Origin of the sequence: Streptomyces sp. NPDC047880 (assembly GCF_040706515.1) — a bacterium.
In the GTDB taxonomy this organism is placed as follows: domain Bacteria; phylum Actinomycetota; class Actinomycetes; order Streptomycetales; family Streptomycetaceae; genus Streptomyces.
In genome coordinates this window covers 1-113,144 of record NZ_JBEZOK010000002.1, presented here as the reverse complement: position 1 = coordinate 113,144, position 113,144 = coordinate 1, and the positions used below count along the sequence as shown (strand labels likewise).

Here is a 113,144-nt window from a genome sequence, read left to right as displayed (position 1 = left end):
CGTGGCGAAACCGCCCGCGCCACCCCGGCGGCGCCGGGCCTCCGCCACGCCGCGCAGGCTCCCGTACCTGCTGATCGCGCCGGCCGCCCTGCTCATGCTGGGCTTCATCGCCTACCCGGTCATCAGCGTCTTCTACTACAGCCTGCAGAACTACAACCCCACCAAGCCGTGGCGGAACGGCTTCGCGGGCTTCGACAACTTCGTCCACGCCTTCACGAAGGATCCCGTCTTCTGGGACACCCTGGTCTTCAGCGCCAAGTGGGTCGTCGTCGAGGTCGGCCTGCAACTGCTGTTCGGTCTCGCGCTGGCGCTGATCGTCAACCAGACCTTCGTGGGCCGGGGTCTCGGACGCGCCCTGGTCTTCTCCCCGTGGGCCGTCTCCGGCGTACTGACCTCCGCGATCTGGGTGCTGCTCTACAACTCCCAGACGGGCATCACCCGTTACCTCGCTGACCTGGGCATCGGCTCGTACGGCACCAGCTGGCTTTCGGACACCTCCACCGTGTTCCCGGCGGCGGTGGTGGCCGACCTGTGGCGCGGGGTGCCGTTCTTCGCGATCCTCATCCTCGCCGACCTCCAGTCCGTCTCGAAGGACCTCTACGAGGCCGCCGAGGTCGACGGCGCCAGCCGCATCAAGCAGTTCTGGCACATCACGCTGCCGCACCTGAAGGACGCCATCATCCTGTCCACGCTGTTGCGCGCGGTGTGGGAGTTCAACAACGTCGACCTGCTCTACACCCTGACCGGTGGCGGACCCGCGGGCGAGACGACCACGCTGCCGCTGTACATCGCCAACACCTCCGTCGACGCCCACAACTTCGGTTACGCGTCGGCCCTGACCACGGTGGCGTTCGTGATCCTGCTCTTCTGCTCGATGGTCTACCTGCGCCTGAGCAAGTTCGGAGGCGAGAGCAAGTGAGCGTCAAGGAAGCCACCAAGACGGTGCCCGCCCCCGTGCCCGCCACTCCCGAACCGCCGCGCCCCACCAAGAGCCGGCGGGCCTGGGACGAGGCACCCCGCTGGCAGATCTACCTGCCCCTGGGCATCTACCTCCTCTTCACGCTCATCCCGTTCTACTGGATCCTGCTCTTCTCGCTGCGCCCGGCCGGGTCGACCTCGCTCGTCCCCTGGCCGATCACCTTCGAGCACTTCGACAAGGTCTGGACGGAGCGCAGCTTCGGCACCTACTTCACCAACAGTGTGCTCGTCGGCGTCGCCACCCTGCTCATGACGACGCTCGTCGCGCTGGCCGGCGGCTACGCCCTCGCCCGGTTCGACTTCAAGGTCAAGCGGGCGTTCATGCTGGCCCTGCTGTGCTCCCAGTTCGTCCCGGGCGCGCTGCTGCTGGTGCCGCTGTTCGAGATCTTCGCCGAACTGCAGATGATCAACTCGCTGGGCAGCGTCATCCTCGCCGAGACGGTCTTCCAGCTGCCGCTGTCGATGATCCTGATCAGCAACTTCATCAAGAACGTGCCGTACTCCCTGGAGGAGGCGGCCTGGGTCGACGGCTGCAACCGCATGACGGCCTTCCGGATCGTGGTGCTGCCGCTGCTGCGCCCCGGTCTGATCGCCGTCGGCTCGTTCGCCTTCGTCCATTCCTGGAACCACTTCCTGTTCGCCCTGATGTTCCTCAACAACCAGGACAAGCAGACGATCCCCGTCGGCCTCAACTCCCTGATGAGCGCCGACAGCGTCGACCTGGGCGCGCTCGCCGCCGGCGGCATCATCGCGGCCGTGCCGGTCGTGATCGTGTTCGCCTTCATCCAGAAGTGGCTGATCACCGGGTTCAGCGCGGGGGCGGTGAAGGGATGAGATCGCTTCAGATGGCCCTGGCCGGCCTGCTGCTGAGGGTCCTGAGCATCCCCGCCCGGGCCGAGACCCGCGACGTCGGCCGCGACACCCTCCCGGCCAACGGCCTCCCGGTCGACCTGCTCGTCATCCACAACGCCTGCCACTTCCGCAGCGAGCGCGACCTGACGGCCGACGTCGGCTGGACGCCCGTGCTGCACGGGCGGATCGACGACGCCCGGGAGGCCGACCGGGCCGTGGCCCGCGGCGCGGGTGCGGGGAGGCTCCGGTGACCGGCCGCATCATCGACGCCATGAGCACCCCCTCGAGCACTCCGCTGCCCCTCGTCCTCGCCGGTGCCCGCGGCCACGGCCGCTGGCACGTCGAGAACATCCGCCGGCTCCAGAGGCAGGGCCTCGTACGGCTCGTCGGCGTCTGCGAACTGACGCCGCTGACCGAGGAGGAGCTCGGCGACCTGGGCACCCCCGAGCAGTCCGCCGACTTCGGAGCCCTGCTGGACTCCACCGGCGCGCGGATCGCCGTGGTCTGCACCCCCATCCCGACCCACACCGACCTCGCGCTCACGGCGGCCGCACGCGGAGTGCACCTCCTCCTGGAGAAGCCGCCCGCCCCCTCCTACGCCGAGTTCCGCCGGATGGCCGACGGGGTGGCCGCGGCCGGAGTCGTCTGCCAGATCGGCTTCCAGTCGCTGGGGTCGCACGCCCTGACGGCCGTCCGCGAGCTGATCGAGAAGGGCGCGATCGGACGGCTCGTCGGCCTCGGCGGGGCCGGTGCCTGGGTGCGCGACGAGGACTACTTCAAGCGGGCCCCCTGGGCGGGCAAGCGGCGGCTGAACGGCGTCGACGTGATCGACGGGGCGCTGACCAACCCCCTCGCCCACGCCGTCGCCACCGCCCTCGCCCTGGGCGGCAGCACCCGCGCCGAGGACGTCACCGGCATCGAGACCGAGCTGCTGCGCGCCAACGCCATCGAGTCCGACGACACCTCCTGCGTCCGGATCACCACCGCGCAGGGCCACCCGGTCACCGTCGCCGCGACCCTGTGCGCCGAGGAAGCCGACGAGCCGTACGTCCTGGCGCACGGCAGCAGCGGCCGGATCACCTTCTGGTACAAGCAGGACCGCGTGCTGCTCCAGCGCGCGGGACACGGTCCGGAGGAGTCCGACCACGGCCGCACCGACCTGCTGGAGAACCTCGTCGACCACCTCACCACCGGCGCGGACCTGGTCGTCCCACCGGAGGAGACCGGCGCCTTCATGAAGGTCGTCGAGGCCATCCGCACCGCCCCCGACCCCGAGCCCCTGCCGGACACCGCCTGGCACCGCGTCCCCGGCGAGAACCGCCGGGTCGTCCCCGGCATCGACGGGCTCGTCGCGGCAGCCGCCGACACCCTCTCCCTCTACTCCGAGCTCGGCGCCCCCTGGACGCACCCGTCGAACGAGGTGAGCACCCCATGACCAGCAACGGCACCACGGTCCTGCGCGTCGCGGGCCGGCCGGTCGGCCGCTACGTCACCCGGCCCGAGCTGCCGGCCCGGCTCTCACCGCGCCCCTACCTGCACCCCGTCACCACCCTGGCCGGCACGGCGGTCACCGAACTGAGCCCCGCCGACCACGCACACCACCTCGGCGTCGGTGTCGCCGTTCCCGACGTCGAGGGGTTCAACTTCTGGGGCGGACGCACCTACGTCCGCGACCGGGGCCCGACCGAACTCGGCAACCACGGCGCGCAGCGGCACGTCGCCTTCCAGCTGCGCGACCCGGACGGCTTCGTCCAGGAGCTGCGCTGGGTGGCCGCGGGCGGCGAGCTGCTGCGCGAACGCCGTACCGTCGCGGCCACCGAACTCACCGACCGGGCCTGGGCCCTGGACCTCACGTTCTCCCTCACCAACGTCACCGGGAGCCCGCTGTCGATCGGCAGCCCCGCGACCAACGGGCGCCCGGGCGCGGCCTACGGAGGGTTCTTCTGGCGGGCCCGCAAGGAGCCCTCCGCGCCGGAGGTCTTCACGGCCGGGGCCGACGGCGAGGAGAAGGTCCACGGCCGCCCCGCCGACTGGCTCGCCCTGCGGGGCGGCACCTGGACGCTGGTCTTCGCCGGCGCCACCGAACGGACCCGGCGCGACCCGTGGTTCGTGCGCACCGGCGAGTACCCGGGCGTCGGCTCGTCCCTGGCCCACGACGAGCGCGTGCCGCTCCCGCCGGGCGACACCGTGGTGCGGCGGGTGGTCACCGTCGTCGCCGACGGCCGTCTCGACCGGGACGCCGCCGCGGCCCTCGTCCGCAAGGCGGTGAACCCGTGATCCCCGAGTCCTCCGAGACCTACCGCAACCCGGTCCTCGACGCCGACTGGTCCGACCCGGACGTCGTCCGCGTCGGCGACGACTTCTACCTGACCGCCTCCAGCTTCGGCCGCGTCCCCGGCCTGCCGCTGCTGCACTCCCGGGACCTGGTCAACTGGACCCTGGTCGGCCACGCCCTCGAACGCCTGGAACCCGCCGAGCAGTTCGCGACCCCGCGCCACGACTGCGGCGTCTGGGCCCCCTCCCTCCGCTACCACGACGAACGCTTCTGGATCTTCTGGGGCGACCCCGACCAGGGCGTTTTCCAGATCAACGCCCCCCGGATCAGGGGCCCCTGGACCCGGCCGCACCTGCTGAAGGAGGGCAAGGGCCTCATCGACCCCTGCCCCCTGTGGGACGACGAGACCGGCGAGGCCTATCTGGTCCACGCCTGGGCCAAGTCCCGCTCCGGAGTCAAGAACCGCCTCACCGGCCACCGGATGCGGCCCGACGGCACCGGTCTGCTGGACGAGGGCGAGGTCATCGTCGACGGCGACCGCATACCCGGCTGGTTCACCCTCGAAGGCCCCAAGCTCTACCGGCACGACGGCTGGTTCTGGATCCTCGCCCCGGCCGGCGGCGTGGAGACCGGCTGGCAGGGCGCCTTCCGCTCGCGCGGCTTCTTCGGGCCGTACGAGGAGCGCATCGTCCTGGAGCAGAAGGACACCGACGTCAACGGCCCCCACCAGGGCGGCTGGGTGCGCACCCCGTCCGGTGAGGACTGGTTCCTGCACTTCCAGCAGCGCGGCGCGTACGGCAGGGTCGTCCACCTCCAGCCGATGCGCTGGGGCGCGGACGGCTGGCCGGTGCTCGGGGACGGCGGCGCCCCCGTCGCCGTGCACGAGCGGCCGGACCTGCCGCCGCAGCCGCCGGCGGCACCCGCCACCGACGACGACTTCCCCGGCGGGCGGTTCGGACGCCAGTGGCAGTGGACGGCCAACCCCCAAGACGGCTGGGCCACCCAGCACTCCGGGGACGGACTCCGGCTGACCTGCGTCCGTTCGACGGACACCCATGACCTGCGGAAACTCCCGAACCTCCTGACCCAGCGGCTGCCCGGCGCCCCCTCCGCCGCCGAGGTGGAGCTGCGCCTGCACAGTGAGGAGCCGGGAGCACGTGCCGGACTCGCGGTGCTGGGGGACGCGTTCGGCTGGATCGGCCTCCAGCGCGGGGCCGACGGCACGGTCCACCTCGTGCACCGGTTCGCCGAGGGGGTCGCCGAGCGGGAGCGCGACGCGGCCGACCCGTGCCTCGCACCCGAGGGGCGCGTCAGGCTCCGCATCGAGACCGGCACCGGAGCCCGCTGCCGCTTCTCCTACGAGCTCGGCGACGGCCCCATCCCCTCGGGGCCCGTGTTCGCGGCCACCCCCTGGCGCTGGGTCGGCGCCCTGCTCGGCCTCTTCGCCCTCGCACCCGTCGGTACGGGACACGCGGGCGCCGCCACGTTCACGCGCTTCCGGATCACCGACCTGTAACCCACCGCATCCGCACGCCCATCACGCCTGTTGGGAGCCGCAATGACGCACTTCCGTAGCAAGCGCTTGCCCAGACCGGGTGCCGCCCTGGCCGCCAGGCCCTGGGGCCGTTCGGCATGGTCAGCCGCCGTGGCGAGCCTGGTCGCCGCCCTGGGGCCGGGTGCGACCGGTGAGGCGAGGGCCGCCGAACCTGCCCGCGTCTCGACGTCCGTACCGGCGGCCGCCCGCTGGGCCGACCAGGCCCACGGCTTCGCCTCGCTGGCGGGAGGCACCACGGGCGGGGCGGGCGGCAAGGTCGTCACGGTCACCGACCAGGCCGCGCTGGCGAAGTACGCGGCCGCCGTGGAGCCGTACGTCATCCGGGTGGCGGGGTCGGTCGCCGTCGCGCCCTTCGGCTCGGACATCGCCGTCGCCTCGAACAAGACGATCATCGGCGTCGGCGGCACCGGTGAGATCGTCCACGGCGAACTGCACCTGAACCCCGGCACGCACAACGTCATCATCCGCAACCTGACGATCCGCGACTCCTACGTCGAGGGCGACTGGGACGGCAAGACCACCGACTTCGACGCCATCCAGATGGACGCGGTCCACCACGTCTGGATCGACCACAACCGCTTCACCCGCATGGGCGACGGCCTGCTCGACATCCGCAAGGACAGCCAGTACGTCACCGTCTCCTACAACCGGTTCAGCGACCACAACAAGGCGTTCGGGATCGGCTGGACGGCCGGCGTCCGGACACAGATCACCATCGACCACAACTGGTTCACCGGCACGAAGCAGCGCAATCCCTCGGCGGACAACTGCGCCTACGCGCACCTCTACAACAACTACGTCTCGGCCCAGGTGGCCGACGGCGACCCCGTGTGGACGTACGGGAACTGGTCCCGGGGCCGCACCAGGATGGTCATCGAGAACAGCTACTACGACCGGGTTCAGCACCCCTACCAGGCCGATGCCACCGCGGAGTTGGTGGAGCGGGGGTCGATCCTGAGGAGGACCACCGGGCGGACCGACGAGTGGGGCGCCGCCTTCGACCCGCGGGACTTCTACGACTACCGGCCGGACCCCGCCCGCGCCGTGCCCGCCCTGGTGAAGAATTTCTCCGGGCCGCAGCAGCGGATCGGTGTGACTCTCGACGTCCCGGGCGCCTACCCGACCGTGCAGGCCGCCGTCGACGCCGTGCCCGACGGCAACGACGTGCCGGTGACGATCGCGGTCGCACCGGGCACCTACCGGGAGAAGGTGTTCATCCCGGCGGCCAAGCCGAAGATCCTGCTCCGGGGGACCGGCCGTGACCGCTCCGACACGGTCATCGTTCACAACACGCCTGCCGAATACGGCGGTTCGACCGGCAGCGCCACCGTGCGGATCGCCGCGAACGACGTCACCGCCCGCAACCTCACCTTCAGCAACGACTTCGACGAGGCCTCGGCCGAGCTGAAGGGCGAGCAGGCCCTCGCGATGAAGACGACCGGCGACCGGATCGTCTTCGAGGACACCGCCTTCCTGGGCAACCAGGACACCCTGATGACCGACAGCCCCAAGCTGGACGTGATCAGCCGGGTGTACGTCCGTGACGCGTACATCGAGGGGGACGTCGACTTCATCTACGGGCGGGCCACGACCGTGATCGAACGGTCCGTGATCAAGGCGCTCAGCCGCGGGTCGACGACCAACAACGGTTACATCACCGCCGCTTCGACCTGGAGGGGCAACCCGTACGGATTCCTGATCACCCGCTCGAGGATCGTGAGCGACGCGCCGGACGGGAGCTTCCACCTCGGCAGGCCCTGGCACCCGGGCGGCGAGCCGGACGCGGTGGCCCAGGTGCTGATCCGCGACACCCGGCTGCCCGCCGCGATCAAGCCCTCGCCGTGGACGGACATGAGCGGCTTCTCGTGGAAGGACGCCCGGTTCACGGAGTACCAGAACCACGGGCCGGGGCGGCCAAGACCCCCGACCGGCCGCAGATGAGCGACGAGGACGCGAGGACGCACACCGTCACCGCCTACCTGGCGGGCACCGACGGCTGGGCGCCGCACGTCCGTCACTGACTCCCCACACCCACAAGTTCCGCTGGATCCAGAAGAAGAGAGCCGACCAATGAAGATCAGCAATCGCACCGGCAGCAGAGGCGGACGCCGGACCCCGGCCGCTGTCGCCCTGGGGGCCGTCCTCGCGCTGACCGCGACCGCCTGCGGCGACGACGGCAGCGGGGCGGGCGGCGACAAGGGCGCCGACGGCAGCGGCAAGGGAAAGATCGTCTTCTGGGACAACAACGGCGGTGTCCGCACCGAGATCTGGAAGGAGATCATCGCCGACTTCGAGAAGGCCAACCCGGACATCAAGGTCCAGTACGTCGGGATCGCCGCCACCGAGTACCAGTCCAAGGTCGACACCGCCCTCCAGGGCGGCGGGCTGCCGGACGTCGGCGGCGTGGGTGCGGCGATGCTCGCGGGGTTCGCGGCGCAGGGCGCTCTGGAACCGCTCGACGAGCGGCTCGGCTCGTCCTCGCTGAACGGCAAGCTCAACAAGGACATGGTCGAGTCGTTGAAGGCCGCCGGCGGCGGCGACGACAAGCTGTACTCGATCCCGACCTCCGCGAACAACGGCGTGCTGTACTACCGCACCGATCTGTTCAAGAAGGCGGGTCTGCAGGAGCCGACGACGTGGGACCGGTTCTACGAGGCCGCGAAGAAGCTGACGACCCCGGGCAAGAACGAATTCGGCTACACCATTCGCGGTGGTGCGGGTTCCATCGCCCAGGCGCTGGACGCCATGTACGGCCAGTCCGGCATCACGTCGTTCTGGGATGCCGGCGGCGAGAAGACCACGGTCAACGACCCGAAGAACGTGGCCGCGCTGGAGAAGTACGCGGCGCTGTACAAGAAGGTCACCCCCGCCGCCGACCTCAACAACGACTTCACGAAGATGGTCGCGCAGTGGGACTCCGGCACGATCGGGATGCTGAACCACAACCTCGGGTCCTACCAGGACCATGTGAAGGCGCTCGGCGTCGACAAGTTCCGGGGCATCCCGCAGCCGGTCGGTGCCGGCGGCAAGCGGGTGCAGGTGTCCAACCCGGTGGACGGGCTGGGCCTGTTCAAGAGCGGCAAGAACAAGGACGCGGCCTGGAAGTTCATTGAGTTCGCCATGTCCAAGGCGGAGAACTCGAAGTTCAACGAGGCGGCGGGGCAGGTGCCGTCGAACACGGACGCGGCGAAGGACGCGTGGATCGCGAAGGCCGAGCCGACGAAGCTGGCCGCTGACGCGCTGTCCGACGGGTCGACGACGATCGTGCAGCTGCCGTACTACCTGCCGGACTGGAACACGATCTCCAAGGCGGACAACGAGCCGAATTTCCAGAAGGTGCTGCTCGGGAAGATGAGTGCGAAGGAATTCCTGGACACGATGGCCGATCAGCTGAACGCGGCCCAGGAGGAGTGGAACCAGCAGAACGGCTAGTTCCGGACATCGCCGCGGGGCGGCCTGTGGAGGGCAGGCCGCGGGCCGTCCCGTGGTTGTTCGCGCAGTTCCCCGCGCCCCTTCGGCAGGGAAAACACCGCCCCCGGAAAGGAACTCTGCGTGCCTCTCAGTCGTCGACAGGTTGCTGTTGCCGCGGCCGCCGTGCCGTTGGCCTTCTCCATGTCCGGTACGGCTCATGCCGGCGTCCGCCGTGTCCCCACCCTCTACATCGCCGGTGACTCCACCGCGGCGCAGAAGTACAAGGACGCCGCGCCCGAGACCGGATGGGCCATGGCCGTCCCCTTCTTTCTGCGGTCCTCCCGGATCGCCGTCTCCAATCACGCCGTGAACGGCCGGAGTTCGAAGAGCTTCGTCGACGAGGGGCGGTTGAAGGCGATTCTCTCCGCCATCCGGCCCGGGGATCTCCTCCTCGTCCAGTTCGCCCACAACGACGAGAAGGCGGAGGACCCCACCCGGTACACCGAGCCGTGGTCGACATATCAGCAGTACCTGCGGAGGTACCTCGACGGCGCCCGGGCCCGCGGGGCGCGGCCGGTGCTGGCGACCTCCGTGGAGCGGCGGCGGTTCGACGCCGCCGGGAAGGCCCTGCCGACGCACGGGGAGTACCCGGCGGCCATGCGGGCGCTCGCGGCCGGGGAACGGGTCCCGCTGCTCGACGTCCAGGCGCTGTCGCTGGCCCTGTGGCAGCGGCTCGGGACCGAGGAGACCAAGAAGTACTTCAACTGGACGGCGACCGAGCAGGACAACACGCACTTCAACCCGCCGGGAGCCATCGAGGTGGCCCGGCTCGTGGCGCGGGAGTTGCTCCGTACCCGGGTGCTCGGGCCGCGTGACGTGCGGCGGCTGGACGAGCAGGTTCCGCAGTCCTGGATCACCTGGCCGGAGTCCGCCGCGTGACACCCCCTGACAAGAAGGAAGAGAGCGGCACCATGAACGTTCGTAAGTGTCATGATCATGCCATTGCGAGAGCGGCCGTGCTCGTCGGCTGCACCGCGCTCGTGCTGTCCCTGAGCGGCACCGGTGCCCAGGCGCAGCCCCGGGACGTCGCTCGCCAGACCCTGGGCGCCGGCGACGGGTGGGCCTCCGAGGGCGCCGGCACCACAGGCGGAGCGGCGGCGGACGCGCGGCACGTCCACACCGTCACCACCTGGGAGCAGTTCCGGGCCGCTCTGCAGGACGGCGGGACGGCGCCCAGGATCATCAGGGTCAAGGGAGTGATCGACGCCGTCTCCGAGGGCTGCGACGCCTTCGCCGCCGCGGGCTACGACTTCGACACGTACCTCGCCGCCTACGACCCCGCGGTCTGGGGCCACGACAAGCCCGTCAGCGGGGAGCAGGAGGACCTGAGGGCCGCGTCCGCCTCCGCGCAGGACAAGACCATCAAGGCGAGCGTGCCCGCCGACACCACCATCATCGGCGTGGGCAAGGGCTCCGGGATCCGCGGCGGCAGCCTGCAGATCAAGGGCGTGGACAACGTCATCGTCCGCAACCTCGCCTTCGAGGCCCCGATCGACTGCTTCCCGCAGTGGGACCCGACCGACGACGACAAGACCGGCGCCTGGAACTCCGAGTACGACGGGATCGTGGTCCACGGCTCCACGCACGTGTGGGTCGACCACAACACCCTCACCGACGGCCGTCACCCCGACAGCGGTCTGCCGGCCTACTTCGGCAAGACCTACCAGCAGCACGACGGACTGCTCGACGTCGTGCGCGGCTCCAACCACGTCACCGTGTCCTGGAACTCGTTCAAGGACCACGACAAGACCATGCTGATCGGCAACAGCGACAGCGCCACCGCCGACGACGCGGGCAAGCTCAAGGTCACGCTGCACCACAACCGTTTCGAGGGGATCGTCGAGCGGGCGCCGCGGGTGCGGTTCGGGCAGGTCGACTCGTACAACAACCACTTCGTGGTCACCGAGGACCAGAAGTGGGGCTACGTCTACGGCATCGGCAAGGAGTCCCGGCTCGTCGCCGAGCACAACGCCTTCACGCTGGCGAAGGGCGTCAGCCCGGCGAAGATCCTGAAGAAGTGGACGGAGGCACCGGTCACCGCCGCGGACAACTACGTCAACGGCAGGAAGACCGACCTGATCGCCGTGCACAACGCGGAGATCCCCGAGGAGACCCTCCAGCCGGGCGCCGGCTGGACGCCGACCCTGCGCGCGGGCGTCGACCCGGCGAAGGCCGTCCCGGGCATCGTCGACGCCCGCGCGGGCGCCGGCCGCATCTGCTGACGTCCCTCGAACCGGCCGGGCCGGGCGCACGCCACGAGGTGCGCCCGGCCCGGCTGCCGCTCAGACCATCACCCCGTACGAGCCACACCGCGAAGGGACAGCCGCACGTCCTCGCACCTCCCCCTTCCCTCTCCCGCAGGGGCTTCCTGGCAGCGGGCACCGGGGCGGGCGCCGCACTCGCCCTCGCCCCGGACCCCGCGCGGGCCACCGCGCCGCAGCACCCGTTCGGCCGGTACGGTTCACCGGCCGGCCGCCTCGGCCCCAGGACGCTGTACGTCGATCCGCGAGGCCACGGCGACCACCGCTCCGTCCGAGATGCCGCCACAGCCGCCAGCGGCAGCGGCTGGACGCTCCTCCTCGCCCCGGGCGTCCACCGGGAAGCAGTGGGCGTCGACGATGCCCGGAGACCACCGGCACCCAGGCCGTCGCCCTCAAGGTCCAGGGCGACCGGTCCGCCTTCCCCCACTGCCGCTTCCTCGGCCGGCTCGACGAGGTCCTGTGAGGCTCACCGCCGTACCGGCTCGATCCCCTCCAGCGTCGGCACCACCGGCTCGATGGTGCCGTCGGCCGTGAACTCCATGCGGTCGGCGGTCGTCTCGCGGTGCATGCCGTCGCCGCCCGGCAGGCCGGGGCCGTTGAGGGCGAAGCGGTGGTAGACCATGTACCAGTCGTCGGTGCCCGGGGCGTTCACCACCGAGTGGTGGCCGGTGGCGAGGATGCCGTACTCGGGCCGCTTCTCGAGGATCGTGCCGCGCTTGGTCCACGGGCCGAGCGGGGACGGTCCCGTCGCGTACGCCACGTGGTAGTTCTCGCTGCGGGTGTCGTCCTCCGACCACATGAAGTAGTACGTGCCCTTCCGCTTGATCACGAAGGAGCCCTCGCGGAAGTTGTCCGGGGTGATGTCCTTCACCTTCGACGCGTCGAAGGACACCATGTCGTCGTTGAGCGGCACCACGTATCCGTGGCCGTTGCCCCAGTACAGGTAGGCCCGGCCGTCGTCGTCCGTGAAGACCGCCGGGTCGATCATCTGGCCCTTCAGCGAACCGCCCTTGGCCACCAGGGGCTTGCCGAGCGCGTCCTTGAAGGGGCCGGCGGGGGAGTCGGCGACCGCCACGCCGATCTGCTGCTCGGCGCAGAAGTAGAAGTAGTACCTGCCGTCGCGCTCGGCGATCGCGGGTGCCCAGGCGTTCTTGTCGGCCCAGCCCACGTCCGGACCCAGGTCGAGGATGACGCCGTGGTCCTTCCAGTGCACCAGGTCCTTCGACGAGTACGCCTTGAACCTGGTGCCGCTCCAGCCCGGGAAGCCGTCCGTCGTCGGGTAGATCCAGTAACGGCCGTTCAGGTAGTGCACGTCGGGGTCGGCGTTCAGGCCCGGCAGCAGGGGACTGCGGGTGGGCACCGCCTCGACCGTCCAGGTCCGCTTGCTCCCGTCGGCGGCCGTCACGGTGTACTTCTGCGGCGTGCGGAAGTCGCGCCGGGTGCCGGACTTCGGGCTGAGCTTCGCGCCCTCACCGACCCACAGCTTCGGGGCGAGGCTCCGCAGACCGGTGTCCGGTTCCATCGGCAGGACGACCTTCGAGGCGCTGTCCGTGACGATCGCGTAGCCCTTCTGGTGCTCGGCCGTGGCGTCCACGACCGAGGCGGAGGTGGAGGGGTAGGCGGCCAGCAGGCGGTCGTACTCCTTCTGCGTCACCGGCAGGACCGTGCCGTGCCGGGGGCTCGCCGGGAGCTGGTAGTTCGTGGACGGGGTCCACTTGCCGGAGGCGAGGTCGGTGGTCTCGAAGGGCACGTAGCCGCGGCCGCCGTACTCGTCGATGAACAGGTACCACTTCTTCTCGGTGTTCGACTTGAACACCGTCGGGCCCTCGCCGCGGTCCATCGCGCCCTTGCCGATGCAGTCGGCCACGAAGTCGTACTTCGTCGAGGTCAGCGAGGTCGACTTCTCACCGGTGATGAACTTCGAGCAGGGGCTGGAGGAACCGGGGTCCCGCTCGTCCTTGGTGTAGCGGTAGTACTCGTCCCTGTACTTCACGACCGTGGAGTCGATCACCGAGTAGCCGGGGTCGTTCCACACCTTGGGCTCGCTGAAGGTCCGGAAGTCCTTCGTGGTCGCGTACATCATCTTGTTGTACGTGTCGCCCTTGTGGTCCGGGTCGTCGTCGGCGTACAGCTTCGACGCCCAGAAGACGACGTACGAGTCGAGCTCGTCGTCCCAGTAGGCCTCCGGGGCCCAGGTGTTGCCCGCATGGTCCGGGGAGACCTTCACCAGGCGCTGGTCGGTCCAGTGGACCAGGTCGGCGGACTCCCAGACCATGATCGACTTGCTGCCGTGCCGCTGCACCTGGTCCCAGCTGCCGCTGGAGTTCTGGTACATCCGCAGGTCGGTGACGATCAGATAGAACCTGTCGCCCTCGGGGGAGCGGATGACGAACGGGTCGCGCAGGCCCTTCTCACCGATCGTCGACGTCAGCACCGGCTTGCCGGCGTTGAGCTCACGCCAGTGCAGCGGGTCGTTGCCGCGGCTGAGGGCGTAACGGATCTGCTCGCCGTCGGCGGTGCCCTCACCGGTGAAGTAGGCGAAGAGATAACCGGCGTACGCGCTGCGCTTCACGGGTGGGGCTCCGGGATCTGCGGTGCTGGGCGGTGCCGTGAGGAAGGCCAGGAGGAGGCCGGTCAGGGCCAGGAACGGGAGCAGGAGCGTGCGGGCGATGCGGGGGCGCATGACACTTCCTGTCGGAGTGTGGGGGATTCTGTTCGACAGTGGCTCTCGGAGTTTCACCGGAGGGATGCGGGGCGTCAACGGGTGTGCGTGAGGCCGGTGTTTCCGAAACTTTCGGAACACCGGGGGCTCCGGCGCGCGAGGCGGCAACTCTTCTCGCAGCGGCGGCGACCGGGTTCGGGGCCGTCGTCGGATACGGCGACGCCCCCGCCGGTGCGTTACGGCGGGGGCGTCCTGCCGGCCGGCCGAGGGGGGCTCGGCCGGTACCGTCCGGCCGTCCGGAGGGGGGCTCCGGAAGGCCGAGGTGCCGGGGTGTCCGACTGGGGGGTCGGACACCCGGCGGTTCCGGTAGGCCCAAGGGGGGACGAGGGCCGACCGGAGTCACTGGGGCCGAGGCCCTACCGGTAGCTGATGTCGGAGGCCGTGAACGTGCAGCTCTTGCCGTCCGGCCCGGGCGGCGTCAGCTCCTTGGGCTCCTTGCCGATGTTGTTGCCCTCGAAGCGCACACACGTCTTGATCTTCTTCTTGCTGTCGCCGTGGATACGGATCTTCGACAGCGTCGCCGTGTCGCCGTAGTTGGCGTTCACTCCCACGATGGAGTTCATCGGCGCGGTCACATCGATGTCGCTGAGCACGATCGTGCGCTTGTACTGCGTCTTGCAGTTGCCGCAGGAGCGGACCAGCTTGCCGGCGTTCTGCACCTGGAAGCCCGACACGTTCAGCGTGCCGGCGCCGTTGAACTGCAGCACCTTGTCGTCGGCGTTCCTCGCGCCGCCGCCGATCACCTTGTACACCGCGGACGAGGACTTGCCCTTGAAGCTGGCCGCGTCCTCGCCGACATCCGTCCACCACACGTTCTGCAGTGTGCAACTGCCCTTGCAGTGCACACCGTCCGCCGCCGGAGTGCCGATGATGACGTTCTTCAGGACCGCGCCGTCGGCCAGCTCGAAGAGCGGGTCCTGGCCCTCGTCCTGGCTGCCGCCGCCGAGCGCGCCGGTGCCGTGGAACATCTTCATCCCGCCGTCGCGCACACCGGAGACCGGGATGGTCTTGGACACGGGGGTCTTCCCCTTGTCCGTGGGCCAGGAGGACGCCGCGCCCGCCGTCGACAGCATCGACGTGGTGACGACCGCCGCACCCGTGATGCCGAGAGCGGACACCGCGGCGATCACCGCCCGCCGCTTGGTGGCCCTGCGGCGATGGCGGACGCGCTGTTCTGCTGGTGCAGTCATGTACCGATTCCTCAGAAGGGGGTGGCTCTTGCGCACAGGGGTCGCCACCGGTGAGGAAAGGGTTGCCGCCTCTTCGGGAATTTCTCACGAGTCGCCGCCGCCGTCGTCCACGGCGGCGAAGCCACCGCCCACCGACAGCTGCCGCGCACCGGCGGCGGCCGTCACGGCATAGGCGTCCCCGCCCGCGTCACGTCCGCCGCGGGCGTGGTCGTACTGGCCGGCGAACACCCACTCGCCCGCCGGGACCGTGCGGCCCTCCTTGAGGGTCCAGGTGTAGACGAGGAAGCCGCCCCGCTCGGCGACCGTGAGGGTGAAGTCGTTCTCCGGCAGGGAGCGCCACGCTCCCGCCTCGGAGACCCCGCCGGACTGGGCGACCTTCAACCGCACGGTCAACGCGGTCAGTTGCTCACGGGTCTTCAGCGTGATGTTGCTCTGCGCCCAGAAGTCGTTGCTGTGCGGGTCGACCGAGCCGTCCGACCACAGCGGGCCGTCCTCGACGGTGGTACGCGCCCGCTCGCCGGACCGGGCGCTCGGCGTCCTCGACGGCGGGGGGCCGGACTCGCGGCGCTCGGGCGACCGGCTCGGCGTCGGCCGCACCGGCGCCGGCGGCTCGGGGGCCCGGCTCGTCGCCTCGGGGGACGGCGTGGGCGTCGCCGTCGGCGACGTCGCCACGTCACGCTGCCGCGGGGCGGCCTCGTCCTGCACCACGGACGCCACGGCGTAGCCGCCCACCGCCAGGACGCCGGCGACAGCGGCGGTCGCGCCGGCCACCCGCATCCAGCCGAACACCGGTGGACGCGCCGCCCGATGACCGGAAACGGCCGGACCGGCCATGCCGCGTTCGATCCGGGCCAGCATGCGCTCCCGGTCGGGCTCGTGCGCCCCGGCCGCCTCGTGCAGCCGGGCGCGCACCTCCTCGTGCACGTCCCGCCGCATGCTCATCGGCCCCGCCCTCCGCCCTCTCCGGTGCGCACGCCCTCCACGGCCGGCGAGCAGCGGGGAGCACCCAGCGCCGCGTGCATCCGCTGCGGCACCCCCTGCGTCCCCAGCAACCGGTGGAGTTCGGCCATTCCCTTCGAGGTCTGGCTCTTCACCGTACCCACCGACACGCCGAGCGCCAGCGCGGTGTCCTTCTCCGACAGGTCGAACGCGTGCCGCAGCACCACACAGGCCCGCTTGCGGAACGGCAGCCGGCGCAACGCCTCCTGCACGTCGACCACGCCGGCGACGTCCGGGTTCTCGGTGTTCTCCTCGCGCTGGGACCAGAACAGGGCGATGCGCCGCCGCTCGCGCACCGCGCTGCGGATGCGGGTACGGGCCAGGTTGGCGACCACACCGCGCGCGTAGGCCGCCGGATGGTCGGCCGCGCGCACCCGGTCCCAGCGGTGCCACAGCGCCAGCAGCGCGTCCGCGGCCAGGTCGTCCGCGGTGTCCGCCTCGCCGGTCAGCAGGTGGGCCAGGCGGGACAGTTCGGCGTAGTGGCGCTCGAAGAAGGCGTGGAACTCCACGGAGGCGGTGTCGTCGACGACCGTGCCCACGGGCGACCTCTCCTCCAGTGGCTACGGGCGCTCCCGGCCGGCGCACCCTGGGGCTGTCATGTAGATGACATGTGATCATCCGGGGGAGGCCCGGACGAGATCGGGAAGCGTAGCAGCGATCGTCGAACAGTTCGTACGGAGCTTCGAACGGCGTATGGCGGGCCGGACTCCGATTCCGTAACACGGAGAAAACCTGAACGGGGTTCAACGCGGGCACAATCCGGCCAGCATCCGCACACCGATCACCCAGGCACCGAGGAGCACGCGCCATGTCAGAACCGCAGCAGGTCACCGACCGGCCCCCCGCGGACGAACCCCGGACGAACAGCATCGACCGGTTCTTCAAGATCTCCGAGCGAGGCTCCACCTTCGGCCGGGAGATCCGCGGCGGCTTCGCCACGTTCTTCACGATGGCTTACATCCTTGTCCTGAATCCGATCATTCTGGGCAGCGCGAAGGACAAGTTCGGGCACCAGCTGGACGCCGTCCAACTCACCACCGCCACCGCCCTGGTGGCCGCCGTCATGACGATCGTCATGGGCGTCGGCGGCAACCTGCCCCTCGCGCTCGCCGCCGGACTCGGCCTGAACGCCGTGGTCGCCTTCCAGATCGCCCCGCTGATGAGCTGGGACGACGCCATGGGCCTGATCGTCCTCGAAGGCCTGCTGATCTGCGTGCTGGTGGTGACCGGCCTGCGCGAGGCCGTCATGCACGCGATACCCCAGCCGCTCAAGCAGGCGATCAGCGTCGGCATCGGCCTGTTCATCGCCTTCATCGGCTTCGTCGACGCCGGGTTCGTCAGCCGCATCCCGGACGCCGCGAACACCACCGTGCCCGTTCAGCTCGGCGGCACCGGCACCCTGGCCGGCTGGCCGACGCTGGTCTTCTGCCTCGGCGTGCTGCTGACGATCGGGCTGCTCGCCCGCAAGGTCAAGGGCGCCATCCTGATCAGCATCGTCACCATGACCGCCCTGGCGGTGGTCATCGACTCCGTCGCCTACATCAAGTCCTGGGGCCTGACCACACCCGCCTGGCCGGACCGGCTCGTCGACGCCCCCGACTTCGGGCTCATCGGCGACTTCGACCTGTTCGGTGCCTTCAGCGCCCCCGGCGTCGGCGTCATCACCGTCGTCCTGCTGATCTTCACGCTGATCCTGTCCGACTTCTTCGACACCATGGGCACGGTCGTCGGCATCAGCGCCGAGGCCGGCCTGCTCGACGAGGACGGCAAGGTCCCGAACCTCGGCCGGGTGCTGCTCATCGACGGTGCGGCCGCGGTCGCCGGCGGTGCGGCCTCAGCCTCCTCGGCGACCTCCTACATCGAGTCCGCCGCCGGTGTCGGAGAGGGCTCGCGCACCGGCTTCTCCAACCTCGTCACCGGCGGCCTGTTCGGCCTCGCGCTGTTCCTCACCCCGCTGCTCACCATCGTCCCGCTCCAGGCGGCCGCCCCGGCCCTGATCGCCGTCGGCTTCCTGATGATGACCCAGGTCAAGCACATCGACTGGGACCGCTACGACGTCGCCGTACCGGCGTTCCTCACCATCGCCGTGATGCCGTTCACCTACTCCATCACCAACGGCATCGGCGCCGGCTTCCTCGCCTACGTCGTCATCAAGACCGTGCTCGGCAAGGCCAAGGAGGTGCACTGGCTGCTGTGGGGGACCTCGGCGCTGTTCCTCGTGTACTTCGCGATCGACCCGATCGAGCAGCTCCTGGGCGCGAAGTGACGCCGGACGCTCGCTGACACGAGGACGGGCCGCCCCCGGGGGGAAGGGGGCGGCCCGTCTCGTCCCTACAGACGGCGTATCGGCGGCCGAGGTTCAGTCCTTGAGCGCCGCTTGCATCATCGCCTTGGCGACCGGCGCCGCGAGCCCGTTGCCGCTGACCTCCGAGCGGGCCGCGTTCGACTGCTCCACGACCACCGCCACGGCGACCTCCTTGCCCGAGGAGTCGGACTTGCCGTACGAGGTGAACCAGGCGTACGGCACCTGGCTGTTGTTCTCGCCGTGCTGGGCCGTACCCGTCTTGCCGCCCACGGTCGCGCCCGGGACCTGCGCGTTCGTGCCCGTGCCCTTGCTGACGACCGTCTGCATCGCCGACTGCAACTGCTCGGCGGTCGAGGAGCTGACGATCTCCTTCGAACCGGCGTCGTCGTAGTCCTCCAGCACATCGCCACCGCTGTCGGTGATCTGCGAGACCATGTGCGGCGACACCAGCTTGCCGCCGTTGGCAATGGCGGCCGAGACCATGGCCATCTGCAGCGGCGTGGCCGTGACGTCGAACTGGCCGATGCCCGTCAGGGCCGTCTGCGACGGGTACATGTCCGACGGGTACACGCTCGTGTAGGCCCGGACCGGCACGTCCAGCTTGTCGTCGTTGAAGCCGAACTTCTCCGCCATCGCCTTCACCTTGTCCTGGCCCAGCTGCACGGCCATCTTGGCGAAGACGTTGTTGCACGAGTACTCCAGCGCCGTACGGATGGTCGCGTCGGTGCAGGGCGCGTCGGGGTTCTCGTTCGTCAGGTCCCGGCTGGTGCCCGGCAGCGTGTACGGGTCGGGGCTGTCCGTCCTCTCGTCCACCGACGAGTACAGCCCGTCCTCCAGCGCCGCCGCCGCCACGACCAGCTTGAACGTCGAACCGGGCGGCAGCGGCTGCCGCAGCGCGCGGTTGACCAGCGGCTTCTCCGGGTCGGTGGTGAGCTTCTGCCAGGCGGATCCCGCGGTGTTGGCGTCGGTCAGCGAGGACGGGTCGTACGACGGCGTCGACACGGCCGCGAGGATCTTCCCGGTCTTCGGGTCGATGGCGACGGCCCCGCCCTTCTTGTCACCGAGCGCGTCGTAGGCCGCCTTCTGCACGTCCGGGTCGACGGTCGTGACCACGTTGCCCGGTTCGGCCCGCCGGTTGGTGAGCGTGTCCAGCACGGACTTGAGCCGGCTGTCCGTGCCGTTGAGCAGATCGGTGTAGATGCCCTCCAGCTGAGTCGGGGCGTACGCCTGCGACGCGTATCCCGTCACCGCCGCGTACAGCGGGCCGTCCGTGTATGTCCGCTTGTACGTCAGGTCGCCCGTCTTCGTCGGCGCCGAGCCGGTGACCGACCGGCCGCCCACGATGATGTTGCCGAGCGGCGCCGAGTACGTCTCGATCGCGTTCCGCCGGTTGTCCTTGTCGTCTGCCAGCGCCCGGCCCTCGTAGAACTGCACCCAGGTCGCCCTGACCAGCAGAGCCAGCACCAGGAGCAGCGAGAAGACCGAAGCGCGCCTGATCGTCTTGTTCATTCCGAACAGGAGGACGAGCCGCACCGGGCGGATCGTTCCCGTCCGTCCCGGTTTCTCATGCGGAGCGCCGGTTTTCTCATCCGCCGTTCAGAAAGCCGGCTTCGTACGCGGCGATCACCGCCTGGGTCCGGTCCCGGGTGCCGGTCTTGGCCAGGACCGCCGCGACGTGGGATTTCACCGTGGCCGGGCCGACCTCCATCCGCCGGGCGATCTCCGCGTTGGTCAGGCCCCGCGCCATGTGCCGCAGCACCTCTCCCTCGCGTCCCGTGAGCTTCGCCACCCACGCCGGCGGTGCCGGGTGCGCACGGGCGTGCTCGGTGGCGAGGGTGCGCACGGCCGCAGGGAAGAGCAGGCTGTCGCTGCGCGCCACCAGCCGGACCGCCTGCACCAGCGCGTCGGCGTCCGCCCGTTTCAGCAGGAACCCGGCGGCTCCGGCGCGCAGCGCTTCGTACACGTAGGAGTCGTTCTCGAAGGTCGTCACGACGATGATCCTGGGCGGCTCGTCCATCGTGGCGAGGATCTGCTCGGTGGCGCGGATCCCGTCGGTCTCCGGCATCCGGACGTCCATGAGGACGACGTCCGGCCGCAGCTCCCGCACGACCGCCACCGCCTCGGCACCGGTGGCCGCCTCGCCCACGACCTCCAGGTCCGGCTCGGCGGAGAGGATGGCGCGCAGCGCGGTGCGCACCATGCGCTCGTCGTCGGCGAGGACGACACGGATCGGGTCCGGGCGGGTCATTCGGGGCCTCTCATACGGGTTCGTTCATACGGGTTCGCTCACGCGGGTTCGCTCATGCGGGTTCGCTCACGCGGGTTCACTCACGCGGGTTCACTCATGCGGGACGGGTCGTGCGGGTTCACTCATGCGGGACGGGTCGTGCGGGTCCTCCCGTGCGATCCCTCTCCCGCGGGACGGGTCCTGCGGGTCCCTCTGATGCGGTCCCTCTCATGCGGGCCCCCTCATCGGCAGGCGTGCGTGCAGCCGCCAGGTCTGTGCCGCGGTCGCTCCAGCCGTCGCCGTGCCGCCCAGCAGCCTCGCCCGGTCCGCGATGCCCCGCAGGCCGTGGCCCCCGCCGGTACGGGAGGGGGCGGCGCCGGTCACCGGGTTCTCCACGGTGATCTCCAGCTCCCCGCCCGCCACCGCGATCCGCACCTCCACGGCGGCCCGCTCACCGGCGTGCTTGAGGGCGTTGCTCAGCCCCTCCTGCACGATGCGGTAGGCCTCACGGGACAGCAGCGGCGGCAGCGCCTCCGGGGCGGCGTCCACGGTGGCACTCACCCGCTGTCCCCCCGCCCGGGTACGACGCAGCAGTCCCTCGAGGTCGGCGGCCAGGGTAGGCCCCGGGGCCGTGCCGGGGGCGTCGCCCTCGCGCAACACACCGAGCACGGCGTCGAGTTCACCGACAGTCCGCCGGGTCGTGTCTTCGATCGCGGCGAGGGCCTCCCGGACGAACTCCGGGTCGGAGTCGAGGACCCGGCGGGCCGCGCTCGCCTGGAGCGTGACCGCGCTCAGGGCGTGGCCGACGGAGTCGTGCAGCTCCCGGGCCAGCCGGTTGCGCACGGCGAGGGCGGCCGCCCGCGCCTCGGCCGCCGCGAGCCGCTCCCGGGGCGTGGGGCCGAGCAGCAGGGGCGCCCAGCGGGCCAGCAGCGCGCCGCAACCGGCCGCGCAGCCGGCGAGGGCCACGAGTGAGAGCGCCCCCGCGGCCGGGGCGAGCGCCAGCACCCAGGGATGATCGAGGACTTCGGGCAGCCCGAGCCGGTCGCCGCGCACCCCCACGAGGACCGGCAGCACGATCAGCGTGACGGCGAACGGCGGCAGCGCCAGCGACATCCCCGCGATGATCCCGCCGAACCCCAGATGCAGCGTGAACCACGCGGCCGTACGGCCCTTCTCACCTCGCGTGCGCGCCGGCCCGGAGGCGAGCCGGTCCGCGTCCACACCGCACAGCCAGCGCACGGCGGCCGACTCCAGCGGCCGGGTCAGCGGGAACAGCGAGGTGACGGCCGCGAGCGGCAGACCCAGGCCGAACGAGGCGAGTTGCAGGGGGAAGGAGCCGAAGACGTCGGCGGAGCCGGTGGCCGGGCCGATGACCACCGAGCCGACCAGGACGTACGGCATGGCCAGCGCACCGCCGAGGATCAGATGGATCCAGCGCAGGCGCGCCCGTCGGCCGAACAGCAGCCGGGCGACTCCGCTCACGCCACCCGCCGCGCGGCCCCGGCCGAGCGCTCCGCGAAGTGGTAGGCGCCGAGGGCGGCGACCAGGAGGCCGACGAGCATCTGGCCAGAGTAGGCGAGGTTCATCAGCGGTGTGGCGCGGTCGGCGAGGTCCGCCGGACCGCCGAGGGAGGCCAGCGACAGCCAGCCGCCCCAGCAGGCCACGGCCCCCGAGCCGGTCCAGGCGAGCGAGAGCGGCACCGCCACGGGCAGGGCCCGGCCGCGCCGGAAGGCCAGCAGCACGGCACCGCCGACCGCCGCGAGCAGGAACACGACGAACAGGGCCTCCAGCACGTAGAACTCACCGCCCCGGTCTGCGGCCCGGCCCGTACTGAGCCCGGCGGGGACGCCGCAGGCCCACAGGGCGTGGAGGGTGAGCGGCGGCAGGGCGAGCACGGCCGCGGCCCCGGCGAGGAGCCGGTGGGCCGGCCCGTTGGCGGCGACGGGAAGGTCCCACACCCGCCCGCGCCACAACCGCCCCCAGCGGTCGCGCGCGTAGAGCACGAAGAGCCCGCCGAGGGCGAGACCCTGCGCGATGTACCCCGTGTACACGACGGTGAAGACCCACTCGTCCAGGAAGGCCTCCCGGCCCGCCGACGAGGCGCCGCCCAGGCCTGACGCCCGCACCACCAGCTGCGCCGGGAACCCGGCCATGACGGGCGCGAGCAGCCCGGTCGCGACCCACACGGGGAACGCGAGCAGCCACGCGGGCACCTTCAGCCCCCACGGCCGGGTCAGCACCAGCGCCAGCACGATCACCGCGCTGTCCAGCAGGATCGAGAGGCCGTTGATCACGGCCATGGTGAGACGGTCGTCGAGCAACGAGCTGCCCTCGGGAATGCCGACGTGACTCCCGGCGACCCAGGCGGTTTTGAGGGCGAGGTACGGCGCACAGGAGACGACTGCGACGGCACGGAGGATCCGCCGGGTGCGGCCGGGGCCGGCGGCGGAGGGCGAAGCGGTGAGCGGAGCGAGCGGCTGCGTCATGCGATCAGGCTCCCGCGCGGGCTGCCGCGGGCGCCTCATGCCCGGCGACGATCCTTCTCCGCCGGGCGGGGGAGGGCGGCTCAGCCCTCCAGCATCAGCACCTTCTCCTCGATCTCGGCGCCACGGGCGGCCGCGTACCCGGTGGCCGTCGCCACGACGCGGAACCCGCACTTCTCCAGCACCCGCAGCGACCCCGCGTTGTCCGAGGCCGCACGCGCGTACAGCGGCCGCTCGGGCACCTCGGCCAGCAGCGCCCGCAGGGCGCCGGTCGCGATGCCCTTGCCCCAGTACGCGCGGTCGATCCAGTACGTCACCTCGCGCTCGCCCGGCACCCCGTACACCGCCGCACTGCCGACGACGTCACCGTCGGCCAGGACCGTGCGCACCACGTCGGCCGAGGAGCGGATCTTCGCCCAGTGGGCGTCGAACGCGGCCCGGTCGGCGGGGTCCTTGTGGGTGAAGGCGGCCATGTGGAGAGCCTCGGGGTCGTTCATCTGCCGGAAGAAGACCGGCAGATCGCTGTCGTGGACCTGGCGCAGCTCGACATTCATGCCTCAGAGCCTACGGGTGGCCAGTGTCAGCCGGTCCCGCGCGTCGAAGAGCGCGTCCTTGACCAGCTGTTCGTGCGCCGGGGTCAGCCGCGCCACCGGCACCGAGCAGCTGATCGCGTCCCGCGCCGGGGTGCGGTACGGGATCGCCACGCCGAAGCAGCGCAGCCCCAGCGTGTTCTCCTCGCGGTCCACGGCGAAGCCCTGCTCCCGCACCTGGTGCAGCTCCTCGATGAGCTTCTCCCGGTCGGTGATGGTGTGCTCGGTCAGCGCGGGCAGCGTCTCGGGGAGCATCTTGCGGACCTGCTCGTCCGAGTACGTGCTCAGCAGGGCCTTGCCGAGGGACGTCGAGTGCGCGGGCAGCCGGCGGCCGACCCGGGTGAAGGGGCGCAGGTAGTGCTGCGACTGGCGGGTGGCGAGGTAGACGACGTTCGTGCCGTCGAGGCGGGCGAGGTGGATCGTCTCGGTCGTGTCGTCCGAGAGCCGGTCCAGCGTCGGGCGGGCAGCGGCGACGACCTCGTCACCGTCGATGTACGACGTGCCCACGAGCAGTGCCCGCACCCCGATGCCGTACCGCGTGCCCGTCGCGTCCGTCTCCACCCAGCCCAGTTCGACCAGGGTGCGCAGCAGCATGTAGAGGCTGGACTTGGGATATCCGACGGCCTCCTGGACCGCCGCGAGGCTGTGCATGCCGGGGCGTCCGGCGAAGTATTCGAGCAGTTCAACCGTTCTTACCGCGGACTTGACCTGCGCCCCGCCGCCCGTCTCGCCAGCCGACATCGCCCTTGACCCCTTCGTTGGACGGGAAATAGTCTCCACAGCGTATTCATCATCAGAGACAGCGTTCAGTATATCGAACATGCCTGGTGGATGACCCAGTACTGCGGCAATACATGTGTGGAGGGACCCGCGGTGGCAGCAGCACCAGTCTGGAGTGTCGACCCCCGAACCGGGAAGCAGCGTGAGCAGGTTGCGGTGGAGGCCACAGCCCAGGAGGTGGACGCCGCCGTCCGTGCCGCGTACGAGGCCCGCGGGGCCCTCGCCGACCGCACGGTCCGCTCCGCCTTCCTCCGCTCGGCCGCCGAGGAGCTGGAGGCGGCCAAGGACGGTCTGGTCGAGACCGCCGACGCCGAGACCGCGCTCGGCCCGGTCCGGCTGACCGGCGAGCTCGCCCGCACCTGCTACCAGCTGCGCGCCTTCGCCGGCATCGTCGACGAGGGCGCCTTCCTCGACGTCGTCATCAACCACCCCGACGACACCGCGACCCCGCCGATCCCGGACCTGCGCCGCTACAAGGTGCCGCTGGGTGTCGTCGCCGTCTACTCCGCGTCGAACTTCCCCTTCGCCTTCTCGGTTGCCGGCGGCGACACCGCGAGCGCCCTCGCGGCCGGCTGCCCGGTCGTCGTCAAGTCCCACCCGGACCACCCGGCCCTGTCCGAGTACGTGGCCAAGGTGCTGCGCCGCGCCGCCGCCCGGCACGGCATCCCCGAGGGTGTCGTGGGCCTGGTCCACGGCTTCGAGGCGGGCGTCGAGCTGATCAAGCACCCGCTGGTCGCTGCGGCCGGATTCACCGGTTCCGTGCGCGGTGGCCGGGCGCTCTTCGACGCGGCGGCGGCCCGCCCCGTCCCGATCCCCTTCCACGGCGAGCTGGGCTCCCTGAACCCGGTCGTCGTCACCGAGGCCGCGGCGGCCGAGCGGGCCGAGGCGATCGGCGCCGGTCTCGCCGGCTCCATGACCCTGGGCGTCGGCCAGTTCTGCGTGAAGCCGGGTCTGGTCCTGGCCCCGGCCGGAGCCGCGGGCGACGCCCTGCTGAAGTCCCTGACGGACGCCGTCAGCGACACCGACGCCGGGGTCCTGCTCGACCACCGCATGCGCGACAACTTCGTGGCCGGTGTCGCCGAGCGGGCCGGGCTGCCCGACGTCGACTCCCCGGTCACCCCGGGCGCGGGCGGCGAGCACACCGTCAGCGCGGGCTTCCTCACGGTGCCGGCGAGCAGGCTGGCCGCGGAGGGCGAGCACGACCTGCTTCTGGAGGAGTGCTTCGGGCCGGTGACCGTGGTGGCCCGCTACGAGAACGAGGGCGAGGTCAAGGCCGTGCTGTCGCGGCTGCCGGGCAACTTGACGGCGACGGTGCAGCTGTCCGAGGAGGAGGCCGCCGGGCAGGGCCGCGGCGCCGAGATCCTCGCGGAGCTGACGCCGCTGGCCGGGCGTGTACTGGTCAATGGCTGGCCGACGGGTGTCGCTGTCGCTCCTGCCCAGCACCACGGTGGGCCGTACCCGGCGACGACCTCGACGTCCACGTCGGTGGGCGGGACGGCGATCGAGCGGTGGATGCGGCCTGTTGCATATCAGAACGCGCCGGCCGCGTTGCTTCCCGCGGAGCTGCGGGACGAGAACCCGCTGGGGCTGCCGCGGCGGTTCAACGGGCGTCTGGAGCGTTAGCGCCGCGGGGGGTGCGGTGAATTGCGGGCTGCCGGTTCGTTGTGGTTGATCGCGCAGTTCCCCGCGCCCCTGAAGGCCGGAGCTGAAAGACTCGGTTGAATGGATCTGGAATTTCCCGAACTTCCCTTCGGCCTGCGTACGTACGGGCCCGACGGTCACTGGTCCTATGAGGACGGCGTGCTCACCGGGTGGGCCGGGGCGCGGCAGGACCGGTTCGTTCCGCCCACCGGTGAAGGGCTGGACCCCGCTTCCGACGCGCCCCGGCTGCTCGGGGCGCCCGAAGGGGACTTCCAGCTGATCGCCAAGGTCACCGTCGGGTTCGGCGCGGCCTTCGACGCCGGGGTGCTCTACGTCCACGTGGGGGAGCGGGCCTGGGCCAAGCTCTGCCTGGAGTACTCCCCGGACGTTCCCACCGTCTGCACGGTGGTCACCCGGGGGCACTCCGACGACGCCAACTCCTTCACCGTGAACGGCAGTTCCGTCTGGCTCCGGGTGAGCCGCACCGGACGCGCCTTCGCCTTCCACGCCTCCCGCGACGGCGAACACTGGACCTTCGTGCGCCTGTTCACCCTCGCCGACGAGAAGGAGACCGGTGCGGCCCTCGTCGGCTTCATGACCCAGTCCCCCATGGGGGAGGGCTGCGTGGTGACCTACGACCACATCGAGTTCAGGCCGTCCTGGCCGGACGACCTCCGGGACGGCAGCTGAGGCCGCGCCGGGAACCGTTCCCGGGCACGACCACGTCATCGGTTCCATGATCCAGGACCGAGTGACCCCAGGCCGTGTGATCCGTACCGTCCTGCCCGCCGAGCTGGTGGACGTCGTCGCGCTGCACGCCCGGGCCCGGGCGACGTACTACCCCGACGGGGTGCCCCAGGACGGCACCGACTGGACGGAGGCCTGGCGCGGTGCCCTCACCCGGCGCGACGGGCGGGTGCTGTGTGTCGTGGAGGCCGGGCGCATGGCCGGCCTCGCCTCCTTCCGTGTGCCCGAGGGAGCCCCGGCGGAAGAGGTGAAGCTGTTCCAGTTCCACGTCGACCCCGGTCACTGGCGCCGCGGTGTCGGCACCGCGCTGCACGCCGCCTGCGTCGAGGAGTGGCAGGGCGACGGCAGGCGGACGGCCGTTCTCGACGTGCACGTCGGCAACCGGCGGGCGCAGGGGTTCTACCGGCGGCAGGGCTGGGTCCCGGAACCGGCCGGACCGGGAGACCACCACGTGCGGATGCGGCTCGCCCTGCGCGGGGAATGAGCCCTGCACGGGGAATGAAGCCCGCTGCTTGAACGTTCATCCACTCGGCGGAGGGAGTCTCCGTACCGTACGACCTGGAGAGAGCCGAGACATGCGCGTCGAGATCTGGAGCGACATCGCCTGCCCCTGGTGCTACGTGGGCAAGGCCCGCTTCGAGAAGGCGCTGCGGGACTTCCCGCACCGCGACGACGTCGAGGTGGTGCACCGCTCCTTCGAGCTGGACCCGGGCCGCGCCAAGGACGACATCCAGCCCGTGATCACGATGCTCACCAAGAAGTACGGGATGAGCGCCGCACAGGCCGAGGCCGGGGAGGACAATCTCGGGGCCCAGGCCGCCGCCGAGGGACTCGACTACCGCACCCGCGGCCGCGACCACGGCAGCACCTTCGACATGCACCGCCTGCTGCACTTCGCCAAGGAACAGGGCCGCCAGGACCAGCTGCTCGACGGGCTCTACCGGGCCAACTTCGCCGAGGAGCGCTCCGTCTTCAACGACGACGAGCGGCTGGTGGAGCTCGCCGCGGTCGCGGGGCTGGACGCGGAGGCCGTGCGCACCGTGCTCGCCGACCCCGACGCGTACGCCGCCGAGGTCCGCGCCGACGAGCGCGAGGCCGCGCAGCTCGGGGCGAACGGTGTGCCGTTCTTCGTGCTCGACCGGAAGTACGGCGTCTCCGGCGCCCAGCCCGCCGAGGTCTTCGCACAGGCCCTGGCCCAGGCGTACGGCGAGCGCCCGGCCCTGCGGATCGTCGACGGCGGCGCGGACGCGGACGCCTGCGGCCCGGACGGCTGTGCCGTGCACCAGCAGTGAAACGCCCAGGTCGGAGCGCACCCATAAGCGCTTCTTAGCGGCACCACGCAGAAATCGGCAATGGACGGGGAGATCCCGGGGACGCAGAGTGGTCCCATGGAGACCTTCGAGAACCTCGTCCGTGCCGAGTTCACCCCGAAGCACACCTACCTCAACACCGCGAGCAACGGGCTCCTGCCCGCCCGCACCGTCAGCGCCGTGCAGCAGGCGGTGCGGATGCGTGCCGAGGGCACGCCCCTGGGGCCCCTGTACGAGGAGGTGGAGGCCGCCCGGGCGTCCTTCGCCCGGCTGGCCGGCGTTCCGGCCGAGCGGGTCGCGACGGGTGCGTCGGTCGCCGAGTACGGCGGGCTGATCGCCGCATCGCTGCCCGCCGGTGCCGAAGTCCTCACGGCGGAGGCCGACTTCTCGTCGCTGGTGAACCCGTTCCATGCGCGCGGTGACCTCAAGGTGCGCGCCGTGCCCCTGGAGCGGCTCGCCGAGTCCGTCCGTCCCGGCACCGCGCTCGTCGCGGTCAGCGCCGCGCAGTCCGCCGACGGCCGTCTCGCCGACCTGCCCGCCGTACGCGAGGCGGCCCGGGCGCACGGCGCCCGCACCTACGTCGACGCCTCCCAGTCGGCCGGCTGGCTGCCGATGGAGGCCGACGCGGACGACTTCCTCGCCGCGGTCGGATTCAAGTGGCTCATGGGCCCGCACGGGGCCGCCTTCTTCGTCGCCCCGCCGGACTTCGGCGGGCTCACGCCGCTGCTCGCGGGCTGGGTCGCCGGTGAACGCCCCTGGGAGAGCTGCTACGGCCCTGTCGAGGAACTCGCCCACTCCGCACGGCGGTTCGACGTCAGCCCCGCCCTGTTCACGTACGCGGGGCTGCGCGCGTCCCTGGAACTGCTGGAGGAGATCGGGGTCGACGTCGTGCACGCCCACGACGTCGGTCTCGCGGACCGCTTCCGCACCGGGCTCGCCGGGCTGGGGCACGAGCCGGTGGCGGCGCCGGGCTCGGCGATCGTGTCGGTGCCGGGACTCGGCCACCGGCAGGGCGAACTGAGCCGGGCGGGCATCGAGGTGTCCGACCGGGCGGGGAACCTGCGGGCCGCGTTCCACCTCTACAACACGCCCGCGGACGTGGACCGGCTCCTGGACGCGCTCGCGGCATGACAGAACCGGGCGGGGCCTCCCGTCCCACACGAGGAGGCCCCACCCGGCAGCTCTGTCACACGGTTGTCCCACCACCGGCGGCGATCACTTCACCGGAGTGAAGTCCCGCGCTCCGATGCTGTGTCCTTCCGGGGGACGACCCCCGGACCCCCGGCCGAAGTGCGTTCACCGGACCGGCGTGAAGTCCCGCGCTCCGATGCTGTGTCCTTCCGGGGGGGGCGACCCCCGGACCCCCGGCCGAAGTGCGTTCACTTCACCGGCGTGAAGTCCCGCGCTCCGATGAACTCCGGACGGCGGATCGGGGCAGCGAAGGGTTCCACCGCCGTGTTCTCCACGCTGTTGAACACGATGAACACGTTGCTGCGCGGGAACGGCGTGATGTTGTCGCCGGAACCGTGCATGGCGTTGCAGTCGAACCAGGTCGCCGACCCGGCCTTGCCGGTGAACAGCTTGATGCCGTGCTGCGACGCCATCCGGGTCAGCGCCTCGTCGGACGGCGTACCCGCGTCCTGCATCTGCAGCGACTTCTTGTAGTTGTCCTTCGGCGTCTCACCCGCGCACCCGAGGAACGTCTTGTGCGACCCCGGCATGATCATGAGCCCGCCGTTGGTGTCGTAGTTCTCGGTCAGCGCGATCGAGACCGACACCGTGCGCATCCGCGGCAGACCGTCCTCCGCGTGCCACGTCTCGAAGTCCGAGTGCCAGTAGAAGCCACTGGCACCGAACCCCGGCTTGACGTTGATCCGGGACTGGTGGACGTAGACGTCCGAGCCGAGGATCTGCCGCGCCCGGCCGACGACCCGCTCGTCACTGACCAGCTTGGCGAAGACCTCGCTGATCCGGTGCACTTCGAAGACCGAGCGGATCTCCTTGGACTGCGGCTCGACGATCGAACGCTCGTCGGCGCGGATGTCCGGGTCGTTGACCAGCCGGTTCAGTTCGTTGCGGTAGACGGCGACCTCGTCGTCCGTGATCAGCTGATCGATGGCGAGGAAGCCGTCGCGCTCGAAGGACAGCAGGTCGCCGGGCACGATCGGCCCGGGCGCGTCGGGCGCGCCCCAGACGACCGGGTCCTGCCGCGGGGTGGGCACCTCGGTGGCACCGCGGGTGGGGTAGAGGTCGGGGATACCGGCGGTGGTGGTCGTGTCGGTGGTGGCGGTCATGGAAACGTCACACCTCCTCGGTGAGCAGCGGGTAGACGCCGTTCTCGTCGTGGTCCTCCCGTCCGGTCACGGGCGGGTTGAACACGCAGAGGCAGCGGAAGTCCTGCTTGACCCGCAGCGTGTGCCTCTCGTGCCCGTCCAGGAGGTACATCGTGCCGGGCGTGATCGTGTGGGTCAGCCCGGTCTCGTGGTCGGTCAGCTCGGCCTCGCCCTCCACGCAGACGACGGCCTCGATGTGGTTCGCGTACCACATCGACGTCTCCGTACCCGCGTACAGGATGGTCTCGTGCAGGGAGAAACCGACCTTCTCCTTGGCGAGGACGATGCGCTTGCTCTCCCACGTACCGGACGCCGCCTTCACGTGCCGGTCGGTACCTTCGATCTCCTTGAACGAACGGACAATCACGGTGCTGCGATGCCTCCTAGGTGAATGGTGCTGTGGTTCGGTGTCAGGCGGTCTCGCGGACGGCACGAGCCAGGGTGCTCAGGCCCTCGTCCAGCTCCTCGGGCGTGATGGTGAGCGCCGGGAGCAGTTTCACGACCTCGCTCTCCGGGCCGGACGTCTCGATGAGCAGCCCGAGCTCGAAGGCGCGCTTGGCGACCTTGCCGGCGCGGGCCTTGTCGTGGAACTCCATGCCCCACACCAGGCCGCGGCCCCGGTACTCCTTCACGTCGGCCAGGTTCTCCTCGGTGATGGAGATCAGCGCCTGCTCGACCTGCTCGCCGCGCTTGCGGGTCTGCTTCTCCATCGCGGAACCGTCGGCCCAGTAGGTCTCCAGGGTCGCGGTGGCCGTGACGAACGCCGGGTTGTTGCCGCGGAACGTGCCGTTGTGCTCGCCCGGCTCCCAGACGTCGAGCTCGGGCTTGAACAGGCACAGCGACATGGGCAGGCCGTAGCCGCTGATCGACTTGGAGACGGTGACGATGTCCGGCGTGATGCCCGCCTCCTCGAAGGAGAAGAACGCGCCGGTACGGCCGCAGCCCATCTGGATGTCGTCGACGATCAGCAGCATGTCCTGCCGCTCGCACAGCTCGGACAGGGCGCGCAGCCACTCGGGACGGGCCACGTTGATGCCGCCCTCGCCCTGCACCGTCTCGACGATCACGGCCGCGGGCTTGTTCAGGCCCGAGCCCTGGTCCTCCAGCAGCCGCTCGAACCACAGGAAGTCCTCGACGGTGCCGTCGAAGTAGTTGTCGAACGGCATGGGCGTGCCGTGCACCAGCGGGATGCCCGCGCCGGCCCGCTTGAAGGCGTTGCCGGTCACGGCCAGCGAGCCCAGCGACATGCCGTGGAAGGCGTTGGTGAAGGACACGATCGACTCGCGCCCCTTCACCTTGCGCGCCAGCTTCAGCGCGGCCTCCACGGCGTTGGTGCCGGTCGGGCCCGGGAACATGACCTTGTACGGCAGGTCGCGCGGGCGCAGCAGCAGGTTCTGGAAGGCCTCCAGGAACGTGCGCTTGGCCGTGGTCGACATGTCGAGCCCGTGCGTGACGCCGTCCCGCTCCAGGTAGTCGATCAGCGCGCGTTTCAGGACCGGGTTGTTGTGCCCGTAGTTCAGTGACCCGGCTCCGGCGAAGAAGTCGAGGTACTCATGGCCGTCCTCGTCGTACATGCGGCTGCCCACCGCACGGTCGAAGACGGTGGGCCAGCCGCGGCAGTAGCTGCGCACCTCGGACTCGACGGTCTCGAAGACGCTCAGGTCGGGCTGGGTGATGGTCACGACGAATCGCTCCTCGGTACGTGGGGGAAGTCTGTGGGACGGGAGTGGGGTGGGGCAGGAAGTCTCAGTGGGGCAGCGGGCCTATGCGGTAGAGCACTTCGGGGTCGTGCGGCCCGTCGGGGAACACGGCCGTGTCGAAGAGCACCTCGCGCTCCAGCCGCGCGCCGTGACGCTCGGCGAACGACGTGAACAGGCGCTCCGAGGCGGTGTTGCCCGGGGTGATCGTGGTCTCCACCGTGGTCACCCCGCGCTCGGCCGCGGTCCGTGCGACCAGGCCGTCGAGCAGCGCGGCGGCCAGTCCGCGCCCGCGGTGGGCCTCGTCCACCGCCACCTGCCAGACCAGCAGGGTGTGCGGGCTGTCCGGCCGCACGTACCCGGTGATGAAACCCATCGGCTCGCCCTGCTCGTCGCGGGCGACGGCCGTGGTGGCGGCGAAGTCACGGCACCACAGCAGATAGCTGTAGGACGAGTTCAGGTCGAGAACCTTCGAGTCCTTCGCCATCCGCCAGAGTGCGGCTCCGTCAGCCACGGTGGGGCGGTCGATTTGCGGATCTGCTTGTACGGCAGTCATGCAAATTGAACTTACCCAGCGAAATTCAAAATTGCATCGTCGATCGGGGTTACATATGAGCCTCGTCTGTGTTATCGCGCGAGCGCGTAGGCTCGCGCGGCGAGGTGGTTGTATGCCCGATATTGTCCCGGAAATACCGGGCATAATGGTCACAGTGTGTAACGCGTCACAACCATGTAAGCCCCACAGCGCCCGCCGGAATTCCCCCTCCGGGCGTCCTCAAAATCTGCGCGTTTAGGACCGGGAGAAGCGGGCAGAAGAATACGGGAAGCTTTTCTTGAGGGAATTTCTTAATTGTGTGCCAGCTTACATGTGGGATGTCGCGGAAAGCACGTGGAATTCAGGCCCCGGTCACTCCGTCGATGCGTTCCCGCAGGAGATCGGCGTGACCGTTGTGCCGCGCGTACTCCTCGATCATGTGGATCAGCACCCAGCGCAGGCTGACCTCCATGCCGGGCACCGGCCCCTCGGAGACCCGCCCGATGCGGTCCAGCGGCAGCCCGGCGCACAGCTCCCGCCCCCGCGCGATCTCCCGCCGCCAGATCCCGAGCGCCGCGTCCAGACCGCGCGCGGGATCCAGCGCGTAGCCGGTCGCGTCCTCGAACACGGGCGGTACGGCGAGCCCGCCGGCCACCCGCTGGAACCAGTTCCGCTCGACCTCGGCGAGGTGCTGCACCAGCCCGAGCAGAGTCAGCGACGACGGCTCGGCCGCCGCGATCCGCACCTGGGCGTCGTCCAGCCCGGCGCACTTCAGCTCCAGCGTGGCCCGGTGGAAGTCCAGCCAGCTCTCGAGCATGGCCCGCTCGTCACCCGTGAGGCGGGGGACGGGGCGGCCGTCGGGCAGGACGGGCGGGGTGTCAGCAGGTGTGTCGGCGGTCATACGGGGAGCATGGCACGGGGCACTGACATCGGTGCGCCGGTACACAACAGCCGACGGCTACCGCCACGCCCCCTCGACGGCCCGCAGCGCCGCCTCCACGTCCACCGGCAGCCCCTGCTCGGAGAGCGCCACCCCGAGTGCGGCCAGACTCGCCCGCACCGCACCCGGAGTCGCGTCCGCGCCGTAGTGGTTGACCCGGATCATCTCCTTGGCCAGCGCACCCCCGCCGGCCGCGAGCGGCACCGCCGGATCCGCCTCCAGCGCCCGCCGGACCAGCTCCGACGCCACCACCTGGGAGGGCGCCCGCAGCGTCGTGGCGACCGGCGCAGCATCCCGCGCCTCGTACACATAAGGCTCCAGCCCCCCGCCGAGCGCGGCCGCCCCGGCCCGGGTCGCCGCCGCGGCGGCCGCGTGCCGGGCCATCACGGTGTCGAGACCGGCCGCCTCGATCCGCTCCACACAGGCCTCCAGCGCCAGCATCTCCAGCTGGGCGGGCGCGTGCAGCAGCGCCTTGCGGCCGCCGTCGATCCACCGCTCCTTCCAGTCGAGGAGCGACAGGTACGACCGGCGCGGCGCCTTCGGGTTGGCCGCCATCCGCACCCAGGCCCGCTCGCTCACCGACACCGCCGAGACACCCGCCGGACCGCCCATCGCCTTCTGCGCCCCGATCACGCACAGGTCCACACCCCACGCGTCCGGCAGCACCGGCTCGGCCCCGATCGACGCCACGGCGTCCAGGTAGAACAGTGCTCCGTGCGCCCGCACGACCTCGCCGATCTCCGCGACCGGGTTGGTGTTGCCGGTCGCTGCCTCCGCGTGCACCAGGGACACGAAGTCGATCTCCGGGTGCTCCGCGAAGGCCTGCCGGATCTGCTCGGCCGTGACCGCCGTGTGGAAGGGCACCGCAAGGTCGATCACCGTGGCCCCGCAGTCCCGCAGCCAGTCGCCGAAGGTCTGGCCGTACGGCCCCGTGATGACGTTCAGCGCCGTCGTGCCCGGGCCGGCCGCGGCACGGATCGCGCCCTCCAGCGGCAGCAGCGCCTCGCCCTGCATGATCACGACGTCCTGCCGGGTGCTCAGCAGCCGCGCCACGCGGTCCTCGATCGCGGCGAAGCGGTCCGCGCCGAGCGGGGCCAGGTCCAGAAACGGATGCGTCACGGCAATGCTCTCTTCACTCACAGCAGGTTCGACCGCATCGAGGGTAACCGGCGGCCCCCCGCCCGCCGCGCGGCGAGTCCCGCGCACACCGGCCCCCGTCGATCGGCCGCGCCCGGCTCACTAAGGTGCGGTGCATGAGCGATCAGGTGGTGCTGCACGTGAAGGGGCGGGTGCTCGTCGGACCGGAGGACGTCCGGGACGAGCTGTGGGTGGTCGACGGCCGCGTCTCCTACGACCGTCCCGCCGGCGCCCGTGACATCCGCACGGTCGTCGGCTGGGCCCTGCCCGGGCTCGTCGACGCGCACTGCCACGTCGGACTCGACCGGCACGGTCCGGTCCCCGCGGACGTCGCCGAGAAGCAGGCCCTGACCGACCGGGACGCGGGCACCCTGCTCATCCGCGACGCCGGCTCACCCTCCGACACCCGCTGGATCGACGACCGCGAGGACCTGCCCAGGATCATCCGCGCCGGGCGGCACATCGCCCGCACCCGCCGCTACATCCGCAACTACGCCTGGGAGATCGAGCCGGAGGACCTGGTCGCCTACGTCGCCCAGGAGGCCCGCCGCGGCGACGGCTGGGTCAAGCTGGTCGGCGACTGGATCGACCGCGACCTCGGCGACCTCTCGGCCTGCTGGCCCCGCGAAGCCGTCGAGGCGGCGATCGCCGAAGCCCACCGGCTGGGTGCGCGCGTGACCGCGCACTGCTTCTCTGAGGACTCCCTCCAGGACCTCGTCGAGGCGGGCATCGACTGCATCGAACACGCCACCGGCCTCACCGAGGACCTCATCCCGCTGTTCGCGCAGCGCGGTGTCGCCATCGTCCCGACCCTGGTCAACATCGCGACCTTCCCGCAGCTCGCCGACGGCGGCGAGAGCAAGTTCCCCCGCTGGTCGGCCCATATGCGCCGGCTCCACGAACGCCGCTACGACACCGTGCGGAACGCCTACGACGCCGGGATCCCCGTCTTCGTCGGCACCGACGCCGGCGGCAGCCTCGCCCACGGACTGGCGGCCGCGGAGGTCGGCGAACTCGTCACCGCCGGCATCCCGCCCCTCCAGGCCCTCGCCGCGGGCACCTGGACGGCCCGCACCTGGCTGGGCCGCCCCGGCCTGGACGAGGGCGCCCCGGCCGACCTCGTCGTCTACGACGAGGACCCGCGGGCCGACGTACGGGTGCTGACATCACCGCGCCGGGTGGTGCTGAACGGGCGCGTGGTCGGCTAGCCGCGGGCAGGCAAAGGGGGGAATTCCTGCGCCGTGCGGGGCGGTCAAGGACTTCTACGGTCTTGCCACCTTGGAGTGAAGAGGCTTCAGGTCGCTAACGGTGCGGGCGCCGCGAGACGAAATGTTTCAAAGACCCGAGCCTGTCTCTCCTGGAGCCTCCACCGTGAACAGCACTTTCCTCCGTGTGCCCGCACGCCGTCTGGCGACCGTCGTGACGGTCATGGCCCTGGCCGCCGGGCCCGCGACACTGACCGGAGTGAGCCCGGCGTACGCCGCCGACGACCCCGGCCGTGCGAGCGCGGTCACCCTGCGCACCGACTTGGACGTCTCCCTGCTGAACGAGTCGGTGAACGTCCCGCTCGCCGTCTCCCTCAACGACGTCCAGGCTCCGCAGAGCGCCGAGGAGACCACGCTGACGGCCCGTCTGGACGCGGTGAACGGCGGCCAGCCCTTCACCGTGCTGCGCGCCGAGGTGGCTCAGGCGAAAGCCACGACGACCGCCACGAAGGCCGAGGCGGCGGCCACCCTGGTCCATGGCCGCCTTCACGTCCCCGGCCTGCCGCAGCCGGCGGTGATCGAGGTCGAGCAGGTCGCGTCGAAGGCCACCTGTGAGGTCGGCGAGGAGCCGGTCGCCACTACCGAGATGCCCGGCTGGGTGACCGTCCTCGGCGAGCGCGTTGACCTCACCGCCAAGGGCGAGGCGGACGTCACGGTGCCGGACGTCGGCGAGGTGCACCTGGATCTGTCGAACACCCGCACGACGGCCCGTTCGGCCGCCGCCACCGCCCTCGAACTCAAGGTGTCCGTCAACCCGTTGAAGCTGAACGTCGCCGAGGTCGACGGCACACTCACCCTGGCCGAGGCGACCTGCATGACGCCCGCGCCCGCGCCCGCGCCCGCGCCCGCGACCGTGCCCGCGGCCGCCGCCCAGCCCTCGCCCGAAGCGTCCGCCCCGTCGGCCGCCGTACAGCCCCGGGCCGAAGCGCCCGCCCCGCCGGCCGGCGCCAAGCCGCAGGGAGCACTCGCCGGGGAGAGCCTGGCCGAGACCGGCGGTGACTCGACGACGCCGTACCTCGTGGCCGGAGGGATCGCCCTGCTCGTGGCAGGCGGGGGAGCGGTGATGCGGGCCCGCCGCCGGAGCTGATCCGGCAGCGGGGGGTGGCGGCGAGAGCATCGAGGAGCGGGGGCTCGGGCTTCAGGGCCTGCTCCGGTGCCCACCGAAGACCGGGCTCAGTGCTGCAGCGCCCGTTCGAGAGTCCGCAGGAACCGGTCGGTCGTCCTGCGGTCCCGTACCGCGAGCCGCAGCCACTCCTCGTCCAGCCCGGGGAAGGTGTCCCCGCGGCGTACGGCCCAGCCGAGGTCGCGCAGGCGCCGGCGGACGGCAGTCGCCCCCGGCAGGCGGATCAGGACGAACGGGCCCTGCGCGGGACCTGCCACCCGCAGCCCGGCCGGGGTGAAGCGGGCGAGGCCGGCCAGCAGGTGCGCGCGGTCCGCCGCGATGCGGTGCGCCGCGTGGGCCGCCTCCGCCACCGCCCGCGGCCCCACGCACGCCTCGGCCGCGGCCAGCGCCGGGGTCGACACCGGCCACAGGGGCTGCGCACGCTCCAGCTCCTCGATCGTGTCCGGCGCCGCCAGCACGTAGCCGATCCGCAGCCCGGCCAGACCCCACGTCTTGGTCAGGCTGCGCAGCACCACGAGGCCGGGTACGTCGACCCGCCCGGCCAGGGCCTCGCGCTCGCCCGGCACCGCGTCCATGAACGCCTCGTCCACCACCAGCACCCGCCCGGGCCGGGTGAGCCGGGCGATCGCGTCCGCCGGGTGCAGTACCGACGTCGGGTTCGTCGGGTTGCCGATCACCACCAGGTCCGCGTCCTCGGGGACCGCCGCCGGGTCCAGCCGGAAGCCGTCCTCCTCCCGCAGCAGCACCCGGCCGACCGTGTGCCCCGCGTCCCGCAGCGCCGCCTCCGGCTCCGTGAACTGGGGATGCACGACCACCGGCCGCCGCACCTTCAGCGCCCGCGCCAGCAGCACGAACGCCTCCGCCGCGCCCGCCGTCAGCAGCACCCGCTCCACCGGCAGCCCGTGCCGCGCGGCTACCGCCGCCCGCGCGGCCCGCCCGTCCGGGTAGGCCGCGAGTCCGTCCAGAGACGCGGCGATGTGCTCCCGCAGCCAGGCGGGCGGCGTGTCCGCGCGGACGTTCACGGCGAGGTCGACGAGCGAACCGCCGTCGTCCCGGACCTCCGCGTCCCCGTGGTGGCGCAGATCGTGCCCGTGCTCAGTGCGCATGCGAGTGAGCACCGTGGTGGTGGTGCCCGTGACCGTGATGGTGGTCGTCGTCGTCCGGGTGGAAGTGCGGCTGCTGCGGCATGCCCACCTTGTCCTCGAAGCCCGGCAGCGCGATGCGGTACACGCACGAGTCGCAATTCATCCGCAGATCGCCCTTGACGGCCTCCTCGTACCGCTCCCACACCAGGTCGAGCAGCTCCGGCTCCGGCCCGATGACGCCGGCCGACAGCACCTCCACGTCCGGGTGCGCGGCCGCCCAGCCCTCTGTCTGGTGCCGCACCCGGTCCGGCAGGATGCCGGTGAACAGGAAATAGGGCAGGACCACGATCCGGCGGGCGCCCAGCCGCACACAGCGGTCGAGCCCGCTCGGCACGTCCGGAGCGGCCAGCGACACGAACGCCGTCTCGACGCCCGCGTACCCGCGCCCCTCCCACAGCAGCCGGGCCGCCTTGTGCACCTCGGCGTTGGCGTCCGGGTCCGTGGAGCCGCGCCCCACCAGCAGCACCGTCACGTCCGACCGGTCACCCGGCGAGCGGTCCGACGAGCCCAGGGCCTCGTCCAGCCGCCGCTCCAGCACGTTCAGCAGCGCCGGGTGCGGGCCGAGCGGACGGCCGTACGTGTACGAGATGCCCGGGTGCCGCTCTTTCTCGCGGGCCAGGGCCGCCGGGATGTCGCCCTTGGCGTGCCCGGCGGACACCAGCATCAGCGGAACGGCGGCGAAGCGACGCACGCCCTGTTCCACCAGTTCGGTGACGGCTTCGCCCAGCGGCGGCGGGGACAGCTCGATGAAGCCGCCCGCGACGGGCAGTTCGGGGTGCCGGGCCCCCAGCTGCCGTACGAAGTCGCGGAACGCCTCGGCTCCGGCGTCGTCCCGGGTGCCGTGGCCGGCGATGAGCAGGGCGGGCGGGGTGGTCACAGTTTCTCCTCGGCGGAAGTGGGGTGGTACAGCAGGGCGTTGAGCGCGGCGGCGGCGACCGCCGACCCGCCCTTCTCGGACACGTTGCTCACGGCGGGCAGTCCGCTCTCGCGCAGCGCGGCCTTCGATTCGACGGCTCCGACGAAGCCGACGGGCAGTCCGATGACGAGCGCGGGGTCGGCGTCGAGGGTCAGCAGCTCCTCCAGCGCCGTCGGCGCGTTGCCGATCACCCAGAGGGCACCGGGGCCGACCTGTTCGTAAGCGAGCCGGATGGCGTGCGCGGAACGGGTCAGCCCGGGCCCGGACTCGGCGTCCTTCAGGCGGCAGACCGTCTCGCGCCGGGTGATGCCGGCGCCGACCATCTCGACGTCCACGACCACGGGCGCCCCGGCGTGCAGCGCCGCGTGCGCCTTCTCCAGGGCGGCCTCGTCCATGACGAGGTCGCCGGCGTAGTCGAGGTCGGCGGCGGAGTGGATGACCCGCTCCACGACCGCGCGGGTCAGCGGCGGGAAGTGCGAGGTGTCCAGCCGGGCCCGCAGACGCCGGTAGGACTCCACCTCGATGGGATGGACGACGCGGTTCACTCGGCCCCCTCCTGCGCTGTCTGCCAGCGATAACCGCGCGGCGTCACCATGCGCCCCGCGATGTCCCGGGTCGCCGTGTTGCCCACGGTCACGACCGTCATCATGTCGACCGTAGCCGGGTCGAGCGCGCCCAGCGTGGTGAGCCGGCTGGACTCGTCCGGCCGCGAGGCGTTGCGTACGACCCCGACCGGCGTCCGCGGTGTCCGGTGCTCGGCGAGGATGCCCAGCGCCTTGGGGAGCTGCCAGTCACGGCCGCGCGAACGCGGGTTGTAGAAGGTGACCACGATGTCCGCCTCGGCCGCCGCCCGCACCCGCCGCTCGATGACCTCCCACGGCGTGTGCAGGTCGGACAGGCTGATCGACACGTGGTCGTGGCCCAGCGGCGCGCCCAGGATGGCACCGGCCGCGAGCGCCGCCGTCACGCCGGGCACGCCGACGACGTCGATGTCGTCGGAGGCCTCGGCGAGCGCGGGGGAGGCCATGGCGTAGACGCCCGCGTCCCCGCTGCCGATCAGCGCCACGGCCTGCCCCTTGCGGGCCTCCGCCACGGCCGTGCGGGCCCGCTCCTCCTCGGCGCCGAGCCCCGACTCCAGGATCCGGGTGCCGGGCCGCAGCAGATCACGGATCTGGTCGACGTACTGGTCGAGCCCCACGAGCACGGAGGCTCGCCGCAGTTCGGCCTGCGCGCGCGGCGTCAGCAGGTCCCGGGCGCCCGGCCCGAGCCCGACCACCGCGAGCCGCCCGCGCCCCGGCCGCCTGACCACGGCACAGGTCGCCATCGCCGGACTGGCGGCCGACTTCCGCTTGGGGACGAGCAGTTCACCCCCGCCGACCAGCGCGGCGGCCTCCGCGACGGACGGGGTCCCGACCGCGGCGAGCGGCGCGTCGGACGGGTTGGGCACGTCGACCCCGGCCAGCTCCTCGGCGGAGTACGTCACCAGGGGCACCCCGAGCCGTTCCGCGGCCTCGACGATGCCCGGCTCCCCGGCCTTGGCGTCGACGGTGGCCAGCTCGGCGACGGACGCACCCGACAGCCCGGCCTCCCGCAGGGCGTCCTCGACCAGCCCGAGGACCTCCTCCGTGGGGGCGCCCTTGGACGCACCGACCCCGACGACGAGCGTCGGCGGACGCAGCACCACCTCGTGCCCGGCCGCCTCAACGAGCCGGTCGGTCAACCGGATCGTGTACGACCCCTCCTCCGCCACCGGCAGCGGCGGCAGCGGCCAGGCCACCTCGGCCCGCAGCGCCACCGCCTCACCGTCCAGCAGCGCCCGCGACACCCCGGCGACATCGCCCTCCACGGGCAGGCCGAGGGTGTCCAGGCCCGGCAGGTCCACGGCGTCCGTGGCCGTCGTGACCACCGGCTCGGCGCCCAGCACCTCGCCCACCGCGCGGGCCAGGTCGTTGGCGCCGCCCGCGTGCCCGCCCAGCAGGGACACGGCGAACCGCCCGCCCTCGTCGACGCACACCACGCCCGGGTCCTCGGTCTTGCCGGACAGCAACGGTGCCACCAGCCGCACGACCGCCCCCGTCGCCAGGAAGCACACGAGCTGCTCGCACTGCGCGAACGCGGTCCGTACGGCGTCCCCGACGGGACCCTCGTACACACGGGTGCGGTCCGGCCACGCGGCGGCCAGCCGGTCCCGCGCGGCAGCTCCCGCCGCCGTGGCGGAAATGAGGCCGATCACTGAGCGACTCCTTCTTCGACGGCTGCCGGGGGCCGGACGCCCCACAGCAGGAAAACGGGGTTGGCCGCCGCGAGCCGGGTCACGTCCCCGGGCAGCGGCGCGAGCCGCGACGACTGCAGCAGCACGCCGTCGCAGGAGAGACCGGCGCTCGTCAGGGCCGCACGCGCGGCCGGCACCCGGTCGAGCGCCGCCATGGCGACGACCACCGTGCGCCGGACGCGCCGCGCGCACGCGGCGACGATCGCGGGCAGTTCGCTCCCGCCACCCCCCACGAACACGGCGTCCGGCGTCTCGCCGAGATCCGTCAGCGCGTCCGGCGCCGCGCCGTGCACGACGCGCACGTCCACGCCGTGCGCGGCGGCATTGGCGCGGACCCGCCCCACCCCGTCCGCGGTCTTCTCCACGGCGGTCACGGCCGCGCCCAGCCGAGCGCACTCCACGGCCACGGACCCCGAGCCCGCGCCCACGTCCCACACCAGGTCTCCCGGGCGCGGCCCCAGCCGGGCCAAGGCCAGGGCCCGCACCTCGAACTTGGTGATCATCGAGTCGCGGTGGGCGAACTCCGCCTCCTCCAGGGCCCAGCCGGCGGGACGCCCCCCGGGCCCCGCGACCGTCCGCACGGGGCCGAGCGCCCGCGCCTGGTCCAGGCACAGCACCACGTTCACCGCCGTGCCCCAGTCCCGGGCGGCGGCCTCGGCGGGCGTCACCCGCTCCACGCGCTCCGCCCGCGAGCCCAGCCCGGAGGCGACGACCAGCACCCGTGGCACGTCCAGCAGCGCGGCACCCAGCTCCGCCGGACCCGCGCCCGGGCCGGTCAGCACGGCCGTCTTCGCCTGCGCCCGGCACACGTTGACGGCCGTCCGCAGCTCCCGCCCGTGGGCGCTCACCACCACGGCGTCGTCCCACGGCAGCCCGATCCGCGCGAACGCGGCCGCCACGGACGACACCCCGGGCCGCACGTCCAGCCGCTCCGCGCCGAACCGCTCGGCCAGCACCCGCACGATCCCGAAGAACCCGGGGTCGCCGGAGGCCAGCACCACGACGGGACGATCCTTCTCGACGTACGCGCCGATGGTGTCGAGAGCCGGCGCGAGAGGCCCGAGCACGACCCGCTCCGCCGTCTCGGGCAGCGGTACGGCGTCGAGATGCCGCCGCCCGCCCACCACCAGCCCGGCACCGGCGAGGACGTCGTCGGAAGGCGCCGCCCCCGTCCCCGTGCCGACCACCGTGATCACGTACTCGCCCCCCGCTCGCGCAGCGCCCGCCGGGCCTCCGGGTCGGCCTTGCGGTAGCCGTGGAAGTGTCCCGGGTGGTACAGGTGCGAGCGCGTGCCGTGCGCGTCGAGCGCCGGGCCGACCAGGAACAGGGTGTGCTTCCAGAGCTTGTGTTCCTTGACCGTCTCCTCCAGCGTGCCGATCGTGCACTTCACGACCAGCTCCTCCGGCCAGGTCGCCTGGTACGCCACCACGACCGGCGTCGTCGTCGGATAGCCGCCCTCCAGCAGCTCCCGCACGAGCTGCCCGCTGCGGGCGGCGGAGAGGAACACCGCCATGGTGGTGCCGTGCTTGGCGAACTCCCGGACCTCCTCGCCGGGCGGCATCGGCGTCTTGCCGCCGCCGAGCCGGGTCAGCACCACCGACTGAGCGACCTCGGGGATGGTCAGCTCGCGCTGCGCGAGGGCCGCGACGGCCGAGAAGGAGGACACCCCGGGCACGATCTCGGTCGTGATGCCGATCGCGGCACACCGGTCGACCTGCTCCTGCGTGCCGCCCCACAGGGCCGGGTCGCCGGAATGGATCCTGGCCACCTTCAGCCCCTCGCCGCGGGCCCGCTCGTACACGGCGACGACGTCCTCCAGGGACATGGTCGCCGAGTCGAGGATCTCCGCGTCCGCACGGGCGTGCTCCAGGACCTCCTCCTGGACCAGGCTGGCCGCCCAGATCACGACATCGGCCTCGGCGATGGCGCGCGCGGCACGGAACGTCAGCAGGTCGGCGGCGCCGGGGCCGGCACCGACGAAGGTCACTTTGCCGGCAGGGGCGTCGGCCATGGGATGGGTCCTCTCGTACAGGGGGTGGAACGGGGGAGGGGCGGTGGTGGGCGGGACTGTCAGAGCTTTCCGCCCCGGCCGCCCTCGCGCCGGGCGGGGGCGATCAGCGTCGACAGGTAGGGCAGGGGCGCGTCGTCGAGCTCGGCGGCCCGGCGTACGGACTCCTCCGGCAGCCCGAGCGCCGAACCCCACACGGCGTCGGCGAGCCGCCCGGTCTCCCGCAGCGCCTCGGCGACCTCGTGCGCCTGCCGCCCGAACTTGTAGGCGACCACGGTCCCCGGCCCGGCCAGGGCGTCCTTCAGCACGGCGGCACCGGCGGTGACGGGCACGAGCGTGAGCGGCTCGGTCCCCTCGGTCAGCACGGCACCCGACCGGGCGGCCAGGTCCTGCATGGCGGTGATACCGGGCACCGTCGCGACGACCGTCCCCGGCACGAGCTCGGTGATGGTCTGCGCGAGGTAGGTGAACGTCGAGTAGACGTTGGGGTCCCCGATCGTCGCGAAGGCCACCGACGCGTTCCGCCGCAGCAATTCGGCGACCCGCTCGCCGGCCGCGTCCCAGGCCGCCTCGCGCCGCGCCCGGTCACTGCGCTCGTTCAGCGCGAACACGACCCGGACGACCTTCTCCTCGGGCACGTAGTGCAGGACGGTCGCCTCTGCCCGGCCGGGCTCCCCGCCGTCCCGCCCGTCGGGCGCGGCCATCACGGGCACCACCACGACATCCGCTTCGCGCAGGGCGTTGACACCCTTGACGGTCACCAGCTCCGGATCCCCGGGCCCCACCCCGACTCCGACCAGCCTGCTGCTCATGACGTCCGGCACCTCTCGACGAACCGACGGGCGACACCGGGCTCGGACGCCCAGTGCGTGTGCAGATAGCTCGCGTGCACACCGCGCTGTACAAAACCCTCGACCCGCGGCCGGGGGGTGCGGACCCCCCAGGCGGGCGCCGCCCCCGAGCCGGGCTCCACGGCGGTCCGGTGGAACTCGTGCCCCCGCATCCGCGTCCCGGCCGCCGCGAGCACACTGCCGCCCACGGCCACGGCGTCCCGGTAGCCCAGCGTGAGCCGCTCGGTCATCCGCGCCGAGGCGTCCAGCACCCCGCACATCGGCAGCCCGTCCAGCTCCCGGCACAGATACAGCAGCCCGGCACACTCGGCGGCCACGGGAGCGCCGCTTCCCGCCAGCTCGGCAACGGCCTTGCGCAGGGACGTGTTGGCGGACAGCTCGGCGGCGTACACCTCGGGGAACCCGCCCCCGATCACCAACCCGGCAGTCCCCTCCGGCAGTTCCTCGTCCCGCAAGGGGTCGAAGGTGACGACCTCGGCCCCGGCGGCGGCGAGCAGCTCGGTGTGTTCGGCGTAGGAGAAGGTGAAGGCGGACCCCCCGGCGACGGCGACGACGGGCGCCCGCTGCCCAACAGCTTCGTCCGCCCGCGTCGGGTGGTGGGTGGGCGAGGCGGGGGTCCAGGGGGCGGAGCTCCCTGGTACGGCACCGGCGGCACGGGCCAGTGCTTCCAACGCCCCCAGATCACAGCCGTCCAAGACCTGCGCAGCCATCGCCGCAACCGCCTCCACCGCAGCAGCGTGCCGCTCGGCGACCGGCACCAGCCCGAGATGCCGCGACGGCGTGGACAGCTGCGCAGCCCGCCGCAGCACCCCCAGCACCGGCACCCCGGCCTGCTCCAACGCCTCCCGCAACAGCTCCTCGTGCCGGTCCGAGGCGACCTTGTTGAGGATCACGCCCCCGACCCGCACCTCCGGATCCCAGGAGGCGAACCCGTGCACCAGCGCCGCCACCGACCGCGACTGCGACGACGCGTCCACGACCAGCACCACCGGCGCCCGCAACAGCTTCGCGACATGCGCCGTGGAGGCCAGCTCGCCCTCGCCCGCGGCCCCGTCGAACAGCCCCATCACGCCCTCGACGACGGCGATGTCGCACCCCCGCGCCCCGTGCAGGAACAGCGGCCCGACCAGCTCGGGCCCGCACAGGTACGCGTCGAGGTTCCGTCCCACCCGCCCGGTCGCGAGCGCGTGGTACCCGGGGTCGATGTAGTCCGGTCCGACCTTGTGCGGGGACACGGCGAGCCCCCGCGCGGCGAACGCGGCCATCAACCCCGTGGCGACGGTGGTCTTGCCGCTGCCCGACGAGGGCGCGGCGATGACCAGCCGTGGGACGGAAGCACTCACCACTCGATGCCCCTCTGGCCCTTCTGTCCCACGTCCATGGGGTGCTTGACCTTGGACATGTCGGTCACGAGGTCGGCGAAGTCCACGAGCTTCCCGGGCGCGTTCCGCCCGGTGATGACGACGTGCTGCGTCCCGGGCCGGTCCCGCAGCACGGAGATCACCTCGTCCGTGTCCACCCAGCCCCAGTGCATCGGGTAGGCGAACTCGTCGAGCACGTACAGCTTGTACGTCTCGGCCGCCAGGTCCCGCTTGACCTGCTCCCAGCCCTCCCGGGCCTTCTCCTCGTTGTCCATCTGGGCGTCGCGCTGCACCCAGGACCAGCCCTCGCCCATCTTGTGCCAGTCGACGGACCCGCCCTCGCCGGAGGCGCCGAGCACGCGCAGCGCGTTCTCCTCGCCGACCTTCCACTTCGCCGACTTGACGAACTGGAACACCCCGATCGGCCACCCCTGGTTCCAGGCCCGCAGCGCGAGCCCGAACGCGGCGGTGGACTTGCCCTTGCCGACGCCCGTGTGCACCACGACCAGCGGCCGGTTCCGGCGCTGCCGGGTCGTCAGCCCGTCGTCCGGCACCACACTCGGCTGTCCCTGCGGCATTACGCGGCCCTCCTCTGCACGTCCTTCACGAGCCCGGCGATGCTGTCCGCGCGCAGCTCGTCCAATGTCACGGCCGTTCCGCCCAGTTCACCCGCGAGCTGCCCGGCGAGCCCCAGCCGCACCGGCCCCGACTCGCAGTCCACGACGACCGAGGCGACCCCGTCGGCCGCGAACAGCCGGGCCGCACGCCCGGCCAGGGCGACCGGCTCGGGACCGCCGGTGGCCCGGCCGTCCGTGACGACCACGACCAGCGGCCGCCGCGCGGGGTCGCGCAGCCGTTCCACGCGCAGCACGTCGTGCGCGCGCAGCAGCCCCGCGGCCAGTGGTGTCCGCCCGCCGGTGGGCAGCGTCTCCAGCCGGGCCGCCGCCGCGTCCACCGACGAGGTCGGCGGCAGCGCGACGTCCGCGTCCGTGCCGCGGAAGGTCACCAGGCCCACCTTGTCGCGCCGCTGGTAGGCGTCCAGCAGCAGCGACAGCACGGCGCCCTTCACGGCGCTCATCCGCTGCCGGGCCGCCATCGACCCGGAGGCGTCCACGACGAACAGCACGAGGTTGCCCTCGCGCCCCTCGCGGGTGGCCTGCCGCAGATCGTCCCGGCGCACCACCAGACCCGGCCCGGACCGTCCGCGCGCCCGCTGGTGCGGCGCCGCCGCCTGCACGGTCGCCGCCAGGTGCAGCTTGGTGAGCGCGCCGCGGGGCCGCCTTGCCCCGGTCGTCCGCCCGTGTTCGGTCCGCGCCCGGGACCGCCGCCCGGCGGCACCCTCGCCGATCCCGGGCACGCTCAGCACCTTGGTGCGGAACGGCTCGGAGGCCCGTACGGCCGACTGCTCGCCGGCGCCCGAGGGCTGCGGCTGCCCGCTCTCGCCGGCCTCGGGCCGGGCCGCGGTGTCGCCGTCGCCCTGGGGCGCGTCGTCGGGTTCGGGCTGTCCGCCGCCCCCGCCGGGCCCGTCAGGACCGGGGTCCGGGTCCGGATCGTCGTCGTCCGAGCCGCCGAACTCCTCCAGCGTCTCGTCGAGTTTGTCCTCGTCGAGTCCCGGCGCGTCGAAGGGGTTGCGCCGCCGCCGGTGCGGCAGCGCGAGCAGCGCCGCCTGCCGGACGTCCTCCGCGAGCACGTCCGTGCGCCCGGCCCAGGCGGCCAGCGCGGTCGCGGTCCGCGCCATCACGATGTCGGCGCGCATGCCGTCCACCTCGAAGGCCGCGCAGGTCGCCGCGATCTGCCGCAGCGCCCCGTCGCCCAGCCGCACGGACGGCAGCAGCTCCCGCGCCGCCACGATCCGCGCCCGTACGGCGGCCTCCTCCTCGGCCCAGCGCGCGGCGAAGGCGGCCGGGTCGTCGTCGTAGGCCAGGCGCCGCCTGACGACCTCCACCCGCTGGTCCGGCTCCCGCGAGGCCGCGACCTCGACGGTCAGCCCGAACCGGTCGAGCAACTGCGGCCGCAGCTCGCCCTCCTCGGGGTTCATGGTGCCGACGAGCAGGAAGCGGGCCGCGTGCCGTACGGAGACGCCCTCGCGCTCGACGTACGAGGCGCCCATCGCGGCGGCGTCCAGCAGCAGGTCGACCAGGTGGTCGTGGAGGAGGTTGACCTCGTCGACGTAGAGGATCCCGCGGTGCGCGTCCGCGAGCAGGCCCGGCTCGAAGGCCTTCACGCCCTCGGAGAGGGCCCGCTCGATGTCCAGCGCGCCCACGAGCCGGTCCTCGGAGGCGCCGACGGGCAGCTCGACCATGCGGGCGGGCCGCTCGGCACCGCCACCGGCCTCGTGGGGCCCGTCCGGGCACCCCGGGTCGGGGGAGGCGGGGTCGCAGGAGAAACGGCAGCCGGGGACGACCGGGACCTCCGGCAGCAGCGCCGACAGCGCCCGTACCGCGGTCGACTTGGCCGTGCCCTTCTCGCCGCGCACCAGCACACCGCCGACCGCCGGGGACACGGCGTTCAGCAGCAGCGCGAGCCGCAGGTCGTCCTGGCCCACGACGGCCGTGAACGGAAAGGGGGTGGTCACTTCTCGTCGCCCTCCAAGTCGCCTTCGAGTTCCAGGTAGGTGGCGCGCAGCCGTTCCAGCGTCTCCGCGTCCGGCTCGGCCCACAGTCCGCGCTCTGCGGCCTCCAGGAGCCGTTCGGTGATACCGCGCAGCGCCCAGGGGTTGGACTTCTTCATGAAGTCCCGGTTCTCCGGGTCGAAGACGTACTCGGCGCTGAGCTTCTCGTACATCCAGTCGTCCACGACCCCGGCCGTGGCGTCGTACCCGAACAGGTAGTCCACGGTCGCCGCCATCTCGAAGGCGCCCTTGTAGCCGTGCCGCCGCATGGCCGCCATCCAGCGCGGGTTGACCACCCGGGCACGGAAGACGCGGTGGGTCTCCTCGCCGAGCGTGCGGGTCTTCACCTGGTCCGGAGTGGCCGAGTCGCCGACGTACGCCTCGGGGCTCGCGCCCGTCAGGTGCCGCACCATGGCCACCATGCCGCCGTGGTACTGGAAGTAGTCGTCGGCGTCGACCAGGTCGTGCTCACGGGTGTCGACGTTCTTCGCGGCGACCGCGATCCGCTTGAACGCCGTCTCCATGTCGCCGCGCGCGGCCCGCCCGTCGAGCCCCCGGCCGTAGGCGTAGCCGCCCCACACCGCGTACACCTCGGCGAGGTCGGCGTCGGAGCGCCAGTTGCGGGCGTCGATCAGCGGCAGCAGACCCGCCCCGTACGCCCCCGGCTTGGAGCCGAAGATGCGGGCCGTGGCCCGGCGCCGGTCGCCGTGCTCGGCGGTGTCCTGGTCGGCGTGGGCCCGCACGTAGTTGGACTCCGCCGGCTCGTCCAGCTCGGCCACCGTCCGCACGGCGTCGTCGATCAGGCCCACGACGTGCGGGAACGCGTCCCGGAAGAAGCCCGAGATGCGGACCGTCACGTCGATGCGCGGCCGGCCGAGCTCCGCGAGCGGGACCACCTCGAACCCGGTCACGCGCCGCGAGGCGTCGTCCCACACGGGTCGGCAGCCCAGCAGCGCCAGGATCTCGGCGATGTCGTCGCCCTGGGTGCGCATCGCAGAGGTGCCCCACACCGTCAGGCCGACGGACGTCGGGTACTCACCGGTGTCCTGGAGGTACCGCTGCACCAGGGAGTCGGCGAGGGACTGCCCGACCTCCCAGCTCAGCCGGGACGGGATGGCCTTGGGGTCGACGGAGTAGAAGTTCCGGCCCGTCGGCAGGACGTTGACGAGCCCGCGGGTCGGCGAACCGGAGGGACCGGCCGGGACGTAACCGCCGCGCAGCGCCCGCAGGATGTGCCCGATCTCGTCGGTGGTCTTCTCCAGCCGGGGCACGACCTCGGTGCAGGCGAACTCCAGCACGGCGACCGCGTCGGGCAGTTCGGTGCCGAGGACCTCCCGGACCAGCGGCGCGCTGTCGGCGACCGCCCAGCCGCGCTCCTCCATGCCCTCCGCGATCCGCCGGCACAGCTGCTCCAGCAGGTCGATCGCGTCGGCGGCGCTGCGAGCAGGGCCGTCCACCAGGTCCGTCAGCTCGACGGGCACCTTCACCGGGGCGCCCGGCTCGGCCAGCAGTTCCTTCTCCACGAGCCCGAAGTGCTCCGCAAGCGACGCCCGGAGCCCCGGCAGCGCGTTGGCCTGTCCGCCCCACACCTGCGAGGCGCGCAGCACGGCCAGCACGAGGTTGACGCGCGGCTCGCCGACCGGCCCGCCGCCCAGGATGTGCAGGCCGTCACGGATCTGCACGTCCTTGATCTCGCACAGATAGCCGTCGATGTGCATGACGAACTCGTCGAACTCCTCGTCGTCCGGCTGTTCGTCGACGTGCAGGTCGTGGTGGAGTTCGGCGGCCTTGACCAGCGTCCAGATCTGGGCGCGCACGGTCGGGGCCTTCGCCGGGTCCAGGTCGGAGACGAGCGCGTACTCGTCGAGGAGCTGCTCCAGCTTGGCCAGGTCGCCGTAGGTGTCGGCGCGGGCCATCGGCGGCACCAGGTGGTCGACGACCGTGGCGTGCCCGCGGCGCTTGGCCTGGGTGCCCTCGCCCGGGTCGTTGACGATGAACGGGTAGATCAGCGGCAGGTCCCCGAGGACCGCGTCCGGGGCGCAGCCCCCGCTGAGTCCGAGGCCCTTGCCCGGCAGCCACTCCATGGTGCCGTGCTTGCCCATGTGCACGATGGCGTCGGCGCCGAAACTGTTCTCCAGCCAGCGGTAGGCCGCCATGTAGTGGTGCGACGGCGGCATGTCCGGGTCGTGGTAGATCGCGATCGGGTTCTCGCCGAAGCCGCGCGGCGGCTGGATCATCACGACGACGTTCCCGAACTGCAGGGACGCCAGCACGATGTCGTCGCCGTCGACGTAGAGGCTGCCCGGCGGCTCGCCCCACGCCTCGGTCATGGCGTCCTTCAGCTCCGGGTCGAGCTTCTCGAACCACGCCCGGTAGTCGGCCAGCGGCACCCGCGCGGGCGCGGCGGCCAGCTGCTCCTCCGTCAGCCACTCCACGTCGTGCCCACCGGCGTTGATGAGCCGGTGGATCAGCTCGTCGCCCTCGTCCGGATGCCCTTCGACCACGTATCCGGCGTCCCGCAGCGCGTCCAGCACCCGCACCGCCGAGGCCGGGGTGTCCAGCCCGACCGCGTTGCCGACCCGCGAGTGCTTCGTCGGGTACGCGGTGAAGACCAGCGCGAGCTTCTTCTCGGCGTTCTCCTTGTGCCGCAGCCGTGCGTGCCGTACGGCGATGCCGGCGACGCGCCCGGCCCGCTCCGGGTCGGCGACGTAGACCGGAACGTCGTCCGGCCCCTGCTCCTTGAAGGAGAACGGCACGGTGATCAGCCGCCCGTCGAACTCCGGGATGGCCACCTGCATCGCGGCGTCCATGGGGGAGAGGGCGGCGTCCGAGTCCGCCCAGGCCTGCCGCGAGGACGTCAGGCACAGGCCCTGCAGCACGGGGATGTCCAGCTCGGCGAGGGCGCCGATGTCCCAGGCCTCCTCGTCGCCGCCGGCCGAGGCCTGCGAGGCGTGCGTGCCGCCGGCGGCGAGGACGGTGGCGACGAGGGTGTCCGCCTGCCCGAGGATCTCGTACAGGCCCGCGTCCGCGCCGCGCAGCGAACCGCAGTACACGGGAAGCGCGTTGGCGCCCCGCGCCTCGATCGCGTCGCACAGGGTGTCCACGAAGGCGGTGTTGCCGCTCAGTTCGTGGGCCCGGTAGAACAGCACGCCGACGGTCGGACGGCCCGGCACGAGCTCACGCTCGCCGTGGACGCCGTACTCCGGCATCTTCCGCGGCTCGACGAACCCCTCGCCCGTCAGCAGCACGGTGTCGGAGAGGAACCGGGCGAGTTCGGTGAGGTTGTCCGGGCCGCCCTCGACGAGGTACCTGAGCGCCTCCGCGACGACACCGGCCGGGACGGACGACTCGGCCATCAGCTCCGCGTCCGGCACGGCCTCGCCACCGAGCAGCACGGTCGGGATGCCGGAGGCCTTCAGCGCGGCGAGCCCGTCCTCCCAGGCCCGCTTGCCGCCGAGCAGCCGGACGACGGCGACGGACGCGCCGTCCAGCAGGGCGGGCAGCTCCTCCCGGACGTCCACGCGGGTCGGGTTGCCGATCCGGTAGTCGGCACCGGAGGCGGCCCGGGCCGCCAGCAGGTCCGTGTCGGCGGTCGACAACAACAACACAGTGCTCATGCGGGTGCTCCCGGTGGAATGAAGGGCAGTCCTTGCGGCGCGCCGGACTCGATGAGCCGCCACAGCGCGTCGGTGTCCGCGTGCTGTTCGATCAGGTCGCCGAGCCGGTCGAGCTGCTCCTCGCGCAGCGCGGCGAACGAGGTGTCCGGCGCGGGCACGAAGCGGCGGCCCGCGGCGGCCGCCACCTCGCGCAGAAAGGCCCGCCGGAAGCCGTCCGACTCCAGCGAGCCGTGCCAGTGCGTGCCCCAGGTCTGGCCGACCCGGCAGCCGTCCAGGAAGGGGACTCCTCCGGTGACGTCGGCGACGCCGTGGTGGATCTCGTAGCCCTCGACGTGTTCCCCGAGGGCCTCGCCGGCCGGCCGGGTGAGGGTCTTCTCGCGGGCGAACCGCACCCGCACGGGCAGGATCCCGAGCCCGTCGACATGGCCCCGGCGGCTCTCCACGTCGTCCTCGATGTGCTCGCCCAGGATCTGGAAGCCGCCGCAGATGCCGAGCACGGGCCGCTGTTCGGCGGCCCTGCGGACCAGGGCGTCGGCGAGCCCGCGCTCTCGCAGCCACTCCAGCGCCCGGACCGTCCCGCGGGTGCCGGGCACGATGACGAGGTCGGCGTCGGACAGTTCCTCCGGCCGGTCCACGAACCGCACCACGACGCCCGGTTCGGCGGCCAGGGCGTCCACGTCGGTGAAGTTGGACATCAGCGGCACGGCGCAGACCGCGATCCGCAGCACGTCCTGCCCGACGGGCGGGGCGACGACGGACTCCCGCACCGCTCCCCGCAGGGAGACGCGCAGTCCGTCCTCCTCGTCGATCCCGAGCCCGTGCCGGAACGGCAGCACCCCGTAGGTCTTCCGCCCGGTGAGCCCGTGCAGCATGTCCAGGCCCGGCTCCAGCAGGGAGACGTCCCCGCGGAACTTGTTGACGAGGAACCCGGCGACGCAACGCTGGTCCTCGGGCGACAGCAGCGCCACCGTCCCGAAGAACGAGGCGAACACCCCGCCCCGGTCGATGTCGCCGACGACGAGCACGGGCAGCCCGGCGTTCCGGGCGATTCCCATGTTCACGATGTCCGTCCGCCGCAGATTGATCTCGGCGGGAGAACCGGCCCCCTCACAGATCACCGCGTCATACGTGCCCCGCAACTGCTCCAGACAGTCCAGCACCGTCCCGAGCAACTGCTGCTGCCGTCCGCCGTGATAGCCGCGCGCGCTCATCTCCCCGACCGGCTTGCCCAGCAGCACGACCTGACTGCTCTGCTCGCCGCCGGGCTTGAGCAGCACCGGGTTCATCAGCGCGGTCGGCTCGATGCGGCAGGCCTGCGCCTGCATGGCCTGTGCCCGCCCGATCTCGGCCCCTTCCGTGGTCACGAAGGAGTTCAGGGACATGTTCTGCGCCTTGAAGGGCGCGACCTTGACGCCTTGGCGCACCAGCCACCGGCAGATCCCGGCGGTCACGACGCTCTTGCCGGCGTCGGAGGTGGTTCCGGCGACGAGAAGCCCACCGCTCATGTCATTTCCCCCTCTTCAGCGACCGCGCGCCCTTGAGCGACGGCGCACTCCCGAGCGACGGCACGCTCCTGGACAACCGCGCACTCGTCAGCAACCGCGCGCCCGCGCACACCCCGAGCGCGAGCCACGTCACGCGCTGCGACAGCCGCACGGCCCGCTCGACGTCCTGCGTGCCGACCGCACGCCCCAGTGTGTTCAGCACGGGCCGGTGCTCCACCCGCCCGCCGTACGAGAGCGTCCCGCCCAGCCGCACCCCTAGCGCCCCCGCGAACGAGGCTTCCACGGGCCCGGCGTTGGGACTCGGATGCTTCGCCGCATCGGCCCGCCACGCCCGCACGGCCCCCCGCGGATCCGGCCCGGCCAGGGCGGCGAGCACGGCGGTCAGCCGCGCTCCCGGCCACCCCGCGAGGTCGTCCAGCCGCGCGGAGGCCCACCCGTAGCGGCGGTAACGGGCCGACTTGTGCCCGACCATCGCGTCCAGGGTGTTGACGGCCCGGAAGCCCAGCAGCCCCGGCACCCCGCCGACGGCGCCCCACACCAGCGCCCCCACCACCGCGTCGGACGTGTTCTCGGCGACGGACTCGACCACGGCCCGGGCCATGCCGTCGGCGTCGAGGGCCTGCGGATCGCGGCCGCACAGGTGCGGCAGCCGGGCCCGGGCCGCCTCGGCGTCCCCGGCCTCCAGGGCCCGCCCGATCGTCCGTGCCTCCCGGGCGAGTGAAGTCCCCCCGACGACGGCCCAGGTGGCGGCACCGGTCAGCGCGACGGAGGCGACGGGGGAGGTGCGCACGGCACGTGCGGCGACGGACCCGAGGGCGACGGCCCCTCCGGCACACACGGCGGTGTGCAGCGCACCCCACCCGCGGTGGTCCCGCCACAGCACCCGTTCCACGGCACCCGCGGCCCGCCCGAACGCGGCGACCGGATGCCCCCGGCGAGGATCACCGAGCAGCAGGTCACCGATCAGGCCGGCGGCGGCGCCGTACGCGAAGACGCGACCGGCACCCATGGTCTCAGCCGGCCAGGAGGGCGGGCAGGGGTGGGGTGGTGAACCTCGATCGGCAGCCGCGCATGGCGATATGTGTCCTCACTCAGGGTGTCCACGCCCTGGTTCGACGAGACCGGCGGTGAGAGTTCCTGGCTCCCGGGGATCGCTACCCCGGTGACAGTGGCGGGACCGCGCCGGACTTGCACCGGCTTCCTCTCCTGCCGCCGTATTGGCCCCGGCAGTCCACCACGGCCGGGAACCGCCGTCAACTTGCCTTTGACCTGCGAGGGGAGAGTGTGGAGAACCCCACATCCCCCCTGCCCCACACGACGACCGGGCGGCACAGGACCTCAAGTCCCGTGCCGCCCGGCGGACACGATGTGCGGTGGGGCGCTCAGGCCACGATCAGATAGATCCCGTATCCGACGGCCGCCGCACACGCCGCGAAGCACGCGTACGCGCCGGTGACCGCGAGGCTCGCGGACCCGCCCTCCGCCACCGCCCGCTCGCGGCGCGAGAGACCAGTGATGCCGAGGGTGAACAGGCCGACGAGGGCCACGGTGACCACGAGGCTGACGCCGAAGACGGAGCCGAGGGCCGCCCAGTCGATCTTCATATCGGAGACTCTTCCTTGTAACCGGTGGCGGTCAGACCGTGGTGGTCGTGGTCGGCGTGCGCTCGGCGGTGGCCTGCGCCGGGAACGAGGGGACCGGGTCCTCCGAGGCCGGGGCCGTGCCTCCCGCCGGGGGCGGCGTCACGGCGGCGATCGCCGTGGTGACCACACCCGCGGGCTCCACGTCCTCGGTGTCGTTGACGTTGGTGTGGTCGACCACCTCGCGCCGCGACAGCTTCCAGATCGCCGCGCTGGAGGCGACGAGGAAGACGGCCACCACGGCGGTGCCCCAGCTGCCGAAGCCGGTGACGTACTCGGCGAGAGCGCCCACCAGGGCCGCCGCCGGCAGCGTCAGACCCCACGCGACGAACATCCGCGTCGCGGTGGACCAGCGGACCACGCCGCCCTTGCGGCCGAGACCGGCACCCATCACCGAACCGGACACGGAGTGCGTCGTGGAGAGGGAGAAACCGAGGTGCGAGGAGGCCAGGATGACCGTGGCCGCGGAGGTCTGGGCGGCGAAGCCCTGCTGCGGCTGGAGGTCGGTCAGTCCCTTGCCCATGGTGCGGATGATGCGCCAGCCGCCCAGGTAGGTGCCGAGCGCGATGGCGAGACCCGCCGAGAGGATGACCCACATGGGCGGGTCGGAGTCGGGCGCCACGGCGCCGCCGGCGACCAGGGCGAGGGTGATCACACCCATGGTCTTCTGCGCGTCGTTGGTGCCGTGGGCCAGGGAGACCAGGCCCGCGGAGGCGATCTGGCCGGCCCGGTAGCCCTTCTTGGACGCCTTGCCGTCGGCCTTGCTGCCGAGCGTGTAGGTCAGCCGCGTGGCGAGCATCGCCGCGATGCCCGCGACCAGCGGGGCGGCGATCGCCGGGATCAGCACCTTGGTGACCAGCACGTCCCCGTGCACCGCGCCGACGCCCGCCGAGGCGATCGTGGCACCGATCAGACCGCCCATGAGGGCGTGGGAGGAGCTGGAGGGCAGACCGACGAGCCAGGTCAGCAGGTTCCAGAGGATCGCGCCGACCAGGGCGGCGAAGATGACCTCGGGACGGATGCCGGCCTCGTCGACGAGGCCCTTGGAGATCGTGTTGGCGACTTCGACGGACAGGAAGGCGCCGACCAGGTTGAGGACCGCGGACATGGCCACCGCAACCTTGGGCTTCATGGCGCCCGTGGAAATGGTCGTGGCCATCGCATTCGCGGTGTCGTGGAAACCGTTCGTGAAATCGAACGCGAGTGCGGTTACCACCACAATCGCGAGGATCAGCGAGAAGCTTTCCATTTACCCAGGCAATCGTTCGAGGTTGTTGGCTCGATGAACGTAGGGAACCTGAGTGAACGGAAGATGAACTGGGAGGGGCGCAGGGGTGACCGCAACAGGGGGCCGGCGTTCCGCCCCGGGACGGCCGCCCGGCGCCCCGGCGGCCGACCGCCGGGAGCGTTCCGTTTCACCCGCACGAGTGACCCGTCGCACGAATCCCGGTCACGCGACGGGGTGCCCCCGCGGTTGTGTACGAAGCAGGCCCCCGAAGTCCCCCGCACCGCAGCGCTGCGAGCCCCGGCCTGGCAGGATCGCGGCATGGCTGAGCGGCGAGGCGACGAGCGGGGCACGGCGGACGTGCCCGGGGACGAGGCGGGTGCGGGGGAGCCGCGCCGCAGGACCGCAAGCCCCGAGGAGGTACGCGCCTGGGACGACCTCGTCGCGACGGCCCGCCGGACGGTAGCGGAGGGACTCGTCGTCGGCACGTCCGGCAACGTCTCGGTGCGCGTCGGGAACACCGTCCTGGTCACCCCGTCGGGCGTCCCCTACGACCGGCTGACGCCGGAGGACGTGACGGGCGTCGGCCTGGACGGTCGGCAGGTCCTCGGCACCCTCGTCCCGACCAGCGAGCTGCCCATGCATCTCGCCGTCTACCGCACGACCGGCGCCCTGGCCGTCGTCCACACCCACGCCGTGCACGCCACGGCGGTCTCGACGCTCGTGACCGAGCTGCCGCTGATCCACTACATGGCCGCCGCGCTCGGCGGCCCCGTCCGCGTCGCCCCCTACGCCACCTACGGCAGCGACGAGTTGGCCGAGAACATGCTTCACGCCCTCACCGACCGCTCCGGCTGCCTGCTCCAGAACCACGGCACCCTCACCCACGGCACCACCCTCGCCCAGGCCTACGACCGCACCGCCCAGATGGAGTGGATGTGCCGCCTGTGGCTCACCGCCTCCTCGGTGCCCGGCCTGACCCCGAGCCTGCTGACCCGCGCGCAGCTGACGGAGGTGGGGGAGCGCCTGCGCGGCTACGGCCAGCGCGGCTGAGCCGGCCCCCCCGCCGCGCCGGCACCACCCCGCCGCTCCGTCCCACTGGTCGCCCGCCCGATCCACCGGGACACTTGAAGGCGTGCGCACTGTCAGAGCGACGGCCGCTGCCGTCACCGCTGTGTTCGGGGCCGGTGCCGCCGCGGTGGCCGCCGGCCGGCTCGCCAGCGACGCCGCGCTCAAGGCACCCCCCGGCAGGCCCCTGCCCACCGAACCCCGGCTCACCGTGCACGGCACCGCCGCCGGGCAGATCAGCCTCACCCGCGACCTCGCCGCCCTGCGCCCCGGCCGCTACGGCCTCTCCGGGGACGGCTCCCACGCCGTCGTCGGCCCTGTCCTGACCGGCGTCCGGCACCCCGCCGACACCGTCGTGCGCCGCCTGGAGAGCGTCACCCACGGCACGCTGGAATCCGGTGACAAGGTCTGGCTCACACCGAACGTGTACGTCGGCAACCCCGGCACCGCCCTCGGACTCGAACACGCCGACGTCGACGTCCCCGGCGAACTCGGCTCCCTGCCCGCGTGGTTCGTGCCGGGCAAGCGGGACACCTGGGTGATCGCCGTGCACGGTCTGGGCACCACCCGGGAACTCGCCATGAACGTCATGGGGTTCCTGCACCGCAGCCGCATCCCGGTGCTCGCCCTCGCCTACCGCGGCGACCTGGGCGCACCGCGCCCGCCCGACGGGCTGAACCACCTCGGCGAGACCGAGTGGCGCGACCTCGACGCGGCGATCCGCTACGCCGTGCGCTACGGCGCCCGGCAAGTCGTCCTGCACGGCTGGTCCACCGGCGCCACCATGGCGCTGCGCGCCGCCGCGCACTCGGGGCAGCGCGACCGCGTCGCCGGGCTCGTCCTCGACTCCCCGGTGCTCAGCTGGGAGACCACCCTGCGCGCCCTCGCCTCGGCCCGCCGCACCCCCGGCGTGCTGCTGCCCCTCGCCGTCCGCGCCGCCCAGGGCCGCACCGGACTGACCGCCGACCGCGCCGCGGGCACGGACCCGTCCCACGGACTGCGCGTCCCGTCCCTGCTCTTCCACGGACCGGACGACGCCGTCGCCCCCTGGCGGCTGTCGAGCCGGCTCGCCGACGCCCGCCCCGACATGGTCGCCCTGCGCACTGTCGCCCACGCCCCGCACGGAGCCCTGTGGAACGCCGACCCGGAGGCCTACGAGGAGGCGCTCCGGCGCTTCCTGACGCCCTTGCTGTGACCCGGCTGCGGTACGCCCACCGACGCGTCTCCTCTCGGCGCCGTGCCCACACCCTCCGTTCACGCCCCCTTCGCCCGGCCGCAACCACGTCCCGTCCCGCCCACGGCGGACCGGTCGCCACCATTCCGTTTAGTGTCGTACCACTGGCCTGTTCCCGGCCCTCGACCACTCCCGCGGGCCGGTGCGTTGGCCATCCCCGTCGCCCGCCGTGACATTCCGTTTGGGTTTTCGGACCGTCAACCGGAAGACTGCCCCCGTGACGTCCCGTATCCCGCGCGACTCCAGGCTCCGACTCGTCCGCCCGCGACCCCTGGCCGCCGCCCCGCCGGCGATGAACCAGCGGCGCTCGCGCCGCCCCGCGCCGCGCCCCCCGGAGGGCACCCCGGCACCGGCGGAACTGGCCAGAATGGCACGCTCAGGTCTCGCCGCCGCGGCTCGCGTCGCCCGCTGGGCGGACAGGGCGCTCGGCCCCGGCCGGGACAGCGCCACCGACGACGGCAAGGCGACCCTCTCCGACGCCACCGCCGAACGGGCCGCCCGTGACCTGGGCCTGACCCCGGCTCAGGTCAGAGCCGACTGGGACACCGCCCGCCTCGCCGGTCTCGTCGAGGTGCACGGCGACACCGCACGCCCCGGCTGGCGGTTGCGCGCCTGGGACCGCGACGACAGTGCCGTGCTGCGCGGCTGGGTCGCGCTCTTCGACGCCTGGTCGCTCGCCCATCCGGAGCCCGCGGAACACGAGCCCGCCGCCGTCGCCGAGGTCGTCTCGGCCATGCCGCAGGCACTCTCCTTCCTCCAGCTGTCCGCCGGGCCCGTCCCGGTCGAGCAGCTCCTCGACCTCCTGGAGCAGCGCGTCACCGAGCTGCGCACCGCCCGCTGCGAGATCCCCTACGGCCCGCAGCCCGAACCGCGGGCCGAACCGGAGCCCACCGACGCCCCGCTCGCCCCGCTGCTCGACTGGGCCCTGCGAGCCCTTGCCTCCGTCGGCGCCCTCACCTACGGCGACGGCCAGGCCACGCTCACCCCCCTCGGCAACTGGGCCGTCTGGGTCAAGCTGGAGCAGATCTGCGTCGCCGCGCAGAGCCCCGCCGGGAACATCGAGCAGGCCGCCGAGGACATGCTCCGCGGCTGCGCCCAGCTGCGCCCCAACGCGGCCCGTGCCGAGTACCGCGCCTGGCTCGCCGCCCGCCCCGTCGGCAGCGCCGTCACCGAGCTCCTCGGCGCCGCCCGCGGCGAGGACGCCCTGCTGCGCGGCCTCGCCTTCGAGGCGCTGCGCGTGGTCGGCGCCCCCGCCGAGCCGGACGTCCGCGGCGTGCTGGACGAGCCCACGCTCAGGCCGTACGCGCTGCTGTGGCTGGCCGAGCACGACGGCGCGGACCCTGAGGACGCCCATGAGGTCCTCACCCGCGCGGAGGCGACCTGGCTGTGGGTGGACACCGCCGCCGCCGTCGCCGACCACGGTGAGGCGCCGCTGCTGGTGCGCCACCTGGAGTCGGCCGTGCAGCCGACCGTCCCGATGCTGCTGGACGAGGTGCGCGCCGTGGGCCACCCGCGCACCGTGCAGGTCCTGGTCGCCCTGGCCGCCGCCCACCCCGACCCGGCCCTGGCGAAGGCGGTCCGCCGCGCCGCCTTCCAGGTGCACACCGGCGGCAGCTAGGGCCTGCCGCGACGGGGCGAACGGCGCCCGGTGCGGCGCTAGACCCCCGTGTCGGGCGCGTAGGTCCCGAAGCTCCAGACATTGCCCTCGACGTCCCGGGCCATGTAGTCCCGGGAGCCGTAGTCCTGGTCCGTCGGGGGCATCAGGATCTCCACGCCGTGGTCCACGGCGTGGCGGTGGTGCGCGTCGACGTCGTCCACCACCACGTACACCCCCGTGGTGCCGGCGTCCTTCATGGCCGTGTCGAAGGGACCGCCCCGGCCCTTGGAACCGACCATCACCGCGCCGTTGCCCTGCGCCAGCTCGGCGTGCAGCACCGAGCCGTCCTCACCCTCGTACACCGACAGCTCCGTGAAGCCGAGGGCCTCCGTGAGCTGCCGGATCGCCGCCTTGGCGTCCGCGTACAGCAGCGTCGGGTAGATGCTCGGACGTCCGCCGGGCGTACCTGCCATGGCGATCACTTCCTCGTGTCTCGCGGGGCTGTCCCGCCCAGTGTTCCACCGGCCACCGACAACGGCCCGGACGCCGGCGACGGCGCTCCGTCCGGCTGCCGGTGATCGAACACCCGCACACAGAAAAAGTGGTTGCACGCCCCCGTTAGACTGTCCCCATGGCCATTCTCCTCGCGCATTAGACGGCGGGAACGTCCTCAGCCGCCCATCCCGCCCCCGTATCCGCCCTGGAGTCTGTCCGTGATCTCCGCCTCCGGTATCGAGCTGCGCGCCGGTGCCCGCGTCCTCATCGAAAACGCCTCGTTCCGCATCGCCAAGGGCGACCGCATCGGCCTCGTCGGCCGCAACGGCGCGGGGAAGACCACCCTCACCAAGTGCCTCGCGGGCGAGGGCATGCCCGCCGGCGGCGCCATCACCCGCTCCGGCGAGGTCGGCTACCTCCCGCAGGACCCCCGCACCGGCGACCTCGACATCCTCGCCCGCGACCGCATCCTGTCCGCGCGCGGCCTGGACGTGCTGATCCGTAAGATGCGCGACAACGAGCAGCGGATCGCCAACGGCAAGGGCGCCACCCGCGACAAGGCGCTCAAGCAGTACGAGCGCCAGGAGACGGAGTTCCTCACCAAGGGCGGGTACGCCGCCGAGGCCGAGGCTGCCACCATCGCCGCCGCGCTCAACCTGCCCGACCGGGTGCTCGGCCAGCCCCTGCACACGCTCTCCGGCGGACAGCGCCGCCGTATCGAGCTGGCCCGGATCCTCTTCTCCGACGCGGACACCCTGCTGCTGGACGAGCCCACCAACCACCTCGACGCCGACTCGATCGTCTGGCTGCGCGACTACCTGAAGACCTACCGCGGCGGCTTCATCGTGATCTCCCACGACGTCGACCTGGTCGAGACGGTCGTCAACAAGGTGTTCTACCTGGACGCCAACCGCGCCCAGATCGACATCTACAACATGGGCTGGAAGCTCTACCAGCAGCAGCGCGAGGCCGACGAGAAGCGCCGCAAGCGCGAGCGCCAGAACGCCGAGAAGAAGGCCTCCGCGCTGCATTCGCAGGCCGACAAGATGCGGGCCAAGGCCACCAAGACCGTCGCCGCGCAGAACATGGCCCGCCGGGCGGACAAGCTGCTGGCCGGCCTGGAGGCCGAGCGGAAGTCCGACAAGGTCGCCAAGCTGCGCTTCCCGGAGCCCTCCCCGTGCGGCAAGACCCCGCTCATGGCCGAGGGGCTGTCGAAGTCCTACGGATCACTGGAGATCTTCACCGACGTCGACCTGGCCATCGACAAGGGCTCGCGCGTCGTCATCCTCGGCCTCAACGGCGCCGGAAAGACGACCCTGCTCCGTCTCCTCGGCGGCGCGGAGGAGCCGGACACCGGCAAGGTCATCCAGGGCCACGGCCTCAAGCTCGGCTACTACGCGCAGGAGCACGAGACCCTCGACCCGGAGCGCACGGTCCTGGAGAACATGCGCTCGGCCGCCCCCGACCTGGACCTGGTGGACGTCCGCAAGACGCTCGGCTCGTTCCTGTTCTCCGGCGACGACGTCGACAAGCCGGCCGGGGTGCTCTCCGGCGGCGAGAAGACCCGTCTCGCCCTCGCCACCCTCGTGGTGTCGTCGGCCAACGTGCTGCTCCTCGACGAGCCGACCAACAACCTCGACCCGGCCAGCCGTGAGGAGATCCTCGGCGCGCTGCGCACCTACAAGGGCGCGGTCGTCCTCGTCACGCACGACGAGGGAGCGGTCGAGGCGCTCCAGCCGGAGCGGATCATCCTGCTGCCGGACGGCGTCGAGGACCTGTGGGGCGCCGACTACGCGGACCTCGTCGCCCTGGCCTGAGCGTCAGTGCCGCTTGATCGAATGCGTGATCAACAGCGTATGGATCATTCGGCCCAGCGGTGATCCATCATCTGTGTGAGATCTCCTCGTACCGAGGTGTGTCCTACATCGATTTCGCGGCCGAGTCCCCGATTCTTCGGGGCTCGGCCGCGCCGCCTTTGTGACCTGGCCTTTTCCGGAACAATCCGTTCGGCCGCGCCGACGCCGCGCTTCGGAATTTCGCATTCCGCATGTGGGGATGCGCTCCCGTCGTCACAACCTTGTCTCACGGACCTTGCCGAATGGGTGGCCATGAAGGCCCGGAGGGGTGATCATGAGGAGACCAGAGCGCACTTCCCATGAGGAGGCACGGGTGGCCGAGACTCTGAAGAAGGGCAGCCGGGTGACCGGCGCCGCGCGCGACAAGCTCGCGGCAGACCTGAAGAAGAAGTACGACGCCGGTGCGAGCATCCGGGCGTTGGCCGAGGAGACCGGCCGCTCGTATGGCTTTGTGCACCGCATGCTCAGTGAGTCGGGCGTCACGCTGCGAGGGCGTGGCGGGGCGACCCGGGGCAAAAAGGCCACGGCCTGACCCCGGGTGGCCCCACGGCTCCGATGGTGGCCACCCGGTCGGTCGACTGATCGCCCGGGTGGTTACTGTGCAGTCACTTAAGCGTGCCTGTCACGGCGGTGCAGCCGTCGTACGGGCGCGCAAGACCGCACACATCGGAGGCGTCCCATGGCTTCGCCCGACAAGGACCTCGTTCCCGTACTCGACAAGGACGGCGTACGGCTCACCGTCGACGACACGATCGCCACGGTGACGCTGACCAACCCGGACAAGCGCAACGCGCAGAGCCCCGCTCTGTGGCGGGCGCTGACCGAGGCCGGTCGGCAGTTGCCGGGCTCCGTCCGCGTCGTGGTGCTGCGGGCCGAGGGCAAGTCCTTCTCGGCCGGGCTCGACCGGCAGGCGTTCACGCCCGAGGGCTTCGACGGGGAACCGTCGTTCATCGACCTCGCGCGCGGCTCCGACACCGAGTTGGACGCGACCATCGCCGAATACCAGGAGGCGTTCACCTGGTGGCGGCGCAGCGACATCGTCTCCGTCGCCGCTGTCCAGGGGCATGCCATCGGGGCGGGCTTCCAGCTCGCCCTCGCCTGCGACCTGCGCGTCGTCGCCGACGACGTGCAGTTCGCCATGCGCGAGACCAGCCTCGGACTCGTGCCCGACCTGACGGGCACGCATCCGCTGGTGGGACTCGTCGGCTACGCCCGCGCGCTGGAGATCTGCGTGACCGGGCGCTTCGTCACGGCCGAGGAGGCCGTGAACACCGGTCTGGCCAACCTCGCCGTGCCCGCCGGGCAGCTGGACGACACGGTCCGCGACCTCGTCTCGGCCGTGCTCGCCGCGCCCCGCGACGCCGTCATCGAGACCAAGGCGCTGCTGCGCGGCGCCCAGGACCGCACGTACGAGGAGCAGCGCGCGGCGGAGCGTCAGTCCCAGGCCCGCAGGCTGCGGGACCTCGCGGGCGTCGAGGACTGAGGACCGCCGGGCCGCGGGCCGGGAGCGCGGTCAGCCGATCGCGCTCACCACGACCGCGACGTCGGAGGTCGCGCTCACCGCGACAGCCGTCGGGTGATCGCGCGGGAGCACCGGTCAGCCGACCGCGCTCACCACGACCGCCACCGTCGGGTGATCCGACAGTGTCCGCCTGACCGCCGTCCGGACCTCGCGGGCCACGTCCCGGGCCCGCTGGTCCGAGCCCACCGCCAGCTCCAGCCGGACATGGCGGTGGGGCAGCGCCGCGCCCTCGGGGAACAGCAGCTCGATGTGCACCGGATGGCCCAGCGTGCCGGTCAGATGCAGTACACCCGGGACATCGAGAGCGGCGGCCGCCACTCGGGCCTCATCGTCGCCCTCGGCCCGTGCGGCATGCGGGGGTTCGGGAAGGGCTACGGCGGTCCCGCGTTGCGCGGCCCCCTCCTCGTCCAGCAACTCCGTCACCCGCAGGTCCACCTCCGTCACCGTCAGCCCGAGCCGCCGGTCCGCTGCGGTCGCCAGTGCCTCCCGCAGCACCGACGCCGTCGTCGGCAGGGGCCGCGAGGCCGTCGCGGCGAACTCCGCAGTCACCCGCAGCGGTCCGGGCGGTAGCGCGCTCGGCGGAGCCGGTACGGCCGGCTCGGCGGTGTCCGCCATATCGGTGACCGCGACACGGAGCGCGTCGAGGCGCACCCCCGGCGCGTCCCACACCGCACTCCGCAGTACCGCCTCCACCGCCCGCTCCGCGATCCACGCGCCGTCCCGCGCGTCACCCAGCGGCAGAAGCCTGCCGATTCCCAGCTGATGTCTCACTGCCTGCGCCCATCGGTCGGCCGTCATTCCTCCAGCCTGCCGCATCAGAGGCGCGCTTCCACGCAACCGTGCTTACCGTGGTCGAAGGACGACGAAAAGGACGTACGGCGATGACTGACATGACCGAGAACCGGGGCGGGGAGACCGAGACCGCGGCGGTACGCAGGAGCCCGTTGGCCAAGCACCGCGGGGGAGACGCCGGTTCCCGCGGGCGGACGACCATCGCGGACGGTGTCGTGGAGAAGATCGCCGGCCTCGCCGCACGCGACGTCGACGGTGTGCACGCCATGGGCAGCGGCCTGTCCCGCACGTTCGGAGCAGTGCGCGACCGCGTGCCCGGCGGCACCAAGTCGGTGTCGCGCGGGGTGAAGGCCGAGGTCGGCGAAGTGCAGGCGGCCCTCGATCTGGAGATCGTGGTCGAGTACGGCGTGTCGATCGCCGATGTGGCCCGCGACGTACGGGAGAACGTCATCACCGCCGTGGAGCGGATGACCGGGCTGGAGGTCGTCGAGGTCAACATCGCGGTGAGCGACGTGAAGCTGCCCGACGAAGAGGAAGAGGAACCGGAGCGCCGGATCCAGTGAGCACGGGCCATCGGACAACGACACAGCGGCTGAGGAGCTGAGGAGCGCATGAGCATGGCCGTGGTCGGCATGATCGCCGGCATGGCGCTGGCCTTCGCCGGATATTTCGGCGGATTCGGCGCCTTCCTGCTGGTGGCGGCACTGGGCGCCGTCGGCTTCGTCGTCGGCCGGTTCCTGGACGGGGACCTGGAGTTCGGCGACTTCTTCCGCCCTCGCGAACGTGAACGGCGGCGGTGACGCTCGTGAGTACGGGGGCCGGTGAGCTCGACAGACCCCTGACCGTCGTCCCGTCGGGCGAGCGCGGCGCGACGCGGATCGCCGACCGGGTCGTCGCGAAGATCGCCTCGCAGGCGGCGCGCGAGGCCGTCGGCACGCTGCCGCCCGGCGCCGGCCGGCCCTCCGCGTCCGTCGTCGTCCACCACGAGGTCGCCCACGTCCGGATCCAGCTCGAACTGGGCTACCCCTGCGACATCGGCGCCCGCTGCCGCGAGGTGCGTCACCAAGTCGTCGAGCGGGTCAGCACCTTGGCGGGCATGCAGGTGCCGGAGGTCGCCGTCCAGGTGGAGCGGCTGCACCTGGAGGCGGCGCTCGGCGCGGTACAGGGGAGGACGCAATGAGCGAACCCCAGGGCACTCAGCCCCCCGAGGACAGCACGCAGCGCCTGCCCGTCCTCGACAAGCGGGAGACGGAGAACGGCGACGGACCCCACCGGGACGAGTCGTCACCCGCCTTTGGGCCACCGCCCGAACTCGAGGGAAAGGGCGGCCGCCAGGGCCGCTTCTGGTCGGCGCGCCGCGTCCCCGCGGGCATCGTCGCCCTGCTGCTCCTGGGGCTCGTCGGGCTGTTCCTCTACGACATCGTCTCCGTGCGCGCCGACCGGCCCGGCATGTACTGGCGCCGGGAACTGGCCCAGCAGCTCGCCGAACGGCCCCTGGACGACACCTGGGTGCTGGTCGGCGCCGGGATCGCCGCGGTCCTCGGGCTGTGGCTGCTGATCCTGGCGGTCACACCCGGCCTGCGAAAGGTGCTCCCGATGCGGCGTACGCACGCCGAGGTCCGCGCCGGACTGCACCGGGACGCCGCCGCCACCGCGCTGCGGGACCGGGCCATGGAGGTGGCCGGTGTGCAGGCGGCACGGGTACGGGTGCGCCGGCGGCGGGCGGACGTCCGCGCCGTGTCGCACTTCAGGGAAGTGGACGAGGTGCGAACCGACCTGGACGCAGTGCTCGCCGACGCGGTCCGCGGACTGGGACTGTCCCGGCCGCCGTCGCTGTCGGTGCGGGTCCGGCGCCCCGGCCGGAAGGGGTGAGAGCGGTGCTCGGGATCGTCAACCGTGTGTTCCTCGGCCTGGTGGGCCTGGTCCTGCTGGTCGTCGGCGGCTCCGTGCTGGCCGTAGGCCTCGGCGCCCCGGCGCCCTCGTGGTGGATCCACGACAGCAAGCACGACGTGCTGCTGAGCAACGCCGAGCGCACCCGCTGGCGCGACGACGGCTGGTGGTGGCCGGTCGTCATCGCCGCCCTCGCGGTCCTGCTGCTGCTCGCCCTGTGGTGGCTCGTCGCCGTCCTGCGCAGGCGCCGTCTCGCCGAGGTCCTCGTCGACACCGGCGACGGCGAGGGCGCGCTCCTGCGCGGCCGGGCCCTGGAGAACGTCCTCACCCAGGAGGCGGACCACATCGACGGTGTGGACGGAGCCCAGGCCCATCTGAAGGGCCGGCGCAGCACCCCCGAGGCCCACGTACGCCTCGCACTGGAGCCGCACGTGGACCCGGGAACGGCCTTGACCGACTTCACGACCGGAGCCTTGGCCCATGCGAAGACATCGGCGGGACTTGAGTCACTGCCGGCAGAGGTACGCCTGCGGGGTGTCAAGCACGGCGCAGAGAGAGTGAGTTGACGGCGCACTCCAGGGGTGCGCCCCGAGGGGCGCGGGGCTGGATCGAAGTGCGGCTCCGCCGTGCGGGCGCGACCAGCCCCCGCGCGACCCGCGGACGGCAACGGTCAGAACCCGTGGCGCGCTCCCCCGTCGACGGGCACCATCACACCGGTCAGGTAAGAAGCGGCCGGCGACAGCAAGAACGCCGCTACCCGCCCGAACTCTTCGGGCGCCCCGTACCGCCGCAGCGGAATACGCGACTCCGAAGCGGCCCGGGTCGCCTCGGGGTCCGCCGACAGCGCGTCCAGCTGCCGTACCCGGTCGGTGTCGATCCGCCCGGGCAGGACACCGACGACCCGGATGCCCCGTGGCCCCAGCTCGTCGGAGAGCGACTTGGCGAAGCCCGCGAGCCCCGGCCGCAGCCCGTTCGAGATGGTCAGTCCCGGGATCGGCTCGTACACGGACCCGGACAGCACGAACCCGATGACGCTCCCGGCCTCCATCTCTGCGGCCGCGGCGCGAGCGAGCCGCACCGCACCGAGGAACACCGACTCGAACGCCGTCTGCCACTGCTCGTCCGTGTTGTCCGCGACGAACCCGGCCGGCGGGCCGCCCACGCTGACGAGCACGCCGTTGAAGCGGCCGAAGTTCTCCCGTGCGGCCGCGATCAGCCGGGCCGCCGCCTCCGGGTCGGCGTTGTCGACGGCGACCCCGACCGCGTTCGGTCCCAGCTCGGCCGCCGCTTCGGCGACACTCTTCTCGTCCCGCCCCGAGACGATCACCTTCGCCCCGTCCGCGACCAGCTCGCGCGCGGTGGCGTTCCCGAGGCCCCGCGTGGCCCCGGTGACGACGTACACCCGGTCCTTCAGTCCAAGATCCATGGTCCCTATCCTGCCCCGTTCCCGCCGAGCAGGGCGAGGGCGGTGTTCACCAGCCCGATGTGGCTGAACGCCTGCGGGAAGTTGCCGAGGTGCCGGCCCGTCACCGGGTCGAACTCCTCCGACAGCAGCCCGACGTCGTTGGCGAGCCCCGCCAGCCGCTCGAACAGCTCCCGGGCCTCCTTCGTGCGGCCCGTCATGTACAGGGCGTCCGCGAGCCAGAACGAGCACACCAGGAAGGCGCCCTCGCCGCCGGGCAGCCCGTCGACGTTCGCGTCGTCCGTGCTGTAGCGGCGCAGGAAGCCGCCGTGGGCCAGCTCCGCGCGGACCGCGTCGATCGTGCCGATCACCCGCGGATCGTCCGGCGGCAGGAATCCGACGCGGGGGATGAGCAGCAGCGCGGCGTCCAGTTCGCGGGAGCCGTAGGACTGCGTGAAGGTGTTGCGTTCGGCGTCGTAGCCCTTCTCGCACACCTCCTGGTGCACCTCGTCGCGCAGCGCCCGCCAGCCGTCCAGGTCCCCGTCCAGCTCCGGATGGAGCTCCAGGGTGCGTACGGCACGGTCCGCTGCCACCCACACCATCACCTTCGAGTGCACGAAGTGGCGCCGGCCGCCGCGCACCTCCCACAGCCCCTCGTCCGGCTGCTGCCAGTTGTCTCGCAGGAAGTCCAGCAGGGCCGTCTGCAGCGCCCACACGTCCGGCTGCGGGGACAGGCCCGACTCGCGGGCGAACGAAAGGGAGTCCATGACCTCGCCGTAGACGTCCAGCTGGAGCTGTTTCACGGCGTCGTTGCCGATGCGTACGGGGGCGGACCCGGCGAAGCCGGAGAGCCACGGCAGTTCGAACTCGGGGAGCCGGCGCTCGCCCGCCACGCCGTACATGATCTGCAGGTCGGCCGGGTCGCCCGCGACCGCGCGCAGCAGCCAGTTCCGCCAGGCCTCCGCCTCCTCCTGGTAGCCGACGGCGAGCAGCGCGTTCAGGGTGAGGGTGGAGTCGCGCAGCCAGCAGTAGCGGTAGTCCCAGTTGCGGACCCCGCCCGGTTCCTCGGGCAGGGAGGAGGTGGGGGCGGCGACGATGCCGCCCGTCGGGGCGTAGGTGAGCGCCTTGAGCGTGATCAGGGAGCGGACGACGGCGTCCCGGTACGGACCGTCGTAGCGGCAGCGCGACACCCAGGCCCGCCAGTCCTCCACGCTGTGACGCAGTGCGTCGTGCGGGTCGACGAGCGGCGGACGCGGCTCGTGGGAGGGGTGCCAGGTCAGGACGAAAGCTACCTTTTCTCCCTTTTTGACGGTGAACTCCGCGTGGGTGCCGAAGTCCGCGCCCCAGCTGGGCACCTCCGGCTCGCTGCGCAGCCAGGTCGAGTCCGGGCCGGCGACCGCCACGCGGTGGCCGTCGGCCTTGCGCACCCAGGGGACGATCGAGCCGTAGTCGAAGCGCAGCTTGAGGACGCTGTGCAGCGTCACCTCGCCGTCGAGGCCCTCGACGACGCGCACCAGGTCGGGGGCGCGGTCACGTTGGGGCATCAGGTCGGTGACCCGGACGGATCCTTGCTCCGTCTCCCACTCGGTGTCCAGGACGAGGGTGTCGCGGCGGTAGGCGCGCCGGGTGCAGCGGTCCGCCCCCACGGGGGCGATGCGCCAGTAGCCGTTGTCCTCGTCGCCGAGCATTCTGGCGAAGCAGGCGGCCGAGTCGAAGCGGGGCAGGCACAGCCAGTCGACGGATCCGTCCGTACCGACCAGGGCCGCGGTCTGCTCGTCGCCGATGAGCGCGTAGTCCTCGATGCTGGGGTGCACGGAGTGCGGGTTCCCGGCAAGCGGGCGCGGCAATCAGGGCCGGGGCCGGGGGAGTGACATGCACCGGCCGACGGGGGCGGGGCGTCGGGTCCCGCCTCGCGGCGGCCGGTCGCGGGTGTCTACACCGCCGCTGGCTCGGTCTCCGTAGCGTCGGATTCCTCGGCTGCCTTCCGGGCCCGGTCCCGGGCCTCGCGGCGGGCCAGGACCACCCAGCCGACCGGGACGGCCGCGGAGAACAGCCACCACTGGATGGCGTACGCGTAGTTCAGGGCCGCGTCCTCCTTGCCGGGGTCGCCCAGCAGCTCGGGGACGTCGCCCTTGGGCTCGGGGGAGGTCTGGGCGAGGTAACCGCCGAGCACCCGGGCGTCCAGCCGCCGGGCCTGCTGTTCGCTGTTGATCAGCATGATCTGCCGGTCCGGCAGGCCCTGGAGGTTCTTGATGCCGCTCGCGGCGGTCGTCTCGTCGGGCATCAGCCGCCCTTCGACGGTGATCTCGCCGCCCGGCGGCGCGGGAACCCTCGGGAACGTGGTCTGGCTCGGGCCGTCGGAGGGGATCCAGCCCCGGTTGACCAGCAGCACCTTGCCGTCGTCGAGGACGAAGGGGGTCAGCACGTGGTAGCCGACCTCGTCGTCGGAGTTGGTGCGGCGCCGGACGACGACCTCGTCCTCCGTGTCGAAGCGGCCCTTCGCCGTCACGGTGCGGTACCGCTCGGCGCTGGTCACGGTGTGCCCCGGCGCGGTCAGCTGCTCGACGGGTACCGGATCGGCCGACAGTGCGTCGGTGACCAGCTGATTCCGGGCGGTGCGCTCCTCGTAGCGATGCATCTGCCAGATGCCCAGCCTGATCATCGTGGGGATGAGGAGCAGGGCGATCAACGTGAGGATCACCCACTGCCGGGACATCAGGAAGCGGTACACCCCACGACCGTACAACTCGGTCGTGGGGTGCATTCAGTCGGGTACGGGTTCAGACCTTGTCGACAATTCCTGCCTTTCCCTCCGCCCGGGCGCAGTGGGCGCCGCAGTACCAGTGGCCCTCGACCTCGACCCCCTGGCCGATGATCTGCACCCGGCAGTGCTCGCAGATGGGGGCCATGCGGTGGATCGCGCAGGAGAAGCAGTCGAAGACGTGCACCGCGCCCTGCGCGTGCACCTCGAAGGTCATTCCGTACTGATTGCCACATACCTCACAGGTCGCCATGCGCCACAGGGTGAGCCGTCGTCCCCGCGCGGGCGAGCGGGCGCAGGGCGAGTCGCCCGGCAATCACCCGTCCGTACGGTCGCCCCTGCGAGGCGGGACACCCCTCCGGCGTCGCTCGCCCCTGCCTCCTGCGGTGCGGGTCGCCCCTGCGGAGCCGGTCACCCCTGCCTCCTGCGGTGCGGGTCGCCCCTGCGGAGCCGGTCACCCCCGCCCCCCCCGCGGTGCGGGTCACCCTTCCGTAGCCGGCTCCACGTCGGCGAGGAGCTGCCCGAACGCCGCCTCGTCCACGACCGGCGTGCCGAACTGCCGGGCCTTGACGACCTTGGAGGTGCCCGAGTCCGGGTCGTTCGTGACGAGCAGGCTGGTGAGGCGGGACAGGCTCGTGGCCACATGCAGCCCGGCCTCGGTCGCACGGTCCTCCAGCAGGTCCCGCTCGATGGAGGTGTCGCCGGAGAAGGCGACCCGCATGCCCTGCTTGAGCCGCCCACCCGCCTCGTAGCGCCCGGGGTTGGGGTAGGGGCAGGCGGGACGCTTGCGGGACGGGCGCCAACTGCTCGGCCGGTAGCCGCCGTAGCCTCCGGGACCCGCCTGCTGCCCGATGCGGGGCGCGGCGGGGCGGTCCGTCCACTCGGTCAGCGGCCGGCACTCGTGCAGCGGCAGCCGTACGTTGTTCGCCGCCGCCGCCCGCAGGCTCGGCCGGAACGCCTCCGCCAGCACGCGCGCGTCGTCCAGGGCGTGGTGGGCCCGCTGCTGGACGACGCCGAAGTGGGCCGCGAGGGACTCCAGCTTGTGGTTGGGCAGCGGCAGCCCGAGTTCCTTGGAGAGCGCGATGGTGCACAGCCGCTGCCGCACCGGCGCCTCGCGCTCGGCGCGCGCGTACTCCCGGGCAATCATCTGCCAGTCGAAGACGGCGTTGTGCGCGACGAGCACCCGTCCCTCCAGCCGGGCCGTGAACTCCTCGGCGATGTCCGGGAAGAGGGGCGCCCCTTCGAGCGCCTCGCTCGTCAGTCCGTGGATCCACACGGGGCCCGGGTCGCGCTCGGGGTTGACCGTCGTGTACCAGTGGTCCTCGACCTCGCCGCGCTCGTCCAGCCGGTAGACCGCCGCGGAGATGATGCGGTCGTCCCGGGCCAGGCCCGTGGTCTCCACGTCAACGACCGCGTATCCCTTGGGGTACGCGGCCGGCCACGGCGTGGCCGAGAACACTGCGGTCGTCAGGTCTTCCAGCATGGTCCCTGAGGATACGGGCCGTGACTGACACCGCCGTCCGTCAGGTGCGCCGACAGCCTCTTCCGATACCCCCTCAGGCATGTTGTCCGGCTTGTCCGTTCGAAGGGTGTACGTCTGATCGGTCCTCAGTCGATCAGCCGGGCGCCTCGTCCTTCGACGTCCGACTTCGCCCCGTTCCGGATTGGCGGAGATCACCAAGAAGCAAGCGCGTACCGTCGGTAATACTTGTGGGTAACAACGTCTAGCCGGGGCAGGGCGCCGGTCCTACGGTGCTTGCATGCCGAACCTGCCCGATGTCGTGCTGTGGTCCATCCCCGCCTTCGTGCTGCTCACCGTGGTCGAAATGGTGAGCTACCGACTCCACCCCGACGAGGACGCGGAGGGCTACGAGGCCAAGGACGCCGCGACGAGCGTCGGCATGGGTCTCGGCAGCCTCGTCTTCGACCTCCTGTGGAAGGTCCCGATCCTGGCCGTCTACACGGCCCTCTACGAACTCACGCCGCTGCGCGTGCCCGTGTTGTGGTGGACCGTCCCGCTGATGCTGCTCGGGCAGGATTTCTTCTATTACTGGTCCCACCGCGGCCACCACGTCATCCGCATCCTGTGGGCCTGCCACGTCGTCCACCACTCCAGCCGGAAGTTCAACCTCACGACCGCACTGCGCCAGCCCTGGACGTCCCTGACCGTCTGGCCGTTCTACGTCCCCCTCATCGTCGCCGGCGTGCACCCCGCCGCGCTCGCGTTCTGCTCCTCGGCGAACCTCGTCTACCAGTTCTGGATCCACACCGAGCGCATCGGCAAGATGCCCCGCTGGTTCGAGTTCGTCTTCAACACCCCGTCGCACCACCGCGTCCACCACGCCTCCCAGGGCGGCTATCTCGACCGCAACTTCGGCGGCATCCTCATCGTCTGGGACCGGCTGTTCGGGTCGTTCGTCGAGGAGACCGAGCGGCCCCGGTACGGGCTGACCAAGAACATCGCCACGTACAACCTGCTGAAGGTGGCCACGCACGAGTACGTGTCGATCGCCAAGGACCTGCGGGCGGCGAGCAGTTGGAGCGAGCGCGCGGGACGCGTGTTCCGGGGACCGGGCTGGGGCCCGCAGCCGCCTGCCACCGCCGCACCGGCTCCGTCACCGACGGACAGGACCACGCCCGCCGACGGGTCCGAGCCGGCTGCCGAGACCGCGCCTGTCCCCGGGAGCACGCCGGTTTCCGGGTCCGCGCCCTCCGGCGAGGCTGCGCGGGTTTCCACGAGCACGCCTGCCGGAAAGACCGGGCTGGTCCCGGGGGGTGCGCCCCTTTCCGGGAGCGCGGCTGCCGGGGGAGCCGTGCCGCCCCCGGGTAGCCGGCCGGTTTCCGAAGCTGCGCCCTCCGGCGAGCCCGCTTCGGTTTCGGACCCCGCTCCGGTCGCCGGGAGCACGTCCGCGTGAAGCTCTCGCGTCTCCTCCTGGCCGCCTTCGGTCTCGTCGCCGCCGTCGATCTGGTCTGCCTCGCGGCCGGTGCCGACGTCGGGCACGCCGTCGCCAAGCCCCTGCTGATGCCGCTGCTGGCCCTGTGGGCCGCCGTGCGGAAGGCACCCCGGCCGCTGCCGGCAGCCCTGTTGTTCGGCTGGGGCGGGGACGTCCTGCTGCTGTCGGACGCCGAGCCGGCCTTCCTGGCGGGCATGGCCTCCTTCGCGGCGGGACACGTCTGCTACCTCGTGCTCTTCGCGGCCCACGGCAGCCGTCACACGCTCCCACGCGCGCGTGCGGGCGTCCTGGCCCTCGCCTACGCCGCCGCCCTTGGGACGACCGTCGCACTGCTGTGGCCGGACCTGCCGGCAGACCTGCGCGTGCCCGTCGCCGGCTACAGCCTCCTGCTCACCGCCATGGCGTACCGGTCCGCCACCCGGCTCGGCCTCTTCGCCGGGCTCGGCGGGGCGCTGTTCCTGCTGTCCGACACGCTCATCGCGACCGGCGTGGCCGCATGGCCGCAGCCGCCCGTGCCCGACTTCTGGATCATGCTCACCTACATCGCCGCGCAACTCCTGCTGGCCGGCGGCACCCTCGGGGCCCTCGACGCACGCAGGGCACCCGCCGTCACCTACGGCGAGATGCGCGCGGCCTGACGACGCTCCGGCGTCACCGGCGTCACCAGCGGATGGGCACCGGAAGCGCCGTCAGCAGGCCGGACGCCGCGACCGCCAGGCCCAGGACCACGACCTCCGCCCGGGCCGGAGCGCAGGCGGTCAGCGGGTCGGCCGCCCGGCGCAGCCGACGCCGGGCCCACATCGCGAGGGCGGCGACGACCGCCACGAGCAGCACCTTGGCGAACAGCGCACGCCCGTACGCCGTTCCCGTCAGCTGCTCCAGGATCGTCTCCGGCGGCATCCGGCGCAGCGAACTGCACACGCCCGTCGCGGTGATGGCGGCGAGCAGCACGAGGGCCACGCGCGCGTAGAGACCCAGCAGGGCCGCGCCCGCCGCCGTGGCGCGCCGGCCGTGCCACGACCGCAGGACGCGCAGCGCGTGCAGCAGACCGCCCGCCCACAGTGCCGCGCACGTCAGATGGACGAGCGTCAGCCCGGAGCCGGTGAGCGGGCTGTGCTCGGTCGTGGGGTGGGCGCGCAGGGCCTCGGCGACGACCACGGCGGCCAGCGGCCAGACCTGCGTGACCGGGCGGCGCGACACGGCGCACAGCCCCGCCACCAGGAACGCGTTGACCTCCAGCAGGGCCAGCTTGCCGTCGCGGGAGGCGTAGAGGCCCCCGACGTCGATGTCCGCCACATCGCCCGGCACGAGATTGCCGGTGGCCACGACCGTGGCGAGTCCGAGGGCGGCGACGAAACCGGCGGCTGCCGCGACGGGGGACCAACTGCGGGGCGACGCCGGGTGCTGCCCCGCGCCCGGTGCGGTGCCGGGCTCGGGGGCGGGCTCCGCGCCGGGCAGCGACCGCGCCAGGCGGTTCACGAAGAGCTCGCCGACGGGTATGCACAGCGCCGCGAACAGCACCGTCCGGAGCAGGGCTATGCCGCCGGCGCCGGGAGCCTCGGCCTCCCCGGTGCCGTGCAGCGCGGCGGACGGGCCGAGCAGCGGGATCAGCGCGGCCAGCGCCACCAGCACCAGGACGGCGACGGTCCGGCCCGCGCCGGTGCGCCGCGCGGGCCCGTGCGCATCGGCCGCGTCGGGCGTGGGTCTTGTCAGGATCACCCCAGGATCTTCACCAACCTCCACGCGTCCGGGCAAGCCGGTCTCACGTCAGCCGGAAATCAGCCGGAAGTCAGCGCGGTCCTGGGCGCGGCCGCCCACCACAGCCGCACCTCCTTGTGCTCGTCCGTCGGCCTCAGCTCCCAGCCCTGCGCGAGCGCGACCTCGGCGACGTACCACCCGCCGGCCCCTCGGTAGTCCCGCAGGGGTATCGCGCACTCCACGGGAGGCTTCGGCTTCTGCGGCCGGACCGGCGCGGAGGCCCGGGCGGTCCACTTGCCCACGGCCTTCTCCACCCGCGCCTTGTAGTACTCCACGTCGCCCTCATGACGCAGCTCCGGCCAGGACACGCACCAGGAGGCCAGCCACCCGACGCGGTCCATCGTCCAGCCCATGGCGTCGAGGTAGCGGCGTTCGAGCCTGTCGCTGAAGGCAGTGATCACCTCGGCGAACATCCCGACCACGAGGAACGCGGCCACCACCGCCGCCCACAGCACACACACCACCGGAAACCACACCACACTCCCGGCGAACCGCAGGGCCAACTGCCACTGCGGCCGCGTGGGCAGGGCTGTCCAGGTCGCCGGATCCTCGTACACGTCCATGACAAGGAATCCTGCCGCAGGCGTGATCCGGGCCGGACGGACACCCCCGCCCGGCCCGGATCACCTGCACACGAGCTCTACTTGGTCACCGCGTCCAGTGCGTCCGCGATGCCCCAGCCGTAGAAACCGTTGCGGTTCTTGGAGCCCTCGCACACCGCGTCGACCTTGCCGTCGCCGTTGATGTCGTACGGGTCCGTGCACGGCGTGGCGTCGGCCTCCGCGTACAGCAGGGCCTTCACCAGGGCCGGAGAGGCGTACGGGTGCGTCGACTTGATGAGCGCGGCGACGCCCGCGACGTGCGGGGAGGCCATCGACGTACCGGCCATGTATCCCCACTTGCCGCCCGGCAGCGTGCCCAGGATGAGGCCGCTCGTGGCCGGTGCGTCCGGCTTCTGGTAGGCGGTCGAGTCGCCGCCCGGGGCTGCTATGTCGATGACGCCCAGCCCGTGGTTGGAGAAGGACGACTTGATGCCCTTCGCGCCCGTCGAGGCGACCGTGACGACACCCGGCAGCTGGGTCGGGATGTCGAGGCACTTCGAGGGGTCGACGACCCGGTCGCCCGGCGTGCTGTCGTTCGGGGACGACGGGTCGGTGATCTCGTCGGCGGCGAGGTCGTAGTTCTCGTTGCCGGCCGCGGCGACGTTGACCGCGCCCTTCTTCTCCGCGTACCGCGAGGCCCGGCCGACCGCCTCGACGAGGGCCTTCTGGTCCGGGTCGTTCTTGCAGTTGAAGTACCAGGGGTCCGTGTAATAGCTGTTGTTCGTCACGTCGACCCCGTGCTCGGCGGCCCACACGAAGCCGCACACCACGGCCTCCGTGTAGAAGAACCCGGCCGTGGTGGACACCTTGATGCCGGAGACCTTCACCCCGGGCGCGACACCGGTCATGCCGACGCCGTTCCTGGCGGCGGCGATCTCACCGGCGACGTGCGTGCCGTGCGGGCTCTCCTCGGCGCTCGGCCGCCACGCCCCGTCGGCCGTGTCCGGCTTGCCCGACACGCAGTTGACCGACGCCTTGCGGTCGAAGTTGGGCGCGATGTCGGGGTGGGTGTCGTCCACGCCGGTGTCGATCACGGCGACCGTGACCTTCTTGCTGCCCAGCGTCTTCTGGTGCGCCTTGTCCGCCTTGATGGCGGGCAGGTCCCACTGCTGGGGCTGCAGCGGGTCCTGACCGGCCGGGGCGTCCGCCGCGGCGACCTCCGCCGCGCTCAGCACCTTCGGGGCGCCCAGGTCGCCGGTCGACGCCGACGGGAGCGGCGCGGTGCGGGTGGCGCCCGCCGACTGCACGCCGCGCACCGTACGCATGGTCCTGGCGAAGTCGGGGTTCGAGGAGTGGACGACGAGGACGCCGATCTGGTCGTACGACGTCACGATCGTGCCGCCCGCCTTGGCGACGGCCTTCTTCACGTGCGCCGAAGTGCCGTGGCCCGGCTTGACGTTGACGACGTAGCTGAGCGGGGTCGCGTCCGCCTCGGCCGCGGCGGGGGCCGGAGCCTCCTCGGCGGCCGTGGCGACGGTGTTCGGCAGGAACGCGAGGGCCGTGGCCATGGCCATCCCGGCCGGGATCGCGACGGCACGACGGTAGCGCGCGTACGGCGCAGTCATGGTGTCTCCAGTTCGTTCACGGTACGAGCTGATCTTGCGGGAGGTCCCGGTGGCGGGCCTGGTCACTTGACGGCGCGCAGCGCGTTGACGATGCCGTGGCCGTAGAAGCCGTTCAGGCGCTTGCCGCCCTCGCACACCGCGTCCTGCGTGCCGTCGCCGTCCTGGTCGTAGGACGTGGGGCAGGCGGTCCGGTCGGCCTGCGCCTTCAGCATCGCCTGCAGCTGGGCCGGAGAGGCCCAGGGATGCTTGGACTTCAGCAGCGCGGCGACACCGGACGCGTGCGGCGAGGCCATCGAGGTGCCCTGGAGGAAGCCCCATGTGCCGTTCGGCAGGGTGGACAGGATACGGCCGTTCTTCGAGGGCGTGTCAGGCGTCTGGTAGCGCCCGTCACCGCCCGGCGCGGCGACGTCGACCACGCCCTCGCCGTAGGACGAGTAGTACGACTTGACGTCGTTCACGCCCGTCGCGCTCACCGTGACGACACCCGGCAGCAGGTTCGGCACGTCGAGGCACTCGTGCGGGTCGATGGTGCGCTCGACCGGGGTGGAGTCGTCCGGGCTGGAGTCGTCGACGATCGCGTCCGCGTCCAGGTCGTGGTTGGAGTTGCCCGCCGCGGCGACGTTCAGCGTGCCCTTCCTCTGGGCGTAGAGCTGCGCCCGGTTGACCGCGTCCACGATGGCCCGCTGGTCCGGGTCGTCCATGCAGTTGTACAGCCACGGGTCGACGTAGTAGCTGTTGTTCGTGATCTCGACGCCGTGGTCGGCGGCGAACACGAACGCGCACACGACGCTCTCCGGGTAGAAGAGGCCGTTCGTCCGGTCGGTCACGTTGATGCTGGACACCTTCACCCCGGGAGCGACGCCCGCGACGCCGACGCCGTTGCGGGCGGCGGCGATCTCACCCGCGACATGCGTGCCGTGGTAGTCCTCGGGGGTGTACGGCCGCCAGGCGCCCTCGCGGGTGTCGGCCTTGCCGCCGTCGCAGTTGGCGGACTGGGACGCGGAGAAGTTCGGGGCGATGTCGGGGTGGGTGTCGTCCACGCCGGTGTCGATGACGGCGACCGTCACCTTGCGGCTGCCCGGGTTGATCTTCGCCGCCTGGTCGGCGCCGATCGCGCGCAGGTCCCACTGGTCCGCTTCGAGGGGCTCGCTCTCGGCCGTCCGCGCCGAGGCGGCCTCGGCGCGCTTCGCCTGGGCGGCCGTCAGATACTCGACGGCGCCCTCCTGCTTCGTGCCCGCGGCCGTCAGCGGCACCGTCCGCGTCGCACCCGCCGACTGGACCCCGCGCACCGTGCGGATCGTCTTGGCGAAGTCGGGGTTCGAGGAGTGGACGACGATGACGCCGATCCGCTCGTACGTCTCCACCACCGATCCGTCGGCCTTCTCTATCGCCTTCTTCACCGAGGCGATCGTGTGGCGGGCCGGCTTGGTGTTGACGACGTACGACAGCTTCGGCGCGTCCGCCGACCGGGTGGCCGACCCCGGGTGCGGGGCCGCCGACGCGGCGGCCGGCAGGAAGCCGAGCGAGGCCGTCAGGGACAGCACGACGGGCACGGCGAGAGCGAGCCGGCGTCTGGAACGCAAGTGAGACATGGGGTCTCCACATCCTCCGGAAACGAAACCGGCCCGAGGCACAGGTGGTGCCCGGGCAGGTACATGACGTGGTGGTGCAGGGCGAAGCTATCCCGGCGACTCGCCCGCAGCAACGCTTTGTCGAAACGACTTCGGAAACAACGCCGGGCGTTTGAACCGGTTCCCATACGCCGCCGTGACGTTGGACAAGGAGCGCGAGGGCACGCGCCTTTCGCCCCCGCTCACAACCGCTTCCGTCCCTGCGAGGAGACTCCGTGGCCACCGACGCACCGCCCCCCTCGAAAGAGCAACACAAGCTCCCCTCACCCGAGGAGTTCGCCGAGGTGCAGGAGAGCGCGGAGTTCGGTGAACTGCGCCGCTCCTACCGGTCCTTCGCCTTCCCGCTGACCGTCGGCTTCATCGCCTGGTACCTGCTGTACGTCCTGCTCTCGAACTACGCGGGCGGCTTCATGGGCAGCAGGCTGTTCGGCAACATCAACGTCGCCTTCGTCCTCGGCGTCGCCCAGTTCGTCACCACGTTCCTCATCGCCTGGTGGTACTCGCGGCACGCCGCCGCGAAGCTCGACCCCAAGGCCGAGGCCATCAAGACCCGGATGGAGAGCGGCGCATGAACCCCGTACAGCACACCTTCCTCGCCGCGAACGAGGCCAGCGAGCACCGCCCGCTGATCATCACCCTGTTCGCGCTGTTCGTCCTCGCGACCCTCGGCATCACCATCTGGGCGGGCCGCCAGACCAAGGACGCCGCCGACTTCTACGCCGGCGGCCGCCAGTTCAGCGCCTTCCAGAACGGTCTCGCCGTCTCCGGTGACTACATGTCCGCCGCCTCGTTCCTCGGCATCGCGGGCGCCATCGCCATCTTCGGCTACGACGGCTTCCTCTACTCCATCGGCTTCCTCGTCGCCTGGCTGGTCGCCCTGCTCCTGGTGGCCGAGCCGCTGCGGAACTCCGGCCGCTACACCATGGGCGACGTCCTCGCGTACCGCATGCGCCAGCGCCCGGTCCGCACCGCCGCCGGCACCTCCACCATCGTGGTGTCGATCTTCTACCTGCTCGCCCAGATGGCCGGCGCGGGCGTCCTCGTCTCGCTGCTGCTCGGCATCACCTCCGACGCCGGCAAGATCCTCATCGTCGCCCTCGTCGGCGTCCTGATGATCGTCTACGTCTCCATCGGCGGCATGAAGGGCACCACCTGGGTCCAGATGGTCAAGGCCGTGCTGCTCATCGGCGGCACCATCCTGATCACTTTCCTGGTGCTGCTGAAGTTCGACTTCAACATCTCCGACCTGCTCGGCCAGGCCGCCGAGAACAGCGGGAAGGGCGCCGCCTTCCTGGAGCCCGGCCTCCAGTACGGCGCGACCGGCACCTCCAAGCTGGACTTCATCTCCCTCGGCATCGCCCTGGTGCTGGGCACCGCCGGCCTGCCGCACATCCTGATCCGCTTCTACACCGTGCCCGACGCCAAGGCCGCCCGTAAGTCCGTGAACTGGGCCATCGGCATCATCGGCGGCTTCTACCTGATGACCATCGCGCTCGGCTTCGGCGCCGCCGCGCTGATCTCCCAGGAGGAGATCATCGCGTCCAACCCGTCCGGGAACACGGCCGCACCCCTGCTCGCCCTGCATCTGGGCGGTGTCGACTCGACCTGGGGCGCGATCCTGCTCGCCACGATCTCGGCGGTGGCCTTCGCGACGATCCTCGCCGTCGTCGCCGGCCTCACCCTCGCCTCGTCGTCGTCCTTCGCGCACGACATCTACGCCAACGTCATCCGCAAGGGGAAGGCCTCCGGCGCCGAGGAGGTCCGCGCGGCCCGCTGGGCGACCCTGTTCATCGGCATCGTCTCCATCGGCCTCGGTGCCCTCGCCCGCGACCTGAACGTGGCCGGCCTGGTCGCCCTCGCCTTCGCGGTCGCCGCCTCCGCCAACCTCCCGACGATCCTCTACAGCCTGTTCTGGAAGCGCTTCACCACCCAGGGCGCACTGTGGTCGATCTACGGCGGTCTGATCGTCGCCGTCGGCCTGGTGCTGTTCTCTCCCGTCGTCTCCGGCGACCCCAAGGCGATGTTCCCCGAGGTCGACTTCGCCTGGTTCCCGCTGAAGAACCCGGGCATCATCTCCATCCCGTTCGGCTTCCTCATGGGCTGGCTCGGCACGGTCCTGTCCAAGGAGGAGCCCGACGCCAAGAAGTACGCGGAGCTGGAGGTCCGGTCCCTGACCGGCACCGGAGCCCACTGAGCACGACCCCTCCCACGCGGCCGGATCGTAGGAACCTCCAGGTCCCTGCGGCCCGGCCGCGTTCCACGTCGTGGGATCGGGCCTGTGGCGTTGCCGGTGGGGTCACGTAGGCTCGCAGATGTCGGAGAAGCAGTGCCGCACGCATGATCCGCGACGAGGGAGGGGGCCCACGTGCTCATCGACACCTACGGCCGGGTGGCCACCGACCTGAGGGTCTCACTGACCGACCGGTGCAACCTGCGCTGTACGTACTGCATGCCCGAGGAGGGCCTGCAGTGGCTGGCCAAGCCCGACCTGCTCACGGACGACGAGATCGTGCGCCTGATCGACATCGCGGTCACCTCCCTCGGGATCGAGGAGGTCCGCTTCACCGGCGGCGAGCCGCTGCTGCGCCCCGGCCTGGTCGGCATCGTGGAACGCGTCGCGGCGCTCGGCCCCCGCCCCCAGATGTCGTTGACGACCAACGGCATCGGCCTCAAGCGCACGGCGGCGGCCCTGAAGGCGGCGGGCCTGGACCGGGTCAACGTCTCCCTCGACACGCTCCGCCCGGACGTCTTCAAGACCCTCACCCGCCGCGACCGCCACAAGGACGTCATCGAGGGCCTGTACGCCGCCCGCGACGCCGGCCTGACCCCGGTCAAGGTCAACTCCGTCCTGATGCCCGGGCTCAACGACGACGAGGCCCCCGACCTCCTCGCCTGGGCGGTGGAGCACGACTACGAGCTGCGGTTCATCGAGCAGATGCCGCTGGACGCCCAGCACGGCTGGAAGCGCGACGGCATGATCACGGCCGGCGACATCCTGGCCTCTCTGCGCACCCGCTTCGAGCTGACCGCCGAAGGCGAGGAGAAGCGCGGCTCGGCACCGGCGGAGCGCTGGCTCGTCGACGGCGGCCCGCATGTCGTCGGCGTGATCGCCTCCGTGACCCGCCCGTTCTGCGCGGCCTGCGACCGCACCCGCCTCACCGCCGACGGCCAGGTCCGCACCTGCCTGTTCGCCCAGGAGGAGACGGACCTGCGCGCCGCCCTGCGCTCCGGCGCCCCGGACGAGGAGATCGCCCGCATCTGGCGCCTGGCGATGTGGGGCAAGAAGGCGGGAGCGGGCCTGGACGACCCGACGTTCGTGCAGCCGGCCAGGCCCATGTCGGCGATCGGCGGTTAGGGAGGCGTCACACGTCCCGCGCTTCCCAGTCCTTCAGCAGAATCACGTCCTTCAAGAACCCCCGCACCCCGAGGAACTGCGACAGATGCTCGCGATGCTCCTCACAGGCCAGCCAGGTCTTGCGACGCTCCGGCGTATGGATCTTCGGGTTGTTCCACGCCAGCACCCACACGGCGTCGGCACGGCAGCCCTTCGCGGAGCAGATGGGCGTCTCGTCACTCACAGGTTCGTCTCACCACAGCACACAGAAAAGGCGACGCCGAGCAGCCACGGGGGGAGCTGCCCGGCGTCGGTCCGTCGCTCCGACGGGGGATGCGGAGCGCGTACGAAGTATGTCACGGGTAACCCCGACCCCGGCACTGGAACAACATGATTGATCTGAGCTTTTCTTGAGCTTGGCGGGAAGCTGACTTCCCCTTCCCGCGCTCCCGCGATCTCCCGCGGAACAGCGCCGGGGCGCGCCTACCGCTCCTGCGATTCGCTCCGCGCACTCGCCCCCGGTCCGGGCACGGCATCTTCCGCAACCGATTCCCCCGACCCGTCGTCCGCATCCGGCGGGCCGATCATCGGACGCGCGTGCGACACCACGAATGTCGACGGCAGAGACGGCGCATTCTCACGCCCGGCGTTGGCGATCACCACCGCGATGTACGGCAGCACCAGCCCCAGCACCAACGCCACGATGGCGACGTGCCGTTCGACGTTCCACAGGGTGGCCGCGAGGATCACGGAGATCGTGCGGACCGTCATCGAGATCACGTACCGGCGCTGCCGCCCGCGTACGTCCTCCTGCAGCCCCGTCCGGGCGCCGGTGATCCGGAAAACCTGGACGTTGCCGCCGCCATGCTGCTTCCGCATCGCATTCCACCATCCGCCCGTATCGGACTGTCCCCGCCCCGTGGCCGTCCCCGGCCGGCCGGGGAACCTGACCAGGACAGCTCTTACGTTACGCCGCGGCCGCCCCGGCCACGAGGCCGGGTCGCGGCCCGCCCGGGCGGGGTGTCTGCGCCGCCCTGCGTACGGCCCACGTCGGCATGCGGCGTAGGGCACATGGGCCGACACTGGCCGTAGTGCTCACGTCGGGCCGTGCGAGGAGGCAGTGAGATGGGCTGGTTGTGGGCGATCATCGTGGGACTGGTGCTCGGCCTGCTCGCCAAGGCGATCATCCCGGGCAAGCAGCACATCCCCCTGTGGCTGACCGTCATCCTGGGCATCATCGGCGGCATCGCCGGCAACGCCATCGCCCGGGCGGCCGGGGTCGACGCCACATCGGGCATCGACTGGTGGCGGCACGTCTTCCAGCTGGTGATGGCGATCATCCTGGTCGGTCTGGGCGACAAGGCCTGGACCGCCGCCCGGGGAGAACAACGCAGGGCATGACCCTCATGGAGAAGGGGTGGTCTCCGGCACCGGAGACCACCCCCTCACCGGCATGCTCAGCCGCCCGTGACCTCGACGGCCGCCAGGTTCTTCTTGCCCCGGCGCAGCACCAGCCAGCGGCCGTGCAGCAGGTCCTCCTCGGCGGGCACGGCGTCCTCGGCGGCGACCTTGACGTTGTTCACGTAGGCGCCGCCCTCCTTGACCGTGCGGCGCGCGGCCGACTTGCTGGCCACCAGGCCGACCTCGGCGAACAGGTCCACGGTCGGACCGAGCTCGGCGACCTGGATGTGCGGCACCTCCGACAAGGCTGCGGCCAGCGTCCTGGCGTCCAGCTCCGTCAGGTCGCCCTGACCGAAGAGGGCCTTGGACGCGGCGATCACGGCGGCCGTCTGGTCGGCGCCGTGCACCAGGGTCGTCAGCTCCTCGGCCAGCGCGCGCTGCGCGGCCCGGGCCTGCGGACGCTCCTCGGTCTGCCGCTCCAGCTCCTCAAGCTCCGCACGGGAACGGAAGGACAGGATGCGCATGTACCGGGAGATGTCCCGGTCGTCCACGTTCAGCCAGAACTGGTAGAACGCGTACGGCGTCGTCATCTCCGGGTCGAGCCAGACGGCACCGCCCTCGGTCTTGCCGAACTTGGTGCCGTCCGCCTTGGTCATCAGCGGCGTGGCCAGCGCGTGCGCGGTCGCGTCGGGCTCCAGGCGGTGGATCAGGTCAAGGCCCGCCGTGAGGTTGCCCCACTGGTCGCTGCCGCCCTGCTGCAGCGTGCAGCCGTAGCGCCGGTACAGCTGCAGGAAGTCCATGCCCTGCAGCAGCTGGTAGCTGAACTCCGTGTAGCTGATGCCCTCGGAGGACTCCAGGCGGCGGGCCACGGAGTCCTTCGTCAGCATCTTGTTGACGCGGAAGTGCTTGCCGATGTCGCGGAGGAACTCGATCGCGGAGAGGTTCTCCGTCCAGTCGAGGTTGTTGACCATGACGGCCGCGTTCTCGCCCTCGAAGTCCAGGAACGGCTCGATCTGGGCACGCAGCTTGGCGACCCAGCCGGTGACCGTCTCCGGGTCGTTCAGCGTGCGCTCCGCGGTCGGACGAGGGTCGCCGATGAGCCCCGTGGCACCGCCGACCAGCGCCAGCGGCCGGTGACCGGCCTGCTGGAGCCGGCGCACGGTGAGCACCTGCACCAGGTGCCCCACGTGCAGGGACGGCGCGGTCGGGTCGAAACCGCAATAGAACGTGACGGGACCGTCCGCGAGCGCCTTGCGCAAAGCGTCCTCGTCAGTGGACAGGGCGAACAGCCCGCGCCACTTCAGCTCGTCGACGATGTCCGTCACGGTTCTCGTATCTCCTCGGATGATCCTCGGGCAGTCGGGTGACAGCCGCCTACGAGGTTATACGCCCTGACTGACAGAGCTCATATTGAAATCGGGGACGCGCAGCGCCGGCATCGCCGCCCTGGTGAACCAGTCGCTCCACTCCCGGGGCAGCGTCTTCTCCGTCCGCCCGGCCTCCGTGGCCCGGCCCAGCACCCCGACCGGCGACTCGTTGAACCGGAAGTTGTTCACCTCGCCCGTCACCTCGCCGTTCTCGACGAGGTAGACGCCGTCCCGGGTCAGGCCCGTCAGCAGCAGCGACGCCGGGTCGACCTCGCGGATGTACCACAGGCAGGTCAGCAGCAGCCCGCGTTCGGTGTTCGCGACCATCTCGTCCAGGGAACGGTCCTCGCCTCCGTCCAGGACGATGTTGTCGATGCTCGGCGCCACGGGCAGGCCGGTCAGGCCCGCGCTGTGCCGGCTGGTCGTCAGGTGCCTCAGCTCGCCCTCGCGCATCCACTCGGTGGCCGCGAGCGGCAGCCCGTTGTCGAACACCGACTGATCGCCCCCCGAGGAGTGCGCGATCACGAAGGGCGCCGACTCCAGGCCCGGCTCGTTCGGGTCGCTGCGCAGGGTCAGCGGCAGATCGGTCAGCTTCTCGCCGACCCGCGTGCCCCCGCCCGGCTTGGAGAACACCGTGCGGCCCTCGACCGCGTCCCGGCCCGACGCCGACCACATCTGGTAGATCAGCAGATCCGCCACCGCCGTAGGCGGCAGCAGCGTCTCGTAGCGGCCGGCGGGCAGCTCCACGCGCCGCTCGGCCCACCCGAGGCGCACCGCCAGTTCCGCGTCCAGCGTCGCCGGGTCGACGTCCTTGAAGTCCCGGGTGGAGTGCCCGGCCCAGGCGGACCGGGTGCGGTCCGGTGACTTCGCATTGAGCTCCAGCGTCCCGTTCGGCTGGTCGTGCCGCAGCCGCAGTCCGGTGGACGTGCCGACGTACGACGACACCAGCTCGTGGTTGGCGAAGCCGTACAGCTCACGGCCACCCGCACGCGCGCGGGCGAAGGCCTCACCGAGGGCGGGCGCGAAGTCGGCGAACACGGCGGACGAGGTCTCGGCGGGCGCGTCCGTGAACTCCGGTGTCTGCGCCACGCCCGTGACCAGCGGCTGCGCGTCCTCGGCGGGCCCTGCGCCGCGCGCGGCGGCCTCGGCTGCGCGCACCAGGGGCTCCAGCTCGTCGGGGGTGACGGCGGACCGTGAGACGACCCCGGAGGCCGTGCCCTCCTTGCCGTCGACCGTGGCGACGACGGTGAGCGTGCGCCCGCGCGTGACGCCGTTGGTGGTCAGCGCGTTGCCCGCCCAGCGCAGATTGGCGGTGGACTGCTCGTCGGCGATGACGACACAGCCGTCCGCCCGGGACAGTTCGAGGGCGCGCTCCACGACCTCGTGCGGCTTGCTGGAACGCGCGCTCATCGCCCGGCCTCCTGGGTCGTGTTCAGAATGTTGACGCCCTTGAAGAGGGCCGACGGGCAGCCGTGGGAGACGGCCGCCACCTGGCCCGGCTGGGCCTTGCCGCAGTTGAAGGCGCCGCCCAGGACGTAGGTCTGCGGCCCGCCCACGGCGGCCATGGAGCCCCAGAAGTCGGTCGTCGTCGCCTGGTAGGCCACGTCCCGCAGCTGCCCGGCCAGCCGCCCGTTCTCGATGCGGTAGAAGCGCTGCCCGGTGAACTGGAAGTTGTAGCGCTGCATGTCGATCGACCAGGACCGGTCGCCGACGACGTAGATGCCGCGCTCCACGCCCCCGATCAGGTCCTCGGTCGACATCCCCGCCGGGTCCGGCTGCAGGGACACGTTGGCCATGCGCTGCACCGGCACGTGCCCGGGGGAGTCGGCGTAGGCGCAGCCGTTGGAGCGCTCGAAGCCGGTCAGCTTCGCGATCCGCCGGTCCAGCTGGTAGCCGACGAGCGTGCCGTCCTTGACCAGGTCCCAGGACTGGCCCTGGACGCCCTCGTCGTCGTAGCCGACGGTGGCCAGGCCGTGCTCGGCGGTGCGGTCGCCGGTGACGTTCATCAGCTCCGAGCCGTACCGCAGCTTGCCCAGCTGGTCGAACGTGGCGAACGAGGTGCCGGCGTAGGCGGCCTCGTAGCCGAGCGCCCGGTCCAGCTCGGTGGCGTGCCCGATGGACTCGTGGATGGTCAGCCACAGGTTGGACGGGTCGACGACCAGGTCGTACAGGCCCGGCTGCACGCTGGGCGCGCGCATCTTCTCCGCGAGCAGCTCCGGGATCTGTTCGAGCTCGCTCTCCCAGTCCCAGCCGGTGCCCGTCAGGTACTCCCAGCCGCGTCCCACCGGGGGCGCGAGGGTGCGCATGGAGTCGAACTCGCCGCTCGACTCGTCCACCGACACCGCGTTGAGCACCGGGTGCAGCCGCACCCGCTGCTGGGTGGTCACGGTCCCGGCCGTGTCGGCGTAGAACTTGTTCTCGTGGACCGTGAGCAGCGAGGAGTCCACGTGGTCGACCCCGTCGGCCGCCAGCAGCCGCGCGCTCCACTCGGCGATCAGCCCGGCCTTCTCCTCGTCGGGCACGGTGAACGGATCGATCTCGTACGAGGAGATCCACGTCTTCTCGGCGTGCACCGGCTCGCCTGCCAGCTCCACGCGCTCGTCCGATCCGGCCGCCTTGATCACCTGCGCGGACAGCTTCGCCATCGCCACGGCCTGCCCGGCGACCCGGGCGGCGGCGTCCAGGCTGAGGTCGACGCCGGACGCGAAGCCCCACGTACCGCCGTGCACCACCCGCACCGCGTACCCGAGGTCGGTGGTGTCCGACGACCCGGCGGGTTTGGCGTCCCGGAACCGCCAGGAGGCGCCCCGCACCCGCTCGAAGCGGAAGTCCGCGTGTTCGGCCCCCAGCGCACGCGCGCGTGCGAGGGCCGCGTCGGCGAGGGGGCGTAGGGGGAGGGCCGTGAAGGCCTCGTCGATGGTATGAGGCACCGCCGTCTCTTTCTGTCGAGGTGACCGTGGTTGCCGTGCGTCGTGACTGCTCCGATCATGTCGTCCATCACGCCCGCGGGCCACGAGTTTCCCGAGCCGGAGCCGCGGCTTTCTGTAGGGACCCGACAGTGAGTCCCGTACGCCACTGTCGGTGCCCGATTGTCCGCGGGCCTGCCCGGACCGATAGGTTTTCGAGGAAGCCGCCTGTCATCACCGCCTGTCGTCCAGGCGGCCGGGCGGGTATCAGACCGCTATCGAAAGGGTGATCCGTTGAGCCGCTCGGTTCTCGTCACCGGAGGCAACCGGGGCATCGGCCTCGCCATCGCCCGCGCTTTCGCCGATGCCGGCGACAAGGTCGCCATCACATACCGCTCGGGTGAGCCGCCGGCCGCCCTGACGGAATTGGGCTGCCTCGCCGTCAGGTGCGACATCACCGACGCAGAGCAGGTGGAGCAGGCCTACAAGGAGATCGAGGAGGCCCACGGCCCCGTCGAGGTCCTCGTCGCCAACGCCGGTGTCACCAAGGACCAGCTCCTGATGCGGATGTCCGAGGACGACTTCACGTCCGTCCTGGACACCAACCTCACCGGCACCTTCCGCGTCGTCAAGCGCGCCAACCGCGGCATGCTGCGCGCCAAGAAGGGCCGCGTCGTGCTGATCTCCTCGGTCGTCGGGCTGCTCGGCTCCGCGGGCCAGGCCAACTACGCAGCCTCCAAGGCCGGCCTCGTCGGCTTCGCGCGTTCCCTCGCCCGTGAGCTGGGCTCGCGCAACATCACCTTCAATGTCGTCGCGCCCGGCTTCGTGGACACCGACATGACCAAGGTGCTCACCGACGAGCAGCGCGAGGGCATCGTGAAGCAGGTGCCGCTCGGCCGGTACGCCCAGCCCGAGGAGATCGCCGCGACGGTGCGGTTCCTCGCCTCGGACGACGCCTCGTACATCACTGGAGCCGTCATCCCCGTTGACGGCGGACTGGGAATGGGTCACTGATCACCATGAGCGGAATTCTCGAGGGCAAGCGCGTCCTGATCACCGGCGTGCTGACGGAGGCATCCATCGCCTTCCACGCCGCCAAGCTGGCCCAGGAGCAGGGCGCCGAGGTCATCCTCACGGCGTTCCCGCGGCCCACGCTGACCGAGCGCATCGCCAAGAAGCTCCCGAAGCCGGCCAAGGTCATCGAGCTCGACGTCACCAACGACGAGCACCTCGGCCGTCTCGCCGACATCGTCGGCGAGGAGCTCGGCGGTCTCGACGGTGTCGTGCACTCCATCGGCTTCGCCCCGCAGGACGCCCTCGGCGGCAACTTCCTGAACACGCCGTTCGAGTCGGTCGCCACGGCCATGCACGTCTCGGCGTACTCCCTGAAGTCGCTCACCATGGCCTGCCTGCCGCTGATGCAGAACGGCGGATCCGTCGTCGGTCTGACGTTCGACGCGCAGTTCGCCTGGCCGCAGTACGACTGGATGGGCCCGGCGAAGGCCGCCCTGGAGGCCACCAGCCGCTACATGGCCCGCGACCTGGGCAAGCAGAACATCCGCTGCAACCTGGTCTCGGCCGGTCCGCTCGGATCCATGGCCGCCAAGTCCATCCCGGGCTTCAGCGAGCTGGCGTCCGTGTGGGACGACCGCTCCCCGCTGGAGTGGGACCTGAAGGACCCCGAGCCGGCCGGCCGCGGCGTCGTGGCCCTGCTGAGCGACTGGTTCCCGAAGACCACCGGCGAGATCGTCCACGTGGACGGCGGTCTGCACGCCATCGGAGCCTGATCTCCCGTACGTCTCGACGCCCCGTTCCCCGCAGCGCGCGGGGAGCGGGGCGTCACTCGTCCGGCCCAGCAGGCCGGGCGGGGGAGGCCGCCGACCGGGCATTCTGGAGTACGCGAACCGGGCACCCCGGAGTACGCGTTCATCACACGCGAGCCCCTCCCCAGCACGGCCGAGGAGGTCCCCTTGTGCGCTTGTCCCTCCGAACGGCCTCAGTGTCCCTTGCTGCCGTCGCGCTCGTACTGACCCTGGGGTACGAGGCGGTGCCCCACGCGCGCGTGCCCGCCGACGAACGCGAGACCGCGGACCCCTTTGGCGCGGCCTGCCGGATCCGCGTGACCGGCTCCCGGGTGACCGTGTACTGCCACAACCCCTACCCGGAGACCGACCGCGTGAGCCTGCACGTCGAGTGCGCCCGCTGGTGGGACATCGACACCGACAGCGCACCGGTCGAGGCCGCGCCCGCACAGACGGTGCGGCTGACCGGCCGGTGCTGGAAAGAGGTCGCCGACGTGTGGATCAGCCACCGCCGGGAGAGCTGAGCCGCGGCCGGCGGGCGGCTGTGGTCCGGTGGCCGGGCAGCGGGCCCCGGCCGGGCGGTGTCAGTCACTGCTGGGAGAGCTGAGCCGCGGCCGGCGGGCGGCTGTGGTCCGATGCCGGGCAGCCGGCCCTGCCCCGGGCGGTGTCAGTCACCGGTGGGGGAGGTGACGCCGCCCAGGCGGCACAGGAACGGGTAGCGGGCCGCCTCCGTCGCGGCCGTGTCCGACTCGCCCGCGCGGATCGCCTCCAGCAGCCGTCCGTGGTCCATGTGCGTCTCCGGCGTCAGCTCCTCGCCGACGTCCTCGCGCAGCCAGTCCCGCAGCACCTCGCCGAGGTCCGCGTACATCGCCGTCATCACGTCGTTGTGGGAGGCCGACACGACGGCCAGGTGGAAGGTCGCGTCCGCGGTCACGAACGCCTCCTTGTCGCCCGACTCCCACGCCTCCTCGCGCCGCAGCAGCAGCGCGTCGAGCTGCTTGAGGTCCCGCTCCGTACGCCGCTCGGCGGCCAGCCGGGCGGCGGCCGACTCCAGGGTGGAGCGCAGCTCGGCGATGTGCCGGGGGTCGGCCCCGGCGAACCGGCGCTGCATCACGCCCGCCAGCTCGCTCGTCGCCACGACGTACGTGCCGGAACCCTGGCGGATGTCCAGCAGGCCGTTGTGCGACAGGGCACGGACGGCCTCACGGACGGTGTTGCGGGCGACGCCGAGCTGCTCGACCAGTTCCGGCTCGGTCGGGATCCGGGAGCCGACGGGCCACTCACCCGAGGTGATCTGGGCCCGCAGCGCGGCGATGACCTGCTCGGACAGGGCCGAGCGACGGGGATGGCTCAGAGGCATGGCACACCTTCGCACGGCCGGGGCGCCCGGGGGCAACCGAGGAGTGGACAGTCAATCATCCCATGATTCTATGATGGGCCTCATGCCTAGCGAGGAAACCCGGACGACGACGCACCCGACCGTACGCAGCGATGCCGCGCACGCCACCGGGAAACCGGACGGCGCGTCCCCGCGCGCGTGGACGACGCGCCTGCTCGTCCTCGGCATCGTGCTGTCCGCGCTGAACCTCCGCCCGGCCATCACCAGCCTCGGCGCCCTCCTGGAGGAGGTCCGCGACGGGCTCGGCATGAGCGGCAGCGTGGCCGGGCTCCTCACCTCCGTGCCACCCCTGTGCTTCGCCGTCTTCGGCGTCATGGCCCCGCGGCTCGCCCGCCGCTTCGGGCCCGGCGCCGTGGTGTGCGCCGGCATGGCCGCCATCGCCACGGGCCTGCTGATACGCCCCTACGCGGGCGGCACGGCCGGCTTCCTGGCCGGGAGCGCCCTGGCCCTCATGGGCATCGCGGTCAGCAACGTCCTGATGCCGGTCATCGTCAAGCGCTGGTTCCCCGACCGCGTGGGTTCCATGACCGGCCTGTACTCGATGGCCCTGGCCCTCGGCACGGCCCTCGCGGCAGCCGTGACGGTCCCCCTGACCGACGCCCTCGGCGGCAGCTGGCAGACGGGCCTGGCCCTGTGGGCGGGGCTCGCCCTGGCGGCGGTCCTGCCGTGGCTGTCCTTCGCCCGGGGACGCGGCTCGCAGCCCGGCGAGGGGGAGCGGGCCGCCGAGCGGGCGACGCGGAACCAGGCCCCGGCCTCCGCGGAGCACGCGCGCGTGCAGACGCCCCCGCTGCGGATGACCCGGAGCCGTACCGCCTGGGCCCTGGCCGTCTTCTTCGGGCTCCAGGCCACCGCCGCCTACATCACCATGGGCTGGATGGCGCAGATCTTCCGGGACGCCGGTGTGCCCGCCGGCACCGCGGGACTGCTGCTGGCGGTCACCATGGTGATGGGCGTGCCCCTCGCCTTCGTCATACCCCGCCTGGCCACCCGGCTGCCCCACCAGGGCCCGATCGTGGTCGCCCTTGGCCTGTGCGGCCTCGCCGGCTACGCGGGGCTGTACCTCGCGCCCGCGGCCGGCGCCTGGGCCTGGGCCCTGCTGCTCGGCGTGGCCAACTGCGCCTTCCCGCTCGCGCTGACCATGGTCGGCATGCGGGCCAGGACCGGCCCGGGCGTGGTCCGGCTGTCGGCGTTCGCGCAGAGCACCGGCTACCTGATCTCCATCCCCGGACCCCTCCTGGTGGGCGTCCTCTACCAGCACAGCGGCGGCTGGGGTCTGCCCATCGCGTTGATGAGCGCCCTGATGATCCCGCAGATGGCCGTCGGCGTCCTGGCCGGCCGCGACCGCACGGTGGAGGACGAGGCGTCCCGCTGAGCCACGCGCCGGGGGAGCCCGAGGGAGGGGAGTCACCCCGGGGCGTCCGGCGCGGAGCGGGGGTGGGAGACTGGCCCCATGCCAGTGCTCGACCCGAATCCCCAGCACGGTCAGAAGAAGATGCTGCTCGTCTTCGGCGCCTTCTTCGCGATCTTCATCGTCATCGCCGTCATCGCGACCATCGCCTCGCCGTGACCCGCGCTCACCCGGCCGGGGGTGGGGCTGGCCCCCGCGTCCCCTAGGGGGTGAGGGTCAGGGTCAAGTGGGTGGATCACCGGATGGGTTGGCAGCCGGGGAGCCCGTAGCTTCGAGTGTGTGGCCGCCAGACGGTCACCGGCCACTCGAGGAGCGGAGGCATCCATGTCGGCCCCTACGCACACCCGGCTCCACCCGGCGACCCGGGCCGGCGCCGCCGGACGGCTGCCCTGGTGGGCTCTGGCCCTGCCCGTGCTCGCCTTCGCCGCGCTGCTCACCCTGATCCTCAACCCGTCCGACGCGCACGCGGCCACCGGTGAGCCGGTGATCACCCACCTCTTCGAGCGCATCCAGCAGCTCACGGCCCGCTGACCACGGCCGAAGCCGGTGGTCAACTCCCTGCGCCAGGTGGCGTGTTTCATGCGAAGCTGGATCTCATGAGCGTCGCAGAATCCCGCAGGATTGTCCTCTTCCGCCATGCGAAAGCCGACTGGCCACAGGTCACCGATCATGAGCGTCCGCTCGCCGACCGGGGCCGAATGGACGCGGCGGAGGCCGGGCGCAGGCTGACCGACACCGGTATCGCCTTCGACCTGGCCCTGTGCTCCACCGCGGTCCGGACCCGGGAGACCTGGAAGCTCGCCGTCCAGGAGTTCCCGCAGCGGCCGAAAACCGTCTACGAGGAGCGGATCTACGAGGCCTCGCCGGGCGAGCTGATCGCCCTGCTCAACGAGACCCCCGACGACGTGCGGAACATCCTCCTGATCGGGCACAACCCGGGCATCCAGGGCCTCGCCGATGTCCTGGCGGGCTCGGGCGAGGACACCGCGCGGGAGCGGATGGCCCGACGCGGGTTCCCGGCCGCCGCCTTCGCCGTGCTGTCGTTCGGCGGCCCGTGGAAGAGCCTGGAGCCGGCTGTGGCCACGCTGCAGGACTACTGGGCACCCGCCGAGTGACGACCCGCGTGGCACGCGTGACGGAGGGGCCCGGCGCCGGTGCGGCGCCGGGCCCCTCCCGTCGGCTCAGACGACGTCGAGGATGTCCGCCGCCTCGACCTCTTCACGCGTGATGCCCAGCAGGTACAGGACCGTGTCCAGGAAGGGGAAGTTCACCGCGGCGTGCGCCGCCTCACGCACCACCGGCTTGGCGTTGAAGGCCACACCGAGCCCCGCGGCGTTCAGCATGTCCAGGTCGTTGGCGCCATCACCGATCGCCACCGTCTGCGACAGCGGCACACCGGCCTCCGCCGCGAACCGGCGCAGCAGCCGGGCCTTGCCCGCACGGTCGACGATCTCGCCGGTGACCTTGCCCGTCAGCCTGCCGTCGACGATCTCGAGGGTGTTGGCGTGGGCGAAGTCCAGCCCGAGCCGCTCCTTCAGATCGTCCGTGACCTGAGTGAATCCGCCCGACACGACGCCGACTTGGTAACCGAGCCGCTTCAGCGTACGGATCAGGGTGCGGGCGCCCGGCGTCAGCCGTACCTCGCTGCGCACCTTGTCCACGACCGAGGCGTCCAGTCCCTCCAGCAGTGCCACGCGCGCGTGCAGGGACTGCTCGAAGTCCAGCTCCCCGCGCATCGCGGCCGCCGTCACCTCGGCGACCTTGTCCTCGCAGCCGGCGTGGGCGGCGAACAGCTCGATGACCTCGTCCTGGATGAGCGTCGAGTCGACGTCCATGACGACGAGGCGCTGCGCGCGCCGGTACAGGCCCGCGGCGACGACCGCCACGTCGATGCCGAGCCGCGCGGCGTCGGTCACCAGGGCGGTGCGCAGCGGTTCGGTCTCCACGCCGGAGACGGCGAACTCGACGGCGGTCACCGGGTACTTGGCGAGCCGGAAGATACGGTCGATGTTGCCGCCGGTCTTCGTGATCCGTGCGGCGATCGCGGCCGTCGCCTCGGCGGTGAGCGGGTGCCCGAGCACGGTGACCAGGGAGCGGCCCAGGCCGCGCGGCCGGTTGTCGCCGAGGCCGGAGATGATCTCCGCCTGCATCCTCATCGACTCGGCCCAGCTGTGGACGGTCGCCCGCAGGTCGCCCTCGAGCCCCGGGGGCGGCTCGGTCACGAGCGCGCACAGCACCATCCGGCCACGGGTGACGACCTGCTCGATGTCGACGACGTCGACGGAGTAGGCGGCGAGGGTGTCGAAGAGGCCGGCGGTGATGCCCGGCCTGTCCTTGCCGAAGATCTTCACAAGGAGGGTGGGGACGTCGGCAGGGACGTCGGAAGACGAGGTCTGCGAAGCGCTCATGGTGGTTCCACCGTATCCGGCGCGCCGTGCCTGTCGCCCCCGCGGTCCGTCTGGCGGACAGCGAACACTGCTTGTCGCGCCGATGGCGTGAATCTTACGCAGCGGTACGTGCGGGGCGCCGTGCCGGTACGGCACCCCGCACCCTCGCCGGTCACCTTCCGCCCGGCGGTTTCCGCGGCGGCGGTGGAGGCGGTGGCGGCGGCGGCCCGTTCCCGTTCCGCGGCCCGGGCGACTGCCGCGGGCCACGTGGCGGCGGCCCGACCGGCCGTACGACGGTGGGGGCGCCGTGCACGTCGCCAGGGGCGGGGGGCTCGTCGTCCGGCCGGGTGCCGGACTCCGCCCGGGGCGCGGCATCGGTGGGCCGTTCCGCCCCGGGAGACGGTGAGTCCTGCGGCCCCAGCAGCTCGTCCGGAACGCGGAGGTACGGGTTGGTACCCGGGTTGGGCGGCCGGTACGGCGTACGGGGCGCATAGGGCCCGGCCTCCGGCTGCCCGGCTTCTGCCCCGGCCCCGTACCCGGTCTCCTGGGTCTTGCGCCCGGCCTCCGGCTGCCCGGCCTCTGCCCCCGTCCCGGCCCGGCGGCCGACCTGCGGCTGCCCTGCCCCAGCCCCAGCGTCGGACCACGTCCCTGCCTCGGCCCCGTGCCCGGTCTCCTGGGTCTTGCGCCCGGCCTCCGGCTGCCCGGCCTCTGCCCCCGTCCCGGCCCGGCGGCCGGCCTGCGGCTGCCCTGCCCCAGCCCCAGCGTCGGACCACCTCCCGGTCCCGGCCCCGTGTTCGGGCCACCCCGTGCCCGTGAGTTCCTCCGACCGGGCGAGGCCCCCGGGCCCGTGGTCCGCCCACCCCGTGCCCGACAGGCCCTCGGCCGCACCGGTTCCGGTCCGCCCGGCCGCCCGGGCGGCCACCGTGGCGCGGCGCCCGGCAGCCCCGCAGCCCCACGCGAGGAGCGCCCCCGCCGCCCCGGCCGCCGCGCCCCAGACCGCGCCCAGCAGCAGAGCCATGGCGGGACGGCCGTGCAGTTGGATGCCCGCGCCGAACGCGTCGAAGCCGAGTACGGACAGGGACGCGCTCGCGGAGACGTCCGTCAGCCAGGCCAGCAGCGGCAGGGCCGACGCGGTGGCGACACCCAGCCGCAGCGCGCCCCGCCCCGCGAAACCAAGGGCGTCTTCTCCCGCCCCGGCCGGCGTCCGCACCCCCGCCAGCACGCCCGCGAGCAGCATCATCAGCGCCGCGGCCACCCCCAGCAGCCACACCCGCCCGTCCAGCTCGGCCAGTCGGCCCAGCGTCACCGGCCCGCCCGAGCCCGCACCGAGCAGGTCGTCCAGGGGGTCGGGCAGAAACCGGGTCAGTTCCCCCGTCGCGCGTCCGTCCCACGGCACGAACAGGCCGAGCGGCACACCCAGCCACACCCCGTTCGGCGCCCCGAGCAACGCCGCACCGGCGATGCGCCGGGGATGGTCGTCGCCGACCGCCGCGTACACCGCCGCCGCGCACCCCGCCGCCACCGCCACCAGCAGCACCGTCACCACCGCGGACACGGCCGGCCGCACGACCCGGTGCACGGCCTCCCAGCCCCGCGGCAGTGGCGTGCGACGCGAGGCCAGCAGGGCGATGAGGAGGATCCCGGCCGACCAGCCGAACCCGCCGAGCAGGGTCGGGACGGTGTCGACCGTGAAGCCCACCGCGGCCTGCGCGTCGACCAGGTCGCCCAGCCGGTCCGGCAGCAGCCCCCCGACGTCCCCCAGCCTCGGAATCTCGACGCCCCCGCTCCCGCCGGTCACGTCGTCCAGCCCGAGCGATCCTCCGTCGATCGTGATGACGTCGTGCCCCGCCCATGCCAGCCCGCCCAGCATCGCCACGAACAGCGCCACCACCGACCCCGCCCGCGCGAGCAGTTCGGCCGGTGCGATCACAACTCCCGCCCCCCGCAGGGACCGCAGGAAGAACCACGACAGCAGCACCGCCCCGACCAGGCTCACGCCCAGTGGCGTGATCTCGATGGCCGTGTCCGCCTCCGCGCCCGACAGGCCGAACACCGACACATCACCGGACGGCGTGACCGAACCCCCGGCCCCGAGCGCCACCACCGCCGCGGTCATCGGTCCCAACGAGCCCGCCGCGTCCGCCTCCAGCAGCCGCAGACCCAGCGCCGCCGTCCCCGCCATCCCGATCAACGCCCAGCTCACGGCGGCCACGGCGGACATCAGCACGTCCCCCCACGGCACGCGCGCGTGCCCCTTCGCCCTCCCGGCCCCTGCGGCAGCGCCCATGGCAGACCCCCCGATCCGCTACGCGGCGGGAACACCAGGCATGTCCCCCTCGCGACGAAATACCACTCTCCGGCCCGTTTTCAACCCCGTCAACGGAATCGGCCGATGCGTCCGAGTGCGGTCTTCATGAGGCCCGACTTTCGGTCAGGGGGCCGCTCCTGAAATAGTTCCCCCCGATGTTCGACATCCCTAGACTCCCCATGTCGGGGGTAACTCGGGGGACAACTCAGTGGGGCATGGAGTGCCGGAACTCGTACTGGAATCAAACGGACGTACCTGGACGCTCGATCCGTCCAGGGCATACACCCTCGGACGTGATCCGCAGGGGGACGTCGTCTTCGACGACGCCAGGGTCTCCTGGCGTCACGCCACGGTCAGCTTCAACGGCCGCAGTTGGGTCATCGAGGACCACGGCAGCACCAACGGCACGTTCGTGCAGGGGCAGCGTATCCACCATCTGGAGCTCGGCCCGGGCTCGGCCGTCAACCTGGGCAACGCGACCGACGGTCCGCGCCTGAACCTGTCCGGCGCCGCGGCCTCCGTCGCCTCGCCGCAGGCCCAGCCGCAGCAGCAGCCGTACGCCGCGCAGGGCGCGAACCCCGGCTGGGGCCAGCAGGCCCCGGCCCAGCAGCCGTCGCAGCAGCAGCAGCCGCAGCAGCAGGCCCCCCAGGCCGGCTGGCAGCAGCCGCAGCAGGCCGCGGCGCACATTCCGCAGCAGCAGGGTTCCGGCGGTGTCGCGGGGGCGTCGCCGGTCCACGGGGACCGCAGCCCGACCACGTTCCACCAGTTCTCGCTCGGCCGCGTGATGCGCATCGGCCGTGCCCTGGAGAACGAACTGGTCGTCTCCGACCTGCAGGTGTCCCGGCACCACGCCGAGTTCCACGCGACGCCCGACGGGCGCATGGAGATCCGTGACCTCGGCTCCCACAACGGCACCTACGTCAACGGCCAGCCGATCGCCAAGGGCGGCTCGCAGCTGCTCGGCCCGGCGGACGTCGTCGGCGTCGGTCATTCGACGTTCCGCATCGTCGGCGACCGGCTCGAGGAGTTCGTCGACACCGGTGAGGTGTCCTTCTCCGCCCGCCATCTGACCGTCACGGTCGACGGCGGCAAGCAGATCCTCAAGGATGTCTCCTTCGGCGTCCCGGAGAAGTCGCTGATCGCGGTCATCGGCCCGTCCGGCTCCGGCAAGTCGACCCTGCTCAAGGCGCTCACCGGCTACCGCCCCGCCAACCAGGGCGAGGTGCTGTACGACAACCGGAACCTCTACAAGCAGTTCGCCGAGCTCCGCCAGCGCATCGGTCTGGTCCCGCAGGACGACATCCTGCACAAGGAGCTGACGGTCAAGAAGGCCCTCAAGTACGCGGCCAAGCTGCGCTTCCCGGCCGACACCACGGCCGCCGAGCGCGAGGCCCGCATCGACGAGGTGCTGCGCGAGCTCAAGCTCGACATCCACAAGGACAAGAAGGTCACCTCCCTGTCCGGCGGCCAGCGCAAGCGCGTCTCGGTCGCCCTGGAGCTGCTCACCAAGCCGTCGCTGATATTCCTGGACGAGCCGACCTCCGGCCTCGACCCGGGCATGGACCGCGACGTCATGCAGCTGCTGCGGGGCCTCGCCGACGACGGCCGTACGGTCCTCGTCGTCACGCACTCGGTGGCCGAGCTGGCGATCTGCGACAAGCTGCTGGTGATGGCGCCGGGCGGCTCGGTCGCCTACTTCGGCCCGCCCGAGGAGGCGCTGAACTTCTTCGGCTACGACACCTGGGCCGATGTCTTCTCCGCCTTCGAGAACTACCGCGACTACGACTGGGCGGGCCGCTGGAAGGGCTCGCAGCACTACCAGATGTACGCCGCGGACATCGACGCCGTAGCGCCGCAGTCCGTACAGGTTCCGCCCATGCAGGCGATGAAGCCGCCGAAGCCGCAGGGCTGGATGTCCCAGTTCGTCACGCTGGTCCGGCGCTATGTGTCGGTGATCGCCTCCGACAAGGGCTTCCTGGCGCTGATGGTGATCCTGCCGGCCGTGCTCGGCGCGGTCAGTCTGCTCATCGACGCGGACAGGGGCCTGCTGCCGAACCCGGTCAATCCGCAGACCGGCCGGATCATCCCGAACGGCACGGCGACCACGGTCCTGCTGATCCTCGCGGTCGGCGCCTGCTTCGCGGGCGCGGCGAACTCGGTCCGAGAGCTGATCAAGGAACGCGTCATCTACGAGCGGGAACGCGCGACCGGCCTCTCGCGCTCCGCGTACCTGATGTCCAAGGTGTTCGTGCTCGGCATGATCACCGTGCTCCAGGGCCTGCTCGTCGGCGTCATCGGCTTCTCCAGCCGGGAGATCCCCGAGGAGGGCCTGATCTTCGGCAGCGCCACGCTGCTGGAGCTGTCCGTGCCGATCATGGCACTGGGCTTCACCTCGATGATGTTCGGCCTGATCATCTCGTCGCTGGTGAAGACCGCCGAGAAGACCATGCCGCTGCTGGTGATGTTCGCCATCATCCAGGTGGTGTTCACGGGCTGCCTGTTCACGCTGCACGGTTCGGTCGGCGTCAACCAGTTCTCGTTCCTGATGCCGTCGCGCTGGGCGGTCGCCGCCTCCGGCGCCACGCTGGACTTCAACAAGATCAGCCCGCCCGAGACGGCCGGCGACAACGACCCGCTGTGGGAGCACACGGCCGGGGCCTGGGCCATGGACATGGGCGCGCTCCTCGTCCTCGGCGTGATCTGCGGATTCTTCGTGGCCCGCTTCCTGCGCCGCCACGAGCCGGAGGTCATGCGCAAGTAGTCCCCGCTCCGCGAGCCCGAAGGGCGGCACCCCGTCAGGTGGGTGCCGCCCTTCGGCGTTCCGTTCAGCGAAGCAGAGAGGTCCGCGCAGGCCTCAGTACGCGCTGTTGACGTTGTCCATCGAGCCGTACTTGTCGGCCGCGTAGTTGCAGGCGGCGGTGATGTTGGCGACCGGGTCGTAGATGTCCCAGGAGGTGCCGGGGACGTGCCAGGTCTTGAAGGTCGGCGGGATGACCTGCAGCAGACCCTTCGACGGGATGCCGTTGATGGCGTTGATGTCCCAGTTGTTGATCGCCTTCGGGTTACCCGAGGACTCCCGCATGATGTTGCGGTGGATGCCGTCGTAGGACGCCGGGATCTTGTGCTTCTTCAGGATGTCGAGCGACTCGCGGATCCAGCCGTCGAGGTTGTTCGGGTAGCTCTTGACGGCGGCCTTCTTCTTGGCCTCGGCACGCTTGGCGGCGCGGCTCGCGGCCTCCTTGGCCTTGCGCTCGGCCTCGGCCTTCTTCTTCGCCGCCTCGGCGGCGGCCTTCTTCTTGGCGGCGGCCGCGGCGTCGGCCTTCTTCTTGGCCGCGATCTGCTCGGCCTTCAGGGTGGCGCCGGCCATCTGGTCCGTGACGCTCGCCTTGACGTCCTTGATCTGCTGGGTGCTGTACGCCACCGCAGCCGGCTGAGCGGCCTCGGTCGTGGTCTTGGTCGAGGCGCCGCTCGGCACCGCGGAGAACCCGATGGCGGCGGCACCGAGGGTGGCGACACCGGCCATGGCGATCTTGTGGTGACGGGTCAGGCTACGACTCTGAACACGGCTGAAGATGTTCTTGGGCATGCTGCGTTGGACCTCTTCGAATAGCGCGGGAGTCGCTCGGCGTCCGGCGTTGGACTCGGTGTGTTTCCGACACGAACGCCGCGGAGGTGAACCCACGGCGCTGAGCGACGTCAGCAATTCTTAGCGGCCGCAAAATCGCGTGGCAAAGGTGTGACGTACGAAAGGAGATAGTGGATCAGGGATGGGTAAATCGGGACAGATTGGACCGTATGCGCCGCTCAATAGGGGCGGCTTTGTCTCCTACGTCCTTTCGTACGTGACGTGGGTCCTATGCGAGGGCTCACATCGCCCCTGGATCAGTCTCACGTCCCGTTGCACAAGCGATGCTCTGCGTGAGGTCCTTTCAGGGCAGCACGAGGTGCAGGTCGCCGAACTCGTGCCACAGATAGCGCCCTTGCAGCGCGGCCTCGTACCCCCGCTCGACCGCCGTCCGCCCCGCGACCGCCTCCAGCATCAGCAGATGCGAGGCCTCCGGCTCGTGCAGCCCGGTCAGCAGCCCGTCCACCACCCGCACCCCGCGCTCGGGCGTGACGACGAGGTCCGTCCACCCCGCACGCGCGCGTACGGCCCCGTCGGTGCCCACCGCCGACTCCACCGCCCGCACCGCGGTCGTCCCCACCGCCATGACCCGGCCCCCACCTGCCCGCACCGCGCCGATCAGCCGCGCGGACGCCTCCGGCACCGCGAACCGCTCCGGGTAGGGCGGCTCGTGCGCCTCCGCCGAGGCCACCCCCGTGTGCAGCGTGACCGGCGCGAACTGCACCCCCCTGCTCACCAGCTCCGCCACCAGCCGCGCCGTGAAGGGCCGCGCCGCGCTCGGCATCTCCGCACTGCCCGTCCCGTCCGCCGACGGCAGCGCGAACACCGTCTGGTAGGCGGACAGCGGCTGGTCCCGCTCCGTATAGGCGTAGCGAATGGGCCGCCCGTGCTCCCGCAGCAGCCCCGGCACCCCCGGCCCGGACACCCGCGCCCACCACAGCCGATCGCCCCGCCCGCTCAGCGGCTCCTCCAGAACCAGACCTGTGCCTCCAGGCAGCCGCACCTCCGTCCCCGCGGGCCCGCCCGCACGCGGGGACGTGGTGCCCCGCCCGTCGGGCTCCCGCAGTTCCACCGCCCAGCGGCCGTCGTCCCCGCGGGTGGAGAAGTGCACCACCACGCGCGCGTGCCCGGACCGTCCGTCCACGGCCGCCGCCAGCGTGGCCGAGGTGTTGACCACCAGCAGGTCCCCGGCCCGCAGCAGCCGCGGCAGTTCCGTGAACGTGTGATGCGCCACCTCGGCACCCCGCGACACCAGCAGCCGTACCGCGTCCCGGTCCAGCCCCGGGCCCCGCTGCTCGACCGGCACCCGCGCCGACAGTTCCTCCGGTACCCGCACCGCCAGTGTCATCGCGCTCCGTCCAGCAGCGCCGCAGCCCCGTACCGCCCGCTCGCCGGACGCTCGTCCAGCAGCCGCAGGAACCCCGGCACCACTGCCGCCGGCTCCGGCCGCGGCTCCGGGTCGTCCGGCACGGCCGCCGCGTACAGCTCCGTGGCCATGTCCCCGGGATCCACCGCCCAGACCCGCAGCCCCGGCTCCTCCACGGCGAGCACGGCCGCCAAATGGTCCAGGGCCGCCTTGGACGCCCCGTAACCGCCCCAGGTCTCGTACGCCTCGGCCGCCGCGTCCGAGCTGACCGCGACGACAGCGCCGGCGCGCGCGGCCCGCAGCAACGGCAGCGCCTCCTGGACCAGGCCCAGCCCCGCCACCAGGTTCACCTCCAGCGCCCGGCGCAGCCCCTCCAGAGGCAGCTCCTCCAGCCTGACCAGCGGCTCCGCGCCCAGCGCGCTCGCGTTGTGCACCAGCAGGTCGACCCCGCCCAGCCGCCAGGCCGCCGCCACCAGCTCCGCCCGGTGACCGGGATCCGTGACGTCCCCCGGCAGGGCGGTCACCCGTGTGCCGTGCCCTGAGACGGCTTCGGCCGTCTCCGCCAGCGCCTCGGCACCCCTGGCGTCGAGCACCAGGTCCCAGCCCCGCCCGGCCAGGGCCTCTGCCAGGGCACGGCCCAGCCCCCTGGACGCCCCGGTGATGATCGCAACCGGCATGATCAGCTCCCTCTCGGTGATCGAAGTGCCCTCACCGTAGGAACGGGGCCGTCCGCACCGCCTCGGACGCGGGCCCCGATCCGCCGGGTCCCTTCGCCCTACGCCAGGGGACCGGGGGCCACGGGCCCGGTGCCCCGGACCTACACCCCGGCGTCCCGCCGCCTCGGCCCCGGGACCTAGGCCCAGCGACCGGGCGCCCCGCCGCCACCGGTCCGATCCGCACCGTCACAGCCCGCCGGTACCGTGAGGTCATGAGTCACGGCCCCCGGTCCGGCCTCGCCGCGGTGAGTTCCGCGCTGCTGGCCATGAGCAGGCACCTCGAGGTGCGCGACGTCCTCAAGACGATCGTCGCCTCGGCCCGCGAGCTGCTCGACGCGCAGTACGCCGCCCTCGGTGTCCCGGACGACCACGGCGGCTTCGCCCAGTTCGTGGTGGACGGCGTCAGCGAGGAACAGTGGAAGGCCATCGGCCCCCTCCCGCGCCAGCACGGCATCCTCGCCGCGATGCTGCACGAGGCCAGGTCCGAGCGCCTTGCGGACGTCCGCGAGGACCCCCGCTTCGAGGGCTGGCCGAAGGCCCACCCGGACCTCGTCGACTTCCTCGGCCTGCCGATCCGCGACGGCGACGAGGTCATCGGAGCGCTCTTCCTCGCCAACAAGAACTGCGAGCGCCCCCAGGGCGGCTGCGGCTTCACCGAGGACGACGAGGAACTCCTCGGCATCCTCGCCCAGCACGCCGCGATCGCCCTCACCAACGCCCGCCTCTACGAACGCAGCCGCGAGCTCACCATCGCCGAGGAGCGCTCCCGCCTCGCCCACGAACTGCACGACGCGGTCAGCCAGAAGCTGTTCTCCCTGCGCCTGACCGCCCAGGCCGCGGCCCGCCTGGTGGACCGCGACCCCTCCCGCGCCAAGGGCGAACTCCAGCAGGTCGCCGTCCTTGCCGCCGAGGCCGCCGACGAACTGCGCGCGGCCGTTGTCGAGTTGCGGCCCGCGGGCCTCGACGAGGACGGCCTCGTGGCGACCCTCCGCACCCAGATCCAGGTGCTCGACCGCGCCCACAGCGCCCGCGTCACCTTCACCGGCCACGGAGTGAAGGCCCTGCCCGCCTCCCAGGAGGAAGCCCTCCTGCGCGTGGCCCAGGAAGCCCTGCACAACGCCCTTCGCCACTCCGGCGCCGACCACGTCGACGTGACCCTGGACCGCCGGGGCAACGGAGCCGTCCTGCGGATCACGGACGACGGCGGGGGCTTCGACCCGAGCGCGGTCCGCCGCGCGGGGCGCCACCTCGGCCTGGTCTCGATGCGGGACCGGGCTGGCGGCGCCGGCGGCACGCTGACCGTGGAATCGGCGCCCGGGAAGGGCACCGTGATCGAGATGGAGGTCCCCGGTGGCTGACGCAATCAGGGTGCTGCTCGTCGACGACCACCAGGTCGTCCGCCGGGGCCTGCGCACCTTCCTGGAAGTGCAGGACGACATCGAGGTCGTCGGCGAGGCGGCGGACGGTGCCGAAGGAGTCGACCGTGCCGAGGAGCTGAAGCCCGACGTCATCCTCATGGACGTCAAGATGCCGGGCATGGACGGCGTCGACGCCCTGCGTCGGCTCCGCGAGCTGGACAACCCCGCCCGCGTGCTGGTCGTCACCAGCTTCACCGAGCAGCGCACGGTGGTTCCGGCCCTGCGCGCCGGCGCCGCGGGCTACGTGTACAAGGACGTCGACCCCGACGCCCTCGCCGGAGCCATCCGCTCGGTGCACGCCGGGCACATCCTCCTCCAGCCGGAGGTCGCCGGTGCCCTGTTGGCGCAGGAGGAGACCAACGCGGGGACCACGAGGGCCGGTTCACTCACCGAGCGGGAGCGCGAGGTCCTCGGACTCATAGCGGACGGCCGTTCCAACCGGGAGATCGCCCGGGCCCTCGTCCTCTCCGAGAAGACGGTCAAGACCCATGTCTCCAACATCCTGATGAAGCTGGACCTTTCCGACCGGACGCAGGCCGCGCTGTGGGCCGTTCGCCATGGCGTGACCGGCTGACACGCTCACTCCACGGCCACGCGGAAGGTTGCGTTCCGGACTGAGATTCATACTGTCGTGGGAACGTCCCTCATATGGCGCAACCTCCGCGGATCCCCACCGTTCTCAGTGCGTGCTGCGGCGCCTGCCGCGGCAACCGCAAGGAGGGCTCAGAAGTGAAGAACCTGAAGAAGGTCGCCGCCGTGACGATGGTGACGGGTGGCCTGCTGGCCGCCGGTGCGGGCATGGCCTCCGCCACCAGCGCGCACGCCGACGGCAAGGCCGTGGGCTCCCCGGGCGTCGGCTCGGGCAACGTCGTCCAGGCCCCGGTGCACATCCCGGTCAACGTGTCCGGCAACAGCGTGAACGTCGGGGGCGTCCTGAACCCGGCGTTCGGCAACCTCGCCGTCAACCACTGACGCCCCACCTCCGTCTCCGAGCCGGAGGCACCACCGGCCTCCCGGCCCCCACCCGGGAGGCCGGTCGCCGTCACAGCCCGCCGTCCTGGCTGCGGCTACGCGCTGTCCCCTGGCTGCGGGCAATCGTGCCGCCAAGGGCGGCACGGGTGGGCGTGTGGTCCCCCCTGCTCGAGCGATGCCGAGAGCTCGGGGGAGGCACCCCGCGACGCCGGGCTGTGGCCCACCCGCCCCAGCACCAGCCCGGGCACCCCGTTACGCCGAGCTGCGAAACCCCCCGCCCGCACCCCTCACGCCGACCACACGAAGCACCATCACCGCACCCCCCGCTCCCGCTCCTCCACAACGGAGTTGTACGCGGCGACCTGTGCTCGCCGAGCCGTCCGCTCCACCGGCCGCAACGCCTCCCGCCGCGCGAAGATCTCAGACGAACTCACCGCACCCCCATGCCCACTCTCCGTCGCCACGGCGATGAGCGTCCCCACCCGCTGCGCCAGCTCCAGCACCCGCACCGCCCGCGGCGGATACCCCGGCGCCAGCACCTCCCGGCCCCGCTCGGCCCGCGCCCGGTACGCGTCGATCGCCGCCTCCGACACCGGCCCCGCCCCGGCCACGTCCAGCCGGGTCAGCACCTCGGTCGCCTCCCGCAGGGCCTCCGCCAGCTCCCGCTCCGCCTCGCCCAGCGACGGCACATCCGCGGGCGGCGCCTCCCGCACGGGCAGCACATGCCACACCACCTCGTCCCGCACATGCTCGGGCCCGGCCTCGTACACGTCCGGCACCAAGCCATAGGCGGCTCCGTGACCGACCACCGCCTCCTCGGCCTCCAGTGCCCGCGCGTTGAACTCCGGCGGCCCGCTCAGCCCCAGGGGATGCCCCGGCGCGGGCAGCGCCACCCGCAGCCCGGTCACCCCGAGCGTCCGCAGCCGTCCGAGCGCGAGCGTCAGCCCGACCTGCCCCGGCTCACCCGGCAGCCCCTCCACCCGGTGCACCGCATCCGCGCCGACGATGGCCAGAACGGCGTCATCCGGCGAGACAAGACCGGCCAAAAGGGCATTTCCCCAAGCTGCGAGACGTCCAGCACGTGGTTCCGAGAGCATGGCTCCACCCTAGGACCCACCAAGGACCGGACCGAGGGAATGCCCCGGCCGACCGGTGGCGTAGATTTCATGGAGGGCTGCGCCCACCGGCGCGGCGGACCGAGCCACAGGCTTACGCGACAGCCGAGACCGGCCACACTGCAAGGGGAGACAACGCGCTCATGAGCGATGTTCTGGAGCTTCAGGACGTATCCGTGGTCCGTGAGGGCCGGGCTCTGGTGGACCAGGTCTCCTGGTCGGTCAAGGAGGGCGAGCGCTGGGTCATCCTGGGCCCGAACGGCGCCGGCAAGACCACCCTCCTCAACCTCGCTTCCACCTACCTCTTCCCCAGCTCGGGCACCGCCGCCATCCTCGGCGAGACCCTCGGCAGGCCCGGCTCCGACGTCTTCGAACTGCGCCCCCGCATCGGCATGGCCGGCATCGCCATGGCCGAGAAGCTCCCCAAGAGCCAGACGGTCCTGGAGACGGTCCTGACCGCCGCGTACGGCATGACCGCCACGTGGCACGAGGACTACGAGGAGATCGACGAGCAGCGCGCCCGTGCCTTCCTCGACCGCCTCGGCATGAGTGAGTACCTGGACCGCAGGTTCGGCACGCTCTCCGAGGGCGAGCGCAAGCGCACCCTGATCGCCCGCGCCCTGATGACCGACCCCGAGCTGCTCCTCCTCGACGAGCCCGCCGCCGGTCTCGACCTCGGCGGCCGCGAGGACCTCGTCCGCCGCCTCGGCCGCCTCGCTCTGGACCCGATCGCCCCCTCGATGCTCATGGTCACCCACCACGTCGAGGAGATCCCCCCGGGCTTCACCCACGTCCTCATGATCCGCCAGGGCAAGGTCCTCGCCGCCGGCCCGCTGGAGCTCGAACTCACCTCCCGCAACCTCTCCCTCTGCTTCGGCCTGCCGCTCGTCGTCGAACAGGCGGGCGAGCGCTGGACCGCGCAGGGCCTCCCGCTCTCCTGAACCGGGCCCGCACCCCACAAATCCCGGAGTGAGAACGGGATTTCACACCACGGGCGCCCTGTCGCCGACAGGGCCCGCGGACCTACCATGACCAGGTGGACATCGACGCATGGCTGTGGTGGCTGATCGGCGCGACAGCGCTCGGCATCGCGCTCGTGGTCACCGCCATGCCCGAACTGGGCATGCTGGCGGTGGGCGCCATCGCCGCGGCGGTCGTCACCGGCGTCTTCGGCGGCGGAGCCGTCGCCCAGGTCGTGGTCTTCGCCGTCATCTCGACCGCGGGCATCGCCGTCGTACGGCCCATCGCGAACCGGCACCGCGCACAGCGACCCCAACTCGCCACCGGAGTCGACGCGTTGAAGGGCAGACAAGCCGTCGTCCTGGAACGCGTCGACGGCTCCGGCGGTCGGATCAAACTCGCCGGCGAAGTCTGGTCGGCCCGAGCCCTCGACACCGGCCACGCTTTCGAAGTGGGCCAGGAAGTGGACGTCGTGGACATCGAAGGAGCCACCGCGATCGTCATGTGACCTCGCAGGACGTAACTGGAGCGGAACTCCTCGCCAGCAACGCGACGGTCTGTCAGACTCGACCAGCAAGATCTTCGACAACCATAAGATCTGCCGAAGGCGCCGCAGCGGAGAAGGGACACGGGGAACGACGATGGAACCGGTCATCATCGTCTTGATCATTCTGGTGGTGTTGGTCTTCATCGCCCTGATCAAGACGATCCAAGTCATCCCACAGGCCAGCGCGGCCATCGTCGAGCGCTTCGGGCGCTACACGCGGACACTCAACGCGGGCCTCAACATCGTCGTCCCGTTCATCGATACCATCCGCAACCGCATCGACCTGCGTGAACAGGTCGTTCCGTTCCCGCCGCAGCCGGTGATCACCCAGGACAACCTGGTCGTCAACATCGACACCGTCATCTACTACCAGGTCACCGACGCCCGGGCCGCGACGTACGAAGTCGCCAGCTACATCCAGGCGATCGAGCAGCTCACCGTCACCACCCTGCGCAACATCATCGGCGGCATGGACCTGGAGCGGACCCTGACCTCCCGCGAGGAGATCAACGCGGCCCTGCGCGGCGTCCTCGACGAGGCCACCGGCAAGTGGGGCATCCGCGTCAACCGCGTCGAGCTGAAGGCGATCGAACCGCCCACCTCCATCCAGGACTCGATGGAGAAGCAGATGCGCGCCGACCGCGACAAGCGCGCCGCGATCCTCCAGGCCGAAGGTGTCCGCCAGTCCGAGATCCTGCGCGCCGAGGGCGAGAAGCAGTCCCAGATCCTGCGCGCCGAGGGTGAGGCCAAGGCCGCGGCCCTGCGCGCCGAAGGCGAGGCCCAGGCGGTCCGCACGGTCTTCGAGGCCATCCACGCGGGCGACCCGGACCAGAAGCTCCTCTCCTACCAGTACCTCCAGATGCTCCCCAAGATCGCCGAGGGCGACGCCAACAAGCTCTGGATCGTCCCCAGCGAAATCGGCGACGCCCTCAAGGGCCTCTCCGGCGCCATGGGCAACTTCGGCGGCATCGGCGGTGGTTCCGGCGGCAACGGCGGCGCGACCGGAGCGAGCGTCCCCGCCCAGGAGCGCCGCGAAAAGCCGCACATCGACTGACAGCACCCTCAACGCGCAGTTCCCCGCGCCCCCCTTCTCTTCAGGGGCGCGGGGAACTGCGCGAACAGCCACACTCGGCCCGCAGCCGACGAACCATCAAGGCCTCGCGGCGACTGGTCACGCCGCGTCCAGCGCCAGCCAATCCGGCAGCGCCGCAAGGTCATCCTGCGCCAGAGCCAAGAGCATCGCATCCGCGGGCGTCGGCTCGAACGGCTCCCGGAGCAGCGGCATACCCGCCTCGACAGGAGTCCGATTCGCCTTGCGGTGATTGTCCTGCGCACACGAGGCCACCGTGTTCAGCCATGTGTCCTGACCACCCTGCGAGCGCGGCACCACGTGGTCCACGGTCGTAGCCCGCCTTCCGCAGTACGCGCACCGGTGCCGGTCCCTCACCAGCACACCCCGCCTCGACCAGGGAGCGCGTCTTCGGAACGGCACCCGTACGTACTGGCAGAGCCTGATCACCCGCGGCGCCGGTATGTCGACCGCGGCTCCCCGCATCCGCAGTTCGGGGTGGGCCTGCTCGACGACGGCCTTGTCCTGAAGCACCAGAACGACGGCTCGGTTCAACGTCACCGTCGACAGCGGCTCGAAGCTCGCGTTCAGTACCAGCGTGTCCCGCATACCAGCCCACCTCCCGTGCACCGGCCCACCCCCTGGCGGGCTGGGATCAACTCTGGCCGGGCACGCCGAGATGGACAACGCAATATCCGCTGCTCTCACGAGGGGTGACCCCCGCGGCCCCCGGCAACAAAAATGCCCGCTCCTGATCAATTCCAAGACCAGGAGCGGGCAAACGTTCCGTGAACGCCGGGATCGTGGGCGGCTTGCTCAGCCCTCGGCGGGCACCTCGTACTCACCGATCAGCTGGGCCCGCCCGATCGTGTGGAACCGCAGGTTGAAGCCGACCACCGCGGGTGACGCGTCGGCGTCCGGCCCGAGCTTCTCCTCGTCCACGGCGTACACCGTGAACACATAGCGGTGCGGCCCGTCCCCGGGCGGCGGCGCGGCTCCGCCGAACTCCTTGTCGCCGTAGTCGTTGCGCGCGTGGATCGCACCCTCCGGCAGACCGTCGAACTTGCCGCTGCCGGCACCCACCGGCAGCTCGGTCACCGACGCCGGGATGTCGAACAGCACCCAGTGCCAGAAACCGCTGCCCGTCGGGGCATCGGGGTCGTAGCAGGTCACGGCGAAGCTCTTGGTCTCGGGCGGGAAACCCTCCCACCGCAGCTGCGGCGAAGTGTTGCCGGCCGCCTGGACCTGAGCGTCCTTGAGCGTCGCGCCTTCCTCGATGTCCTCGCTCGTCACCGTGAACGACGCGACGGGCGGATGGAAGTCGTGGGGGAGCGGCCGCCGCTTGAGCTCGGTCACCTCGGTACCTCCTGATCGTTTCTTGCAGTCGCCCCCGAGCCTAGAACCAGTTGCGCTTGCTGCCGACCTCGGACAGCCACTGGTTGAGATACGCCGTCCAGTCCGTCCCCTGGTAGTCGTTGAGGCCCACCTGGAAGGACCGGAAGGTGTCGCTGCCCTCGCTGAAGAGCCCCGGCTTCTTGTCCATCTCCAGCACCACGTCCATGGCGTTCTGGTCGGCCACGAAGCTCAGCTCGACCTGGTTCAGCCCGCGGTACTGCTGCGGCGGGTAGAACTCGATCTCCTGGTAGAACGGCAGCCGCTGCCGCGTACCCCGGATCACACCGCGTTCCATGTCCGCGTTCTTGAACCGGAAGCCCAGCTGGATGAACGCGTCGAGGATCGCCTTCTGCGCCGGCAGCGGGTGCACGTTGACCGGGTCCAGGTCACCCGAGTCCACCGCACGCGCGATCTCCAGCTCGGTCGACACCCCGATGTTCATGCCGCGCAGCGCCTGACCGTCGATCATCGTGATCGGCGTCTCCCACGGGATCTCGAGACCGAACTGCACCGCGTGCACCGCGCCCGCCTGCAGCTCGAACGCACCGCCCAGCCGCGACTTCGTGAACTCGATGTCCTGCTTGTACTCCTGGTCGCCGCTCTCCACCTCGACCTTGGCCTGCAGTCCGACCGAGAGCCCCTCGATCTGCTGGTTGACGGAGCCGCCCTGGATCCGCACCTCACCCTGGACGACACCGCCCGGGACGACGTTGACCTCGTGCAGCACCGTCTCGACCGAAGCCCCGCCGGCCCCCAGGCTCGCGAGCAGCTTCTTGAACGCCATGTCTCTCCCTCTCGCCCACAACGGGTGGATCCTTGATCCGTACAAACGCGATCCGGCCGTGGCCGGTTCCAAGCCCCACCCTGGCAAGGGCGGTGCCCAACGGCCACCCCGCGGCACCACTCATCTCCAGTACCCTCGGACGGCATGATCGCGACCCCTGACCGTACGCCCTTGTCCAGGGAGTTCTTCGACCGGCCCGTCCTCGATGTCGCGCCCGATCTGCTCGGCCGCATCCTGGTACGCAGCACCCCGGACGGTCCGATCGCCCTCCGTCTCACCGAGGTCGAGGCCTACGACGGTGAGAACGACCCCGGTTCCCACGCCTACCGCGGCCGCACGGCCCGCAACAGCGTGATGTTCGGCCCGCCCGGACGCGTGTACGTCTACTTCACCTATGGCATGTGGTTCTGCATGAACCTGGTCTGCGGACCCGAGGGAAAGGCGAGCGCTGTCCTGCTGCGCGCCGGCGAGATCATCGAGGGTGCCGAGCTGGCCCGCACCCGTCGACTCTCGGCCCGCAACGACAAGGAACTGGCCAAAGGGCCGGCCCGTCTGGCCACGGCCCTGAACGTGGACCGTTCGCTGGACGGCACGGACGCGTGCACCTCCGAGGACACCCCGCTCCGCATGCTGACCGGCACGCCCGTGCCCTCCGACCAGGTACGCAGCGGACCCAGGACGGGCGTCGGCGGCGACGGTGCCGTGCACCCCTGGCGTTTCTGGGTCGCCAACGACCCGACCGTGAGCCCGTATCGGGCCCACGTCCCGAGGCGCCGTCGAAGTTGACGCGCTCTGCCGAGGTGCGTAATGTAGCCCGAGCCGCTGAACCGGGTATGGCGATCGCCAGCAGCCGGAAGCGGCCAAACCAACTACCTAGCAACTCCCCTCAGCAGGGGCGAATTCGGCGTGCCCGCATGCCCGAATTCGACGCCGACAGACTCGATTATGAGTTGGACGGGGAATCCGCTAACGTAGTGAATGTCGAAAGGCCGACGAGCGAAAGCCCGGGGCCGAACGGCAAATCCCACCGACTGGGAATCGGATCGAAAAGGATCTGATAGAGTCGGAAACGCAAGACCGAAGGGAAGCGCCCGGAGGAAAGCCCGAGAGGGTGAGTACAAAGGAAGCGACCGTTCCTTGAGAACTCAACAGCGTGCCAAAAGTCAACGCC

Annotated in this window: 104 protein-coding genes, 4 pseudogenes and 1 riboswitch (1 of these 109 running past the window's edge); of the genes and pseudogenes, 51 read left to right on the top strand and 57 right to left on the bottom strand. The window is 71.8% G+C overall.

From position 1 onward, the window contains the following. The 11 genes and pseudogenes from AB0937_RS04400 to AB0937_RS04350 all read left to right on the top strand — a co-directional run. Positions 1 to 919: the 3' portion of a sugar ABC transporter permease gene (locus tag AB0937_RS04400; protein WP_366709423.1), read on the top strand. 17 nt of this gene lie to the left of the window's left edge; 919 of the gene's 936 nt are visible here — the last part of the coding sequence; its start codon lies beyond the left edge, outside the window; it ends in the stop codon at positions 917 to 919. Between the two features lie 23 nt (positions 920 to 942). After that, positions 943 to 1,812, top strand: coding sequence for a carbohydrate ABC transporter permease (locus tag AB0937_RS04395; RefSeq protein WP_366709719.1), 870 nt, complete (start codon positions 943 to 945; stop codon positions 1,810 to 1,812). An 86-nt stretch (positions 1,813 to 1,898) separates the two neighbouring features. After that, positions 1,899 to 2,081 (top strand): annotated as a pseudogene (locus tag AB0937_RS04390) (pectate lyase); the annotation flags it as partial. A 20-nt stretch (positions 2,082 to 2,101) separates the two neighbouring features. Beyond that, positions 2,102 to 3,265 (top strand): Gfo/Idh/MocA family oxidoreductase, encoded by a 1,164-nt coding sequence (locus AB0937_RS04385; RefSeq protein ID WP_366709422.1) that lies wholly within the window; start codon positions 2,102 to 2,104, stop codon positions 3,263 to 3,265. Continuing rightward, positions 3,262 to 4,107, top strand: coding sequence for a PmoA family protein (locus AB0937_RS04380; RefSeq protein ID WP_366709421.1), 846 nt, complete (start codon positions 3,262 to 3,264; stop codon positions 4,105 to 4,107). Before AB0937_RS04385 ends, AB0937_RS04380 begins: the two co-directional genes overlap by 4 nt. Then, positions 4,104 to 5,621, top strand: a complete 1,518-nt coding sequence (locus AB0937_RS04375; RefSeq protein ID WP_366709420.1) for a family 43 glycosylhydrolase — start codon at positions 4,104 to 4,106, stop codon at positions 5,619 to 5,621. Before AB0937_RS04380 ends, AB0937_RS04375 begins: the two co-directional genes overlap by 4 nt. A gap of 42 nt (positions 5,622 to 5,663) precedes the next feature. Continuing rightward, positions 5,664 to 7,681: pseudogene (locus AB0937_RS04370) on the top strand (pectinesterase family protein). A gap of 49 nt (positions 7,682 to 7,730) precedes the next feature. Next, entirely contained in the window at positions 7,731 to 9,092 is a 1,362-nt protein-coding gene (locus tag AB0937_RS04365; protein ID WP_366709419.1) for a sugar ABC transporter substrate-binding protein, read from the top strand. 120 nt (positions 9,093 to 9,212) lie between these two features. Further along, a complete protein-coding gene (locus AB0937_RS04360; RefSeq protein WP_366709418.1) occupies positions 9,213 to 10,010 on the top strand; it encodes a rhamnogalacturonan acetylesterase in 798 nt (265 codons plus the stop codon). 32 nt (positions 10,011 to 10,042) lie between these two features. Continuing rightward, on the top strand, positions 10,043 to 11,353 hold the full coding sequence (locus AB0937_RS04355) for a pectate lyase (protein WP_366709417.1): 1,311 nt from the start codon (positions 10,043 to 10,045) through the stop codon (positions 11,351 to 11,353). A 146-nt stretch (positions 11,354 to 11,499) separates the two neighbouring features. After that, positions 11,500 to 11,834 (top strand): annotated as a pseudogene (locus AB0937_RS04350) (hypothetical protein); the annotation flags it as partial. A 24-nt stretch (positions 11,835 to 11,858) separates the two neighbouring features. Here the strand turns inward: AB0937_RS04350 and AB0937_RS04345 are convergent. The 4 genes from AB0937_RS04345 to AB0937_RS04330 all read right to left on the bottom strand — a co-directional run bounded on the left by AB0937_RS04345 (position 11,859) and on the right by AB0937_RS04330 (position 16,842). After that, positions 11,859 to 14,075, bottom strand: a complete 2,217-nt coding sequence (locus AB0937_RS04345) for a family 43 glycosylhydrolase (RefSeq protein ID WP_366709416.1) — start codon at positions 14,073 to 14,075, stop codon at positions 11,859 to 11,861. A 395-nt stretch (positions 14,076 to 14,470) separates the two neighbouring features. Continuing rightward, entirely contained in the window at positions 14,471 to 15,304 is an 834-nt protein-coding gene (locus AB0937_RS04340; protein ID WP_366709415.1) for a pectate lyase, read from the bottom strand. An 84-nt stretch (positions 15,305 to 15,388) separates the two neighbouring features. Further along, positions 15,389 to 16,246, bottom strand: a complete 858-nt coding sequence (locus AB0937_RS04335) for a hypothetical protein (RefSeq protein WP_366709414.1) — start codon at positions 16,244 to 16,246, stop codon at positions 15,389 to 15,391. Next, the gene (locus tag AB0937_RS04330; protein WP_366709413.1) at positions 16,243 to 16,842 is read right to left on the bottom strand and encodes a SigE family RNA polymerase sigma factor; all 600 of its coding nucleotides are present in this window, start codon (positions 16,840 to 16,842) and stop codon (positions 16,243 to 16,245) included. The genes AB0937_RS04335 and AB0937_RS04330 overlap by 4 nt, the downstream gene beginning before the upstream one ends. A gap of 269 nt (positions 16,843 to 17,111) precedes the next feature. Here AB0937_RS04330 and AB0937_RS04325 point away from each other — a divergent pair, with 269 nt between their 5' ends. Then, complete coding sequence (locus AB0937_RS04325; protein WP_366709412.1) at positions 17,112 to 18,569, top strand: NCS2 family permease; 1,458 nt, start codon at positions 17,112 to 17,114, stop codon at positions 18,567 to 18,569. Positions 18,570 to 18,662: 93 nt separating this feature from the next. Here the strand turns inward: AB0937_RS04325 and AB0937_RS04320 are convergent, their stop codons facing one another. The 6 genes from AB0937_RS04320 to AB0937_RS04295 all read right to left on the bottom strand — a co-directional run bounded on the left by AB0937_RS04320 (position 18,663) and on the right by AB0937_RS04295 (position 24,649). Next, a complete protein-coding gene (locus tag AB0937_RS04320; protein ID WP_366709718.1) occupies positions 18,663 to 20,117 on the bottom strand; it encodes a penicillin-binding transpeptidase domain-containing protein in 1,455 nt (484 codons plus the stop codon). A 76-nt stretch (positions 20,118 to 20,193) separates the two neighbouring features. Continuing rightward, the gene (locus AB0937_RS04315; RefSeq protein ID WP_366709411.1) at positions 20,194 to 20,856 is read right to left on the bottom strand and encodes a response regulator transcription factor; all 663 of its coding nucleotides are present in this window, start codon (positions 20,854 to 20,856) and stop codon (positions 20,194 to 20,196) included. A 207-nt stretch (positions 20,857 to 21,063) separates the two neighbouring features. Beyond that, complete coding sequence (locus AB0937_RS04310; RefSeq protein ID WP_366709410.1) at positions 21,064 to 22,317, bottom strand: histidine kinase; 1,254 nt, start codon at positions 22,315 to 22,317, stop codon at positions 21,064 to 21,066. Next, the gene (locus tag AB0937_RS04305; RefSeq protein ID WP_366709409.1) at positions 22,314 to 23,321 is read right to left on the bottom strand and encodes a hypothetical protein; all 1,008 of its coding nucleotides are present in this window, start codon (positions 23,319 to 23,321) and stop codon (positions 22,314 to 22,316) included. The genes AB0937_RS04310 and AB0937_RS04305 overlap by 4 nt, the downstream gene beginning before the upstream one ends. A gap of 80 nt (positions 23,322 to 23,401) precedes the next feature. Beyond that, positions 23,402 to 23,872, bottom strand: coding sequence for a GNAT family N-acetyltransferase (locus AB0937_RS04300; protein ID WP_366709408.1), 471 nt, complete (start codon positions 23,870 to 23,872; stop codon positions 23,402 to 23,404). Positions 23,873 to 23,875: 3 nt separating this feature from the next. Next, positions 23,876 to 24,649 carry an IclR family transcriptional regulator gene (locus tag AB0937_RS04295; protein ID WP_234849529.1) on the bottom strand — a complete coding sequence of 258 codons (774 nt, stop codon included), beginning with the start codon at positions 24,647 to 24,649 and terminating at the stop codon, positions 23,876 to 23,878. Positions 24,650 to 24,781: 132 nt separating this feature from the next. On the opposite strand from AB0937_RS04295, the gene AB0937_RS04290 reads away from it, so the two are divergent. From AB0937_RS04290 to AB0937_RS04270, 5 genes are all read left to right on the top strand, one after another. Beyond that, positions 24,782 to 26,311 carry an aldehyde dehydrogenase (NADP(+)) gene (locus tag AB0937_RS04290; protein WP_366709407.1) on the top strand — a complete coding sequence of 510 codons (1,530 nt, stop codon included), beginning with the start codon at positions 24,782 to 24,784 and terminating at the stop codon, positions 26,309 to 26,311. Between the two features lie 99 nt (positions 26,312 to 26,410). Beyond that, the gene (locus AB0937_RS04285) at positions 26,411 to 27,019 is read left to right on the top strand and encodes a DUF1349 domain-containing protein (RefSeq protein ID WP_366709406.1); all 609 of its coding nucleotides are present in this window, start codon (positions 26,411 to 26,413) and stop codon (positions 27,017 to 27,019) included. 46 nt (positions 27,020 to 27,065) lie between these two features. After that, positions 27,066 to 27,560: a GNAT family N-acetyltransferase gene (locus tag AB0937_RS04280; RefSeq protein WP_366709405.1), complete on the top strand. Its 495-nt coding sequence runs from the start codon at positions 27,066 to 27,068 to the stop codon at positions 27,558 to 27,560. Between the two features lie 91 nt (positions 27,561 to 27,651). Then, a complete protein-coding gene (locus AB0937_RS04275; protein ID WP_366709404.1) occupies positions 27,652 to 28,368 on the top strand; it encodes a DsbA family oxidoreductase in 717 nt (238 codons plus the stop codon). Between the two features lie 96 nt (positions 28,369 to 28,464). Then, entirely contained in the window at positions 28,465 to 29,517 is a 1,053-nt protein-coding gene (locus AB0937_RS04270) for an aminotransferase class V-fold PLP-dependent enzyme (protein ID WP_366709403.1), read from the top strand. 248 nt (positions 29,518 to 29,765) lie between these two features. Here AB0937_RS04270 and thpD read toward each other — a convergent pair whose 3' ends face one another. The 6 genes from thpD to AB0937_RS04240 all read right to left on the bottom strand — a co-directional run bounded on the left by thpD (position 29,766) and on the right by AB0937_RS04240 (position 35,010). Continuing rightward, entirely contained in the window at positions 29,766 to 30,680 is a 915-nt protein-coding gene (gene thpD, locus AB0937_RS04265; protein WP_366709402.1) for an ectoine hydroxylase, read from the bottom strand. Between the two features lie 7 nt (positions 30,681 to 30,687). Continuing rightward, positions 30,688 to 31,086 carry an ectoine synthase gene (locus AB0937_RS04260; protein WP_234849536.1) on the bottom strand — a complete coding sequence of 133 codons (399 nt, stop codon included), beginning with the start codon at positions 31,084 to 31,086 and terminating at the stop codon, positions 30,688 to 30,690. A gap of 43 nt (positions 31,087 to 31,129) precedes the next feature. Then, positions 31,130 to 32,401 (bottom strand): diaminobutyrate--2-oxoglutarate transaminase, encoded by a 1,272-nt coding sequence (ectB, locus tag AB0937_RS04255; protein WP_351641494.1) that lies wholly within the window; start codon positions 32,399 to 32,401, stop codon positions 31,130 to 31,132. Positions 32,402 to 32,465: 64 nt separating this feature from the next. Next, positions 32,466 to 32,972, bottom strand: a complete 507-nt coding sequence (gene ectA / locus AB0937_RS04250; RefSeq protein WP_234849538.1) for a diaminobutyrate acetyltransferase — start codon at positions 32,970 to 32,972, stop codon at positions 32,466 to 32,468. A 340-nt stretch (positions 32,973 to 33,312) separates the two neighbouring features. Then, positions 33,313 to 33,852 (bottom strand): DinB family protein, encoded by a 540-nt coding sequence (locus tag AB0937_RS04245; RefSeq protein WP_366709401.1) that lies wholly within the window; start codon positions 33,850 to 33,852, stop codon positions 33,313 to 33,315. A 57-nt stretch (positions 33,853 to 33,909) separates the two neighbouring features. After that, positions 33,910 to 35,010 (bottom strand): aminotransferase class V-fold PLP-dependent enzyme, encoded by a 1,101-nt coding sequence (locus AB0937_RS04240; RefSeq protein ID WP_366709400.1) that lies wholly within the window; start codon positions 35,008 to 35,010, stop codon positions 33,910 to 33,912. 134 nt (positions 35,011 to 35,144) lie between these two features. On the opposite strand from AB0937_RS04240, the gene AB0937_RS04235 reads away from it, so the two are divergent. Both AB0937_RS04235 and AB0937_RS04230 read left to right on the top strand, forming a co-directional pair. Beyond that, on the top strand, positions 35,145 to 36,236 hold the full coding sequence (locus AB0937_RS04235; protein ID WP_366709399.1) for an amidohydrolase family protein: 1,092 nt from the start codon (positions 35,145 to 35,147) through the stop codon (positions 36,234 to 36,236). Between the two features lie 163 nt (positions 36,237 to 36,399). Beyond that, complete coding sequence (locus tag AB0937_RS04230; protein WP_366709398.1) at positions 36,400 to 37,380, top strand: SCO1860 family LAETG-anchored protein; 981 nt, start codon at positions 36,400 to 36,402, stop codon at positions 37,378 to 37,380. Between the two features lie 86 nt (positions 37,381 to 37,466). Here AB0937_RS04230 and cobC read toward each other — a convergent pair whose 3' ends face one another. The 15 genes from cobC to AB0937_RS04155 all read right to left on the bottom strand — a co-directional run bounded on the left by cobC (position 37,467) and on the right by AB0937_RS04155 (position 56,591). After that, positions 37,467 to 38,522, bottom strand: a complete 1,056-nt coding sequence (cobC, locus tag AB0937_RS04225; protein ID WP_366709397.1) for an Rv2231c family pyridoxal phosphate-dependent protein CobC — start codon at positions 38,520 to 38,522, stop codon at positions 37,467 to 37,469. Next, the gene (locus AB0937_RS04220; protein WP_366709396.1) at positions 38,512 to 39,438 is read right to left on the bottom strand and encodes a sirohydrochlorin chelatase; all 927 of its coding nucleotides are present in this window, start codon (positions 39,436 to 39,438) and stop codon (positions 38,512 to 38,514) included. Before AB0937_RS04220 ends, cobC begins: the two co-directional genes overlap by 11 nt. Continuing rightward, complete coding sequence (locus AB0937_RS04215) at positions 39,435 to 40,022, bottom strand: precorrin-8X methylmutase (protein WP_358954161.1); 588 nt, start codon at positions 40,020 to 40,022, stop codon at positions 39,435 to 39,437. Before AB0937_RS04215 ends, AB0937_RS04220 begins: the two co-directional genes overlap by 4 nt. Next, positions 40,019 to 41,710: a precorrin-3B C(17)-methyltransferase gene (cobJ, locus tag AB0937_RS04210; protein WP_366709395.1), complete on the bottom strand. Its 1,692-nt coding sequence runs from the start codon at positions 41,708 to 41,710 to the stop codon at positions 40,019 to 40,021. The genes AB0937_RS04215 and cobJ overlap by 4 nt, the downstream gene beginning before the upstream one ends. After that, positions 41,707 to 42,945: a precorrin-6y C5,15-methyltransferase (decarboxylating) subunit CbiE gene (gene cbiE / locus AB0937_RS04205; protein WP_366709394.1), complete on the bottom strand. Its 1,239-nt coding sequence runs from the start codon at positions 42,943 to 42,945 to the stop codon at positions 41,707 to 41,709. Before cbiE ends, cobJ begins: the two co-directional genes overlap by 4 nt. Further along, positions 42,942 to 43,760, bottom strand: coding sequence for a precorrin-4 C(11)-methyltransferase (gene cobM / locus AB0937_RS04200; protein WP_366709393.1), 819 nt, complete (start codon positions 43,758 to 43,760; stop codon positions 42,942 to 42,944). The genes cbiE and cobM overlap by 4 nt, the downstream gene beginning before the upstream one ends. A 59-nt stretch (positions 43,761 to 43,819) precedes the next feature. Further along, positions 43,820 to 44,569: a precorrin-2 C(20)-methyltransferase gene (cobI, locus tag AB0937_RS04195; protein WP_366709392.1), complete on the bottom strand. Its 750-nt coding sequence runs from the start codon at positions 44,567 to 44,569 to the stop codon at positions 43,820 to 43,822. Then, on the bottom strand, positions 44,566 to 45,951 hold the full coding sequence (locus tag AB0937_RS04190) for a cobyrinate a,c-diamide synthase (RefSeq protein ID WP_366709391.1): 1,386 nt from the start codon (positions 45,949 to 45,951) through the stop codon (positions 44,566 to 44,568). Before AB0937_RS04190 ends, cobI begins: the two co-directional genes overlap by 4 nt. Then, positions 45,948 to 46,547, bottom strand: a complete 600-nt coding sequence (cobO, locus tag AB0937_RS04185; RefSeq protein ID WP_366709390.1) for a cob(I)yrinic acid a,c-diamide adenosyltransferase — start codon at positions 46,545 to 46,547, stop codon at positions 45,948 to 45,950. Before cobO ends, AB0937_RS04190 begins: the two co-directional genes overlap by 4 nt. Then, positions 46,547 to 48,544 carry a putative cobaltochelatase gene (locus AB0937_RS04180; RefSeq protein ID WP_366709389.1) on the bottom strand — a complete coding sequence of 666 codons (1,998 nt, stop codon included), beginning with the start codon at positions 48,542 to 48,544 and terminating at the stop codon, positions 46,547 to 46,549. Before AB0937_RS04180 ends, cobO begins: the two co-directional genes overlap by 1 nt. Next, positions 48,541 to 52,197, bottom strand: a complete 3,657-nt coding sequence (gene cobN / locus AB0937_RS04175; protein WP_366709388.1) for a cobaltochelatase subunit CobN — start codon at positions 52,195 to 52,197, stop codon at positions 48,541 to 48,543. The genes AB0937_RS04180 and cobN overlap by 4 nt, the downstream gene beginning before the upstream one ends. Then, positions 52,194 to 53,702 (bottom strand): cobyric acid synthase, encoded by a 1,509-nt coding sequence (locus tag AB0937_RS04170; RefSeq protein WP_366709387.1) that lies wholly within the window; start codon positions 53,700 to 53,702, stop codon positions 52,194 to 52,196. The genes cobN and AB0937_RS04170 overlap by 4 nt, the downstream gene beginning before the upstream one ends. Before the next feature lies 1 nt (position 53,703). Next, on the bottom strand, positions 53,704 to 54,711 hold the full coding sequence (locus AB0937_RS04165; protein ID WP_366709386.1) for a cobalamin biosynthesis protein: 1,008 nt from the start codon (positions 54,709 to 54,711) through the stop codon (positions 53,704 to 53,706). A gap of 99 nt (positions 54,712 to 54,810) precedes the next feature. Next, positions 54,811 to 54,969: riboswitch (cobalamin riboswitch) on the bottom strand. Positions 54,970 to 55,084: 115 nt separating this feature from the next. Then, the gene (locus AB0937_RS04160; protein ID WP_175431774.1) at positions 55,085 to 55,306 is read right to left on the bottom strand and encodes a hypothetical protein; all 222 of its coding nucleotides are present in this window, start codon (positions 55,304 to 55,306) and stop codon (positions 55,085 to 55,087) included. Positions 55,307 to 55,337: 31 nt separating this feature from the next. After that, the gene (locus AB0937_RS04155) at positions 55,338 to 56,591 is read right to left on the bottom strand and encodes an inorganic phosphate transporter (RefSeq protein WP_366709385.1); all 1,254 of its coding nucleotides are present in this window, start codon (positions 56,589 to 56,591) and stop codon (positions 55,338 to 55,340) included. A gap of 297 nt (positions 56,592 to 56,888) precedes the next feature. On the opposite strand from AB0937_RS04155, the gene AB0937_RS04150 reads away from it, so the two are divergent. The 3 genes from AB0937_RS04150 to AB0937_RS04140 all read left to right on the top strand — a co-directional run bounded on the left by AB0937_RS04150 (position 56,889) and on the right by AB0937_RS04140 (position 60,487). Beyond that, a complete protein-coding gene (locus tag AB0937_RS04150) occupies positions 56,889 to 57,620 on the top strand; it encodes a class II aldolase/adducin family protein (protein WP_366709384.1) in 732 nt (243 codons plus the stop codon). 82 nt (positions 57,621 to 57,702) lie between these two features. Then, a complete protein-coding gene (locus tag AB0937_RS04145; RefSeq protein ID WP_366709383.1) occupies positions 57,703 to 58,830 on the top strand; it encodes an alpha/beta fold hydrolase in 1,128 nt (375 codons plus the stop codon). A gap of 256 nt (positions 58,831 to 59,086) precedes the next feature. After that, positions 59,087 to 60,487, top strand: a complete 1,401-nt coding sequence (locus AB0937_RS04140) for a hypothetical protein (protein ID WP_366709382.1) — start codon at positions 59,087 to 59,089, stop codon at positions 60,485 to 60,487. Between the two features lie 38 nt (positions 60,488 to 60,525). On the opposite strand, the gene AB0937_RS04135 is transcribed toward AB0937_RS04140, so the two are convergent. After that, positions 60,526 to 60,939: a VOC family protein gene (locus AB0937_RS04135; protein WP_366709381.1), complete on the bottom strand. Its 414-nt coding sequence runs from the start codon at positions 60,937 to 60,939 to the stop codon at positions 60,526 to 60,528. Between the two features lie 240 nt (positions 60,940 to 61,179). Here AB0937_RS04135 and AB0937_RS04130 point away from each other — a divergent pair, with 240 nt between their 5' ends. The 3 genes from AB0937_RS04130 to AB0937_RS04120 all read left to right on the top strand — a co-directional run bounded on the left by AB0937_RS04130 (position 61,180) and on the right by AB0937_RS04120 (position 64,300). Continuing rightward, positions 61,180 to 62,778 (top strand): ABC-F family ATP-binding cassette domain-containing protein, encoded by a 1,599-nt coding sequence (locus tag AB0937_RS04130; RefSeq protein WP_366709380.1) that lies wholly within the window; start codon positions 61,180 to 61,182, stop codon positions 62,776 to 62,778. Positions 62,779 to 63,130: 352 nt separating this feature from the next. Then, positions 63,131 to 63,349, top strand: coding sequence for a helix-turn-helix domain-containing protein (locus AB0937_RS04125; RefSeq protein ID WP_010037790.1), 219 nt, complete (start codon positions 63,131 to 63,133; stop codon positions 63,347 to 63,349). Positions 63,350 to 63,496: 147 nt separating this feature from the next. Beyond that, on the top strand, positions 63,497 to 64,300 hold the full coding sequence (locus AB0937_RS04120) for an enoyl-CoA hydratase/isomerase family protein (protein ID WP_366709379.1): 804 nt from the start codon (positions 63,497 to 63,499) through the stop codon (positions 64,298 to 64,300). A gap of 114 nt (positions 64,301 to 64,414) precedes the next feature. On the opposite strand, the gene AB0937_RS04115 is transcribed toward AB0937_RS04120, so the two are convergent. After that, complete coding sequence (locus AB0937_RS04115; protein ID WP_366709378.1) at positions 64,415 to 65,137, bottom strand: nucleopolyhedrovirus P10 family protein; 723 nt, start codon at positions 65,135 to 65,137, stop codon at positions 64,415 to 64,417. A gap of 83 nt (positions 65,138 to 65,220) precedes the next feature. On the opposite strand from AB0937_RS04115, the gene AB0937_RS04110 reads away from it, so the two are divergent. From AB0937_RS04110 to amaP, 5 genes are read left to right on the top strand one after another with little or no spacing between them, the layout of a single operon-like run. Then, complete coding sequence (locus tag AB0937_RS04110) at positions 65,221 to 65,694, top strand: Asp23/Gls24 family envelope stress response protein (protein ID WP_366709377.1); 474 nt, start codon at positions 65,221 to 65,223, stop codon at positions 65,692 to 65,694. Between the two features lie 48 nt (positions 65,695 to 65,742). Then, positions 65,743 to 65,931: a hypothetical protein gene (locus AB0937_RS04105; protein ID WP_031142734.1), complete on the top strand. Its 189-nt coding sequence runs from the start codon at positions 65,743 to 65,745 to the stop codon at positions 65,929 to 65,931. Then, on the top strand, positions 65,928 to 66,311 hold the full coding sequence (locus AB0937_RS04100) for a hypothetical protein (RefSeq protein ID WP_366709376.1): 384 nt from the start codon (positions 65,928 to 65,930) through the stop codon (positions 66,309 to 66,311). Before AB0937_RS04105 ends, AB0937_RS04100 begins: the two co-directional genes overlap by 4 nt. After that, entirely contained in the window at positions 66,308 to 67,003 is a 696-nt protein-coding gene (locus AB0937_RS04095; protein WP_366709375.1) for a DUF6286 domain-containing protein, read from the top strand. The genes AB0937_RS04100 and AB0937_RS04095 overlap by 4 nt, the downstream gene beginning before the upstream one ends. Beyond that, positions 67,000 to 67,587 carry an alkaline shock response membrane anchor protein AmaP gene (amaP, locus tag AB0937_RS04090; protein WP_366709374.1) on the top strand — a complete coding sequence of 196 codons (588 nt, stop codon included), beginning with the start codon at positions 67,000 to 67,002 and terminating at the stop codon, positions 67,585 to 67,587. The genes AB0937_RS04095 and amaP overlap by 4 nt, the downstream gene beginning before the upstream one ends. A gap of 104 nt (positions 67,588 to 67,691) precedes the next feature. Here amaP and AB0937_RS04085 read toward each other — a convergent pair whose 3' ends face one another. The 5 genes from AB0937_RS04085 to AB0937_RS04065 all read right to left on the bottom strand — a co-directional run bounded on the left by AB0937_RS04085 (position 67,692) and on the right by AB0937_RS04065 (position 72,667). Continuing rightward, positions 67,692 to 68,447, bottom strand: a complete 756-nt coding sequence (locus AB0937_RS04085; RefSeq protein WP_366709373.1) for an SDR family oxidoreductase — start codon at positions 68,445 to 68,447, stop codon at positions 67,692 to 67,694. A 5-nt stretch (positions 68,448 to 68,452) separates the two neighbouring features. After that, positions 68,453 to 70,237: a glycoside hydrolase family 15 protein gene (locus AB0937_RS04080; RefSeq protein ID WP_366709372.1), complete on the bottom strand. Its 1,785-nt coding sequence runs from the start codon at positions 70,235 to 70,237 to the stop codon at positions 68,453 to 68,455. A gap of 119 nt (positions 70,238 to 70,356) precedes the next feature. Next, positions 70,357 to 71,154 carry an SURF1 family protein gene (locus AB0937_RS04075; protein ID WP_366709371.1) on the bottom strand — a complete coding sequence of 266 codons (798 nt, stop codon included), beginning with the start codon at positions 71,152 to 71,154 and terminating at the stop codon, positions 70,357 to 70,359. 49 nt (positions 71,155 to 71,203) lie between these two features. Next, positions 71,204 to 71,437, bottom strand: a complete 234-nt coding sequence (locus tag AB0937_RS04070) for a hypothetical protein (protein WP_078615365.1) — start codon at positions 71,435 to 71,437, stop codon at positions 71,204 to 71,206. A gap of 228 nt (positions 71,438 to 71,665) precedes the next feature. Next, the gene (locus AB0937_RS04065) at positions 71,666 to 72,667 is read right to left on the bottom strand and encodes a DEDDh family exonuclease (protein ID WP_366709370.1); all 1,002 of its coding nucleotides are present in this window, start codon (positions 72,665 to 72,667) and stop codon (positions 71,666 to 71,668) included. Positions 72,668 to 72,944: 277 nt separating this feature from the next. On the opposite strand from AB0937_RS04065, the pseudogene AB0937_RS04060 reads away from it, so the two are divergent. Together AB0937_RS04060 and AB0937_RS04055 are read left to right on the top strand one after the other, a co-directional pair. After that, positions 72,945 to 73,769: pseudogene (locus AB0937_RS04060) on the top strand (sterol desaturase family protein); the annotation flags it as partial. A 326-nt stretch (positions 73,770 to 74,095) separates the two neighbouring features. Further along, entirely contained in the window at positions 74,096 to 74,776 is a 681-nt protein-coding gene (locus AB0937_RS04055; protein ID WP_366709369.1) for a lysoplasmalogenase, read from the top strand. Between the two features lie 22 nt (positions 74,777 to 74,798). On the opposite strand, the gene AB0937_RS04050 is transcribed toward AB0937_RS04055, so the two are convergent. The 4 genes from AB0937_RS04050 to AB0937_RS04035 all read right to left on the bottom strand — a co-directional run bounded on the left by AB0937_RS04050 (position 74,799) and on the right by AB0937_RS04035 (position 79,655). Beyond that, on the bottom strand, positions 74,799 to 75,857 hold the full coding sequence (locus AB0937_RS04050) for a CopD family protein (RefSeq protein WP_366709368.1): 1,059 nt from the start codon (positions 75,855 to 75,857) through the stop codon (positions 74,799 to 74,801). Between the two features lie 59 nt (positions 75,858 to 75,916). Then, on the bottom strand, positions 75,917 to 76,459 hold the full coding sequence (locus tag AB0937_RS04045; RefSeq protein ID WP_366709367.1) for a hypothetical protein: 543 nt from the start codon (positions 76,457 to 76,459) through the stop codon (positions 75,917 to 75,919). Between the two features lie 77 nt (positions 76,460 to 76,536). After that, entirely contained in the window at positions 76,537 to 78,063 is a 1,527-nt protein-coding gene (locus tag AB0937_RS04040; protein ID WP_366709366.1) for a S8 family serine peptidase, read from the bottom strand. Positions 78,064 to 78,125: 62 nt separating this feature from the next. Then, the gene (locus tag AB0937_RS04035; protein ID WP_366709365.1) at positions 78,126 to 79,655 is read right to left on the bottom strand and encodes a S8 family serine peptidase; all 1,530 of its coding nucleotides are present in this window, start codon (positions 79,653 to 79,655) and stop codon (positions 78,126 to 78,128) included. A 254-nt stretch (positions 79,656 to 79,909) separates the two neighbouring features. Between AB0937_RS04035 and AB0937_RS04030 the strand changes: the two genes are divergently transcribed. The 3 genes from AB0937_RS04030 to moaA all read left to right on the top strand — a co-directional run bounded on the left by AB0937_RS04030 (position 79,910) and on the right by moaA (position 83,049). Continuing rightward, a complete protein-coding gene (locus AB0937_RS04030) occupies positions 79,910 to 80,266 on the top strand; it encodes a DUF485 domain-containing protein (RefSeq protein ID WP_366709364.1) in 357 nt (118 codons plus the stop codon). After that, complete coding sequence (locus AB0937_RS04025) at positions 80,263 to 81,888, top strand: cation acetate symporter (protein WP_366709363.1); 1,626 nt, start codon at positions 80,263 to 80,265, stop codon at positions 81,886 to 81,888. The genes AB0937_RS04030 and AB0937_RS04025 overlap by 4 nt, the downstream gene beginning before the upstream one ends. Positions 81,889 to 82,059: 171 nt before the next feature. Further along, positions 82,060 to 83,049 carry a GTP 3',8-cyclase MoaA gene (gene moaA / locus AB0937_RS04020; protein WP_366709362.1) on the top strand — a complete coding sequence of 330 codons (990 nt, stop codon included), beginning with the start codon at positions 82,060 to 82,062 and terminating at the stop codon, positions 83,047 to 83,049. A gap of 7 nt (positions 83,050 to 83,056) precedes the next feature. On the opposite strand, the gene AB0937_RS04015 is transcribed toward moaA, so the two are convergent. Then, positions 83,057 to 83,272, bottom strand: a complete 216-nt coding sequence (locus AB0937_RS04015) for a hypothetical protein (protein WP_366709361.1) — start codon at positions 83,270 to 83,272, stop codon at positions 83,057 to 83,059. A gap of 239 nt (positions 83,273 to 83,511) precedes the next feature. After that, positions 83,512 to 83,907: a DUF3099 domain-containing protein gene (locus tag AB0937_RS04010; RefSeq protein WP_366709360.1), complete on the bottom strand. Its 396-nt coding sequence runs from the start codon at positions 83,905 to 83,907 to the stop codon at positions 83,512 to 83,514. Positions 83,908 to 84,153: 246 nt separating this feature from the next. Between AB0937_RS04010 and AB0937_RS04005 the strand changes: the two genes are divergently transcribed. After that, positions 84,154 to 84,429: a GlsB/YeaQ/YmgE family stress response membrane protein gene (locus AB0937_RS04005; protein ID WP_366709359.1), complete on the top strand. Its 276-nt coding sequence runs from the start codon at positions 84,154 to 84,156 to the stop codon at positions 84,427 to 84,429. A gap of 56 nt (positions 84,430 to 84,485) precedes the next feature. On the opposite strand, the gene tyrS is transcribed toward AB0937_RS04005, so the two are convergent. The 3 genes from tyrS to AB0937_RS03990 are packed head-to-tail and all read right to left on the bottom strand — an operon-like array spanning position 84,486 to position 88,726. Continuing rightward, complete coding sequence (tyrS, locus tag AB0937_RS04000; RefSeq protein ID WP_366709358.1) at positions 84,486 to 85,754, bottom strand: tyrosine--tRNA ligase; 1,269 nt, start codon at positions 85,752 to 85,754, stop codon at positions 84,486 to 84,488. Positions 85,755 to 85,811: 57 nt separating this feature from the next. Next, a complete protein-coding gene (locus tag AB0937_RS03995) occupies positions 85,812 to 87,206 on the bottom strand; it encodes a metallopeptidase TldD-related protein (RefSeq protein ID WP_366709357.1) in 1,395 nt (464 codons plus the stop codon). Continuing rightward, positions 87,203 to 88,726: a TldD/PmbA family protein gene (locus tag AB0937_RS03990; RefSeq protein WP_366709356.1), complete on the bottom strand. Its 1,524-nt coding sequence runs from the start codon at positions 88,724 to 88,726 to the stop codon at positions 87,203 to 87,205. Before AB0937_RS03990 ends, AB0937_RS03995 begins: the two co-directional genes overlap by 4 nt. A gap of 270 nt (positions 88,727 to 88,996) precedes the next feature. Here AB0937_RS03990 and fabG point away from each other — a divergent pair, with 270 nt between their 5' ends. From fabG to AB0937_RS03975, 3 genes are all read left to right on the top strand, one after another. Further along, positions 88,997 to 89,716 carry a 3-oxoacyl-[acyl-carrier-protein] reductase gene (gene fabG / locus AB0937_RS03985; protein ID WP_234848247.1) on the top strand — a complete coding sequence of 240 codons (720 nt, stop codon included), beginning with the start codon at positions 88,997 to 88,999 and terminating at the stop codon, positions 89,714 to 89,716. Positions 89,717 to 89,721: 5 nt separating this feature from the next. Next, positions 89,722 to 90,489, top strand: a complete 768-nt coding sequence (fabI, locus tag AB0937_RS03980; protein WP_366709355.1) for an enoyl-ACP reductase FabI — start codon at positions 89,722 to 89,724, stop codon at positions 90,487 to 90,489. 185 nt (positions 90,490 to 90,674) lie between these two features. Beyond that, positions 90,675 to 91,028 carry a hypothetical protein gene (locus tag AB0937_RS03975; protein WP_366709354.1) on the top strand — a complete coding sequence of 118 codons (354 nt, stop codon included), beginning with the start codon at positions 90,675 to 90,677 and terminating at the stop codon, positions 91,026 to 91,028. Positions 91,029 to 91,171: 143 nt separating this feature from the next. On the opposite strand, the gene AB0937_RS03970 is transcribed toward AB0937_RS03975, so the two are convergent. Further along, complete coding sequence (locus AB0937_RS03970) at positions 91,172 to 91,864, bottom strand: FadR/GntR family transcriptional regulator (protein ID WP_366709353.1); 693 nt, start codon at positions 91,862 to 91,864, stop codon at positions 91,172 to 91,174. Positions 91,865 to 91,934: 70 nt separating this feature from the next. Here AB0937_RS03970 and AB0937_RS03965 point away from each other — a divergent pair, with 70 nt between their 5' ends. The 4 genes from AB0937_RS03965 to AB0937_RS03950 all read left to right on the top strand — a co-directional run bounded on the left by AB0937_RS03965 (position 91,935) and on the right by AB0937_RS03950 (position 94,426). Next, positions 91,935 to 93,275 carry a CynX/NimT family MFS transporter gene (locus AB0937_RS03965; protein WP_366709352.1) on the top strand — a complete coding sequence of 447 codons (1,341 nt, stop codon included), beginning with the start codon at positions 91,935 to 91,937 and terminating at the stop codon, positions 93,273 to 93,275. A gap of 78 nt (positions 93,276 to 93,353) precedes the next feature. Beyond that, entirely contained in the window at positions 93,354 to 93,470 is a 117-nt protein-coding gene (locus AB0937_RS03960; protein WP_097215821.1) for an SGM_5486 family transporter-associated protein, read from the top strand. Positions 93,471 to 93,635: 165 nt separating this feature from the next. Further along, positions 93,636 to 93,842 (top strand): hypothetical protein, encoded by a 207-nt coding sequence (locus AB0937_RS03955; RefSeq protein ID WP_366709351.1) that lies wholly within the window; start codon positions 93,636 to 93,638, stop codon positions 93,840 to 93,842. A gap of 65 nt (positions 93,843 to 93,907) precedes the next feature. Further along, positions 93,908 to 94,426, top strand: coding sequence for a histidine phosphatase family protein (locus AB0937_RS03950; protein WP_366709350.1), 519 nt, complete (start codon positions 93,908 to 93,910; stop codon positions 94,424 to 94,426). Positions 94,427 to 94,492: 66 nt separating this feature from the next. Here AB0937_RS03950 and serB read toward each other — a convergent pair whose 3' ends face one another. Together serB and AB0937_RS03940 are read right to left on the bottom strand one after the other, a co-directional pair. Then, a complete protein-coding gene (serB, locus tag AB0937_RS03945) occupies positions 94,493 to 95,719 on the bottom strand; it encodes a phosphoserine phosphatase SerB (RefSeq protein ID WP_366709349.1) in 1,227 nt (408 codons plus the stop codon). 151 nt (positions 95,720 to 95,870) lie between these two features. Beyond that, the gene (locus AB0937_RS03940; protein WP_366709348.1) at positions 95,871 to 97,985 is read right to left on the bottom strand and encodes a streptophobe family protein; all 2,115 of its coding nucleotides are present in this window, start codon (positions 97,983 to 97,985) and stop codon (positions 95,871 to 95,873) included. Positions 97,986 to 98,226: 241 nt separating this feature from the next. On the opposite strand from AB0937_RS03940, the gene AB0937_RS03935 reads away from it, so the two are divergent. Beyond that, positions 98,227 to 100,767, top strand: coding sequence for an FHA domain-containing protein (locus tag AB0937_RS03935; RefSeq protein WP_366709347.1), 2,541 nt, complete (start codon positions 98,227 to 98,229; stop codon positions 100,765 to 100,767). Positions 100,768 to 100,860: 93 nt separating this feature from the next. Here the strand turns inward: AB0937_RS03935 and AB0937_RS03930 are convergent, their stop codons facing one another. The 3 genes from AB0937_RS03930 to AB0937_RS03920 form a co-directional block, all read right to left on the bottom strand. After that, positions 100,861 to 101,592, bottom strand: a complete 732-nt coding sequence (locus AB0937_RS03930) for a transglycosylase SLT domain-containing protein (protein WP_366709346.1) — start codon at positions 101,590 to 101,592, stop codon at positions 100,861 to 100,863. Positions 101,593 to 101,935: 343 nt separating this feature from the next. Next, positions 101,936 to 102,979, bottom strand: coding sequence for an S-adenosylmethionine:tRNA ribosyltransferase-isomerase (locus AB0937_RS03925; RefSeq protein WP_366709345.1), 1,044 nt, complete (start codon positions 102,977 to 102,979; stop codon positions 101,936 to 101,938). Beyond that, complete coding sequence (locus AB0937_RS03920) at positions 102,976 to 103,674, bottom strand: SDR family oxidoreductase (RefSeq protein WP_366709344.1); 699 nt, start codon at positions 103,672 to 103,674, stop codon at positions 102,976 to 102,978. Before AB0937_RS03920 ends, AB0937_RS03925 begins: the two co-directional genes overlap by 4 nt. A gap of 251 nt (positions 103,675 to 103,925) precedes the next feature. On the opposite strand from AB0937_RS03920, the gene AB0937_RS03915 reads away from it, so the two are divergent. The 3 genes from AB0937_RS03915 to AB0937_RS03905 all read left to right on the top strand — a co-directional run bounded on the left by AB0937_RS03915 (position 103,926) and on the right by AB0937_RS03905 (position 106,103). Beyond that, entirely contained in the window at positions 103,926 to 105,071 is a 1,146-nt protein-coding gene (locus AB0937_RS03915) for a GAF domain-containing sensor histidine kinase (protein WP_366709343.1), read from the top strand. Beyond that, complete coding sequence (locus tag AB0937_RS03910; RefSeq protein ID WP_351626252.1) at positions 105,064 to 105,705, top strand: response regulator transcription factor; 642 nt, start codon at positions 105,064 to 105,066, stop codon at positions 105,703 to 105,705. Before AB0937_RS03915 ends, AB0937_RS03910 begins: the two co-directional genes overlap by 8 nt. Before the next feature lie 155 nt (positions 105,706 to 105,860). Beyond that, positions 105,861 to 106,103 carry a chaplin gene (locus tag AB0937_RS03905; protein WP_366709342.1) on the top strand — a complete coding sequence of 81 codons (243 nt, stop codon included), beginning with the start codon at positions 105,861 to 105,863 and terminating at the stop codon, positions 106,101 to 106,103. 311 nt (positions 106,104 to 106,414) lie between these two features. On the opposite strand, the gene AB0937_RS03900 is transcribed toward AB0937_RS03905, so the two are convergent. Beyond that, complete coding sequence (locus AB0937_RS03900) at positions 106,415 to 107,200, bottom strand: hypothetical protein (RefSeq protein WP_366709341.1); 786 nt, start codon at positions 107,198 to 107,200, stop codon at positions 106,415 to 106,417. A gap of 161 nt (positions 107,201 to 107,361) precedes the next feature. Here AB0937_RS03900 and AB0937_RS03895 point away from each other — a divergent pair, with 161 nt between their 5' ends. The 3 genes from AB0937_RS03895 (at position 107,362) to AB0937_RS03885 (ending at position 109,779) form a co-directional block, all read left to right on the top strand. Continuing rightward, the gene (locus AB0937_RS03895) at positions 107,362 to 108,159 is read left to right on the top strand and encodes an ABC transporter ATP-binding protein (RefSeq protein WP_366709340.1); all 798 of its coding nucleotides are present in this window, start codon (positions 107,362 to 107,364) and stop codon (positions 108,157 to 108,159) included. Positions 108,160 to 108,254: 95 nt separating this feature from the next. After that, the gene (locus AB0937_RS03890; RefSeq protein ID WP_366709339.1) at positions 108,255 to 108,686 is read left to right on the top strand and encodes an NfeD family protein; all 432 of its coding nucleotides are present in this window, start codon (positions 108,255 to 108,257) and stop codon (positions 108,684 to 108,686) included. Between the two features lie 133 nt (positions 108,687 to 108,819). After that, on the top strand, positions 108,820 to 109,779 hold the full coding sequence (locus AB0937_RS03885; RefSeq protein ID WP_234850251.1) for an SPFH domain-containing protein: 960 nt from the start codon (positions 108,820 to 108,822) through the stop codon (positions 109,777 to 109,779). A 117-nt stretch (positions 109,780 to 109,896) separates the two neighbouring features. On the opposite strand, the gene AB0937_RS03880 is transcribed toward AB0937_RS03885, so the two are convergent. From AB0937_RS03880 to AB0937_RS03870, 3 genes are all read right to left on the bottom strand, one after another. Continuing rightward, positions 109,897 to 110,403, bottom strand: a complete 507-nt coding sequence (locus AB0937_RS03880) for an HNH endonuclease (RefSeq protein ID WP_104779657.1) — start codon at positions 110,401 to 110,403, stop codon at positions 109,897 to 109,899. A 207-nt stretch (positions 110,404 to 110,610) separates the two neighbouring features. Beyond that, positions 110,611 to 111,150 carry a YbhB/YbcL family Raf kinase inhibitor-like protein gene (locus tag AB0937_RS03875; protein ID WP_366709338.1) on the bottom strand — a complete coding sequence of 180 codons (540 nt, stop codon included), beginning with the start codon at positions 111,148 to 111,150 and terminating at the stop codon, positions 110,611 to 110,613. A gap of 40 nt (positions 111,151 to 111,190) precedes the next feature. Further along, positions 111,191 to 111,973, bottom strand: coding sequence for a sporulation protein (locus AB0937_RS03870; protein ID WP_234850249.1), 783 nt, complete (start codon positions 111,971 to 111,973; stop codon positions 111,191 to 111,193). A gap of 144 nt (positions 111,974 to 112,117) precedes the next feature. Here AB0937_RS03870 and AB0937_RS03865 point away from each other — a divergent pair, with 144 nt between their 5' ends. After that, positions 112,118 to 112,759, top strand: a complete 642-nt coding sequence (locus tag AB0937_RS03865) for a DNA-3-methyladenine glycosylase (RefSeq protein ID WP_366709337.1) — start codon at positions 112,118 to 112,120, stop codon at positions 112,757 to 112,759. The last annotated feature ends 385 nt before the right edge of the window (positions 112,760 to 113,144 follow it).

Bases quoted from the DNA above. Each gene is read 5' to 3' on its own strand.
- AB0937_RS04385 (WP_366709422.1), top strand. From the start codon at position 2,102: ATGAGCACCCCCTCGAGCACTCCGCTGCCCCTCGTCCTCGCCGGTGCC.
- AB0937_RS04380 (WP_366709421.1), top strand. From the start codon at position 3,262: ATGACCAGCAACGGCACCACGGTCCTGCGCGTCGCGGGCCGGCCGGTC.
- AB0937_RS04365 (WP_366709419.1), top strand. From the start codon at position 7,731: ATGAAGATCAGCAATCGCACCGGCAGCAGAGGCGGACGCCGGACCCCG.
- AB0937_RS04355 (WP_366709417.1), top strand. From the start codon at position 10,043: ATGAACGTTCGTAAGTGTCATGATCATGCCATTGCGAGAGCGGCCGTG.
- AB0937_RS04345 (WP_366709416.1), bottom strand. From the start codon at position 14,075: ATGCGCCCCCGCATCGCCCGCACGCTCCTGCTCCCGTTCCTGGCCCTG.
- AB0937_RS04340 (WP_366709415.1), bottom strand. From the start codon at position 15,304: ATGACTGCACCAGCAGAACAGCGCGTCCGCCATCGCCGCAGGGCCACC.
- AB0937_RS04335 (WP_366709414.1), bottom strand. From the start codon at position 16,246: ATGAGCATGCGGCGGGACGTGCACGAGGAGGTGCGCGCCCGGCTGCAC.
- AB0937_RS04325 (WP_366709412.1), top strand. From the start codon at position 17,112: ATGTCAGAACCGCAGCAGGTCACCGACCGGCCCCCCGCGGACGAACCC.
- AB0937_RS04320 (WP_366709718.1), bottom strand. From the start codon at position 20,117: ATGAACAAGACGATCAGGCGCGCTTCGGTCTTCTCGCTGCTCCTGGTG.
- AB0937_RS04315 (WP_366709411.1), bottom strand. From the start codon at position 20,856: ATGACCCGCCCGGACCCGATCCGTGTCGTCCTCGCCGACGACGAGCGC.
- AB0937_RS04305 (WP_366709409.1), bottom strand. From the start codon at position 23,321: ATGACGCAGCCGCTCGCTCCGCTCACCGCTTCGCCCTCCGCCGCCGGC.
- AB0937_RS04300 (WP_366709408.1), bottom strand. From the start codon at position 23,872: ATGAATGTCGAGCTGCGCCAGGTCCACGACAGCGATCTGCCGGTCTTC.
- AB0937_RS04295 (WP_234849529.1), bottom strand. From the start codon at position 24,649: ATGTCGGCTGGCGAGACGGGCGGCGGGGCGCAGGTCAAGTCCGCGGTA.
- AB0937_RS04285 (WP_366709406.1), top strand. From the start codon at position 26,411: ATGGATCTGGAATTTCCCGAACTTCCCTTCGGCCTGCGTACGTACGGG.
- AB0937_RS04280 (WP_366709405.1), top strand. From the start codon at position 27,066: ATGATCCAGGACCGAGTGACCCCAGGCCGTGTGATCCGTACCGTCCTG.
- AB0937_RS04275 (WP_366709404.1), top strand. From the start codon at position 27,652: ATGCGCGTCGAGATCTGGAGCGACATCGCCTGCCCCTGGTGCTACGTG.
- AB0937_RS04270 (WP_366709403.1), top strand. From the start codon at position 28,465: ATGGAGACCTTCGAGAACCTCGTCCGTGCCGAGTTCACCCCGAAGCAC.
- thpD (WP_366709402.1), bottom strand. From the start codon at position 30,680: ATGACCGCCACCACCGACACGACCACCACCGCCGGTATCCCCGACCTC.
- ectA (WP_234849538.1), bottom strand. From the start codon at position 32,972: ATGACTGCCGTACAAGCAGATCCGCAAATCGACCGCCCCACCGTGGCT.
- AB0937_RS04245 (WP_366709401.1), bottom strand. From the start codon at position 33,852: ATGACCGCCGACACACCTGCTGACACCCCGCCCGTCCTGCCCGACGGC.
- AB0937_RS04235 (WP_366709399.1), top strand. From the start codon at position 35,145: ATGAGCGATCAGGTGGTGCTGCACGTGAAGGGGCGGGTGCTCGTCGGA.
- cobC (WP_366709397.1), bottom strand. From the start codon at position 38,522: ATGCGCACTGAGCACGGGCACGATCTGCGCCACCACGGGGACGCGGAG.
- cobM (WP_366709393.1), bottom strand. From the start codon at position 43,760: ATGGCCGACGCCCCTGCCGGCAAAGTGACCTTCGTCGGTGCCGGCCCC.
- cobI (WP_366709392.1), bottom strand. From the start codon at position 44,569: ATGAGCAGCAGGCTGGTCGGAGTCGGGGTGGGGCCCGGGGATCCGGAG.
- cobO (WP_366709390.1), bottom strand. From the start codon at position 46,547: ATGCCGCAGGGACAGCCGAGTGTGGTGCCGGACGACGGGCTGACGACC.
- cobN (WP_366709388.1), bottom strand. From the start codon at position 52,197: ATGAGCACTGTGTTGTTGTTGTCGACCGCCGACACGGACCTGCTGGCG.
- AB0937_RS04170 (WP_366709387.1), bottom strand. From the start codon at position 53,702: ATGAGCGGTGGGCTTCTCGTCGCCGGAACCACCTCCGACGCCGGCAAG.
- AB0937_RS04165 (WP_366709386.1), bottom strand. From the start codon at position 54,711: ATGGGTGCCGGTCGCGTCTTCGCGTACGGCGCCGCCGCCGGCCTGATC.
- AB0937_RS04160 (WP_175431774.1), bottom strand. From the start codon at position 55,306: ATGAAGATCGACTGGGCGGCCCTCGGCTCCGTCTTCGGCGTCAGCCTC.
- AB0937_RS04155 (WP_366709385.1), bottom strand. From the start codon at position 56,591: ATGGAAAGCTTCTCGCTGATCCTCGCGATTGTGGTGGTAACCGCACTC.
- AB0937_RS04150 (WP_366709384.1), top strand. From the start codon at position 56,889: ATGGCTGAGCGGCGAGGCGACGAGCGGGGCACGGCGGACGTGCCCGGG.
- AB0937_RS04135 (WP_366709381.1), bottom strand. From the start codon at position 60,939: ATGGCAGGTACGCCCGGCGGACGTCCGAGCATCTACCCGACGCTGCTG.
- AB0937_RS04120 (WP_366709379.1), top strand. From the start codon at position 63,497: ATGGCTTCGCCCGACAAGGACCTCGTTCCCGTACTCGACAAGGACGGC.
- AB0937_RS04115 (WP_366709378.1), bottom strand. From the start codon at position 65,137: ATGACGGCCGACCGATGGGCGCAGGCAGTGAGACATCAGCTGGGAATC.
- AB0937_RS04110 (WP_366709377.1), top strand. From the start codon at position 65,221: ATGACTGACATGACCGAGAACCGGGGCGGGGAGACCGAGACCGCGGCG.
- AB0937_RS04105 (WP_031142734.1), top strand. From the start codon at position 65,743: ATGAGCATGGCCGTGGTCGGCATGATCGCCGGCATGGCGCTGGCCTTC.
- AB0937_RS04095 (WP_366709375.1), top strand. From the start codon at position 66,308: ATGAGCGAACCCCAGGGCACTCAGCCCCCCGAGGACAGCACGCAGCGC.
- AB0937_RS04085 (WP_366709373.1), bottom strand. From the start codon at position 68,447: ATGGATCTTGGACTGAAGGACCGGGTGTACGTCGTCACCGGGGCCACG.
- AB0937_RS04070 (WP_078615365.1), bottom strand. From the start codon at position 71,437: ATGGCGACCTGTGAGGTATGTGGCAATCAGTACGGAATGACCTTCGAG.
- AB0937_RS04065 (WP_366709370.1), bottom strand. From the start codon at position 72,667: ATGCTGGAAGACCTGACGACCGCAGTGTTCTCGGCCACGCCGTGGCCG.
- AB0937_RS04045 (WP_366709367.1), bottom strand. From the start codon at position 76,459: ATGGACGTGTACGAGGATCCGGCGACCTGGACAGCCCTGCCCACGCGG.
- AB0937_RS04040 (WP_366709366.1), bottom strand. From the start codon at position 78,063: ATGACTGCGCCGTACGCGCGCTACCGTCGTGCCGTCGCGATCCCGGCC.
- AB0937_RS04035 (WP_366709365.1), bottom strand. From the start codon at position 79,655: ATGTCTCACTTGCGTTCCAGACGCCGGCTCGCTCTCGCCGTGCCCGTC.
- AB0937_RS04025 (WP_366709363.1), top strand. From the start codon at position 80,263: ATGAACCCCGTACAGCACACCTTCCTCGCCGCGAACGAGGCCAGCGAG.
- AB0937_RS04010 (WP_366709360.1), bottom strand. From the start codon at position 83,907: ATGCGGAAGCAGCATGGCGGCGGCAACGTCCAGGTTTTCCGGATCACC.
- AB0937_RS04005 (WP_366709359.1), top strand. From the start codon at position 84,154: ATGGGCTGGTTGTGGGCGATCATCGTGGGACTGGTGCTCGGCCTGCTC.
- AB0937_RS03995 (WP_366709357.1), bottom strand. From the start codon at position 87,206: ATGAGCGCGCGTTCCAGCAAGCCGCACGAGGTCGTGGAGCGCGCCCTC.
- fabI (WP_366709355.1), top strand. From the start codon at position 89,722: ATGAGCGGAATTCTCGAGGGCAAGCGCGTCCTGATCACCGGCGTGCTG.
- AB0937_RS03970 (WP_366709353.1), bottom strand. From the start codon at position 91,864: ATGCCTCTGAGCCATCCCCGTCGCTCGGCCCTGTCCGAGCAGGTCATC.
- AB0937_RS03965 (WP_366709352.1), top strand. From the start codon at position 91,935: ATGATGGGCCTCATGCCTAGCGAGGAAACCCGGACGACGACGCACCCG.
- AB0937_RS03960 (WP_097215821.1), top strand. From the start codon at position 93,354: ATGCCAGTGCTCGACCCGAATCCCCAGCACGGTCAGAAGAAGATGCTG.
- AB0937_RS03955 (WP_366709351.1), top strand. From the start codon at position 93,636: ATGTCGGCCCCTACGCACACCCGGCTCCACCCGGCGACCCGGGCCGGC.
- AB0937_RS03950 (WP_366709350.1), top strand. From the start codon at position 93,908: ATGAGCGTCGCAGAATCCCGCAGGATTGTCCTCTTCCGCCATGCGAAA.
- serB (WP_366709349.1), bottom strand. From the start codon at position 95,719: ATGAGCGCTTCGCAGACCTCGTCTTCCGACGTCCCTGCCGACGTCCCC.
- AB0937_RS03940 (WP_366709348.1), bottom strand. From the start codon at position 97,985: ATGGGCGCTGCCGCAGGGGCCGGGAGGGCGAAGGGGCACGCGCGCGTG.
- AB0937_RS03930 (WP_366709346.1), bottom strand. From the start codon at position 101,592: ATGCCCAAGAACATCTTCAGCCGTGTTCAGAGTCGTAGCCTGACCCGT.
- AB0937_RS03925 (WP_366709345.1), bottom strand. From the start codon at position 102,979: ATGACACTGGCGGTGCGGGTACCGGAGGAACTGTCGGCGCGGGTGCCG.
- AB0937_RS03920 (WP_366709344.1), bottom strand. From the start codon at position 103,674: ATGCCGGTTGCGATCATCACCGGGGCGTCCAGGGGGCTGGGCCGTGCC.
- AB0937_RS03915 (WP_366709343.1), top strand. From the start codon at position 103,926: ATGAGTCACGGCCCCCGGTCCGGCCTCGCCGCGGTGAGTTCCGCGCTG.
- AB0937_RS03900 (WP_366709341.1), bottom strand. From the start codon at position 107,200: ATGCTCTCGGAACCACGTGCTGGACGTCTCGCAGCTTGGGGAAATGCC.
- AB0937_RS03895 (WP_366709340.1), top strand. From the start codon at position 107,362: ATGAGCGATGTTCTGGAGCTTCAGGACGTATCCGTGGTCCGTGAGGGC.
- AB0937_RS03885 (WP_234850251.1), top strand. From the start codon at position 108,820: ATGGAACCGGTCATCATCGTCTTGATCATTCTGGTGGTGTTGGTCTTC.
- AB0937_RS03880 (WP_104779657.1), bottom strand. From the start codon at position 110,403: ATGCGGGACACGCTGGTACTGAACGCGAGCTTCGAGCCGCTGTCGACG.
- AB0937_RS03870 (WP_234850249.1), bottom strand. From the start codon at position 111,973: ATGGCGTTCAAGAAGCTGCTCGCGAGCCTGGGGGCCGGCGGGGCTTCG.
- AB0937_RS03865 (WP_366709337.1), top strand. From the start codon at position 112,118: ATGATCGCGACCCCTGACCGTACGCCCTTGTCCAGGGAGTTCTTCGAC.